Source organism: Chromobacterium sp. ATCC 53434, from assembly GCF_002848345.1.
Taxonomy (GTDB): domain Bacteria; phylum Pseudomonadota; class Gammaproteobacteria; order Burkholderiales; family Chromobacteriaceae; genus Chromobacterium.
Map to the genome: position 1 here is coordinate 3,325,327 of NZ_CP025429.1, position 115,343 is coordinate 3,440,669.

The 115,343-nt window shown below is 64.6% G+C and carries 77 protein-coding genes, 2 tRNA genes, 4 rRNA genes and 3 pseudogenes (2 of these 86 only partly in view); 37 read left to right on the forward strand and 49 right to left on the reverse strand.

All coding sequences use genetic code 11. The annotated features are described in order from the left end of the window. From CXB49_RS14775 to putA, 11 genes are all read right to left on the reverse strand, one after another. Window positions 1-647: the 5' portion of a type I polyketide synthase gene (locus CXB49_RS14775; protein ID WP_101709117.1), read on the reverse strand. It extends 5,710 nt beyond the left edge of the window; 647 of the gene's 6,357 nt are visible here — the first part of the coding sequence; the start codon lies at window positions 645-647; its stop codon lies beyond the left edge, outside the window. Window positions 648-649: 2 nt separating this feature from the next. Beyond that, window positions 650-994, reverse strand: a complete 345-nt coding sequence (locus CXB49_RS14780; protein ID WP_158300879.1) for an acyl carrier protein — start codon at window positions 992-994, stop codon at window positions 650-652. A 47-nt stretch (window positions 995-1,041) separates the two neighbouring features. Then, window positions 1,042-1,593: an FcoT family thioesterase gene (locus tag CXB49_RS14785; RefSeq protein ID WP_199406698.1), complete on the reverse strand. Its 552-nt coding sequence runs from the start codon at window positions 1,591-1,593 to the stop codon at window positions 1,042-1,044. Then, window positions 1,586-2,494: a TauD/TfdA family dioxygenase gene (locus CXB49_RS14790; protein WP_101709119.1), complete on the reverse strand. Its 909-nt coding sequence runs from the start codon at window positions 2,492-2,494 to the stop codon at window positions 1,586-1,588. Before CXB49_RS14790 ends, CXB49_RS14785 begins: the two co-directional genes overlap by 8 nt. A gap of 413 nt (window positions 2,495-2,907) precedes the next feature. Continuing rightward, entirely contained in the window at window positions 2,908-3,690 is a 783-nt protein-coding gene (locus tag CXB49_RS14795; RefSeq protein ID WP_101709120.1) for an enoyl-CoA hydratase/isomerase family protein, read from the reverse strand. A 49-nt stretch (window positions 3,691-3,739) separates the two neighbouring features. After that, complete coding sequence (locus CXB49_RS14800; protein ID WP_158300880.1) at window positions 3,740-4,399, reverse strand: M949_RS01915 family surface polysaccharide biosynthesis protein; 660 nt, start codon at window positions 4,397-4,399, stop codon at window positions 3,740-3,742. A gap of 114 nt (window positions 4,400-4,513) precedes the next feature. Further along, entirely contained in the window at window positions 4,514-4,867 is a 354-nt protein-coding gene (locus tag CXB49_RS14805) for a DUF4180 domain-containing protein (protein WP_158300881.1), read from the reverse strand. 149 nt (window positions 4,868-5,016) lie between these two features. After that, the gene (locus CXB49_RS14810) at window positions 5,017-5,451 is read right to left on the reverse strand and encodes a hypothetical protein (protein WP_101709123.1); all 435 of its coding nucleotides are present in this window, start codon (window positions 5,449-5,451) and stop codon (window positions 5,017-5,019) included. Between the two features lie 149 nt (window positions 5,452-5,600). Beyond that, window positions 5,601-5,954: a DUF1289 domain-containing protein gene (locus tag CXB49_RS14815; RefSeq protein ID WP_233492816.1), complete on the reverse strand. Its 354-nt coding sequence runs from the start codon at window positions 5,952-5,954 to the stop codon at window positions 5,601-5,603. Between the two features lie 111 nt (window positions 5,955-6,065). Next, window positions 6,066-7,289: a branched-chain amino acid ABC transporter substrate-binding protein gene (locus CXB49_RS14820; protein WP_101709125.1), complete on the reverse strand. Its 1,224-nt coding sequence runs from the start codon at window positions 7,287-7,289 to the stop codon at window positions 6,066-6,068. A 395-nt stretch (window positions 7,290-7,684) separates the two neighbouring features. Then, window positions 7,685-11,278 (reverse strand): trifunctional transcriptional regulator/proline dehydrogenase/L-glutamate gamma-semialdehyde dehydrogenase, encoded by a 3,594-nt coding sequence (putA, locus tag CXB49_RS14825; RefSeq protein WP_101709126.1) that lies wholly within the window; start codon window positions 11,276-11,278, stop codon window positions 7,685-7,687. Between the two features lie 79 nt (window positions 11,279-11,357). On the opposite strand from putA, the gene CXB49_RS23610 reads away from it, so the two are divergent. Next, window positions 11,358-11,582, forward strand: a complete 225-nt coding sequence (locus tag CXB49_RS23610) for a hypothetical protein (RefSeq protein WP_158300882.1) — start codon at window positions 11,358-11,360, stop codon at window positions 11,580-11,582. A gap of 124 nt (window positions 11,583-11,706) precedes the next feature. Here the strand turns inward: CXB49_RS23610 and rrf (CXB49_RS14830) are convergent. The 11 genes from rrf (CXB49_RS14830) to CXB49_RS14880 all read right to left on the reverse strand — a co-directional run bounded on the left by rrf (CXB49_RS14830) (window position 11,707) and on the right by CXB49_RS14880 (window position 23,137). Then, window positions 11,707-11,821: ribosomal RNA gene (rrf, locus tag CXB49_RS14830) — 5S ribosomal RNA — on the reverse strand. 89 nt (window positions 11,822-11,910) lie between these two features. Next, window positions 11,911-12,025, reverse strand: a 5S ribosomal RNA gene (gene rrf / locus CXB49_RS14835). A gap of 154 nt (window positions 12,026-12,179) precedes the next feature. Next, window positions 12,180-15,071 (reverse strand): 23S ribosomal RNA (locus tag CXB49_RS14840). 256 nt (window positions 15,072-15,327) lie between these two features. Next, window positions 15,328-15,403 (reverse strand) — tRNA-Ala (locus CXB49_RS14845). 86 nt (window positions 15,404-15,489) lie between these two features. Then, window positions 15,490-15,566, reverse strand: a tRNA-Ile gene (locus CXB49_RS14850). 182 nt (window positions 15,567-15,748) lie between these two features. After that, window positions 15,749-17,284 (reverse strand): 16S ribosomal RNA (locus tag CXB49_RS14855). The 16S, 23S and 5S rRNA genes sit together here with 2 tRNA genes alongside, the layout of an rRNA operon. Before the next feature lie 449 nt (window positions 17,285-17,733). Further along, entirely contained in the window at window positions 17,734-20,046 is a 2,313-nt protein-coding gene (locus CXB49_RS14860) for a Tex family protein (RefSeq protein ID WP_101709127.1), read from the reverse strand. 59 nt (window positions 20,047-20,105) lie between these two features. After that, the gene (locus CXB49_RS14865) at window positions 20,106-20,462 is read right to left on the reverse strand and encodes an STAS/SEC14 domain-containing protein (protein WP_101709128.1); all 357 of its coding nucleotides are present in this window, start codon (window positions 20,460-20,462) and stop codon (window positions 20,106-20,108) included. Between the two features lie 44 nt (window positions 20,463-20,506). Beyond that, window positions 20,507-21,319: a DMT family transporter gene (locus CXB49_RS14870; RefSeq protein WP_233493092.1), complete on the reverse strand. Its 813-nt coding sequence runs from the start codon at window positions 21,317-21,319 to the stop codon at window positions 20,507-20,509. Between the two features lie 96 nt (window positions 21,320-21,415). Beyond that, window positions 21,416-21,943, reverse strand: a complete 528-nt coding sequence (locus CXB49_RS14875; protein WP_101709130.1) for a hypothetical protein — start codon at window positions 21,941-21,943, stop codon at window positions 21,416-21,418. 84 nt (window positions 21,944-22,027) lie between these two features. Then, entirely contained in the window at window positions 22,028-23,137 is a 1,110-nt protein-coding gene (locus CXB49_RS14880; protein ID WP_101709131.1) for an aromatic ring-hydroxylating dioxygenase subunit alpha, read from the reverse strand. Window positions 23,138-23,761: 624 nt separating this feature from the next. Here CXB49_RS14880 and CXB49_RS14885 point away from each other — a divergent pair. From CXB49_RS14885 to CXB49_RS14895, 3 genes are all read left to right on the forward strand, one after another. Beyond that, window positions 23,762-24,955 (forward strand): acetate kinase, encoded by a 1,194-nt coding sequence (locus CXB49_RS14885; RefSeq protein ID WP_101709132.1) that lies wholly within the window; start codon window positions 23,762-23,764, stop codon window positions 24,953-24,955. A gap of 12 nt (window positions 24,956-24,967) precedes the next feature. Then, window positions 24,968-27,049 carry a phosphate acetyltransferase gene (pta, locus tag CXB49_RS14890; RefSeq protein ID WP_101709133.1) on the forward strand — a complete coding sequence of 694 codons (2,082 nt, stop codon included), beginning with the start codon at window positions 24,968-24,970 and terminating at the stop codon, window positions 27,047-27,049. A gap of 117 nt (window positions 27,050-27,166) precedes the next feature. Beyond that, on the forward strand, window positions 27,167-28,195 hold the full coding sequence (locus CXB49_RS14895; protein ID WP_101709134.1) for an IS110 family transposase: 1,029 nt from the start codon (window positions 27,167-27,169) through the stop codon (window positions 28,193-28,195). Window positions 28,196-28,469: 274 nt separating this feature from the next. Here the strand turns inward: CXB49_RS14895 and CXB49_RS14900 are convergent, their stop codons facing one another. Further along, window positions 28,470-29,267, reverse strand: a complete 798-nt coding sequence (locus CXB49_RS14900; RefSeq protein ID WP_101709135.1) for a hypothetical protein — start codon at window positions 29,265-29,267, stop codon at window positions 28,470-28,472. A gap of 294 nt (window positions 29,268-29,561) precedes the next feature. On the opposite strand from CXB49_RS14900, the gene CXB49_RS14905 reads away from it, so the two are divergent. After that, window positions 29,562-31,067 (forward strand): methyl-accepting chemotaxis protein, encoded by a 1,506-nt coding sequence (locus CXB49_RS14905; RefSeq protein WP_233492817.1) that lies wholly within the window; start codon window positions 29,562-29,564, stop codon window positions 31,065-31,067. 79 nt (window positions 31,068-31,146) lie between these two features. Here the strand turns inward: CXB49_RS14905 and CXB49_RS14910 are convergent. The 3 genes and pseudogenes from CXB49_RS14910 to CXB49_RS14920 all read right to left on the reverse strand — a co-directional run. Then, a pseudogene (locus CXB49_RS14910) lies at window positions 31,147-31,491 on the reverse strand (RidA family protein); the annotation flags it as partial. Between the two features lie 383 nt (window positions 31,492-31,874). Next, on the reverse strand, window positions 31,875-32,339 hold the full coding sequence (locus tag CXB49_RS14915; RefSeq protein ID WP_101709137.1) for a carboxymuconolactone decarboxylase family protein: 465 nt from the start codon (window positions 32,337-32,339) through the stop codon (window positions 31,875-31,877). Window positions 32,340-32,376: 37 nt separating this feature from the next. After that, window positions 32,377-33,225: an isocitrate lyase/phosphoenolpyruvate mutase family protein gene (locus CXB49_RS14920; protein WP_199406700.1), complete on the reverse strand. Its 849-nt coding sequence runs from the start codon at window positions 33,223-33,225 to the stop codon at window positions 32,377-32,379. Between the two features lie 86 nt (window positions 33,226-33,311). On the opposite strand from CXB49_RS14920, the gene CXB49_RS14925 reads away from it, so the two are divergent. From CXB49_RS14925 to CXB49_RS14960, 8 genes are all read left to right on the forward strand, one after another. Next, window positions 33,312-34,742 (forward strand): PLP-dependent aminotransferase family protein, encoded by a 1,431-nt coding sequence (locus CXB49_RS14925; protein ID WP_101709139.1) that lies wholly within the window; start codon window positions 33,312-33,314, stop codon window positions 34,740-34,742. Between the two features lie 111 nt (window positions 34,743-34,853). Then, window positions 34,854-35,495 carry a DUF1826 domain-containing protein gene (locus CXB49_RS14930; protein ID WP_101709140.1) on the forward strand — a complete coding sequence of 214 codons (642 nt, stop codon included), beginning with the start codon at window positions 34,854-34,856 and terminating at the stop codon, window positions 35,493-35,495. Between the two features lie 245 nt (window positions 35,496-35,740). Beyond that, the gene (gene zigA, locus CXB49_RS14935; RefSeq protein ID WP_101709141.1) at window positions 35,741-36,940 is read left to right on the forward strand and encodes a zinc metallochaperone GTPase ZigA; all 1,200 of its coding nucleotides are present in this window, start codon (window positions 35,741-35,743) and stop codon (window positions 36,938-36,940) included. 64 nt (window positions 36,941-37,004) lie between these two features. Continuing rightward, a complete protein-coding gene (gene hrpA / locus CXB49_RS14940) occupies window positions 37,005-40,946 on the forward strand; it encodes an ATP-dependent RNA helicase HrpA (protein ID WP_101709142.1) in 3,942 nt (1,313 codons plus the stop codon). A 113-nt stretch (window positions 40,947-41,059) separates the two neighbouring features. Further along, the gene (locus CXB49_RS14945; protein ID WP_158300883.1) at window positions 41,060-42,154 is read left to right on the forward strand and encodes an HD-GYP domain-containing protein; all 1,095 of its coding nucleotides are present in this window, start codon (window positions 41,060-41,062) and stop codon (window positions 42,152-42,154) included. A 112-nt stretch (window positions 42,155-42,266) separates the two neighbouring features. Continuing rightward, on the forward strand, window positions 42,267-43,718 hold the full coding sequence (locus tag CXB49_RS14950; protein ID WP_101709144.1) for an alkaline phosphatase: 1,452 nt from the start codon (window positions 42,267-42,269) through the stop codon (window positions 43,716-43,718). Between the two features lie 26 nt (window positions 43,719-43,744). Next, window positions 43,745-45,091, forward strand: coding sequence for an alkaline phosphatase (locus CXB49_RS14955; protein WP_233492818.1), 1,347 nt, complete (start codon window positions 43,745-43,747; stop codon window positions 45,089-45,091). A 52-nt stretch (window positions 45,092-45,143) separates the two neighbouring features. Beyond that, entirely contained in the window at window positions 45,144-45,785 is a 642-nt protein-coding gene (locus CXB49_RS14960) for a hypothetical protein (protein WP_101709146.1), read from the forward strand. Here the strand turns inward: CXB49_RS14960 and CXB49_RS14965 are convergent. Then, on the reverse strand, window positions 45,764-46,558 hold the full coding sequence (locus CXB49_RS14965; protein ID WP_101709147.1) for a helix-turn-helix transcriptional regulator: 795 nt from the start codon (window positions 46,556-46,558) through the stop codon (window positions 45,764-45,766). The two genes, CXB49_RS14960 and CXB49_RS14965, sit on opposite strands and share 22 nt — an antisense overlap. Before the next feature lie 95 nt (window positions 46,559-46,653). On the opposite strand from CXB49_RS14965, the gene CXB49_RS14970 reads away from it, so the two are divergent. Continuing rightward, window positions 46,654-47,799 (forward strand): multidrug effflux MFS transporter, encoded by a 1,146-nt coding sequence (locus CXB49_RS14970; protein WP_101709148.1) that lies wholly within the window; start codon window positions 46,654-46,656, stop codon window positions 47,797-47,799. Window positions 47,800-47,974: 175 nt separating this feature from the next. After that, window positions 47,975-48,235, forward strand: a complete 261-nt coding sequence (locus tag CXB49_RS14975; RefSeq protein WP_101709149.1) for a hypothetical protein — start codon at window positions 47,975-47,977, stop codon at window positions 48,233-48,235. A gap of 52 nt (window positions 48,236-48,287) precedes the next feature. On the opposite strand, the gene CXB49_RS14980 is transcribed toward CXB49_RS14975, so the two are convergent. Beyond that, window positions 48,288-49,052, reverse strand: a complete 765-nt coding sequence (locus tag CXB49_RS14980; RefSeq protein ID WP_101709150.1) for a YdcF family protein — start codon at window positions 49,050-49,052, stop codon at window positions 48,288-48,290. 45 nt (window positions 49,053-49,097) lie between these two features. After that, window positions 49,098-50,462: a hypothetical protein gene (locus tag CXB49_RS14985; RefSeq protein ID WP_101709151.1), complete on the reverse strand. Its 1,365-nt coding sequence runs from the start codon at window positions 50,460-50,462 to the stop codon at window positions 49,098-49,100. Window positions 50,463-50,627: 165 nt separating this feature from the next. Between CXB49_RS14985 and CXB49_RS14990 the strand changes: the two genes are divergently transcribed. Further along, window positions 50,628-51,365: an ABC transporter substrate-binding protein gene (locus CXB49_RS14990; RefSeq protein WP_101709152.1), complete on the forward strand. Its 738-nt coding sequence runs from the start codon at window positions 50,628-50,630 to the stop codon at window positions 51,363-51,365. Window positions 51,366-51,446: 81 nt separating this feature from the next. Here the strand turns inward: CXB49_RS14990 and CXB49_RS14995 are convergent, their stop codons facing one another. The 9 genes from CXB49_RS14995 to CXB49_RS15035 all read right to left on the reverse strand — a co-directional run bounded on the left by CXB49_RS14995 (window position 51,447) and on the right by CXB49_RS15035 (window position 62,110). Next, the gene (locus CXB49_RS14995; protein WP_101709153.1) at window positions 51,447-52,157 is read right to left on the reverse strand and encodes an ABC transporter ATP-binding protein; all 711 of its coding nucleotides are present in this window, start codon (window positions 52,155-52,157) and stop codon (window positions 51,447-51,449) included. After that, window positions 52,154-52,924 (reverse strand): ABC transporter ATP-binding protein, encoded by a 771-nt coding sequence (locus CXB49_RS15000; protein ID WP_101709154.1) that lies wholly within the window; start codon window positions 52,922-52,924, stop codon window positions 52,154-52,156. The genes CXB49_RS14995 and CXB49_RS15000 overlap by 4 nt, the downstream gene beginning before the upstream one ends. Before the next feature lie 2 nt (window positions 52,925-52,926). Further along, window positions 52,927-54,015, reverse strand: a complete 1,089-nt coding sequence (locus tag CXB49_RS15005) for an ABC transporter ATP-binding protein (RefSeq protein WP_101709155.1) — start codon at window positions 54,013-54,015, stop codon at window positions 52,927-52,929. 15 nt (window positions 54,016-54,030) lie between these two features. Then, a complete protein-coding gene (locus CXB49_RS15010; RefSeq protein WP_101709156.1) occupies window positions 54,031-54,960 on the reverse strand; it encodes a branched-chain amino acid ABC transporter permease in 930 nt (309 codons plus the stop codon). Window positions 54,961-55,622: 662 nt separating this feature from the next. After that, on the reverse strand, window positions 55,623-56,969 hold the full coding sequence (astB, locus tag CXB49_RS15015) for an N-succinylarginine dihydrolase (RefSeq protein ID WP_101709157.1): 1,347 nt from the start codon (window positions 56,967-56,969) through the stop codon (window positions 55,623-55,625). 256 nt (window positions 56,970-57,225) lie between these two features. Beyond that, complete coding sequence (astD, locus tag CXB49_RS15020) at window positions 57,226-58,686, reverse strand: succinylglutamate-semialdehyde dehydrogenase (RefSeq protein ID WP_101709158.1); 1,461 nt, start codon at window positions 58,684-58,686, stop codon at window positions 57,226-57,228. Further along, a complete protein-coding gene (gene astA, locus CXB49_RS15025; protein WP_101709159.1) occupies window positions 58,686-59,720 on the reverse strand; it encodes an arginine N-succinyltransferase in 1,035 nt (344 codons plus the stop codon). The genes astD and astA overlap by 1 nt, the downstream gene beginning before the upstream one ends. Before the next feature lie 11 nt (window positions 59,721-59,731). Next, window positions 59,732-60,751: an arginine/ornithine succinyltransferase subunit alpha gene (gene aruF / locus CXB49_RS15030; RefSeq protein WP_101709160.1), complete on the reverse strand. Its 1,020-nt coding sequence runs from the start codon at window positions 60,749-60,751 to the stop codon at window positions 59,732-59,734. Window positions 60,752-60,895: 144 nt separating this feature from the next. Then, window positions 60,896-62,110, reverse strand: a complete 1,215-nt coding sequence (locus tag CXB49_RS15035) for an aspartate aminotransferase family protein (protein ID WP_101709161.1) — start codon at window positions 62,108-62,110, stop codon at window positions 60,896-60,898. A 414-nt stretch (window positions 62,111-62,524) separates the two neighbouring features. Here CXB49_RS15035 and CXB49_RS15040 point away from each other — a divergent pair, with 414 nt between their 5' ends. From CXB49_RS15040 to CXB49_RS15065, 6 genes are read left to right on the forward strand one after another with little or no spacing between them, the layout of a single operon-like run. After that, window positions 62,525-64,018 (forward strand): carbohydrate porin, encoded by a 1,494-nt coding sequence (locus CXB49_RS15040; RefSeq protein ID WP_101709162.1) that lies wholly within the window; start codon window positions 62,525-62,527, stop codon window positions 64,016-64,018. Window positions 64,019-64,052: 34 nt separating this feature from the next. Next, window positions 64,053-65,174, forward strand: coding sequence for a hypothetical protein (locus CXB49_RS15045; RefSeq protein WP_101709163.1), 1,122 nt, complete (start codon window positions 64,053-64,055; stop codon window positions 65,172-65,174). Beyond that, the gene (gene efeB, locus CXB49_RS15050) at window positions 65,171-66,460 is read left to right on the forward strand and encodes an iron uptake transporter deferrochelatase/peroxidase subunit (protein ID WP_101709164.1); all 1,290 of its coding nucleotides are present in this window, start codon (window positions 65,171-65,173) and stop codon (window positions 66,458-66,460) included. The genes CXB49_RS15045 and efeB overlap by 4 nt, the downstream gene beginning before the upstream one ends. Window positions 66,461-66,485: 25 nt before the next feature. Further along, window positions 66,486-67,490, forward strand: coding sequence for an iron ABC transporter substrate-binding protein (locus tag CXB49_RS15055; RefSeq protein ID WP_101709165.1), 1,005 nt, complete (start codon window positions 66,486-66,488; stop codon window positions 67,488-67,490). Next, on the forward strand, window positions 67,491-69,110 hold the full coding sequence (locus CXB49_RS15060) for an iron ABC transporter permease (protein WP_101709166.1): 1,620 nt from the start codon (window positions 67,491-67,493) through the stop codon (window positions 69,108-69,110). It begins immediately after the preceding gene. Next, the gene (locus CXB49_RS15065; protein WP_101709167.1) at window positions 69,098-70,207 is read left to right on the forward strand and encodes an ABC transporter ATP-binding protein; all 1,110 of its coding nucleotides are present in this window, start codon (window positions 69,098-69,100) and stop codon (window positions 70,205-70,207) included. The genes CXB49_RS15060 and CXB49_RS15065 overlap by 13 nt, the downstream gene beginning before the upstream one ends. A 310-nt stretch (window positions 70,208-70,517) precedes the next feature. Here the strand turns inward: CXB49_RS15065 and CXB49_RS23615 are convergent, their stop codons facing one another. The 4 genes from CXB49_RS23615 to CXB49_RS15080 form a co-directional block, all read right to left on the reverse strand. Beyond that, the gene (locus tag CXB49_RS23615; protein ID WP_158300884.1) at window positions 70,518-72,095 is read right to left on the reverse strand and encodes a hypothetical protein; all 1,578 of its coding nucleotides are present in this window, start codon (window positions 72,093-72,095) and stop codon (window positions 70,518-70,520) included. 493 nt (window positions 72,096-72,588) lie between these two features. Further along, a complete protein-coding gene (locus CXB49_RS15070) occupies window positions 72,589-73,335 on the reverse strand; it encodes an ABC transporter substrate-binding protein (RefSeq protein WP_158300885.1) in 747 nt (248 codons plus the stop codon). A 162-nt stretch (window positions 73,336-73,497) separates the two neighbouring features. After that, window positions 73,498-73,923 (reverse strand): lipocalin-like domain-containing protein, encoded by a 426-nt coding sequence (locus CXB49_RS15075; RefSeq protein ID WP_101709169.1) that lies wholly within the window; start codon window positions 73,921-73,923, stop codon window positions 73,498-73,500. Between the two features lie 261 nt (window positions 73,924-74,184). Continuing rightward, on the reverse strand, window positions 74,185-76,821 hold the full coding sequence (locus tag CXB49_RS15080) for a family 20 glycosylhydrolase (protein WP_101709170.1): 2,637 nt from the start codon (window positions 76,819-76,821) through the stop codon (window positions 74,185-74,187). 358 nt (window positions 76,822-77,179) lie between these two features. Between CXB49_RS15080 and CXB49_RS15085 the strand changes: the two genes are divergently transcribed. The 7 genes from CXB49_RS15085 (at window position 77,180) to CXB49_RS15115 (ending at window position 97,721) form a co-directional block, all read left to right on the forward strand. Continuing rightward, window positions 77,180-78,352 carry an isochorismate synthase MenF gene (locus CXB49_RS15085; RefSeq protein WP_101709171.1) on the forward strand — a complete coding sequence of 391 codons (1,173 nt, stop codon included), beginning with the start codon at window positions 77,180-77,182 and terminating at the stop codon, window positions 78,350-78,352. Further along, window positions 78,349-79,956: a (2,3-dihydroxybenzoyl)adenylate synthase gene (locus CXB49_RS15090; RefSeq protein ID WP_101709172.1), complete on the forward strand. Its 1,608-nt coding sequence runs from the start codon at window positions 78,349-78,351 to the stop codon at window positions 79,954-79,956. The genes CXB49_RS15085 and CXB49_RS15090 overlap by 4 nt, the downstream gene beginning before the upstream one ends. Before the next feature lie 5 nt (window positions 79,957-79,961). Further along, window positions 79,962-80,837 (forward strand): isochorismatase family protein, encoded by an 876-nt coding sequence (locus CXB49_RS15095; protein WP_101709173.1) that lies wholly within the window; start codon window positions 79,962-79,964, stop codon window positions 80,835-80,837. Between the two features lie 2 nt (window positions 80,838-80,839). After that, a complete protein-coding gene (gene dhbA / locus CXB49_RS15100; RefSeq protein WP_101709174.1) occupies window positions 80,840-81,607 on the forward strand; it encodes a 2,3-dihydro-2,3-dihydroxybenzoate dehydrogenase in 768 nt (255 codons plus the stop codon). A 65-nt stretch (window positions 81,608-81,672) separates the two neighbouring features. Further along, window positions 81,673-82,779 (forward strand): 3-deoxy-7-phosphoheptulonate synthase, encoded by a 1,107-nt coding sequence (locus tag CXB49_RS15105; RefSeq protein ID WP_101710728.1) that lies wholly within the window; start codon window positions 81,673-81,675, stop codon window positions 82,777-82,779. Between the two features lie 855 nt (window positions 82,780-83,634). Next, a complete protein-coding gene (locus CXB49_RS24355) occupies window positions 83,635-95,976 on the forward strand; it encodes a YDG domain-containing protein (protein WP_101709175.1) in 12,342 nt (4,113 codons plus the stop codon). Between the two features lie 2 nt (window positions 95,977-95,978). Continuing rightward, the gene (locus CXB49_RS15115; RefSeq protein ID WP_101709176.1) at window positions 95,979-97,721 is read left to right on the forward strand and encodes a ShlB/FhaC/HecB family hemolysin secretion/activation protein; all 1,743 of its coding nucleotides are present in this window, start codon (window positions 95,979-95,981) and stop codon (window positions 97,719-97,721) included. Between the two features lie 114 nt (window positions 97,722-97,835). Here the strand turns inward: CXB49_RS15115 and pnp are convergent, their stop codons facing one another. The 7 genes from pnp to rimP form a co-directional block, all read right to left on the reverse strand. Further along, entirely contained in the window at window positions 97,836-99,980 is a 2,145-nt protein-coding gene (gene pnp / locus CXB49_RS15120) for a polyribonucleotide nucleotidyltransferase (protein WP_199406701.1), read from the reverse strand. Between the two features lie 195 nt (window positions 99,981-100,175). Continuing rightward, entirely contained in the window at window positions 100,176-100,445 is a 270-nt protein-coding gene (gene rpsO, locus CXB49_RS15125) for a 30S ribosomal protein S15 (protein WP_101709178.1), read from the reverse strand. Between the two features lie 92 nt (window positions 100,446-100,537). Then, window positions 100,538-101,461: a tRNA pseudouridine(55) synthase TruB gene (truB, locus tag CXB49_RS15130; protein ID WP_101709179.1), complete on the reverse strand. Its 924-nt coding sequence runs from the start codon at window positions 101,459-101,461 to the stop codon at window positions 100,538-100,540. Next, the gene (gene rbfA / locus CXB49_RS15135; protein ID WP_101709180.1) at window positions 101,458-101,877 is read right to left on the reverse strand and encodes a 30S ribosome-binding factor RbfA; all 420 of its coding nucleotides are present in this window, start codon (window positions 101,875-101,877) and stop codon (window positions 101,458-101,460) included. Before rbfA ends, truB begins: the two co-directional genes overlap by 4 nt. Window positions 101,878-102,047: 170 nt before the next feature. Next, the gene (gene infB, locus CXB49_RS15140) at window positions 102,048-104,942 is read right to left on the reverse strand and encodes a translation initiation factor IF-2 (protein WP_101709181.1); all 2,895 of its coding nucleotides are present in this window, start codon (window positions 104,940-104,942) and stop codon (window positions 102,048-102,050) included. A gap of 39 nt (window positions 104,943-104,981) precedes the next feature. Then, complete coding sequence (nusA, locus tag CXB49_RS15145) at window positions 104,982-106,460, reverse strand: transcription termination factor NusA (RefSeq protein ID WP_101709182.1); 1,479 nt, start codon at window positions 106,458-106,460, stop codon at window positions 104,982-104,984. A gap of 51 nt (window positions 106,461-106,511) precedes the next feature. Further along, window positions 106,512-106,937 carry a ribosome maturation factor RimP gene (gene rimP, locus CXB49_RS15150; protein WP_101709183.1) on the reverse strand — a complete coding sequence of 142 codons (426 nt, stop codon included), beginning with the start codon at window positions 106,935-106,937 and terminating at the stop codon, window positions 106,512-106,514. Window positions 106,938-107,244: 307 nt separating this feature from the next. Between rimP and CXB49_RS15155 the strand changes: the two are divergent. From CXB49_RS15155 to ccoG, 8 genes and pseudogenes are all read left to right on the forward strand, one after another. Further along, window positions 107,245-108,926 (forward strand): annotated as a pseudogene (locus tag CXB49_RS15155) (long-chain-fatty-acid--CoA ligase). Window positions 108,927-109,074: 148 nt separating this feature from the next. Next, entirely contained in the window at window positions 109,075-110,178 is a 1,104-nt protein-coding gene (locus tag CXB49_RS15160; RefSeq protein WP_255409613.1) for a PilT/PilU family type 4a pilus ATPase, read from the forward strand. 9 nt (window positions 110,179-110,187) lie between these two features. Then, window positions 110,188-110,538 (forward strand): arsenate reductase, encoded by a 351-nt coding sequence (locus CXB49_RS15165; protein ID WP_101709185.1) that lies wholly within the window; start codon window positions 110,188-110,190, stop codon window positions 110,536-110,538. Then, window positions 110,535-111,668 (forward strand): succinyl-diaminopimelate desuccinylase, encoded by a 1,134-nt coding sequence (dapE, locus tag CXB49_RS15170; RefSeq protein WP_101709186.1) that lies wholly within the window; start codon window positions 110,535-110,537, stop codon window positions 111,666-111,668. Before CXB49_RS15165 ends, dapE begins: the two co-directional genes overlap by 4 nt. Window positions 111,669-111,803: 135 nt before the next feature. Beyond that, the gene (locus CXB49_RS15175) at window positions 111,804-112,433 is read left to right on the forward strand and encodes a MarC family protein (protein ID WP_101709187.1); all 630 of its coding nucleotides are present in this window, start codon (window positions 111,804-111,806) and stop codon (window positions 112,431-112,433) included. A 244-nt stretch (window positions 112,434-112,677) separates the two neighbouring features. Further along, window positions 112,678-113,289: pseudogene (locus CXB49_RS24470) on the forward strand (PAS domain-containing protein); the annotation flags it as partial. 49 nt (window positions 113,290-113,338) lie between these two features. Then, window positions 113,339-113,953 (forward strand): methyl-accepting chemotaxis protein, encoded by a 615-nt coding sequence (locus CXB49_RS24140; protein WP_233492820.1) that lies wholly within the window; start codon window positions 113,339-113,341, stop codon window positions 113,951-113,953. A gap of 136 nt (window positions 113,954-114,089) precedes the next feature. Continuing rightward, window positions 114,090-115,343: the 5' portion of a cytochrome c oxidase accessory protein CcoG gene (gene ccoG / locus CXB49_RS15185; RefSeq protein ID WP_101709188.1), read on the forward strand. It continues 87 nt past the right edge of the window; only the first 1,254 of its 1,341 coding nucleotides appear in the window; it begins with the start codon at window positions 114,090-114,092; its stop codon lies beyond the right edge, outside the window.

The window sequence follows — 115,343 nt, forward strand, 5'->3', positions numbered from 1 at the left end:
AGCGCGATCGAGGTTTCCCGGTTGCGCAGCGCCGTCGCCGCCAGATGTATCGCCACCAGCGACGACGAGCAGGCGGTGTCCACCGTCAGGCAGGGTCCGCGCCAGCCCAGGAAATAGGAGACGCGCCCGGAAATGGCGCTGTTGGCGGTGCCGGTGCCGAGCTGGCTGACCAGCTGGGCCTCCGACAGGCCCATCATCTCGCGGGCGTAATCGAGGCTGCTGGTGCCCAGGTAGACCGAACCGTCGCCGCCGCGCAGCTCGGCCGGATTCAGGCCGGCATTCTCCAGCGCGTGCCAGCACAGCTCCAGCATGATCCGCTGCTGCGGATCCATATAGCGCGCCTCTTTCGGCGAGATGGAGAAAAAGGCCGGGTCGAACTTGTCGATATCGTCGAGATAGCCGCCCTCGTTGGTGCAGATCAGATTGTCCGGATGCTGCGGGGACTGGAAATAAGGTCCATTGTCCCAGCGCGACGCCGGAATCGGCACGATATTGTCCCGCCCGTCCAGCAACAGGCGGTGAAAGCCTTCCAGGTCGTCAATGCCCTCCGACAGGCGCAGGCCGACGCCGACGATGGCGATGGGCTCGTATTTTTCGGCCAGCAGCTGTCTGGCCACCGCCGCCAGCTGAGAATCCGGGTGATCCATGTTTAGACTCCAAATTCCTTTTTCAGGATTTCACGCACCAGCGCGTCGCCCATGAGCGGGCCGTCCGGCGGCCGGACGGCGGCGGGCCTGGCGCTTTCGGATTGCAGGCGCTCCAGCAGGAAGGCCGCGAGCGCGGCCAGCGTCGGATAATCGAACAAGACGCTGGATTGCAGCCGGATCTGGAAGCGGCTCTCCAGCCGGCCGCGGATTTCCAGCGCGCCGACCGAGGTCAGTCCCTGTTCGAACAGGCTCTGCTTCGACTGCAGCGCGCCCTTGTGCAGCACGGCCCTGGCGATCGCGTGCAACTCCTGTTCCAGCTGGACGCGGGTAATGGACTGCGGAATCAAGGCTAGACCTCCTTGGCGCGGTCCCGCGGCGACGCGGGTCCGCCCTATCAGGGGTTGAGAATGGCCAGGTCGACCTCGCCGGCGGCATCGCCGCCGGCATCATCGAAAAACCGGCAGCTGGTCTTCAGGAACAGGAAAGGCTGGGCGGTGCGATGCAGCCGCGCCGACCGGATCACGAACTCGCCGTGGAAACGGGACGCGTCCAGCGGCTTGCTGAAGCGGCTGTGGAAACGGGTGATCAGGATGTCGGGCAGCTGGCGCGAGAAGAATCCCTCGACGCCCCAGTCGGCGAAGTACGACGCCAGTCCATATTTCGACGCGTGGGCGATCGCGTCGTACATGATCTGGTTGTAACAGATGTTGAATTCCACCGAATTGAAATGCCCGGTGCTCTCGATGTAGCAAGACTCGGGAACGGAGAGGATGCCGTTCGACACCACTTCCTCCTTGCCCTCGCTGTTGTCGACGCCGATGTCGGCGGTCTCCAGATAGCGGGCGTTGTCGAAATAGACCGACAACACCCGCGCCCGCAGCGCCGGGTCGTTGAAAACGGCGGGCGGCGCCGGCTGTCGCGTCAGCAGCTGTTCGGATTCAAGCAAGGCTCAGTCCCTCCTGCTCGCGCGCCGGTTCCGGCTCGCCGCTGAACGGATGACCGTCGTAAGCGGTCAGGCGGAAGGTCTTGGTCGGCTCGATCTTGTCGCTGTGCTTGGCGTGGTGGACGAAGCGGCGGTTGTCCCAGACGATGATGTCGCCTTCGCTGATGTTCAACAGCTGGATGTTCGGATGGCTGAAGCTGTCGTCGGTCTGCCCGGTCTCGACCATCAGCTCGCGCAGCGTCGCCGCACCGTCAGCGTCGTCGCCGGCCAGCGTCAGCGACTCGGTGAAACCCCGGCTGGCGTACAAGATGGATTCGCCGGTGATTGGATGGCGGATGACCGCCGGATGCGCGACCGCCGGGGTCTTGCTGTCGACCTCGGCCAGGATCTCGCCTATCGGACGGTAGACGTCGCTGGGGCGGATCTTGAAATAGCGGCGGACCGAATGGGTGGCCGTCGCGCCTTCCAGCCTGACCTTCAGCTCGGCCGGCAGCCGCCGGTAGACCTGAGCCATGTCGATGAAGTAGGTGCCGCGATTCAGCGACGACACCACCTGCGGGTAGGTGATGGTGAAGGCGAACGGCTGCCGCATGAAGGCGTAGTCGGAATGCCAGAACTTGCCGGTCCTCGGCACGCCGACCCGCTTGCCGTCCGCCTCGCAATTCGACGAGACGAAGATTTCCGCGTGTTCCGGGTGGCGGTACATCTCCTCGTAGTAGGGGCAGATCTCGCCGATGCGGCGGCCGAAGCGGACGAACTCGGCGGCGGAGGCCGTCTGCGCCTTCAGTACGACGATCCCGTGCTGATAGACGGCCTGCTTCAATTGCCGAATCTCCTCATCGTCCAACTCGGTCACTCGGCGGTCGAGAATCGCCGCGGTGTCGCTGATCACAAGGTTCTTCATTCCATGCTCCCTGGAGTCGCTACAAATCCCACGCCGCGCCGGTCGGCGCGATTCCGTTGAAATACGAGGCAATCGTTCGATCCAGGATTGATCCTCATCGAACGATTAGAGTAATCGCTCGATATTCTATTGGTATTTGTATGACATTAGTCAATTCATTAAGCATGAAAATTGCCGTCTGTTGCATTTATGCTGATTTTCTCAGCGCTGAATATTGGCATCGTGGCAATGCGGGGGGCGGTATCGGATGGGAAGCGCGTCGCGGCAGAACGCGGGCGGGCGGCAGGAAAATTGAAAACGGGGGACCGCGGCCGCGCGGACACCGGCCGGTTAGCAATCAGGGCGGGGCGGGAACAGGCCGGCGTACGGGACGACGCCGGCGCGGTGGCGATGCGCGGCTTGACGCCCGCCCCTCACCGCCCCTTGAACTTGGGTGCCTGCTTGTCCAGAAACGCGCGGGTGCCGACGCGGAAGTCCTCACTCTGCGCCGCCAGGCCGAAATAATCGGCGCCCAGCGCCGCCGACTCGTCCTCGGACAGCGACAGGCCGCGGTGCAGCGCCTCCCAGCTGAGCCGCACCGCCACCGGCGACTGCGCCAGGATTTCGTCCAGCAACGCCTGCGCCTCGGCCAACAGCCGGTCCGCCGCCGTCACGCGGTTGACCAGGCCCAGGCGGCAGGCCTCGTCGGCGTCGATCAGCCTGCCGGTCAGCAGCAGCTCCGCCGCCCGCCCCTTGCCTATCAGGCGCGGCAGACGCGTGGTACCGCCAAAGCCGGCGACCGCGCCTATCTTGACCTCGGGATGGCCGAAACGGGCATGCGAGGCCGCCAGCCGCAATGTGCAGGCCTCGGCGATCTCCAGTCCGCCGCCCAACGCGTCGCCGTTCAGCGCCGCCAGCACCGGTTTGCCCAGCGTCTCGATGCGGCGGGTCACCGCCACCGCCAGCCGCGCCAGTTCGCGTACCTCGTCCGGCGACGCCTGGCTGAGCCAGCGTATGTCGGCCCCGGCGGAAAACACCCGCCCGCCTCCGCTGACGATGACGCCGCGCACCGTCTCGTCCACCGCCGCCCTCTCCAGCGCCGCCAGCAACTGGCGCAGCAGCGGCCGGTTCATCGCGTTCAGGCAGTCAGGCCGGTTCAACTCCAGCCAGGCGACGCCCCCCTCTATCCGGCAACGCACCACATCCGTCTCGAACATGCCGCCTCCCGTCATCGAACCTACTTGCCATCGTTTCCGCCGACCGCCGTCACTCTGCCGGATCGCGGCGCGGCACGAAACGATAACTGTTGTCGAAAGTGAAATCGCCGGCCCGGTACATCGCCTCCATCTTGTCGACCAGATGGCGGCGCACCGCGCCGGGCAGGCTGAAGAAGGCGGCGTTGGCGACGGTGGAGCGGCTGCCGTCCATCTCGCCGCTCTCCGCGCGTATCGCCACCTTGCGTCCGTGGTAGAACATCACCAGCTTGATGCGCTCGCAACAAAGCCCCTCGTTCTCCCGCGGCGAGAAACGGTACACCAGCAGCGGCTCGATCAGGCCATCGCCGTCGAGGTCGGCCAGCTCCTGCAGCCGCGGCGAAAACCAGCCGCCGGCGTCTCCGCTGGCGGCGAAATCGCGCACCGTCCATTGCGGCGCCAGCGCGCCGTCCGGCGCACGCTTCAGCAGATGCGCCTGCAGCATGCTGGACAAGCGCTCGCCGCCCTGCTGCCTGTCGCTCTTCGCCGCCAGATACAGCACATAGCTGCCGGAACGGTCCTGGTAACAGAAATGGCGGACCACCGGCAAGCGCACGCCGGCCGCAGCCAGCGTCTGCGCCTGCAACAACCCGGCGTCGTCCGCGCAGCCGCTGCCGCCGGCCCGGCACAGGGCCGGCGCGGCCAGAACCAGCGCCAATAGGAGGCGCCCCATCGTTCGGCCCCGGCCATCCGCCATCGCATGGCGCCGGCGCGGCGACGCCTGAAGGCGCGTCGTCATCTTCATCCCCTCAACAGTTTTCGGCCGCCAGCCTAGCACAGATGGCGGCTATTCTCCGGCCAGCCAGCTGAGCGCCTCGCCGCGCGCCAGAAACAAGCGGCAGTAACGCCCCCGCCTGGCCTCGACCAGGAATTCGCCGAAACGCTCGCCGTAATCCCGATCCGCGGCGATCACCACCGCGGTTCGCAGGCGGTAGTCCTGCAGTTTCTGCAACATTTCCCCGGCCAGACGCGTGCGCAACTGGAAAAAAGCCGCCGGCAGGACGGCCGCATCGAGCAATAGGTGGCCGCAGGCCTCCCCGGCGCAGGCGGCCACCAGATCGACGGCCTGCGCCGCCTCGCCCAGCGGCGCCAGCCATTCCAGCACGCGGGCGTCTCCTGCATCGAACACGCGGTAATCCATTCCGCCTCCGGGCATCGGTTCAGGCGGCGGCCGCAGCCGATACGCCAATTGCATTTAAAACGCAAAAACGCCGGCCGGCAAGCGCAAGACGCCTGCCGCGCCGGCGCGCGAGTCTCTCCGTTCCGCCGCGACGGCGGTTCGGCCCGGAATCAGCGCAGCCGCTGTATCGTCATCTGATTGTTGACGATCTGGCTGGGCTGGCCACAGGCGGTCGGATTCCAGTTCGTTCGGATCACCGCCCAGCCGGCGGGGACCGGGCCGGTACAAGCCAGCAACGTCGAGCCCACCGCCAGATCGGTATAGCGCTCGATGCTCCAGACATTGAAAGTGATCTGGGTCGGATTGCCGCAAGAGGTCGGATTCCAATAAGAGTTGATCGCAATCCAACCATAGGGCAGTTGGCCCGCGCATACGAGCTGGGTGGCGGCCAGCCGGCCGATGACCAGCGGCGCCTGCATCGCCTGCTGTCTCAAGGCCTCCTGCTTGACCTGCGCGGCGGCGGGCTCGGCGGCCGACGCGGCCGACGCGGCGGCGGACAGGCCGCAAGCGATGGCGATGGCGGCGAAGCAATGGCTGAGTTTCATGTTTTCTCCTGGAAATGGCGATATATGAATGCCTGAGAGCCTGGTGCGGCCGCCGTCTCGGTCTGCCTCGGCGATATTTTTCCCGAAGTATATTTTCAAATCAAAAATATAACAATGTCATTTTTTTGGTGCGCCGCCGCCCCGCCCGCTCATAGCCGGGCCGCCATCCGCCGTTGCAGACAACTCGGACACAGGCAATCGCTGTCGGCCCCGGCCGGCGACAGCGCGGCCGGCAGATCGGCGCACCAACAGCCGCCATCGTCGCCGCCGGCGCCGCAGGTGAAGCCCTTGCCGCATTGCGGACAGGTCTTGGCCTGCACCGGCATCGGCAACGCCAGCAGGCGACGCCACACCTGTTCCTTCTCTTCCTTGCCATAGCCGGACCAGCCGGCGATCTCGTCCAGCGTCCGGCGGCAGCCGACGCAGACCTGGCCGCTCTCGTCCAGCCGGCAGACGCCGATGCAGGGCGACGGCGGCGGCGTTTCCATGCTTGCCCGCTTCACGACTCGTCTCCGCTTCCATTGATCGCCACGATATTAATCCTCCTCTCCGATCTTGTCCGCCAAACAAAAACGGCGCGGAAATCCGCGCCGTCCTCTTGCTGCGAAACCGGCTTACTTGGCTGCCGAGGCGTCCTTGGCCGCGCCGCCGCCTACGGTCTCCATCACCTTCCACTGGCCGTTCTCGACCTTGTAAACGGTGATGCCGCCATCCTTCAGGTCGCCCTTGTCGTCATAGGTCCAGTTGCTGGAGGTCACGCCCTTGTGGCTGATCTTGGCCAGCACCGGCAGATAGGACTTCGGATCGACCGAGTTCGCGTCCTTCATCGCCTGGATCAGCGCGCGGGTCGCGTCGTAGCCGTACGGCGAGTAAGTGGCGACGTCGGCCTTGAAGCGGGCCTTGTAGCGGGTCTCGTAGTCCTTGCCGCCCGGCATCTGCTCCAGCGGCAGGCCGGCCAGCGAGGCGATGGTGCCGTCGGCTTCCTTGCCCGCCAGTTGCAGGAAGGTCGGGGTCTTGGTCATTTCGCCGGAGATCAGCGGAGCCTTCAGGCCCAGGCGCTTCATCTGCTTGACCATCGGAGCGGACTGCGCGTCGGCGCCGCCGTAGAACACCACGTCCGGATTCGCGCCCTTGATCGAGGTCAGGATGGCGGTGAAGTCGGTGGCCTTGTCATTGGTGAACTCGCGCTTCACCACCTCGCCGCCGGCGGCGCGGGCAGACTTCTCGAACTCGTCGGCCAGGCCCTGGCCGTAGGCGGTGCGGTCGTCGACGATGACGATCTTCTTCGCATGCAGCTTCTCCACCGCGAACTTGCCCATCACGCCGCCCTGCTGCGTGTCGGAAGTCATCGAGCGGAAGGTGTTCTTGAAACCCTGGGAAGTGAACACCGGCGACGTCGCCATCGCGATCATCGGAATGCCGGCGTCGGAGTAGATCTTGGACGCCGGGATCGAGGTGCCGGAGTTGAAGTGGCCGACGATGCCGGCGACCTTGTCGTCGACAAACTTCTGCGCCAGCTGGGTCGCGGTCTTCGGATCGGCCTGGTCGTCCTGGGCGTCGAGCTCGAACGTCACCGCCTTGCCGGCGATGGTCGGCTTCTCGGCGTTGGCGTCTTCGATCGCCAGCGTCACGCCGTTCTTGTATTCCTCGCCGTAGTGCGACTGCGGACCGGTCAGCGGAGCGGCGAAGCCGATCTTGATCACGTCGCCGCCTGCGCTGGCCTGGGCCGGAGCGGAGGCCGCGCCGGCCTGGGAGGCGTCTTCCTTCTTGCCGCAGGCGGACAGGGCGACGGCGGCGGCGACCGCCAGGGTCAGGGTGGACAGCTTGTTTACTTGCATCTCTCGTTCCTCTTCTTGTGGCTTCAACTTCTTGCGTCAATATAACCGGCGGGCCGGGTCCATCTTGCTCTTAGAACCTGTTCACGATCTTTTCCGGCAGCGGCCATTCTCTGCCGGATGCAGGGCGCGGAAAACGGCCCGCCGCAGTGTCATTCACTGCAAGGGGCGTTTGACAAAGCCATGCGCCGGCAGAAAATGGCCCCGAAGGGCAGCCCAGCCAGGCGGCCATCTGCCGCGTTGTCGGGCTGGGCCTTGGAATGACCAAGGCCTGCCCCCTCCGCCTTGCATCTGGCCGTCTGGCTGAGCTGCGCTGCTCGAAAAAAGATCGTGAACAGGTTCTTAAAGTAAAAACTCTGGCCGCATTATTCCAACGCGGCCAGAGCCTGGCAAGTTGATTATTCGCTCATGCTCATCAAGCTGGCATTACCGCCAGCCGCGGTGGTGTTGACGCTGAAAGCGCGCTCCACCACCAGCCGATGGATATTGTAGCCGTGCTCGCCGCGGACGATCAGCTGCGCCAGCGCGCCATCGCGGGCGGCCAGCTTGCGGCGGGCCTCGTCGGCGCCGGCGCCGGCCAGCAACACCGCGTCGACCTCGGCGGCCAGCACGTCGGCGGCCAGTTCGGCATAACCGTTCAGCGCCGGCGCCAGCTTGCGGCCGGCCTCGTTGTCGGCCACCACCGCGCGGTTGCCGGCGGCGAAGGCCGCCGCCAACTGCTCGGCCAGCGCCTGGACGTCGTCGGCGACGCAGCCGATGCGGCCGCGGCCGGCGAAGGCCAGCGTGTTGTTCTCGCCGGTCGGTCCCGGCAAGGCCACGCTATGCGCCAGCGGGCTTTCCTTGCGCGCGGCGGCGATGACGCCGTCCAGCGCCAGGCCCTGCGCCTTGCCGGCGGCGGCCAGCGCGTCCAGCGCCGACCAGTCCGCCGCCTCCGGGCTGGCGGCCAGCTTGGGCTGCCAGGCGGCGCGGCTCAGACGGTACAGATAGTACGGGCCGCCGGCCTTCGGGCCGGTGCCGGACTTGCCTTCGCCGCCGAACGGCTGCACGCCGACCACGGCGCCGACGATGTTGCGGTTGACGTAGACGTTGCCGGCCTTGATCCGGCCGCAGATGTCGGCGATGGTTTCGTCGATGCGGCTGTGGATGCCGTGGGTCAGGCCGTAGCCGGTCGCGTTGATCTCGGCGACCACCTTGCCGAGGTCGGACGCGGCGAAGCGCAGCACATGCAGCACCGGGCCGAACACCTCGCGCTTCAGCTCGGACAGATTGTCGATCTCGAACAGCGTCGGCGCGACATACGTGCCCTGCTCGCACTCCGCCGGCAAGCGGGTCTGGTGCACGGCGCGGGCCGAACGCTTCATCCTGTCGATATGGGCCAGCAGGCCGGCCTGCGCCTCGGCGTCGATCACCGGACCGACGTCGGTCGTCAGCCTGGCCGGATTGCCGACGGTCAGCTCGTCCATCGCGCCCTTGATCATCGCGATCACCTTGTCGGCGATATCGTGCTGCAGATACAGCACGCGCAGCGCCGAGCAGCGCTGGCCGGCGGAATCGAAGGCCGAGCTCAGCACATCGGTCACCACCTGCTCCGGCAGCGCCGAGCTGTCGACTATCATCGCGTTCATGCCGCCGGTCTCCGCCACCAGCACCGGGTCGTCGTGACGGCCCGCCAGCGTGCGGTTGATGATCTGCGCCACTTCGGTGGAGCCGGTGAAGATCACGCCCTGTATCCGCGCGTCGCCGGTCAGCGCCGCGCCGACCACCTCGCCGCGGCCCGGCAGGAACTGCAGCGCCGCGCGCGGCACGCCGGCCTCGTGCAGCAGCCGCACCGCGTAGGCGGCGATCAGGCTGGTCTGCTCGGCGGGCTTGGCCAGCACGGTGTTGCCGGCGGCCAGCGACGCGACCACTTCGCCGATGAAGATGGCCAGCGGGAAGTTCCACGGACTGATGCAGACCACCGGACCCAGCGGCTGATGGCTGGCGTTGTCGAACTCGGACACGATCTGCGCCGCGTAGTAGCGGCAGAAGTCCACCGCCTCGCGCACCTCGGCGATGGCGTTGTTCAGCGTCTTGCCGGCTTCCCGCACCGCCAGGCCCATCAGCGCCGGCATGTTCTCTTCCATCAGGTCGGCCATGCGGTTCAGGCAGGCGGCGCGCTCGGCCACCGGCGTCGCCGCCCAGACGGCGGCGATGCCCTGCGACTGCTGCAGCGCGCGCTCGACGTCGGCGGCGGTGGCTTCTATCACCTTGCCGACCACATCGCCGTGATCGGCCGGATTGCGCACTTCCTGCAGCTCGCCGTCGCTGACGTCGCCGTCGCCCAGCATCGGGAAAGCCGCCCAGCGCTGCTGCTCGGAAGCCTTAAGGCCGATCTCCAGCGTCGCCAGCACGTGCTCGCTGGACAGGTCCAGGCCCTTGGAATTGCGGCGGCCCTTGCCGTACAGGTCGACCGGCAATTCAATCTTGCCGTGCGGCCGGCCGGCGAAGCCGGCGGCTTCGGCCACCGGATCGGTCACCAGATCGTCTATCGACACGCTCTCGTCGACGATGCGGTTGACGAAGGACGAGTTGGCGCCGTTCTCCAGCAGGCGGCGCACCAGATAGGCCAGCAGCGTCTCGTGCGAGCCTACCGGCGCGTAGATGCGGCAGGCCTTGCCCAGCTTGTCCTTGCCGACCACCTGGTCGTACAGCGTCTCGCCCATGCCGTGCAGGCACTGGAATTCGTAGTCCAGCCCGGTGGCCAGATTGTAGATCGCCGACAGGCTGTAGGCGTTATGGGTGGCGAATTGCGGATAGATCGCGTCCTGCGCCGCCAACAGCTTCTTCGCGCAGGCGAGGTAGGACACGTCGGTGTAGACCTTGCGGGTATAGACCGGATAGCCCGGCAAGCCGTCGACCTGGGCGCGCTTGATCTCGGCGTCCCAGTAGGCGCCCTTGACCAGACGCACCATGAAGCGGTGGCCGGTGCGGCGCGCCAGATCGATCAGAAAGTCGATGACGAAGGGGCAGCGCTTCTGATAAGCCTGCACCACGATGCCTATGCCCTCGAAACCGTTCAGATCCGGGTCCTTGGCCAGCGCCTCGACCAGATCCATCGAGATCTCCAGGCGGTCGGCCTCCTCGGCGTCGATGTTCAGGCCGATATTGTATTGCTTGGCCAGCAGGAACAGCGCCTTCAAGCGCGGCAGCAGCTCAGTCATCATCCGCTCGTGCTTCAGGCGGGCGTAACGCGGATGGATAGCCGACAGCTTCACCGAGATGCCCGGACCGTCGTAGATGCCGCGGCCGTTCGATTCCTTGCCTATCGCGTGGATGGCGGTGACATAGTCCTTCAGATAGCGCTGCGCGTCGGCCTCGGTCATCGCCGCCTCGCCCAGCATGTCGTAGCTGAAACGGTAGCCGCGCGCCTCGCGCTCGCGGCCGTTGGCCAATGCCTCGTCTATGGTTTCGCCGGTGACGAACTGCTTGCCCAGCATCCGCATCGCCATGTCCACGCCCTTGCGGATCAGCGGCTCGCCGCCCTTGGCGATCAGCCGCGTCATCGCGGCGGACAGGCCGGAGGCGCTGTGCGAAGCGACCAGCTTGCCGGTCACCAGCAGGCCCCAGGCGGCGGCATTGACGAACAGCGACGAGCTGTTGCCCAGGTGGGCTTTCCAGTCGCCGCGGGAAATCTTGTCGCGGATCAGCTTGTCCGCCGTTTCGCGGTCGGGGATGCGCAGCAGCGCCTCCGCCAGACACATCAGGGCGATCCCTTCGCTGCTGTCCAGCGAGAACTCGTGCATCAGCGCGTCGACGCCGCTCGCACGGGTGCGCTCGCGGCGCACCTCGGTCACCAGCCGGCGCGCCAACTGCTGCACCGAGGCGACCTGCTCGGGACTCATCGCCGCCTGCGCAAGCAAAGCTTGCACGCACTCGCGTTCGTCACGCCGATAAGCGGCGGTGATCGCGTCGCGCAGAGCGGACTGCCGATGAGCAAAGGATTCGAATTGCATGGGTTTCTCCGATATTGTTTGCAGCCCCGGCCTCGCGTCCGGGTGAGCGGCCTATTGTATACAAGAGCCGAAAGAACTGTTGGACAATATAAAATATTCTTTAGCACTTAAACGCTATCAAACTCAGGCGGGACAAGCCATTCGCACGCATTTCCACCATGGCGAAAACCACCCACCGGTCATCTGCGGGCGCAAGCTGGCCAAGGCTGCCAAAGACTTGCCGCCATCATCGGCGACGCCAGCGGCGCCGGCGGCGCACTTCGATAGCAAACGCATACTGTCTGAAACAGATAAATCAGCATAGTACGACGCCGCGGGCGCGGCAAATCGCCGTCATCCAGGCTTCATCAAAACGACACACTGAAGGAATGGGAAAAAGCGGAAACGAAAAAGCCCCAGCCTACAGGCTGGGGCTCTTCATATTGGGGATCTGGCGATGTCCTACTTTCACATGGCGAATGCCACACTATCATCGGCGCTAAGATGTTTCACGGTCCTGTTCGGAATGGGAAGGCGTGGGACCATCTCGCTATGGTCGCCAGAAAAAACGTGAACGCGGTCGCGTAATTCTGGATTCGCTTCTCGGGAAGCGAAACACCGAGCCAAACGGGCTCGGTGCTTTCTTATTGGGCGTCTGGCGGTGTCCTACTTTCACATGGCGAATGCCACACTATCATCGGCGCTAAGGCGTTTCACGATCCTGTTCGGGATGGGAAGGCGTGGGACCACCTCGCTATGGCCACCAGACATAAACTGGTACAAACTCAAGAAGCCCGGGCCGGTTTCAAACCAACCCTCGAATATTCGGTATTTAATTGTGTCGCACAACACTCCATCATCGTCACTTAGCTTATCGCTGAGCGAATCACAGATTCGCACGCAGTTAAGTCACTCAAATGATAGGATCAAGCCTCACGAGCAATTAGTATCGGTTAGCTTCACGCCTCACAGCGCTTCCACACCCGACCTATCAACGTCCTGGTCTCGAACGACTCTTCAGGGAGGTCAAGCCTCCAGGGAAGTCTCATCTTCAGGCAAGTTTCCCGCTTAGATGCTTTCAGCGGTTATCTCTTCCGAACTTAGCTACCCGGCGATGCCACTGGCGTGACAACCGGTACACCAGAGGTTCGTCCACTCCGGTCCTCTCGTACTAGGAGCAGCCCCCGTCAAACTTCCAACGCCCACTGCAGATAGGGACCAAACTGTCTCACGACGTTTTGAACCCAGCTCACGTACCACTTTAAATGGCGAACAGCCATACCCTTGGGACCGGCTACAGCCCCAGGATGTGATGAGCCGACATCGAGGTGCCAAACACCGCCGTCGATGTGAACTCTTGGGCGGTATCAGCCTGTTATCCCCGGAGTACCTTTTATCCGTTGAGCGATGGCCCTTCCATACAGAACCACCGGATCACTATGTCCTGCTTTCGCACCTGCTCGACTTGTCGGTCTCGCAGTTAAGCTACCTTTTGCCATTGCACTATCAGCACGATTTCCGACCGTACCTAGGTAACCTTCGAACTCCTCCGTTACACTTTGGGAGGAGACCGCCCCAGTCAAACTGCCTACCATGCACTGTCCCCAATCCGGATCACGGACCAAGGTTAGAACCTCAAACACACCAGGGTGGTATTTCAAGGTCGGCTCCACCAGAACTAGCGTCCTGGCTTCAAAGCCTCCCACCTATCCTACACAAGTCTGTTCAAAGTCCAATGCAAAGCTACAGTAAAGGTTCACGGGGTCTTTCCGTCTAGCAGCGGGGAGATTGCATCTTCACAAACACTTCAACTTCGCTGAGTCTCAGGAGGAGACAGTGTGGCCATCGTTACGCCATTCGTGCGGGTCGGAACTTACCCGACAAGGAATTTCGCTACCTTAGGACCGTTATAGTTACGGCCGCCGTTTACCGGGGCTTCGATCAAGAGCTTGCACCCCATCACTTAACCTTCCGGCACCGGGCAGGCGTCACACCGTATACGTCCACTTTCGTGTTGGCACAGTGCTGTGTTTTTGTTAAACAGTCGCAGCCACCGATTCTCTGCGACCTGTCAGAGCTTCGTGAGTAAATCACTACACCCCAACAGGCATACCTTCTCCCGAAGTTACGGTATCAATTTGCCGAGTTCCTTCTCCTGAGTTCTCTCAAGCGCCTTAGAATTCTCATCCTGCCCACCTGTGTCGGTTTGCGGTACGGTTCTTATGTAGCTGAAGCTTAGTGGCTTTTCCTGGAAGCGTGGTATCAGTCACTTCAGGTCCGTAGACCCTCGTTATCACGTCTCGGCCTTAAGGGGCGGCGGATTTGCCTACCACCCCAGCCTACCGGCTTGAACAGACTATTCCAACAGTCTGCTGACCTAACCTTCTCCGTCCCCACATCGCACTACATAAAAGTACGGGAATTTTAACCCGTTTCCCATCGACTACGCTTTTCAGCCTCGCCTTAGGGGCCGACTCACCCTACGCCGATGAACGTTGCGTAGGAAACCTTGGGCTTTCGGCGAGCGGGCTTTTCACCCGCTTTATCGCTACTCATGTCAGCATTCGCACTTCTGATATCTCCAGCATCCCTTACGAGACACCTTCACAGACCTACAGAACGCTCCCCTACCACGCACAGTAAACTGTGCATCCGCAGCTTCGGTTATCAGTTTGAGCCCCGTTACATCTTCCGCGCAGGACGACTCGACCAGTGAGCTATTACGCTTTCTTTAAATGATGGCTGCTTCTAAGCCAACATCCTGGCTGTCTGGGCCTTCCCACTTCGTTTACCACTTAACTGATCATTTGGGACCTTAGCTGGCGGTCTGGGTTGTTTCCCTCTTGACGATGGACGTTAGCACCCACCGTCTGTCTCCCATGATTGCACTTTCCGGTATTCAGAGTTTGCCATGGTTTGGTAAATCGCAATGACCCCCTAGCCATAACAGTGCTTTACCCCCGGAAGTGATACATGAGGCACTACCTAAATAGTTTTCGGGGAGAACCAGCTATCTCCGAGTTTGTTTAGCCTTTCACCCCTATCCACAGCTCATCCCCTAGTTTTGCAACACTAGTGGGTTCGGACCTCCAGTGCGTGTTACCGCACCTTCATCCTGGCCATGGATAGATCACTCGGTTTCGGGTCTACGCCCAGCAACTAAATCGCCCTATTCGGACTCGGTTTCCCTACGCCTCCCCTATTCGGTTAAGCTTGCTACTGAACGTAAGTCGCTGACCCATTATACAAAAGGTACGCAGTCACGGAACAAGTCCGCTCCCACTGTTTGTATGCATCCGGTTTCAGGTTCTATTTCACTCCCCTCCCGGGGTTCTTTTCGCCTTTCCCTCACGGTACTGGTTCACTATCGGTCGATCACGAGTATTTAGCCTTGGAGGATGGTCCCCCCATCTTCAGACAGGATTTCGCGTGTCCCGCCCTACTTCTCGTACGCCTAGTCCCTGGAATGTGTTTTCGTGTACGGGGCTATCACCCACTACGGCGGTCCTTTCCATGAACCTTCCACTAACACAATCCATAACACGTACAGGCTGTTCCGCGTTCGCTCGCCACTACTTACGGAATCTCGGTTGATTTCTATTCCTCGAGTTACTTAGATGTTTCAGTTCACTCGGTTCGCTTCCACTGACCTATGTATTCAGTCAGGGATACCGCCTAAGCGGTGGGTTTCCCCATTCGGATATCGCGGGATCAAAGCTCTATTGCCAGCTCCCCCGCGCTTTTCGCAGGCTTACACGTCCTTCATCGCCTGTGATCGCCAAGGCATCCACCAGATGCACTTAGTCGCTTGACCCTATCATTTCAGTAACCTAAATCACTAAAACAACAGAGAGTGTTTGTGCGACGACTGCACCGCCCCTTTTGATATGGCGACGCAGCCTTAGATACAATCAAATACCCAAGATGACGATTCATTCAACAGAAGAGTTAACTCCTATTGTTTGTTTCGCCGTCTTATATATTCGGCTTCTTCAGTTTGTTAAAGATCGGGCGTTTCTACAACGCAAACAGAATCAAACTTTTCAATTTGATTTTGTTTGCGGCGTGAGTGGTGGAGGATGACGGGATCGAACCGACGACCCCCTGCTTGCAAAGCAGGTGCTCTCCCAACTGAGCTAATCCCCCTCTTTTTGGGTGATGCTGCGTTGCTCAGTCGCTCATGTGCATGAGCACACTTCGCTTCTTCGCGCCTTGCCTGACCCAAAAAATACTGGTGGGTCTGGTAGGACTCGAACCTACGACCCCTGCGTTATCAACACAGTGCTCTAACCAGCTGAGCTACAAACCCAGTAGTCGTTTGATACCACATCCTTTTCGATCAAAATCAAGCAGATCAAGGCGAAAGCTGACGACGTGTACATCGAGTACACGAGGAGGCTTTCAACGCAGAGCTGCGCAGATTTTCATCGAAAATGCCCTTAACTTGAATAACCGATAGGTTGTAAGTACTTGGCAATCGCCAGTCTCTAGAAAGGAGGTGATCCAGCCGCAGGTTCCCCTACGGCTACCTTGTTACGACTTCACCCCAGTCATGAATCCCACCGTGGTAAGCGGCCTCCTTACGGTTAGCCTACCCACTTCTGGTGAAACTCACTCCCATGGTGTGACGGGCGGTGTGTACAAGACCCGGGAACGTATTCACCGCAGCATGCTGATCTGCGATTACTAGCGATTCCGACTTCACGCACTCGAGTTGCAGAGTGCGATCCGGACTACGATCGGTTTTCTGAGATTAGCTCCACCTCGCGGCTTGGCAACCCTCTGTACCGACCATTGTATGACGTGTGAAGCCCTGCTCATAAGGGCCATGAGGACTTGACGTCATCCCCACCTTCCTCCGGTTTGTCACCGGCAGTCTCATTAGAGTGCCCAACTTAATGATGGCAACTAATGACAAGGGTTGCGCTCGTTGCGGGACTTAACCCAACATCTCACGACACGAGCTGACGACAGCCATGCAGCACCTGTGTTACGGCTCCCTTTCGGGCACCAAGCCATCTCTGGCAAGTTCCGTACATGTCAAGAGCAGGTAAGGTTTTTCGCGTTGCATCGAATTAATCCACATCATCCACCGCTTGTGCGGGTCCCCGTCAATTCCTTTGAGTTTTAACCTTGCGGCCGTACTCCCCAGGCGGTCAATTTCACGCGTTAGCTACGCTACCAAGGATTCAAACCCCCAACAGCTAATTGACATCGTTTAGGGCGTGGACTACCAGGGTATCTAATCCTGTTTGCTCCCCACGCTTTCGTGCATGAGCGTCAGTGTCATCCCAGGGGGCTGCCTTCGCCATCGGTATTCCTCCACATCTCTACGCATTTCACTGCTACACGTGGAATTCTACCCCCCTCTGACGCACTCTAGTCGTGCAGTCTCCAATGCCGTTCCCAGGTTGAGCCCGGGGCTTTCACATCAGACTTACACAACCGCCTGCGCACGCTTTACGCCCAGTAATTCCGATTAACGCTTGCACCCTACGTATTACCGCGGCTGCTGGCACGTAGTTAGCCGGTGCTTATTCTTCAGGTACTGTCATCCCCGCCAGGTATTAACCAGCGGGATTTCCTCCCTGACAAAAGTCCTTTACAACCCGAAGGCCTTCTTCAGACACGCGGCATGGCTGGATCAGGCTTGCGCCCATTGTCCAAAATTCCCCACTGCTGCCTCCCGTAGGAGTCTGGGCCGTGTCTCAGTCCCAGTGTGGCGGATCATCCTCTCAGACCCGCTACTGATCGTCGCCTTGGTGAGCTCTTACCTCCCCAACTAGCTAATCAGACATCGGCTGCTCGTATAACGTGAGGCCTTACGGTCCCCCACTTTCCCCCTCAGGGCGTATGCGGTATTAATCCGGCTTTCGCCGAGCTATCCCCCATTACACGGTACATTCCGATGCATTACTCACCCGTTCGCCACTCGTCAGCGGTGCAAGCACCCTGTTACCGTTCGACTTGCATGTGTAAAGCATGCCGCCAGCGTTCAATCTGAGCCAGGATCAAACTCTTCAGTTCAATCTCATAGCAATTTTCTGGCACGCAAGTTCAAAGAAATAAACAAGTATCTCTTGTCTCTTGCAGTGCAAGTGTCGGCTTTCGCCAAGCACTTACACCTATCGGTTATTCGTTCTGTTAAAGAGCAGTGCCGATCGCTGCGTCGTCTTCACCGGAACCGTTTCGTTTCCGCTGTTTCGTTCGCTGCGTCAGCTGAGGAGGTGAACTATACGCCCCGCCCCTAGGTCCGTCAACACTTTCTGCAAGAAAAAACCGGGAAATTCGCCCTCCCCGCGCCGACCACGCGCCAAGCCCATGATCCGCCTGAAGATATGAGGAAAGGGTATCCGCAAACGGCCGCGAAAAAGCCGATATCCGTCCGCCCCGCCCGGTCGAAACCGCCAAAAACAGACAGGCCGGCGTCGCCGCCGGCCTGTCCTGGCACATCCATCACATCTATATAGTCAAACTCAGCCCTTGCGCAGCTTGGCGAAGGCTGCCGCCATCGCGGTATCGCCCTGCGGGGCGGCAGACTGGCCGCGCGGCTGGCGCGGACGATTGTCGGAACGGCTGTCGCCGCGGCCGCCGCGGCTGTTGCCGGAGCCGACCTCGTCGTCCAAACGCATCGTCAGCGCGACGCGCTTGCGCGCCACGTCCACCTCCAGCACCTTGACCTTGACCACATCGCCGGCCTTGACCACCTTGCGTGGATCGTCGATGAACTTGTTGGACAACGCCGAGATGTGGACCAGGCCATCCTGGTGCACGCCGATGTCGACGAAGGCGCCGAAGTTGGCGACGTTGGTGACCACGCCCTCCAGCACCATGCCGGGCTGCAGGTCCTTCAGGTTCTCGACGCCGTCCTGGAAGGTGGCGGTCTTGAATTCCGGGCGCGGATCGCGTCCCGGCTTGTCCAGCTCCCGCAGGATGTCCATCACCGTCGGCAGGCCGAAGCGCTCGTCGGTGTAGTCGGTGGCGCGCACCGATTTCAGGAAGGACGAGTCGCCGATCAGCGATTTGACGTCTCGGCCGGCCCTGGCGACGATCTTCTCGACCACCGGATACGCCTCCGGGTGTACCGACGACGCGTCCAGCGGGTTGTCGCCGCCGGAGATGCGCAGAAAACCGGCCGCCTGCTCGAAGGTCTTGTCGCCGAGACGCGGCACTTTCAGCAATGCCTTGCGGTTCTTGAACGCGCCGTTCTGGTCTCGGTAGGACACGATATTGGACGCCAGCGTCGCGTTGAGGCCGGAGATGCGGGTCAGCAACGGCACCGAGGCGGTGTTGACGTCGACGCCGACCGCGTTGACACAATCCTCGACCACGCCGTCCAGCGCGCGCGCCAGCTGGCTTTGGTTGACGTCGTGCTGATACTGGCCGACGCCGATGGACTTCGGCTCTATCTTCACCAGCTCGGCCAGCGGATCCTGCAAGCGCCGGGCGATGGACACCGCGCCGCGCAGACTGACGTCCATGTCCGGGAATTCCCTGGCGGCCAGCTCGGACGCCGAGTACACCGAGGCGCCGGCTTCCGACACGACGATCTTGGTCATCGAGAGTTGCGGGAAGGCCTTGATCAGGTCCTGCGCCAGCTTGTCGGTCTCGCGGCTGGCAGTGCCGTTGCCGATGGCGATCAGGTCCACCTTGTGGCGCACGCACAGCGCGCCGAGGATGGCGATGGACTTGTCCCACTCGCGGCGCGGCTCGTGCGGATAGATGGCGGTGGTGTCCAACACCTTGCCGGTATCGTCGACGACGGCCACCTTGCAGCCGGTGCGCAGGCCCGGGTCCAGGCCCAGCGTCGCGCGCCGGCCGGCCGGCGCGGCCAGCAGCAGGTCGTGCAGATTGGCGGCGAACACCTTGATCGCCTCGCCGTCGGCGGCGTCCTTCAGCAGCGACACCAGCTCCAGCTCCAGCGACAGGAAGATCTTGGCGCGCCAGCACAGGCGCACGCCGTCCAGCAGCCACTTGTCGGCGGCGCGGCCGGCGTCCCTGACGCCGAAGCGGGCGGCGATCAGCATTTCATAGGCCGAGCGTTCGGTGATCGGCGTCTCGTCCGGCTGATATTTCAGCGCGACGGTCAGCACGCCCTCGTTGCGGCCGCGCAAGAGCGCCAGCGCGCGGTGCGACGGCATCGCCTTGATGTGCTCGCGGTGGTCGAAGTAATCGGAGAACTTGGCGCCCTCGCTCTCCTTGCCGGCGACGACGGCGGCGGCCAGCTCGCCTTCGGTCCACAGCTTCTCGCGCAGCTGGCCCAGCAATTCGGCATCCTCGGCGAAGCGCTCGATCAGGATGGCGCGCGCGCCGTCCAGCGCCGCCTTGGCGTCAGCGACGCCGGCGTCCGCGTTGATATAGCTTTCGGCCAGCGCGTTCGGCTCTTGCGACGGATCGGCCAACAGGCTGTCGGCCAGCGGCTCCAGGCCGGCCTCGCGGGCGATCTGCGCCTTGGTGCGGCGCTTGGGCTTGTAGGGGAGATACAGGTCTTCCAGCGTGGTCTTGTTGTCGCTGGCGTAGATGGCCGCTTCCAGTTCGGGGCTGAGCTTGCCCTGTTCGGCGATGCTCTTCAGTATGCTGTCGCGGCGCTCGTCCATCTCGCGCAGATAGACCAACCGCTCGGCCAGCATGCGCAGCTGGGTGTCGTCCAGACCGCCGGTGACTTCCTTGCGGTAGCGGGCGATGAAGGGAACGGTGGCGCCGCCGTCGATCAGCTCGATGGTGGCCGCCACCTGCGATTCGCGGACGGCAAGCTCAGCCGCCAGGCGGCTGGAAAGGCTCTTCAGCATCGGTTTTTATTCTTTCGAGTCGAACAAAAAACGCTACTGTACCGCCATCCGTCGCAAAATCAAGCGACGATCGGGCGCGCCAGCCAGGCCTGAGCCTCCTCGACCAGATCGAAATACTGGACGTGGGTATGGGACAACAGGCCGGCGATATGGGTGGCCAGGCGTATCCACACATCGCCGACGACGATGGCGACGCGACCCAGCTTCTCCTCGTGCGCGCGCATGAAGCGCACCTCTTCCATCGCCATGTCCAGCGTGAAGTCCTTCAGCTCGGTCAGGTCCAGCAGCATGTCCGGCTTGTCGCGCTCGTCCAGCCGCTTGAGCAAGGCCTGCTCCAGCAACTGGAAATCGGCCAGCGTGAATTCGTTGAACAAGGCCACATCCAGGCCGTAATCCTGCTCACGGATCGAAATCATCAGCTTCTCCCTATCTTTGGAATTATTACGGCAGTGACTTTATTCTAGCGTCGCCCGGCCAACATGCCGCTGACCACGATCAAGCCCATCGCCAGCAAGGAATCGGCGGTCAGCGCATCGCCCCAGACCAGCGCGCCGAGCAGGCAGGAAAACACCACCGACAGATAGGTCAGATTGGCGGTGGCCAGCTTGCTGCCAACCTTGTAAGCGCGGGTCATCGCCAACTGCGCCAGCGTGGCGGTACCGCCGACGCCCAGCAATAGCCAAACATTGCCCAGGGTCACCGGATGCCAGCGCTCGAAGCCCATCAGCAGCAGGCCGCCGACGGTGGAGATCAGCGCGAAATAGAACACCACCCGCCATTCGGCCTCGCCCTGCCGCCCCAGTTCCCGCACATGCAGATAGGACCAGCCGGCCAGAAAACCGGACACCAGTCCCAGCAGGCCGGCGAACCAGACGTCGCCGGACAGGGTCGGCCTCAGCAACAGCACCACGCCGACGAAGCCCAGCCCCAGGCCGCCCATCGCCCGCGCCGGCAGCCGCTCGCGCAGCAGCACGACGGACAACAGCGCCAGGAACATCGGCGAGGTGTAGGTCAGCGTGGACGCCGTCGCCAACGGCAGGTGAGCGATGGCGTAGAACGACATAAGCAGCGAGCTGTAGCCGATCAGGCCGCGCTGCAGGTGGTAGCGCAGCAAGGGCGTGGCGAAACGCTCACGTCGCCACAGCGCCGCGCCGCCCAGCGCCAGCACGCCGATCAGCGTGCGCCAGAACACCAGCTCCGTCGACGAGAAATACTGCGAGCCCAGCTTGACGAACAGGCCCATCAGGGCGAAAAACGCCGCCGCCACCACCATCCAGCCGGATCCCAGCCGGAATCCCGCCCTACCGCCTTGTACCGCCACTTTCACTGCCTTCCCTGCTGCGCGGCCCTCGGGCCGCTTGAATTAAGCCTACTTCTTCGCCACCGCCACGCTCAGGCAGATGGCCTCCATCTGCCGGCGATAGGTCTTGAATTCCGACGCGTTGGCGGTGCAGCGCGCCTCCAGCAGCCGGTTCTTGTCCAGCAACTGGATCACATGGAGATTATGGCGCACGATCCACAAACGGTTGGATACGAAACGACCGTCGCGGTATTCGGTGACCAGCCGGCCGGCGCGGCGGTTCAGCCGCACGAAATTGGCCGCTTCCCGGTCGCCGTCCTCCTCGCGGAATGTCGTCGCCAGATTGCTCAAGGTCTCGCCGCGCCGCGGCTTGCGAATGCGGATCTGGACCTCGATCGCGGCGCGCTCGCGCTGATCCGGCTTAGGCGGGATCACCCGCAGCGTCCGTGTTCCGCCGACGACCATCGGCCTGACTTTCCAGCCAGACGGCAAGGTGAAACGCAGTTGGCTGGCCGGATCGGCATAGTTCGCCGCCAGCGCCAACGGGCTGGCCAGCAACAGGACGGCCAGAACCGTGATGCGGAAAATTGCGGACATCGTTCCCGCCGATGGTATCGATAAATGGAATAAAAAAAGGCGCGGCATCCCGCGCCCCCGCATTATGGCATTCAACTGGCCGACTCAGCCAGCCAATGCCGAACCCATCATGCGCCGGTAGTACTCGTGGAAGTGCTGCATGCCCTCCTCGGTCGGCGACTGGTACGGCCCCACCTCGCTGACGCCGGCCAGCCACAAGGCCTTGCGGCCCTCGTGCATGCGCTGGCAGATTTCATCGTCTTCCTTGGCGGTCTCGAAGTAGGCGGCCTGCTCGGCCTCGACGAACTCCGGCTCGAACCACACCACGTCCTGCGGATAGTAGAACTCGGTCAGCACCGTGCATTTCTCGGGTCCGCGCGGAATCACCACGCTGACCACCAGCACGTGCGGATACCACTCCACCATGATGTTCGGGTAGTAGGTCAGCCAGATGGCGCCGAACTCAGGCTGTTGCTCCTCGTAACGGCGGCGCACTTCCTCGTGCCACTTGCCGTACACCTTGGAGCCGGCGCGCGCCAGGCGGTTCTTCACGCCGACCGTCTGCACGTGGTAGCTCTCGCCCCACTCCCACTTGAGGTCGCCGCAGTCGACGAAATTGCCGAGGCCGGGATGGAAGGGATCGACGTGGTAGTCTTCCGAATACACTTCGATGAAGGTTTTCCAGTTGAAGTCGTAGTCGGCGCTGTGCGTCGAATGGAAGGCATAGCCGTCGAAAGTCATGTGCTTGGCGACGCCGAGCTGGGCCAGGTCGCGCGCGATGTCGCGGCGGGCGTCGAACAACAGGCCGTTCCAGCGCGTCAGCTCGGTCTGGCCGAGATTCAGGCAAGGCGTTTCCGGGAAATGCGGCGCGCCGACCAGGGTGCCGGCGGCGTCGTAGGTCCAGCCGTGCAGATTGCAGACGATATGGTTGCCGTTGCCGCGGCCCTTGTAGATCACCGCCTGGCGGTGGCGGCAGACATTGGAGATCAGCTTGACCTCCCCGTCGACATTCTTCAGCATCTTGCCGTGGCCCAGCCACTCCAGCGTGTGATAGTCGCCGGCATCGGGCACCATCAATTCATGGCCGTAGTACTGCGGCACGTCGGCAAAAAGCAGCCGCTGCTCGAGGGCGTGGCAGGCTGGATCGAAATAGGTATAGACGGGTAGCTGGGCTGCAGATGCTTGAAGCAGTTGAGCAGAAGCCAGATCAGACATTATTCCCACACCTCCGTGGAAGAAGATATAAGACCAGCCGAATCTCGCTTGGAACGAGTTTGCGGGACTATCAAAAACAATCAATCAAAACAAGGCCGAACCTTGCATTACGAGGGCGGAATTATGCCCTCCCCCTCCCCCCGGGGCAAGCGTTAATTCTAGGTGACAATCAGCCTCATCCCCCCGACTGTGGCAACTTATGCCCAAACACCCCCATCACGGCAAACAATCTCAATGCCGCTTAATTAAAATCAAAGACTTGCCACATTGAGTGCAGCGCAACATTAGAATTCATTAATCCTTGATGGTATACTGCGCCTGAAATCGTTTTCTCACCGACAGTCCGCATTTACCGCGTCGCTGCGCCCCTGCGCCGACGCCCGGACGCCGCCTCGCTTAAGCCCTTGATCCGGCTAGACCAGCGCCGCGGCAAACCGGCGGGCTGTCCGATGCGACGACAGGCTGGTCAAACCGGCCGCCATGCGCTACCACACGGTAAGAAGGCCCCCGCCGCGCCACCCCCTATCACCGGGTGTCGCCCGGGCAGCAAATTGGCCTCAAGCGCATCGCAGTGAATTTTTTCATCGATTTAGTCCTTTTTTTTCAAATTACATGTTCAAAGCTATGAATTCCAGCATCCTCGTCATCAATTGCGGCAGCTCTTCCCTGAAATTCGCGCTGATCGACAGCGCCAGCCATGAAGCGATCATGACCGGCCTGGCAGAGAAGCTGGGCCTGGCCGACGCCTGCATCACCTTCAAGCACGACGGCGGCAAAGAGACCGCCCTGCTGTCGGCCCCGGACCACGCCGCCGCCATGCACGCCATCATCGAGAAACTGCAGCAGGTTTCGCTGCTGGACAGCGTCAAGGCCATCGGCCACCGCGTGGTCCACGGCGGCGAGCACTTCAAGCAATCGGCGTTGCTCGACGATGTCGCGATCGACGAGATCGAGCGCTGCATCAAGCTGGCGCCGCTGCACAATCCGGCCCACATCCTCGGCATCCGCACCGCGATCAAGGAATTCCCGAGCCTGCCGCAAGTGGCCGTGTTCGATACCTCCTTCCACCAGACCATGCCGGAAAAGGCCTATCTGTACGCGGTGCCGATGAAGCTGTACCGCGAGAACAGCCTGCGTCGCTACGGCATGCACGGCACCAGCTACCGCTTCGTCGCCGAGGAAGCCGCCAAGATGCTGGGCAAGCCGGCCGATGAAACCAGCCTGGTGATCGCCCACCTGGGCAACGGCGCGTCCATCGCCGCCATCCGCAACGGCCAATGCGCCGACACCTCGATGGGCCTGACCCCGCTGGAGGGCCTGGTGATGGGCACCCGCTCCGGCGACATCGACCCCAGCGTGTTCGGCTACCTGGCCACCGAGCGCGGCATGGACATTCAGTCCATCACCAATATGCTGAACAAGGAATCCGGCCTCTTGGGCCTGTCCGAGCTGTCCAACGACTGCCGCGAGCTGGAAGAAGCCGCGTCCAACGGCCACGAAGGCGCCAAGCGCGCGCTGGAAGTGTTCGCCTACCGTCTGGCCAAGTACGTCGCGTCGATGAGCGTCGGCGCCGGCCGCCTGGACGCCGTGGTGTTCACCGGCGGCATCGGCGAGAACTCGTCCTTCCTGCGCGCCGAAGTGATCAATCAGCTGGGCTTCCTGGGCCTGACGCTAGACGCGGCCGCCAACGAGGACTGCATCCGCGGCAAGGCCGGCCGCATCACCGCCGCCGGCTCGGTGCCGGCGCTGGTGATCAACACCAACGAAGAACTGATGATCGCCATGGACACCGCCAAGCTTGCCGGCCTGGCCGGCTGAGGAGAGGACGCCATGCAAACGTTTTTCCTCGCCCCGACCGGTTTCAACTCCGGCCTGACCTCGGTTTCGCTCGGCGCCATCCGTTCGCTCGAGCAGGCAGGACTGCGCGTCGGCTTCGTCAAGCCGATCGCCCAGGGCACCCAGGACGGCGAAAGCGAACGCTCGACCCACTTCGCCCACGCCATCTGCCGGCTGAACGCGCCGCAGCCCATCAGCATGGAGCGCGTCGAGCGCCTGCTGTCGCAAGGCCAGGTGGACCAGCTGATGGAAGAAGTGGTCAGCCTGTTCCAGCAGGTCGCCCAGAATGTCGACGCCGTCATCGTCGAAGGCCTGGTGCCGGACCAGAAGCAGGTGTTCTCCACCTTCCTGAACACCAAGATCGCCCGTAATCTGCAGGCACAGACGGTGCTGGTCGGCTCCGCCGCCGGCCACGGCGCCACCGAGATCGCCGAACAGCTGGAAATGAACATCCAGGCCTTCGGCGCCCAGGGCGTCGCCGGCTACATCCTCAACCACGTCGCGCCCGACGTCGATCGCCAGCAACTGGCCGCCGACATCCAGAACAGCGGCAGCCTGAAAAAGGCCGGCCTGCCATTGTTGGGCGTGATTCCGCACCAGCCCGAGCTGCTGGCGCCGCGGACGCTGGACGTGGCCCGCCACCTGGACGCCCGCGTGCTGCACGCAGGCCGCCAGGCCAGCCGCCGCGTGCGCACCATGGTGGTGACCGCCCGTACCGCGCCCAACATCGTCAATCTGCTGAAGCCGGGCGCGCTGATCATCGCGCCGGGCGAGCGCGAGGACGTGGTGATGGCCACCTCGATGGCGGCGATGAACGGCGTGCCGCTGGCCGGCCTGCTGCTGACCTGCGACTCCGAGCCGGATCCGCGCATCCAGCAGCTGTGCCACCAGGCCTTCACCGGCGGCCTGCCGGTGCTGGCCACCGCGATGAACACGATGGAAACCGCCAGCGCGCTGAACGCGATGAGCCCGCAGGTTCCGTCCGACGATCTGGAGCGGATGGAAAAGGTGATCGAGCACGTCGCCGAATATCTGGACGTCTCCACGCTGAAGGAAAGCGTCGGCGAGCCGCGCGAGATCCGCCTGCCGCCGCCGGCCTTCCGCTTCCAGCTGATGGAAAAGGCCCGCAAGGCCAACAAGCGCATCGTGCTGCCGGAAGGCAACGAGCCGCGCACCATACAAGCCGCCGCCATCTGCCAGGAAAAAGGCATCGCCCGTTGCGTGCTCTTGGGCAACCGCTCCGAAATCCTGCAAGTGGCCGAAGCCCAGGGCGTGACGCTGCCGGAATCGGTCGAGATTCTCGATCCGAACGAAATCCGCGGCCGCTACGTCGATCCGATGGTGGACCTGCGCAAGGGCAAGGGCCTGAACGCGCCGATGGCGCTGGCCCAGCTGGAAGACACCGTGGTGCTGGGCACCATGATGCTGGCGCTGAACGAGGTGGACGGCCTGGTGTCCGGCGCCGTGCACACCACCGCCAACACCATCCGTCCGGCGCTGCAGCTGATCAAGACCGCGCCGGGTTCCAGCATCGTGTCGTCGGTGTTCTTCATGCTGATGCCGGAACAGGTATATGTCTACGGCGACTGCGCGGTGAACCCGGACCCGAGCGCCGAACAGCTGGCCGACATCGCGATCCAGTCCGCCGATTCGGCCGTCGCCTTCGGCATCACCCCTCGCGTGGCGATGATCTCCTACTCCACCGGCTCGTCCGGCAGCGGCAGCGACGTGGAGAAGGTGCGCGAAGCCACCCGCATCGCCCAGGAAAAGCGTCCGGACCTGCTGATAGACGGCCCGATGCAGTACGACGCCGCCTCGGTGGAGTCGGTCGGCCGCCAGAAGGCGCCGGACAGCCAGGTGGCGGGCCGCGCCACCGTGTTCGTGTTCCCGGACCTGAACACCGGCAACACCACCTACAAGGCGGTGCAGCGTTCCGCCAACGTGGTGTCGGTGGGACCGATGCTGCAAGGCCTGCGCAAGCCGGTGAACGATCTGTCGCGCGGCGCGCTGGTCGACGACATCGTCTACACCATCGCGCTGACCGCGCTGCAGGCGGAACAGCAAAACCAGGCTTGAAGCCAAGCCAGCTGAACAAACGGCCCGCAAGGGCCGTAATGTGATGGTCAGCCTGATTCAACAGCCCTGCAGGCGTAAGCTGGCAGGGCTGTTTTTCTTTCGATACAGGAGACCATCATGGCAACCGTCACCCTCATCGGCATCGATATCGGCAAACACCATTTCCACCTCGTCGCGCACGACACCAAGGGCCATGTGTTGCTCAAGCGCCAATTCGGCCGTCACGCGCTGATCGACTTTCTCGCTCGTCACTCCGCCTGCCGCATCGTGATGGAAGCTTGCTGTGGCGCCCATTGGCTGGCGCGCAAACTGGCCGGCTTCGGCCATACCGTGCAATTGATTGCTCCGCAGTACGTCCGTCTCTTCGTTCAGGGCAATAAGAACGATTTCCTCGATGCCCAAGCCATCTGTGAAGCCGCTTCCCGCCCCACCATGCGCTATGTCGCCGCCAAGTCGCCGGAACAGCAGGCGCTGGCGGCGCTGCACCGGCTGCGCGAGGCGCGAATCGGTGAACGCGTGCAGACGGGCAACCAGATCCATGCCTTACTGCTGGAGTTCGGCATCGCGCTGCCTCAGGGGGCGCAGGGTCTGCAACAGGCGCGTCTGCTGCTGCGGGAGCGCGAGGTTGCGCTACCGCCGATTGCCTGGCGGGTACTGGAGGCCCAGCTGTCGCACCATGATCAGTTGCAGCAACAAATCGATGATTGGGACCGCCAGATCACGGTACTGGCGAAACAGGACGACGTGGCGCGGCGGCTGATGACGGTACCGGGCATCGGCCCGATCACGGCCAGCCAGCTGGCTGCCGATGCCGGCCAGGCCAAGGGCTATCATTGCGCCCGCGACTTCGCGGCTTCGTTGGGCTTGGTGCCGCGGCAGCATTCGACTGGCGGCAAATCGACGTTGCTGGGCATCAGCAAACGAGGCGATAAAGCGTTGCGCCGCTTATTGGTGCAATGCGCGCATGTGATCATGATGAGTGCCAGACGCTGGCACAGTGCGATGGCGGAGTGGACGGCGAAGCTGATGTTGCGCCGGCATGGCAATGTGGTGGCGTGTGCGGTGGCGAACAAACTGGCACGGGTGGTGTGGGCGATCCTGGCGCACGGTGGCGAGTACCGCCCCTATCCGGAGACGGGGAAGTAAAAACCGCCGGGATGTGACCCGGCGGTAGGAGCAAGCCTGCTTTTGCGACGACAGACGCTGATGACGACAAACGGCCTAAGGCCCGACGACGAACCTGGAATGAAAAACAGTCTGTGAGACTGTGGGCGTTTTAAGGTCCGTCGGGTGCGACTCACATCATGGACCGGGCGAGTATGCCCACCAAGAGTCCGGATAGATTAGAGCAAGCCTACCTTGTCAGTATCGCTCAGTATTCTGGGGTTGCAAAACTCGGGCTGACCATAGATTTTCATTGCTAGATATTCATCGTCTGCGTGCTGGTCGCGCCTCCCCCCGCCGGCACGTCGATATCGTACGGCGTCCCGCCGAAGTCGACGTAGTGGCGGCTATTGAACGTCCAGTTGGCGCCGGTCCAGTACAGGAAATTGGTGACCACCCGCGCGCCCGGCACCGCCTGCCCCGGCACCGGCATGCCCCACGGATAGTTGTGCGGATTGTAATCGGCCACCAGGGCCGGGACCGGCCAGCCTCCCGGCGGGGCGCCGGCGCCGGTCCCCCCGTCGGCGTAGGCGGCGAAACGGACCGTGTAGCCGGCGGCGGCCCAGGTGGCCAGGCTGCGGTGGTCGTGGTCGTGGACCACGCGCAGATGGCCCGCCGCCAGCGCCGGCGCCCCGACCGGCACCGCGCTCAGCACCATCAGCGAGCAGCCGTTCATGCCGGTGGTGAACAGCGTGCGCGCGTCGGCGGGGCCGGGCGCGACGGGAATGTCGCAGAAAGGCAGCGCCGCCAGCGCGGTGCCGCCGGCGCTGGCATGGCAGTACTGCGCGTCTATCGTCGTTACCACGCCGCCGGGCGGCGGCAGCGTCACCGTCGGCGGCCCGCCGACGGGCTGCATCCTCAGCTTGGGCAAGGCGCCGGGCAAGGGCAGGCCGCCGGTGCCGGTATCGGTCGTCAGCGTGAAGCGGGTGCGCAGATTGTTGACGGCCGGCAACGCGCCGCCGGGCATGCTCTGGGCGATCTGCGCCAGCGTGATCGGATTGGGAACGATGAAGGTGGCCGGGCCGGCCAGAAAATTCGGGACGTTGTCTTGCATGGATGTCTCCTGAATGGGATGCGGGCGTCGCCGAGGGTCCTCCTCTCCATCGTTCCGACGCGCGCAAAACCGGTCCGAGAAGGTCAGGCCGGCAGCCAAGGCGGCCGCGGAGCGCCCTCCCCGCTCAAACGGCACGGAAACCGGGCCGTGAAAACGGCAGCGGCGCGACACTCGACCCGAACGACATATTGCCTACGATCAAACATTTGTTTTAAAGTCCCATCCGGCTCGCCCGCTCAATAAAACCTTACAAATCAGGGCGCTTCAATTCGGAACATCCTTGGAGGGGAATCCATGTCGATACAGGCCATCACAGAATGGTTCATCCCGGACGCCGTCAGGCAGATTCCGGAGCAGGCGATACGCGCCCGCACCGTCGTCGGCGTCGGCCTGCTCGCCGGCCTGATGGCGCCGCTGTTCGCCGTCGAATACCTGATGCTGGGCCACTACCCGATGGCCGAGGGCATCGCGCTGGGCGGCCTCGGCCTGCTGTGCGGGCCGCTGCTGCTCAGGCTCAGCGGCGCGGTGCGCTTCACCGCGGAATTCACCACCAGTTGCATGTACGCGATGGTGTGCTGGATGGTGTTCGTCAACGGCGGCATCCTGTCGACCAGCCTGATGTGGTTCGCCGCCATCCCGTTCACCGCCGTCTTCATCGCCACCCGCCGCTCCGGCATGTTCTGGCTGGCGATGTCGCTGGCCGCCGTCGGCGTCATCATGTGGCTGTCCGGCATCGACGCCCTGCCCAAGAGCCCGCTGCCCCACGAGGAGCTGCCCAAGCTGCAGGCCAAGTCGCTGGCCGGCCTGTCGCTGGTGGTGCTGGTGCTGGCGCTGGCCTTCGACAAGGCCAAGAGCAAGAGCTTCGAGAAACTGGAGACCGCCCGCGCCGAGGCCGAGCGCGCCGGCGAGGCGCTGGCGCGGATGATGGAACAGATCGGCCACTCGATACGCGACGCCTCCGGCGCCAGCCGCCAGATCGCCGACAGCACCGGCAGCATCGCGCGCACGATGGCCGAGCAGCGCGAGCGCTCCGAGGACATGGTCGTCGTCGCCCAGCAGATGGCCGTCGTCACCAGCCAGAACGCCGAGCAATCGACCAGCGCCACGCAGCTGGCGCAGAATTCCGGTGAGGCCGCTCGCGAGGGCGGCAAGGCGATGAAGCAGGCGGTGGACCAGCTGGGCCGCGCCGGCGAGGTGATAGGCCACGCCTCGGATAGGCTGGAGGAGCTGGGCCAGCGCAGCGCCGAGGTCAGCGGCATCGTGCAGCTGATCCGCGACATCGCCGACCAGACCAATCTCTTGGCCTTGAACGCCGCGATCGAGGCGGCCCGCGCCGGCGAAACCGGCCGCGGCTTCGCCGTGGTGGCGGACGAAGTCAGAAAACTGGCCGAACGCACGCAGAACGCCACCAAGGACATCGAGAGCAAGATCCGCGTCATCGTCGACGGCACCAACCAGGCGCTGGTGGCGATGCGCGACGGCAATCAGCAGATGCAGGCCGGCCGTGGGCACGCCAAGGAAGCCCAGCTCAAGCTGTCCGGCATCATAGACGGCGCCGGCGAACTGGCCGGCCTGCTGCAGCAGGTGTCCCAGGCCGAGGCCAGCCAGAACCAGGGCTTCTCCCAGTTCGCCGGCGACATCGTCGCCGTCGGCGAATCCAGCCGCAGCCTGTCCGGCGAGACCCACAACATCGCCGAGGCGGTGCGCCGGCTGGACGAGCAGATGGACAAGCTGCACCAGGCGGTCGGCCGGCAGGAAGCCGCGCCCTCCGGCGCCGGCCGCGAACCCGCCTGGCGCTGAGCGCCGGCGTGGGCCCGTCCTGCTCGTTCTTGTGAAAACGGCACGGCCGGCCGCGAAAGCGGACCGGCCTTCTCGCCGCTCAGGCCGGCAGCGCCGCCAGCGCCTCCACCTCGAACAGCATGCCGTCCAGCGCCAGTCTCGGCACCGGTATCAGCGTGCAGGTCGGCTTCATCGCCGCGCCCCACACCCGGTCCAGCGCCTCGCCCAACACCCGCAGCCTCGTCTCGTCGTGATCGACGATCAATACCGTCAACTTGACGACATCCGCCGGTTCTGCGCCGGCGGCGGCCAGCGCGACGCACAGATTGGCCAGCGCCTGCCGCGCCTGGCCGGAGAAGTCCGGCGGCAAGCGGCCGTCCTCGGTCTCTCCGCCCTGTCCGGCGACGAAGACCAGCCGGCTGCCGGGCGCGACCACGCCCAGATGGGAATAGCCGTTAGAGCCTGTTTACGATCTTTTTGCGGCAGCGGCCGTTTTCTGTCGGATGCAGGGCGCGAAAAACGACCCGCCGCAGTGTCGTTCACTGCAAGGGACGTTTGACAAAGCCATGCGCCGGCAGAAAACGGCCCCGAAGGGCAGTCCAGCCAGCAGGCCATCTGCGGCGTTGTCAGGCTAGGCCTTGGAGTGCCAAGGCCTGCACCCTCCGCCTTGCATCTGGCCTGCTGGCTGGGCTGCGCTGCTCACAAGAAGACCGTAAACAGGCTCTTAGGCGCCGGATCGTACAGTCCGGCCGGGTTGCTCAGCGTCAGGGCCGAACGGCCCGCGTTGTCTGCGTTCTGCATCAAAGCTCCCATGGAATGGATCAGGGCTTACAGCGCGTACTGGCCCGGCTGATACCCGCCGGCCGGCGTGTTGCAGCCGATGGAAACGCGGTTCCAGCCGTTGATCGCGACGATGGCCCAGCTTAGATCGACGATCTCCTTGTCGTCGAAGTAGCGCGCCAGCTCGGCGCGCAGCGCCTCGTCCGGATGCCGCGCGGCCACCAGCGTCAACGCCTCGGCCCAGGCCAGCGCGGCGCGCTCGCGCTCGGTGTAGCACGGCGCCTCGCGCCAGGCCGACAGCAGATACAGCCGCTGCTCGGACTCGCCGGCGGCGCGCGCGTCCTTGCTGTGCATGTCTATGCAGAACGCGCAGCCGTTCAGCTGCGACACGCGGGTCTTCACCAGCTCCAGCAAGGCGTGGTCGATGCCGCAGCCGCGGATGTGGCGCTCCAGCGCCGCCTGGGCCTGGTAGCCTTGCGGCGCGATTTTCGTATAGTCGATGAAACGGGACATCGGTGGTGCTCCTGAAATGGTTTGGGGAAATTTCGCGTCAGCCGCGCGGCGCGAACAGCGCCTGGGCGTCGGCATACGACAAAGGGGTTCTCAAGGCCGACAAGTCGCCGTCGTCCCGCAGCGCCGCCGCCGTCCGGCTCAGCGCCTGCATCGCCACCAGCGCCGGACCGATGGCGGTGCTGACGCGCGCGACGCCGAGCGCGGACAATTCGGCCAGACCGGGTAGGCCGGCCATCGCGGCGACATTGACCGGCGCCGCCACCGCGTCGCAAAGCCGCGCCAGCAGCGCCGGATCGGACAGCCCTATCGGGAAGACGCCGTCGGCGCCGCCGTCCAGATACAGCCGGGCCCGCGCCAGCGTCTCGTCGAAACGGGCCTCGGCCGGGCCTTCGCCGTGCAGGAACAGATCGGTGCGGGCATTGATGAAGATGGGCGCGTCCAGCGCGTCGGCGGCGGCGCGGGCGGCCTGCAGGCGCTCGCGCATCTCGTCGGCGCCGCGCAAGCAAAAGCGGCCCGCGGCGTCGCGGCGGCCGTCTTCCAGATTGATGCCGGCCGCGCCGGCCCGGATCACCGCGGCGACGGTGTCCGCCACAGCCTCCGGACTGTCGCCGAAGCCGTCCTCCAGATCGACGCTCAGCGGCGCCTGCAGCACCCTGGCGATGCGGGCGACGGCGGCCACCAGCTCCTCGCGCGGCAGCTCGCCGCCATCGCGGTAGCCCAGCGACCACGCGACGGCGGCACTGCTGGTGGCCAACGCTTCAAAGCCAGCCTGCTCGAACACGCGGGCGCTCAACGCGTCCCAGGCATTGGGCAGCAGCAGCAGCCGCCCGGTCTGATGCAGGCGGCGGAAGGTTCGGGCGCGGGATGCGGCGTCTTGATGACTCATGGCCATTCCTTGTCGTGGGCTTCCCGGCAAGATAGCGGTGGAATGGTATAATGATGAGTGCCAAAAATCGTCAAAACCAATAGGCCATGATTCCCGCCGCCCTCCAGTTCCCCTTGCTGCGCGGACACGCGCCGCCACTGCATCGCCAGCTCTATCTGCGCATCCGCGAGGCCATTCTGGCCGGCCAGCTGCCGCCCGGCGTCCGCCTGCCGGCCACGCGGGTGCTGGCGGCCGACCTTGGCATTTCACGGGGCACCGTCGACCAGGCTTACGGCCAATTGCTGGCCGAGGGCTTTCTGCTCAGCCGCGCCGCCGCCGGCACCGTGGTCCATCCCGAGCTGGCGTCCCGCCTGGTCAGCCCGCGGGCCGGCCACGCCTCGGCCGCCGGTATCCGGCCAACCAGCGCGGCCCCGTCCGAACCGGCCCCGCCGCGGCCATTCCAGCTCGGCCTGCCGGCGCTGGACGCCTTCCCGCGCAAGCTGTGGGCGCGGCTAGCCGGCCACCGCGCCAGGGCGCTGTCGCTGTCGGGGCTGGGCTACCCCGATCCGGCCGGCCATCGGCCGCTGCGCGAAGCCATCGTCCGCCACCTGGCGCTGTTTCGCGGCATCCATTGCGCCGCCGACCAGGTCTTCATCACCAGCGGATTCCAGGGCGCGCTGGCACTGGCGATCCGGACGATGCTGCGCCCCGGCGACCCGGTCTGGATGGAAGACCCGGGCTATTTTCGCGCCAGCGGCGCGCTGAGGCTGGCCGGCGCCCGGCTCACGCCGGCGCCGGTGGACCACAACGGACTGCGTGTCGACGAGGCGATGCGCCGCGCCCCCGACGCGCGCATGGCCTACTGCACGCCGTCGCACCACGCGCCGCTGGGCGTCGCGCTGTCGCTGCCGCGCCGGCTGGAGCTGCTGGACTGGGCCGAGCGGAACCAGGCCTGGATAGTCGAAGACGACTACGACGGCGAATTCCGCTATGACGGCCCGCCGCTGCCGGCGCTGAGGAGCCTGGACCGCGCCGGCCGCGTGCTCTACGTCGGCAGTTTCAGCAAGACCCTGTTTCCCGGCCTGCGGCTCGGCTATCTGGTGGCGCCGCCCAGCGAGTCCTCGCGCCTGGCCCAGGCCTGCGATCTGCTCTGTCCCGCGCCGTCGATACTGGACCAGGCGACGGCGGCGGACTTTCTCAGCCAGGGCCACTTCGCCCGCCACATCAAGCGCATGCGCGCGCTGTACGCCGGGCGCCGCGCCGCGCTGGCCGCCGCGCTGCAGGCCGAATGCGGCGAGCGGCTGCGGCTGGACGGCCAGCTCGTCGGCCTGCAATTGACCGCCTGGCTGCCCGACGGCGACGACGACCGTGCCGCGGCGGCGCGGCTGAACGCCCGCGGGCTGGCGGGCCAGCCGCTGTCTTCGTTCTGCCTGGAAGGCGGCCACCGTCCGGCGCTGTTGCTGGGTTTCGCCAATGTGCCGGCCGAACAAGCGCCGATCTTGGCGCGGCGGCTCAGGGAGGCGCTGGACGCCCGCTAACCATGCCCCGCCGCCTACTCTGAATCTTTGGCGCGATAAATGTTATGTTATAACTTGCTCAATATTTTATGTAATGATATAACATCTCAAAATTGCCATGATCCAACCGAAATGACCGCCGCCGCCAACCGATACGCAAGCGCCCGCCTTTCCGACAATCTGGCCGATCTCGCCGCCATCTTCGACGCCGGCGTCGAGCTCTGCCTGTACCGCCGCCCGCCGATCGCCGACATCGCCGGCTATCTGCGCCGCGCCGGACGCGACGGCCTGCCCGGCCTGGGCTGGCGGCGCGTGCTGACGCCCGGCGAGGCCATCGACGCGCCGCTGGCCGACCTGCCCGGCCGCGAGGCGCTCTACGCCGACATCGCCTGGCTGTGCGATCTGTACGCCACGCTGACCGGCTGCGACCGCGTCGGCGCGCGGCTGGAAGTGCTGAACGGCGCGATGTGCCCGCGCTTCCACGTCGACCGGATCGGCCTGCGCCTCTTGTGCTGCTACCAGGGTCCCGGCACCGAATGGCTGCCCGACGCCGCCGCCGACCGCGTCCGGCTGAGCGCCGGCGCGCGGGGCCTGTCCGACGCGCAGTCGGGCCTGATACGCGACGCCGCCGCCATCGGCCGGGCGCCGCCGTTCTCGGTTCTGCTGCTGAAGGGCGCCGAATGGCCCGGCGCCGACAGCGGCGTGATTCATCGCTCGCCGGTCCCCAGGGCAGGCGAGCCCCGTGTGCTGCTGGCGCTGGACGCCGTGCGCTAAGAACCTGTTCACGATCTTTTTGCGACAGCGGCCATTTCCTGCCGGATGCAGGGCGCGAAAAACAGCCCGCCGCAGTGTCGTTCACTGCAAGGGGCGTTTGACAAAGCCATGCGCCAGCAGAAAACGGCCCCAAAGGGCAGCCCAGCCAGACGGCCATCTGCCGCGTTGTCGGGCTGGGCTGCGCTGCTTGAAAAAAGATCGTGAACAGGTTCTAAGCCCCTCCCCCGCAAACAAGGAGTCAAAACATGAACAAGCTGCCGGTAACGGTGCTGTCCGGCTTTCTCGGCGCCGGCAAGACCACGCTGCTGAACCACATCCTGGCCAACCGCGAAGGCCGGCGGGTCGCGGTGATCGTCAACGACATGTCCGAGGTCAATATCGACGCCCGGCTGGTGCGCGAAGGCGGCGCCCGGCTGTCGCGCGCCGAGGAGAAGCTGGTGGAGATGAGCAACGGCTGCATCTGCTGCACGCTGCGCGAGGACCTGTTGCTGGAGATACGCCGGCTGGCGGCCGAGGGCCGTTTCGACTATCTGCTGATCGAATCGACCGGCGTGTCCGAGCCGCTGCCGGTGGCGGAGACCTTCACCTTCCGGGACGACGAAGGCCGCAGCCTGGCCGATCTGGCGCGGCTGGACACCATGGTGACGGTGGTGGACGCGCGCAACTTCCTGCGCGACTACCGCTCTCGCGACAGCCTGATCGACCGCCAGGCCGGCCTCGGCGACGAGGACGAGCGCACCGTGGTGGACCTGCTGATCGAGCAGGTGGAATTCTGCGACGTCATCGTGCTGAACAAGACCGACCTCGTCGACGCCGACGAACTGGCCGAGCTGCGGGGCATGCTGCGCTCGCTGAACCCGCGCGCCGACATCGTCGACAGCCGCTTCGGCCGCGTGCCGCTGGACAAGGTGCTCGACACCGGCCGCTTCGATTTCGACGCCGCCGCAGAGGCGCCGGGCTGGCTGGCGGAACTGCGCGGCGAGCATGTGCCGGAAACCGAGGCCTACGGCATAGACAGCTTCGTCTATCGCGCGCGGCGGCCCTTCCATCCGCAAAGGCTGTGGCGCTGGATGCGGCGGGAATGGCCGGGCGTGGTGCGCTCCAAGGGCTATTTCTGGCTGGCCAGCCGGCCGCAGTTCGCCGCCCAGTGGTCGCAGGCCGGCGTGGTGGCGCGCCATTCCTGCGCCGGCCTGTGGTGGGCGGCGCTGGACCGCGCCGAGTGGCCGGACGATGCCGACGGCCTGGCCTTGATACGCTCGCGCTGGGAAGAACCGTTCGGCGACCGCCAGCAGGAACTGGTGCTGATAGGCATGGGCATGGATCGCCAGGCCTTGAGCGCCGGCTTCGACGCCTGTCTGCTCGACGACGCCGAAATGGCGGCCGGCGTCGCCGGCTGGGAAGCGCTGGACGATCCGTTCCCGCGCTGGGACGCCGGCGAAGCCTGATGCCCGGCGAGGCCGCCCGCTCTGCTATAATCGGCGCTTTGCGCAATCCTCCGTTCTTTAGCCGATGACACCAGCCGCCCGCCTCGCCGACCTGAAATCCGCCCTGTCCTCCTGCCTGATCCGCGACCGCCACGTCCTGCGCCGCAAGCTCGCCGACGTCGCCGAGCGGCTGAAGAAAAACCAGCCGGCCGACAAGCTGCTGGCCGACGTCGCCGGCCAGGTGGAGCGCTCGCGCGGCCGCGCCGACGCGCGCCGCGCGCATCTGCCCAAGCCGCAGTTCGACGACGCGCTGCCGGTCAACCAGAAGCTGGCCGACATCAAGACGGCGATAGACCGGAACCAGGTGGTGATCATCTGCGGCGAGACCGGCTCCGGCAAAACCACCCAGTTGCCCAAGATCTGCCTGGAGCTGGGCCGCGGCGTGTTCGGCCTGATCGGCCACACCCAGCCGCGCCGGCTGGCCGCGCGCTCGGTGGCGACGCGGATCGCGCAGGAGCTGGGTTCGCAGCTAGGCGAACACGTCGGCTTCAAGGTGCGCTTCACCGACAAGCTGTCGGAAAAATCGGTGATCAAGCTGATGACCGACGGCATCATGCTGGCGGAAACCCAGACCGACCGCTACCTGGAAGCGTACGACACCATCATCATCGACGAGGCGCACGAACGCAGCCTGAACATCGACTTCCTGCTCGGCTATCTGAAACAGCTGCTGCCGCGCCGGCCGGACCTGAAGATCATCATCACCTCGGCCACCATCGACGCCGACCGCTTCGCCCGCCATTTCGACGGCGCGCCGGTGATCGAAGTGTCCGGCCGCACCTACCCGGTCGAAGTGCGCTACCGGCCGCTGAAGCAGCGCGACGAGGACGAGCGCGAGATGGAGATGGAGGACGCCATCGTCGACGCGGCGGATGAACTGTCCCGCCAGGGCGCCGGCGACATGCTGGTCTTCCTGCCCGGCGAGCGCGAAATCCGCGAGACGGCGGAGAAGCTGCGCAAGTCCGGCATCCGCGGCTACGAGATCCTGCCGCTGTTCGCCCGGCTGTCCAACGAGGACCAGCAGAAGATATTCAAGCCGTCAGGCGGCCGCCGCATCGTGCTGGCCACCAATGTGGCCGAGACCTCGCTGACGGTGCCCGGCATCAAATACGTGATCGACACCGGACTCGCGCGCATCAACCGCTACAGCCCGCGCGCCAAGGTGGAGCAGTTGCAGGTGGAAAAGGTCTCGCAGGCCGCCGCCCGCCAGCGCGCCGGCCGTTGCGGCCGCGTCGAGGCCGGCATCTGCGTGCGGCTGTACGCCGAGGACGACTTCAACGCCCGCCCGGCCTTCACCGACCCGGAAATCGTCCGCTCCAACCTGGCGGCGGTCATTCTGCGCATGGCCGCGCTGCGCCTGGGCAAGGTAGACGAGTTTCCCTTCCTGGAAGCGCCGTCCAGCCGCCTGGTCGCCGACGGCTACCAGGTGCTGACCGAGCTGGGCGCGGTGAGTGAAACAGGCGAGCTGACGCCGGTGGGCAAGGAGTTGGCGCGGATACCGGTGGATCCGAAAGTCGGCCGCCTGCTGTTGGCCGGCCGCGACTACCACTGCGCGCGCGAAGTGTTGATCATCGCCGCCGCGCTGTCGATACAGGATCCGCGCGAGCGGCCGTTCGAGGCCCGCGACGCCGCCGAGAAGGCCCAGGCCCGCTTCAACGACGAGAAGTCCGACTTCCTGTCCTTCCTGCACCTGTGGGACTTCTTCGCCGACGCGCTGAAGAACAAGAAGACCAATCGCCAGCTGATCAACGCCTGCCACGACCACTTCCTGTCGTATATGCGGATGCGCGAATGGCGCGAGCTGCACGCGCAACTGGCCGAGATCGCCGGCGAACTGGGCCTGATCACCCGCGACGAGGCCCATGCCGACGCCGAGCAGCCGGACGCGCAGATGTCGGCCAAGAAGCGCCAGCAAGTGGACGCCGTCGCCTACGAGAATCTGCACAAGGCGCTGGTGACCGGCCTGATCGGCAATATCGGCATGAAGAACCAGGAAGGCGACGACTACCAGGGCGCGCGCGGCGTCGCCTTCCACGTCTTCCCCGGCTCCGGTCTGAAAAAGGCCAAGCCCAAGTGGCTGGTGGCGGCCGAGCTGGTGGAAACCACCCGCCTCTACGCCCGCTGCGTCGCCAAGATAGAGCCGGAATGGGTGGAGAAGCTGGCGCCGCACCTGGTCAAATACCACTACTTCGAGCCGCACTGGGAAAAGAGCCGCGGCGAAGTCGTGGCCAGCGAGCGCGTGACGCTGTACGGCCTGACGCTGATCCCGCGCCGCGCGGTCAGCTACGGCCGCATCGCGCCGGAGGAGGCCCGCGAGCTGTTCATCCGCGGCGCGCTGGTCAATATGGAATATGTCAGCAACGCGCCGTTCTTCCAGCGCAACCAGCAGCTGATCCGCGAAGTAGAGCAGCTGGAGCACAAGGCGCGCCGCCAGGACGTGCTGGTCGACGAGGAGGCGCTGTACGCCTTCTACAGCGAGCGCGTGCCGGCCGAGGTGGTGGACGCCGCCAGCTTCGAAGCCTGGCGCAAGGAGGCCGAGAAGGCCGAGCCCAAGCTCTTGCACCTGACCCGCGACGAACTGATGCGCCACGCCGCCCAGCACGTGACCGAAAACCAGTTTCCGGAATGGCTGGAGCTGGAGGACGGCAAGCTCAGGCTGCGCTACCGCTTCGAACCCAAGCATCCGTTGGACGGCGTCACCATAGACGTGCCGCTGGCCATCCTGAACCGCCTGACGCCGGCATCGTTCGAGTGGCTGGTGCCCGGCATGCTGCGCGACAAACTGCAGCAGCTGATCAAGGGCCTGCCCAAGCAGATCCGCCGCTGCTGCGTGCCGGTGCCGGACTTCATCACCCGCTTCCTGCTGACCGGCCCGGACCTGCAGCAGGCCATCGCGCCGCAGCTGGCCCGCTTCATCCTGCGCGAGACCGGTGGCCAGAAGGTGGACATCGACGCGTTCAACACGCAGGAATTGCCGGAGCACATGCTGTTCAACTTCCGCGTGATCGACGACGGCAAGCAGGAAATCGGCATGGGCCGCGACCTGGCCGCGCTGCAGAAGCAGTTCGGCCAGGCGGCGCAGCTGACCTTCCGCGACACCAGCGCCGAATTCGAGCGCGACGACGTCAAGGCCTGGGACTTCGGCGAATTGCCGGAGAGCATACAGTTCGCCCGCGGCCGCCAGCAGCTGACCGGCTATCCGGCGCTGACGCTGGAGGAGGACCGCGTCGCCATCCGCCTGTTCGACACCCGGGACGTGGCGGAAAAGCATCATCGCCAGGGCGTGGTGAAGCTGCTGCAGTTGCAGTTGAAAGAGCAGATGAAGCAGCTGGGCAAGGGCCTGCCCGGCATGACCCAGATCGCGCTGCAGCTGCGCGCGGTGGCCAATGCCGACGACCTGCTGGCCGACGCCATCGCCGCCATCTGCGACCGCGCCTTCATCGGCGAAGACGCGCTGCCGCGCAACGAGAAGGCCTTCAACGATCAGAAGACCCGCGCCCGCACCCGTCTGCCGGCGGTGATCCAGGCGGTGTCGCAATATCTGCAGCACATCGCCGGCGAATATGTGCCGCTGACGCAAAAAGTTCAGAAGCATAAACTCGGCCATGAGCTAAAACAACAAATGGAAGCCTTGATTTACAAGGGCTTTCTGGCCGCCACGCCATGGAGCCAGCTGCCTCACCTGACGCGATACATGAAGGCGATGAGCCTGCGGATGGACAAGCAGCCGACCAACCCGCAGCGCGACGGCCAGCGCGGTGCCGAAATCCGCGAGTTGTGGCAGCAGTGGCAGCAGCGGGTGGCGGAACAGCAGGAGCAGGGAGAGGCGGCGCCGGCGGTGCTGGATTTCCGCTGGATGCTGGAGGAACTGAGGGTCAGCCTGTTTGCCCAGGAGTTGAAAACCCCTTATCCGGTCTCGGTCAAGCGGTTGCAGAAGGTCTGGAGCGAGCTGCCGCGCCAGGCGTGAAAACTACCAGCTTGCGATGACATTAGATTATCATCCCGTGAACATTGACATCGCAAGCGGCCATCACCATGCCTGTGGACTCACCCAAAAAAACAAGCAAAGTCTATTCCTCGATGCTGTCCATCGGCAAAGAGCTGCAGATGGACGTCTTCTCGGAGAGCGGCTGCCTGCTGCTGAAGCGCGGCCATTACGTGCTGACGCCGGAGTTGAAGCAGAAGCTGATCAAGATGGGCTTCGCCGAATCCAAGCCCGAGGCCAAGACGGCTGAAAAGCCCAATATCAACGACCACAAGAAGCATTCGCTGTTCGAGGACATCTCCTTCCTCCAACTGCGCGTGCGCAATGTGCTGTACCACGCGCTGACCGCCCAGGGCTTCGAGGCCAAGGTGATGGAGATCGCCCAGGCGCTGATCCAGCTGGCGGAAAAACAGCGGGACGCGCTGATCGCCTCCATCTTCCTGGTGCCATTCACCGAATACAGCGTCGCCCACTCGCTGCACACGGCGGCGCTGCTGTCGATACTGACCCGCCACATCACGCTGCCGCCCAAACACCGCGAGACGCTGATCTGCGCGGCGCTGACGATGAACATCGCCCAGGTCGAGCTGCAGAACGAGCTGTTCGCCCAGGCCGACCGCCCGGACGACGGCCAGCGCCAGGCGATATTCGACCACCCGATCATGAGCTCGGCCATCCTGCGCGAAGCCGGCATCGAGGACCAGCTGTGGCACACGCTGGTGCAGACCCACCACGAGTCCTGGCAGGGCAACGGCTACCCGTTCGCGCTGCCCAGGGAGCAGATCCTGCCGCCGGCCCACATGCTGCACCTGGCCGACATCACCTGCGCCAAGCTCTTGCCACGCCGCTATCGCTCCGCGCTGTTGCCGGCCACCGCGCTCGGCCACATCTTCCAGCGCAAGGACACCGAGTTCGACCAGGCCTTCACGACGATGCTGATCAAGGAGCTGGGCATCTATCCGCCCGGCAGCTTCGTGCGGCTGGCCAGCGAGGAGATCTGCGTGGTGATCTCGGCCGGCGCCAAGCCCAGCGAACCGCTGGTGGCGGCGATACGCCGCGCCGACGGCCCGCCGTACGGCACGCCGCTGCTGCGCGACACCGGCAAGCCCGGCCTCAAGGTCACCGCCCCCTGCCACGCCAGCGAGGCCAAGGTCAGGGTGTCCTTCCTCGCCCATCTGTGGAAATCCTAGGCTCCCCTCGGAATCACCCCATCGTCATCCAATCTTAATATTCCGGTATCTTAGCAGAAACAAGCTGAAAATATCATTTGTGCGCATTTTTCAAATAAAAAAGGTTATTCCAATGCGCACCTTCAGTCTCAGCCTGACCCTGCTGGCGACGCTGTCGCTAGCGGCCTGCGGCAGCGGCGGCGGCAACGCCGCCGGCCGGCCCCAGGACAATGCCGAAAACCGCCCCGCCGCCGCCAAGAACGTCATCTTCTTCCTTGGCGACGGCATGGGCATCGCCACCACCACCGCCGCCCGCATCTACGCCGCCGGCGAGGACGGCGAACTGACGATGGACACGCTGCCGGAGTCCGGCTTCGTCAAGACCTTCTCCAACGACGCCCAGGTCACCGACAGCGCGCCGTCGATGTCGGCCTATATGACCGGCGTCAAGATGAACAACGAAGTGATCTCGATGTCCACCGACACCGTGGCCAAATCGCCGACCGCCGACCTGACGTCCAGCTGCGGCGCCGGCAACGGCAAGCCGGTATCCACGCTGTTGGAGCTGGCCAAGGCCGGCAACCGCGCCACCGGCGTCGTCACCACCACCCGCGTCACCCACGCCACCCCGGCCGCCACCTATTCCCACGTCTGCCACCGCGACGCCGAATCCGACATCGCCGCCCAGCTGGTGCCCGGCGGCGCGCAGTACAACGCGGCGCTGAAGGACGGCGTCGACGTGGTCTTCGGCGGCGGCCGCCAGTTCTTCCTGCCCAAAACGGCGGGCGGCAAGCGCGCCGACGGCCGTGACCTGGTGGCGGAACTGAAGGCCAAAGGCTACGGCTACGCCGCCGACAAGACCGCCTTCAGCGCCATCGATCCGGCCAAGACCCGGCGCGCCGTCGGCCTGTTCACCTCCAGCCACATGAGCTACGACCTGGACCGCGACGCCGGCAAGGAACCCAGCCTGGCCGAGATGACGACCAAGGCCATCGCCATGCTGGCCAACCGGCCCGACAAGCAGGGCATGTTCCTGATGGTGGAAGGCGGCCGCATCGACCACGCCTTGCACGAAACCACCGCCAAGAAAGCGCTGCAGGACACCGTGGCCTTCGACCAGGCGATCAAGGCCGCCATAGACGCGATGCAGCAGAAGGACCCGGGCCTGAAGAACACGCTGATCGTCGTCACCGCCGACCACGACCACACGCTGGTGCTGAACGGCTACGCCAAGCGCACCGGCAAGACCGCGCCGGGCAACCCGGGCGTGCTGGGCCTGGCCAAGGACTACGTCAGCGGCAAGAACCTGACCGACGCCGACGGCATGCCCTACTCCATCATCGGCTTCGGCAACGGCGAAAACCGCGTCGCCGGCGACCGCAACGCGGCGGCCGCGCTGACCGACGACGCCGTCTCGGCCAACGACTATCACCAGGAGGCGGCGATACGGATGCCGGCCGGCGGCGAGACCCACGGCGGCACCGACGTCTACATCGCCGCGATCGGCCAGGGCGCCGACAGCGTCCACGGCTTCCTGGAAAACATAGAAGTGTTCGGCCTGGTCAAGAAGGCCGCCGGCCTGTGATGGAGAACAATAAGATGAAAACCGCGATGAAAACCCTGATGGCCGCCGCCGTGCTGGCCGCCCTGCCCGCCGTTTCCGCCCACGCCGCCGGCGAGGCCAAGAACGTGATCTTTTTTCTCGGCGACGGCATGGGACCGGCCACCGTCACCGCTGCCCGTATCTACCAGTACGGCGAGGGCGGCAAGCTCGCTATGGAGAAGCTTGATCGCACTGCCAGGATCAAGACCTTCTCCAACGACGCGCAGACCACCGACAGCGCGCCGTCGATGTCGGCTTATATGACCGGCGTGAAGATGAACAACGAGGTGATCTCGATGTCGTCCGACACCCGCGCCATCGAGCCCAACAGCGACGGCACCGGCAACTGCGGCGCCGGCAACGGTGCGCCGGCCGCCACGCTGCTGGAGCTGGCCAAGGCCAGGGGCAAGGCGATAGGCGCGGTCACCACCACCCGCGTCACCCACGCGACGCCGGCCGCCACCTACGCCCACGTCTGCCATCGCGACGCCGAATCCGACATCATCGCCCAGGCGGTGCCCGGCGGCGCCGGCTACAACGCCAAGCTGGGCGGCGGCCTCGACGTGCTGATGGGCGGCGGCGGCAAATTCCTGCTGCCCAAGGCCAGCGGCGGCAAGCGCGCCGACGGCCGCAACCTGTTGCAGGAATTCGCCGCCAAGGGCTATCCGGTGCTGCAGAGCGGCGCCGATCTGGCCGCCTTCGACGCCAAATCGGCCAGCCGCGTCGTCGGCATCTTCGGCAAGGACCACCTGGAATACGAACTGGACCGCGTCAAGAACAAGGTGGACCAGCCCAGCCTGGCGCAGATGACCGCGGCGGCGATAGATGTGCTGTCCAAGAACGGCAACGGCTACGTGCTGATGGTGGAAGGCGGCCGCATCGACCACGCGCTGCACGGCACCAACGCCAAGCGCGCGCTGGTGGACGCCGTCGCCTTCGACGACGCGATCAAAACCGCGCTGGCCAAGGTGGACCTGAACAACACCCTGGTGGTCGTCACCGCCGACCATGACCACACGATGACCATCAACGGCTATTCCAAGCGCGGCAATCCGGTCCACGACATCTCGCGCGGCTACACCGACGGCCAGCCGTCCAAGGACGCCGACGGCGCCGTCTACACCACGCTGGTATTCGGCAACGGCCCCAACCGCAAGCCGACCCGCGTGTCGGTCGATTCGGCCACCGCCACCGCCGACGACTACCAGCAGGAGACCGGCATCCGCCTGTCCAGCGAGACCCACGGCGGCGGCGACGTGATGCTGATGTCCGGCGGCGCCGGCAGCAAGGGCTTCAAGGGCGTGATGGACAACACCAAGGTATTCGGCCTGGTGAAGTCGGCGCTAGGTCTGTAATCCTCCTCGACGCGCGGCCGCCCGGCCGCGCGTTCCGCTTTGGAAGAAATCGATGAAAGTCTTGTTTTTCGCCGCGCTGGCCCTGACCGCCCAGCAGGCTCTCGCCGCCCCGCCCGACCTGCAGGCCGTCGTCCGCTACGAAACCGTCAGTCTGGGCGCCGACGGCGTCGAGAAAACCGTCCGCTACAGCGAACGCTGGGTGCGCCAGGACGGGCACGCCTGGCGCGAACGGCAGAACGCCGGCGCGCCGCACCGCCACGATGACGACGGCCACCAGCATCTGGACTTCGCCGCCGCGCCGCGCCATGTCTGGCGCGACGCCAAGGGCAAGCTGCAAGTGGAGTTCATCCACGCCGCCAAGCAGGAAAGAATCGTCGTCGAGCCGCGCGAATGGCGCGACGCCGGCTTCGACGGCTCCTGGGCGCGGGCCAGCCAGCTGGTGGACCTGGCAGAGATGCGCGGCTTCGCCAAGAAAACCGGCGGCGCCGGCGTCGCCGTCTACGACAAGGCCGGCAAGACGCTGCGCTGGAGCGAGCGCTGGCAGATGCCGCTGCAGGTGTCGCTGCGCTCGGCCGACGGCCGCCAGCGCGAAACCATCACCGTGGAGCCGCGCCCGCTGCCGGCCGGCTTCGTCCCGCCCTGGCGGCGCAGCGCCGGCTGGCCGGCGCGCGACTACCTGGACACGCTGGACTGAACGCCGTCCCCGGCCTGGGCGTAGCGCGCCGGCGTCTCGCCGGTATGCTGGCGGAAAAAGGCGATGAAGGCGCTGTCGCTGGCGAACTCCAGCCGCTGCGCCGTCTCGCCGGCGCTTGTCCCGTCGGCCAGCAGCTCCATCGCCCGCAGCAGGCGCCACTGCTGGCGCCAGGCCTGGTAGCTCATGCCGGTGTCGCGGATGAAGATCCGGCTGATGGTGCGCTCGCTCGCCCCCACTTTTTCCACCAGCTGATTCAGCCGCGGCGGCAATTCGCCGCCGCGCACCCCGTCCAGCCATGAGGACAGGCGGACATCCACCGGAAACGGCAAGCGCCAGTTCTCCCCCCGCGCCGCCAGCAACTCCTCGCCGAACACCGCCAGCAGGCCGGCCTGCTTTTCGACGGGCCAATCCCACGGCCAGAACGCCATCCGCTCTATCACCTCGCGCAGCAGCGGATTGACCTCCACCACCTGCAAGGGCGGCGCGGTAAACGGCAGATCGGCAACAAAATACAGCGAACGGTAGGCGACCACGCCGCGCATCAGCGCGCGATGGACGGTGCCGGCCGGAATCCAGGCGGCGCGGCTCGGCGGCAGCAGGCACAGCGTGTCCGCCAGCTCGATGGTGACGCAGCCGGCGGCGGCGAACAGCAGCTGGTGGCGGCGATGGCTGTGGCGGCCGGAATCGTGCAGGCCCATGTCGGCGGCGATGCCTATCACCGGCGCGGCGAAGCCGTCGGCGTCGAAGACCTGCCCTTCCTGAATCAAAGCCATCTGTCCGATTTTAAATAGATAAAGTCCTTATCATTGTAATCAGACAAAACCGCTTTCTCTAGACTGGGCATCGTCAAGAAAGAAAGGAAAAAACAATGAAAACGACGACCCGTCCGGCGCTGTGGCTGCTGACGGTGCTGATCCTGTTCCCGCAACTGGTGGAAACCATCTACAGCCCGGCGCTGACCGACATCGCCGCCGCCTTCGGCGTCAGCCAGGCGCGCGCCTCGCAGACGCTGTCGATCTACTTCGTGGCCTTCGCCGCCGGCGTCGCGCTGTGGGGCTGGCTCAGCGACGTTCTCGGCCGCCGTCCGGCGATGCTGCTGGGTCTGGCCTGCTATGGCGCCGGCTCCGCGCTGGCGCTGGTCGCCGCCGATTTCGACACGCTGTTGCTGGCCCGGACGATTTCCGCGCTGGGCGCGGCGGCCGGCTCGGTGGTGGTGCAGACCATGTTGCGCGACAGCTACGACTCTGTCCGGCTGGCGCGCGTATTTTCGCTGATAGGCGCGGCGCTGGCGCTGAGCCCGGTGCTGGGCCTGCTCAGCGGCGGCTGGCTGGCCGGCCATTTCGGCCACCGCGGCGTGTTCACAGCGCTGCTGCTGCTCGCCTTCGCGCTATTGGCGCTGACGGCGCTGCGGCTGCCGGAAACCCGCCCGCTCGGCACGGTCCGTCCCGATATGGCGCGGCTCGCCGGCCGGATGCTGCGCGACGCCGAACTGTGGCGCAACGCGATGCTGGTGGCGCTGTTCAACGCGATGCTGTTCAGCTACTACAGCCTGGCGCCCTTCCTGTTCGAGCGGCTGGGCTGGAGTCCCGCCCAGTTCGGCTGGTCCGGCGCCGCGCTGGCCGCCGCCTCGCTGTCGGGCAGCCTACTGAACCGCAAGCTGCTGGGAAGCGGATATCAGCCGGCTCGGCTGCTGCGGGCCGCCTGCCGACTGGCGCTGGCCTCCGGACTGGCAGCCTGGCTGCTTGGCGATTCGGCGTGGATACTGCTGCCGGTCGCCGGCGTGGTAGTCGCCTTCGGCGTCGCCATTCCGAATGTGCTGAGTCAGGCGCTGCGCCATTACCGCGAGCAGGCAGGCGCGGCCGGCGCGCTGTTCGGCCTCAGCTACTATCTGCTGCTGGGCATGATGCTGGCGCTGGCCGGCCTGGCGCAAAACCTCGGCCTGGTGCTGAGCGTCTGCGCCGCCGCCACGCTGTTGTGCCTATCGTCTGGAACGGCTGGAACACGCCGAGACTAAAACGCAAACGGGGCCTGGACGCTGACGCGTCCAGGCCCCTTCGCCGCATTCCCGCCTCCCGTCCATCGCGCCTATCGCCATTCCATCCCCTGCATCGCGCATTCCGTCGCAATCCGATATCGCGTCGCCAGGCGGCCACCTACAGTCACGGTACACACCAACCCAGGAGAATCGCATGAACCGGCAAAATCACTCGGAAGCCTTGGCCGACCTCGGCGCCGCCCGCCACAAGATAGCCATCTACTGGCGGCTGTACGTGGCCTGGCTGACGGAAATCGGCTGGGGACGGCTGGCGCTGCTGTCGCTGCTCGCCGTCATCCTGGGCAGCATGCTGATGCTGCCGGGCCTGGCGACATGGCTGATACTGGTTTCCATCGTGGTAAAGCTCTTTGCCGGCTCGCGCCGCCCGGCTCCGGCGCTGCCGGACAGATCATAAACATGTCCGGACACGCCGCCGTCCATCGGCCGGGAAAGCCCCGAAGCGACACTCAGGCGCCCGGCCACAGGCGGTAATACAGCATGCCCAGCGACTCCCTCAGCAGCGTGTGGCATTCGGCCATCGCGCTGCCGCTGGGAATGTAGCGGGCGGCCGCAGGGCCGTCGTAGCGTATGAAGGCGGTCGGCGCCGGCAACACCTGCAGGCCCTGATGCCGGAAAAACGGCACCGCGCGCGCCAGATGCCAGCCCTGGCTGACCAAGGCGATCCGCGTCGCGCCGTCGGCCTTCAGCATCGCCGCCGACAGCCTGGCGTTTTCCAGCGTGGTGTTGGAGCGGCTCTCCAGCCAGCGCGCATGGAGGCCGTAGTCTTGGCGAAGCACCCGCGCCATCACCTCGGCCTCCGGCTCGCCTCCCATCGGCGCGCCGCCGGTTACCAGCAGCGGCTTGCCGCTGTGCCGGGCCAGGTAGGCGCCGTAGCGCAGCCGGACCAGCGTGTCGGCGCCGGGCGCGTTGCCGTCGAACTCAGGCGCCTCTCGCTTGCCCCCGCCCAACACCACGATGGCGTCGACCGTGGCCAGATCGGCCGGCCGCAGCGCCGGATAGCGTTCGACGCCCTGCGCCAGCCACATCGCCGTCTGCGGAATCGACAGCAGATAGGTCAGCGCCACGCCGAAGGCCAGCAGCAGCCGGCCGGCATGCTGCCAGCGCCGGACCAGCATCGCGCCGGCGACGATGGGCAGCAGATTCAGAATCGGCGGCAACAGCAAGGCGCCCAGCAAGCGGTGCGCCAGCACCATCAGACTCGCTCCGTCCATCTCTGACCTCCATAGGCGGGAAATGCCGACAGGATACCAGCCTTGTCACGCCGACGGCGGTCCGTCTCCGGACCTCAGCCCGAACGCCATCGCCAGCAACGGCGCCAGCAACGCCGCCGCCAACCATTTCCACATCCGCTCCAGCACCTGCCGCGCGCCGCCCAGGGCGCCGTCGAAGGCCTGCTGATTGATCGCGCGGGTATGGTCCAGCGATTCGATGAAGTTGTCGAAGGCCCAGTCGGCGCGTCGCGGCTGGCCGCCCAGGCTCAAGGCCAGCGCCTGGCTATGGCGGCCGGCGTCCTCCAGTCCGCGGGCGCGGGCCGCGATGCGCAGATACTCGCCCCAGGCGCGCAGCGCCGCCGCGGCGCTGGACGCCTCGCCGTCGAAGTCTATGCTGGCCATCTCCTCCCCGAGCAGGCCCTTGTCCCTGAAACGGTCGGGCTTGGCGTCGAAGGCCCGCGCGTCGGCCGGCGGCTCGCCATGGAACAATCGGGCGGCGCTGGCGGCGAACAGCGCCTGCTGCGCCACCTTGTCCCGGCCGGGCGGCAGCAGCAGATAGATGCTCTGTTGGGCATTGGCCAGATAGGCCCAGGCCTTGGACTGCGCCAGCAGATAGACGGAATCGAAGGCGTCCTCCTTCGCCACCTTCATCTGGTGGCCGATCTCGGCGCCACAGGACAGAAAGCCGCCGGCGGCCGTCAGCATCGCCAGCAGGCCGGCCAGCAAGACCGGACTGAGCCTGCGGCGGAAGCGGCGGGCGAGGAAGAACTGGGTCTCCAGCAACAGCAGGGCCAGCAGCCCCGTCGTCGCGACGAACAGATAGGTCCAGCCGCGCGCCAGCCGACGCTCGTCGGCGTATGCCTGGTTCAGATGCTTCTCATTGGTCTGATCCAGTTGCCGCGCCTGCGGCAGAATGCGCTCGCGCATCAGCGCGTCCGCCTGCAGCAGCGCCGCCGGATCGCCGCGTTGCGCCAGCGTCCTGCCGATCAGACGCTGGTATTCCGCCAGATGCCCCATCGTGGCCAGTATCGGCAGCCTCTCCTCCTCGCCGTAGGTGATGTTCTGCGCGGCCGACACCAGATGGTCGTTGGCCTGGGCGATGGACTGGCGGAAGGCCAGCGCGCTGGGTCCGGAGTCGCTCTCGCCGGCCAGCAGCACATTGACGATCTGGGTATGGGCGTCGGCCAGCGCGGTACGGATGTCCTGCGCGGCAATGATGGACGGCGCTGCGTCGCGCCCGACCGTCTGCATCACATCGCGGACGGACAGCCAGGCCCCCAGGCCGGCCACGGCGGCCAGCAAGACCAGCGCGAGCGCCGCCCGCCGCCGCAGCCTCAATTGAAATGGCACCAGATGGCGCGTCGCCAGCAACACCGATTCGGCGATGGAAACAACTTGCCGGGTGGGCACTCGGTTCTCCTTAAAACGGGTAAGAGCCTGTTCGCGGCCGGATCATGACATTTAACGCACCCGGCCGCTTCCGGTGCACCGCTCGCATGCGAACCGGCCATCGGTTTGCCGTTATACTCAACGGAGCAGGGGCCGCCATGCCTGGCGGCGACTACGGAGAAAGCCATGGCCCTCTGGCAGCAAGCATGCACACTCGTACTGTCCGCTTTCTTCTGCGCCGCCGCCTGCGCCGGCGAGTCCCTGATGCTGGGCGCCTCCGAATATCCGCCATACATGTCGCCGCGGATGGACAACGGCGGCGTCGCCGTGGCCATCGTCCGCGAGGCCTTCCGCCGCGCCGGCTATCCGGTCAAAACCGTCTACCTGCCGTGGGCGCGCGCGGTCAACGAGGCCCACGACGGCCACCTGGACGGCATCGTCGGCCTGTGGACGACGCCGGAGCGCAAGCGCGGCTTCCTGTTCTCACAGGCCTTCCTCGACAACCACATCGGCTTCTTCAAGCGCCGCGGCGACGCGATACGCTACCGGACGCTGGCTGACCTGAAGTCCTACACCGTCGGCACCGTGCGCGGCTACGCCAATTCGGAAGCCTTCGAGCGCGCCGGCTTGAAGACCGACGAAACGCTGAGCGACGCCAGCAATCTGGCCAAGCTGGCGGCGCATCACATCGATCTGGCGCTGATAGACCGCGGCGTCGCCAACTATCTGCTGGGCGGCAGCCAGGCCGCGCTGGCGGGCAAGCTGGAATGGCTGCCGCCGGCCGTCGTCGTCTACCCGATGCACCTGGGCATCTCCAGGCGGCAGCCCCAGGCGGAAAAGCGCATAGCCGACTTCAACCGCGCGCTGGAGACGATGCGGCAGGACGGCACGCTGGACAAGATGCTGAAGCAGGCGAAGATTTGAGAATGAGAACGTGAAAAAGCCGCCCACAGGCGGCCGATGCGGCGCCCCGCCGGCTCGCCGGCGGGGGATGGACCAAGCGTCTTACTCGCCCAGATAGGCGTTGCGGACCCGCTCGTCGTTGAGCAGCTCCTTGGCGTCGCCGCTCATCGTGATGCGGCCACTCTCCATCACGTAGCCGCGCTGCGACACTTCCAGCGCCAGCTTGGCGTTCTGCTCGACCAGCAGCATGGTCACGCCCTGCTTGGACACCATCTGGATGATCTCGAAGATCTTCTCGACGATGATGGGCGCGAGGCCCATCGACGGCTCGTCCAGCAACAGCAGCTTCGGTTTGGACAGCATCGCGCGGCCCATCGCCACCATCTGCTGCTCACCGCCGGACAAGGTGCCGGCCAGCTGCAGGCGGCGCTCCTTCAGCCGCGGGAACAGTTCGTAGACATGCTCGATCTCGCTCTGGATCGCCGCCTTGTCGTTGCGGTAGTAGGCGCCCATCTGCAGGTTCTCTTCCACCGTCAGCTTGGCGAACACGCCGCGGCCCTCGGGCACCATCGCCAGGCCGTGGCGGACGAAATCGTACGACGGAATCGACGCGACGTCCTTGCCGTCGTAGACGATGCTGCCGCCGGTCTTCTTCACCATGCCGACCAGCGTCTTCAGCGTCGTGGTCTTGCCGGCGCCGTTGGCGCCGATCAGCGTCACCAGCTCGCCCTGGTCGATGTGAAAATCTATCCCCTTGACCGCCTTGATGCCGCCATAGGCCACTTGCAGGTCTTTGACTTCCAGAATGCTCATGCGTGGGCCGCTCCCAGGTAGGCTTCAATCACTTTCGGGTTACGGCGCACCTCGTCCGGCACGCCTTCGGCGATCTTCTTGCCGTAGTCCAACACGGCGATGCGGTCGCACAGACCCATCATCAGCTTGACGTCGTGCTCGATCAACAGCACGGTGACGCCGCCGGCGCGTATCTTGCTCATCAGCGCCTTCAACTCTTCGGTCTCGCGCGGGTTCATGCCGGCAGCCGGCTCGTCCAGCGCCAGCAGCTTGGGCTCGGTGGCCAGCGCGCGGGCGATCTCCAGGCGGCGCTGGTGGCCGTAGGACAGATTGCGGGCCCGTTCGTGGGCGACGTCGGCGATGCCGACATATTCCAGCAACTCCCAGGCCTTGGCCTCGATCGCGCTCTCCTCGGCCATCGTGCCCCTGTCGCGCAGCACCGCGCCCAACGCCCCGGCCTTGGAACGGATGTGACGCCCCACCATCACGTTCTCCAGCGCCGTCATTTCGGCGAACAGGCGGATGTTCTGGAAGGTGCGGGCGATGCCGGCCGCCACCACCACGTGCGGCTTCTGCTGGAACAGATTGTGGCCGTCGAACTCGAAACGCCCCTCGTCCGGCACGTAGAGGCCGGTCAACACATTGAACAAGGTGGTCTTGCCGGCGCCGTTCGGCCCGATCAGGCCGTAGATCTCGCCCTTGTTGATGGTGAGCCCTACGTCGTTCAACGCGTGCAGGCCGCCGAAGCGCTTGTGGATGCCTTCTATTTTCAGCAAAACTTCAGCCATGATTAACCTTTCTGCGCTGCCGCTTCTTTAGCGTGCTGGAACTCGGCCTTGCGGCGCTTGGACGGCCACATCCCTTCCGGGCGGACCAGCATCATCACCACCATGGCCAAGCCGAACAGCAACATGCGGGCGTTCTCCGGATCGATGATCATCCGGCCGAAGGTTTTCATCTGCAAGGGACCGATCACGTCGCGCAGGATTTCCGGCGCGATGGTCAGCACCACGGCGCCGAGTATCACGCCCGGAATGTGGCCCATGCCGCCCAGCACGATCATCGCCAGGATCATGATGGACTCCAGCAGGCTGAATGATTCCGGCGACACGAAGCCCTGGAAGGAGGCGAACAGGCCGCCGGCCACGCCGCCGGACAAGGCGCCCAGGCCGAAGGCCAGGAGCTTGATGTTGCGGATGTTGATGCCCATCGCCGCGGCGGCGATGTCGTCCTCGCGCAGGGCCACCCAGGCGCGGCCGATGCGGGAGTGCTGCAGGCGCCAGGCCATGATCACCACCAGCACGGTCAGCGCCAGGAACAGGTAGTAGTACAGATAGACGCTGTGGAAGCTCAGGCCGAACAGCTCGATGGTCTGGCCCAGCGACGCGCCGCCGATGTGGATCGGGTCGATCAGGTTGATGCCCTGCGGACCGTTGGTGATGTTGACCGGCGAGTTCAGGTTGTTCATGAAGATGCGCACGATCTCGCCGAAGCCCAAGGTCACGATGGCCAGGTAGTCCCCCTTCAGCTTCAGCACCGGCGTGCCCAGCAGCACCCCACCCAGCGACGCGCAGGCGGCGCCCAGCGGAATGGTCAGGAAGAACAGCCAGTGGATGTCGAAGTGCGGGGAGCTGAGCAAGGCGTAGGTATAGGCGCCGATCGCGTAGAAGGCGATGAAGCCCAGGTCCAGCAGGCCGGCGAAACCGACGACGATGTTCAGGCCCAGCGCCAGCATCACGTACAGCAGCGCGAAGTCGACGATGCGCACCCAGGAATTGCCCAGCGCGCCGCCGACGACGAAGGGCAGCACCAAGAGCGCGATGGCGCTGAGGGCGAACAGACCCATCTTCTTGTTGGTATCCAGAGTATTCAGATTCATGTCTTTCTCTCCGGATCAGGCGCGATCGGCCATTTTTTCGCCGAGCAGGCCGGACGGGCGGAAGATCAACACCACGATCAGCACGATGAAGGCGATGATGTCCTGGTAGTTGGAGCCGAGGAAGCCTCCGGTCAGCGTGCCGATATAACCGGCGCCCAGGCTCTCGATGATGCCGAGCAGCAGGCCGCCGGCGACCGCGCCGCCCAGATTGCCGATGCCGCCGAGCACCGCGGCGGTGAACGCCTTCAGGCCTATCATGAAGCCCATGTAGTAGTGGGCCTGCTCGTAGTTGGTGGCCACCATCACGCCGGCGATGGCGCCGAGGCCGGAGCCGATGACGAAGGTCGCGGAGATGATGGTGTTGACGTTGACGCCCATCAGGCCGGCCACCGCCGGGTTCTGGCTGGTGGCGCGCATCGCGCGGCCAAGCTTGGTCTTCTCCACCATCAGCAGCAGGCCGGCCATGATGGCCAGGCACAGCACGATGATCAGGATCTGCAGCTTGGTGATGCTGGCGCCGAAGACGGTCACGACGTCGTGATCGATGATGGACGGGAACGGGATGTAGTTGCGGCCCCAGATCAGGATGGCCACCTGCTGCAGCACGATGGACATGCCGATCGCGGTGATCAGCGGCGCCAGCCGCTGCTTGCCGCGCAGCGGGCGGTAGGCGATGCGCTCGATGGTGAAGCCCAGCAGCATGCAGGCCGGAATCGCCACCAGCATGCCGATCAGCACCAGCGCCGGCCCCGGCAGATTGACGCCGGCGCCCATCAGCGCATTGACGACGGTGATGGTGACCATGGCGCCGAACATCACCACTTCGCCATGGGCGAAGTTGATCAGCCCCATGATCCCGTACACCATGGTGTAGCCCAGCGCGATCAGCGCGTAGATGCTACCCAGAACGAGACCGTTCAGGATTTGTTGCAGAAAAATGTCCACGTTTGGAGATCTCCTCTGATTGTCGACCGGCAGCTTGGCGAGGTGTTACCTCTTGTTGACTGCTGCCTGTTTTATCTACCTGCGGCGAGCCTTTTCCTTGGCTTCTGTCCGACAGGCGAACCGATTATCACCATGTATCCAATCGACTGTCAATTACGCATACCGCCAAAAAAACCGAGCACCGTAAAGCATTTATTTTCAAATCATCTAATTGATTTTTAAGACTTTTTAGGACAAATCTCCAGATCGAATTTTTATAGAGACCAGTATTGGCAAAAGTCTTTCCCTTTCCTTACCGCTTTCACATTTTGGTCATACTCTCCATCACTTTTATTCACATGCGAACATTCAACCGATAGTCTCGGCATGCATTGTGAACAATCGACGATGAGTATCGTTCATTTGCATACAATCTACAGTACCAATTGCTATCCATTAATTCGCTGACTTCGAATATTAAAAAATTCTGCAGCACGCCCGAACCGACGCTGGCGACTTCCACCACACAACGCTGCCGATATGCAACAACCATGCCAATTTTCAACATAGCCCCCGTCTGGAATGACGGTACGCCAAGTTTGTTAACAGCGATGGGCCGGAACAATGAAAAAGCCCGTCCCGGCGCGGGCCGGAACGGGCTTGAATGAAACGGCGGACCGGGCTCAGGCCAGCTGGAACGGATAGACCTTGCCCAGGCCCAGGATGCGGGTCAATTCGTCCAGCGCGCCGCGGCATTCGTTCAATAGCTGCGGATCGGCCAGATCGGCCGGCGCCAGCCGGTCGCGGTAATGGCGTTCCACCCAGTCGTTCAGCGTCGCGAACAGCGCGTCGCTCATCAATACCCCGGGATTCACCGCCGCCAGCTCGGCCTCGTTCAGCGCGACGCGCAAGCGCAGGCAGGCTGGACCGCCGCCGTTCTGCATGCTCTGCTTCAGATCGAAGGCCCTGACCTCGTCGATCGGGCCGCCGCCGGCGACGAGCTTCTGCAGATAGCTCCACACCCGCTCGCTGTTGCGGCACTCTTCCGGCACCACGATCAGCATCTTGCCGTCCGCCTTGGAGAGCAGCTGGCTGTTGAACAGATAGCTCTTCACCGCCTCCTCCACCGTCACCTCGGCGCGCGGCACCTCGATGGCGGCGAAGCGGCCGCCGCGCGCCGCCAGCTTGCGGGCGAGCTCGTCCAGCACCTCGGCCTGGTTCAGGAAGGCCTGTTGGTGGTGGAACAGCACTTCGCCGTTGCCGACCGAGATCACGTCGTTGTGGAAGACGCCGGCGTCTATGGTGTCCGGGTCCTGCTGCGCGTAGACGACGCCGGGCTCGGCCAGGCCGTGCAGCCTGGCCACCGCCCGGCTGGCCTCCAGCGTCTGCCGCGCCGGAAACTTGGCCGGCTTCGGATAGCGGCTGTCGAAGGCCGCCGCGCCGAACACGAAGAACTCGACGCCCGGCTGACCGTAGCCGGCGCAGAAACGGGTGTGATTGGCCGCGCCCTCGTCGCCGAAGTGCATCTGCGCCGGCAGCGCCTCGTGCACGGCGAAGCGCGCCTCGTCGGCGAACATCGCCCGCAGCACGCGGCCGGTTGTCGGATGCTCGATCGAGCGGTGGAATTTGTTGTTCAGATTGGCCGGCGTGAAATGCACGCGGCCGTCGGCGGTGTCGGCCGACGGACTGACCGTGGCCGCGTTGGCAGTCCACATGCTGGACGCGGACGTCGCCGCCGCCAGCATCGCTGGCGCCTCCTTGGCCGCCGCCGCGATCACCTCGGCGTCGCTGCCGGCGAAGCCCAGCCGGCGCAAGGACGCCACGTCGGGCCGCTCCTGCGGCGCCAGCACGCCCTGCTTGAAGCCCAGGTCGTGCAGCGCCTTCATCTTCTGCAGGCCCTGCTTGGCCGCCAGCTTCGGGTTGGACGCCGCGCTGACATTGTTGGTGGACGCGACATTGCCGAAGGACAAGCCGCTGTAGTTGTGCGTCGGGCCGACCAGGCCGTCGAAATTCACTTCATAGGCATTCATGTGAGAAACCTCTGTTGCCTCTATCCGTCTTGATGGCGGGGCGATCCGCCGAACCGTCCCGTCTTGCCGCCTTGCTCATGCCTTGTCGCCAGACCTTGTCGGCTGGCGCCCCCTCTCCCCAAGCCCTCTCCCGCCAGGGGAGAGGGGCTTGCGCGATACCTCCAGTCCAATTTCGACAGAGGCCGGTCGACTGCCGTCGCACCGATTTTCTCCCCTCTCCCCTTGCGGGAGAGGGGCCGGGGGAGAGGGGGCTCTCTTAAAACACCATGCCCGGCGACAGCTGCGCCGGCAGCGTCAGGCTGTCGCACTCCAGGGACGCCACTGGATAGGCGCAGTAGTCGGCCGCGTAGTAGGCGCTGGGCCGGTGGTTGCCGGACGCGCCTATGCCGCCGAACGGCTGGCTGCTTGCAGCGCCGGTCAACGGTTTGTTCCAGTTGACCACGCCGGCGCGCGATTCCAGCCAGTAGCGGTCGTACAGCTCGCGGCTGTCGGACAGCACCCCGCCGGCCAGGCCGAAGCGGGTGTCGTTGGCGACGGCGATGGCCTCGTCGACGTCGGCGTAGCGGATCACCTGCAACAGCGGACCGAAGAACTCCTCGTCCGGACGGGCGACGGCCGTGGTGTCGATGATGCCCGGCGTCAGCATCGCCGCGCCCTCCTCCAGCCTGCGCATCGCCAGCAGCGTCTTGCCGCCGGCGGCCAGCAGCGCGTCCTGCGCCTTCAGCAGCGTGTCGGCGGCGGCGTTGGAGATCACCGCGCCCAGGAAGGGCGCCGGCTCGGCGTCGAACTTGCCGACGCGCAGCCTGCCGGCCACCTCGACCAGGCGGGCGACGAAGGCGTCGCCCCACTCGCCTTGCGGCGCCAGCAGGCGGCGCGCGCAGGTGCAGCGCTGGCCGGCCGAGACGAAGGCGGACTGGATCACGTGGTGCACGGCGCCGTCGACATCGGCCACCTCGCCTACGATCAACGGATTGTTGCCGCCCATTTCCAGCGCCAGGATCTTGTCCGGGCGGCCTGAGAACTGTTTGTGCAGCAGCGCGCCGGTGGCGGAGCTGCCGGTGAAGAACAGGCCGTCGATGCCGTCATGGCCGGCCAGCGCGACACCTGTATCCTTCGCGCCCTGCAGCAGGCCGATGACGCCGGCCGGCAGGCCTGCCTCGGCCCACAGTTTCACCGTTTCCTCGGCGGTCCACGGCGTCAGCTCCGACGGCTTGAAGATCACCGCGTTGCCGGCCAGCAGCGCCGGCACGATGTGGCCGTTCGGCAGGTGGCCGGGGAAGTTGTACGGGCCGAACACCGCGACCACGCCGTGCGGCTTGTGGCGCAGCACCGCCTGGGCGTCGCCCATCGCCGCGGCGCGCTCGCCGGTGCGGTCGGCCAGCGCCTTCAGCGAGATCTCGATCTTGCCGACCATGGTGGTGACTTCGGTCGTCGCCTCCCACAGCGGCTTGCCGGTTTCCTGCGCGATGACGCGGGCCAGCCCGGCCTTGCGCTCGGTCAGCAACTCGCCGAAACGGCGCACGACGGCTGCGCGCGCGTCCAGCCCCATCCGGGCCCAGGCCGGGAAGGCGGCGCGGGCGGCGCGCGCGGCGGCGTCCACCTGGCTGGCGCTCGCGGCGCGGCCCTGCCACAACGGCGCGTTGTCGGCCGGATTGGTCTTGGCCAGCGCCTCGCCGTCGCCGGCCAGCCACTTGCCATCGATGAACAGACTGCTCATTACACTGCCTCCTTCGGCGACAGGGTCACGCAACGCACGCTGTCTCCGTCCTGTACATTGAGCGCCCGCGCCAGATCCGGCGTCAGGCTGAACTCGCCCTGCGGCCGCACCGACTCCGCCAGCACCGCGCGGAAGCCGTGCAGCGAGTCGTTGCAGACCAGATAGCACTCCCGCTCGCCGGCCGGCAGCGGGTCGACGACGCGCGCCGGCAGCCGCTGGCTTTCCTTCACCGCGCGGATGTCGCTGGTATAGGCCTGTATCGTCGGGCCGGCGTCGAAGATGTCGACATAACCCTCGTAGCGGAAGCCCTCGGACTCCAGCAGGGCCACCGCCGGGCGGGTGCCCTCGTGGGTCTGGCCTATCACCGCCTGCGCGTCCGGCGGCAGGAAGTCGACATAGACCGGGTGCTTGGGCATCAGCTCGGCGACGAAGGCCTTCTGGCCGACGCCGGTCAGATAGTCGGCCTTGGCGAAATCGATGGAGAAGAAGTGGCGGCCCAGCGCCTCCCAGAACGGCGAGCGGCCGGCCTCGTCGGACACGCCGCGCATTTCGGCCACCACCATCTTGCCGAACAGCTGCGGGAACTGCGCCAGGAACAGGAAGCGGCTCTTGGACAGCAGGCCGCCGTTGCGGTTGACGCGGTAGTCCGGATGGACGAACAGGCTGCACAGCTCGGAATAGCCGGTGTGGTCGTTGGACAGGAACAGCGTCTCGTGACGGGAATAAACGCCCAGCTCTTCCGACGCATGGACGATGGTGCCGACGCGGTAGTTGTACCAGGGCTCCTTCAGGCCGACGGCGGCCTCGATCGCGCAGATGCCGGCCACCTTGCCGGTTTCGCCGTCTTCCAGCACGAAGACGTAGCCGTGGTCGGCGCGATCAAGCTCGCCGGCGAAGGACAGCACCGAGCGGCCGATCTTGCGCGACAGCCTCTCCTCGTTCACCGGCAGCGAAGTCATGCCGATGCCGGCGCTCTTCGCCAAATGCATCAGGCCGTCGAGGTCCTTGTGTTCAACGGGACGGATAAACATCATCGCCTCTCTCCTCACGCTTGCTGCAGGCCGGCGACGCGCACCGCGTCGCCGCTGGTCACGCCCAAGGCCTTGGCCGCGTCCGGGTTGATGAAGGCCACGCCGTCCACCACCGCGACGCGGGCAATGGTGGCGGCGAAGCCGGCCAGACGCTGATTGCCGAGCAACTGCGGCGCGGCCTGGGCCGGCAGGCTGGCCTGCACTTCCACCGGGTAGACGCCGCTGTGCTCCACCGTCTTCAGTCGGTCCAGCTCGGCGGTCAGCACCGCGCCGCCGTCGAAGATGTCCAGATAGTTGTCGGCCTCGAAGCCCTCGTGGCACAGCAGCCGGCACACGCGCTCGAAGTGCGGATGGATCTGGCCTATCGCCTGCTGCGCCTCGTCCGGCAGCAGCGGGACGTAGATCGGATAGCTGGGCATCAATTCGGCGATGAAGGTCTTGCTGTGGCTGACGAAGGCCTGCTCCACCTGCAGGAAATCCATATTGAAGAAGCGGCGGCCGATCGCGTTCCAGAACGGCGACTGGCCGGCGTCGTCGTGTATGCCCTGCATCTCGGCGATGATGCGGCGGCCGAAGCGCTCGCGTTCGCCGGCGATGAACAGCAGCCGGGCCCGCGACATCAATTCGGCGGCGATCGGCTCCAGGCCGCCGTCGACAAAGAAGCCGCACAGCTGCACGGTGCCGGTCAGATCGTGGCAGATGTTCAGCACATGGATGCGGTTGTTGACCTTCAGCGCGCGGGAGGCGTGCACCGCAGTCTCGCTGCGGTAGCTGTAGAACGGCTGGTCGAAACCGGCCGACGCGCAGATAGACGCGGTGCCGACCACGGCGCCGCCATGCTCCAGCACGAACATATAGTATTCGCTGCCGGCGTCGCCGGTGGCTTCATGCTCGAAGGCGTCGACCGATTGCCGGATGCGCTCGAACAGTTTCTCGCGGTTGCTCGGCAGGCTGGTGACGCCGATGCCGCTGGCCTTGGCCAGCCGCTCTATCGCGGGCAGGTCCGAGGTGCGGACGGGACGCACGGTAAACATGGGAACTCCTCCCTGGTTGTGCTGCGCCGGCGCCGAATCGGGCGCAGCCGCAGCCGCGACCCGGCCGGAGGCGGGGTCGTGGCGATGGAATCGGGATTGCTCGAAACCAGCCGCGCGCCCGCTAGATAGGCGCGCGGCTCGGCCTTACTGGCCGGACAACAGGTCGGCGATGGCGGCGTCGAGGCGCTGCAGGCCCTCGTCGATGTCGGCGTCGCTGATCACCAGCGACGGCGCCAGGCGCAGCACGCTGAGGCCGGCCACCAAAATCATCAACTGCCGCTTCTCGGCGGCCTTCAGGAATTCGCGGGCGCGGCCGTTGTATTCGTCGGTCAGCACGCAACCGATCAGCAGGCCCTTGCCGCGCACCAGCTTGAACACCTTGTGCTTGGCGTTGATCGCCTCCAGGCCGGCCACCAGACGCTGATGACGGGCCTCGACGCCGGCGAGCACCTCGGGCGAGCTGATGATGGACACCACCTTGTGCGCGACCGCGCAGGCCAGCGGGTTGCCGCCGTAGGTGGAGCCGTGGCTGCCGATGCCGAAGCTCTTGGCCACTTTTTCGGTGGTCAGCATCGCGCCGATCGGGAAGCCGCCGCCTATGCCCTTGGCCGACGACAGGATGTCCGGCATCACGCCGTACTGCTGATAGGCGTACAGCGCGCCGGTGCGGCCCATGCCGCTCTGCACCTCGTCGAAGACCAACAGCGCGTTGTGCTTGTCGCACAGCTCGCGCGCGGCCTTCAGGAATGCCGGATCCGCCGGCAGCACGCCGCTCTCGCCCTGGATGGGCTCGATGACCACCGCACAGGTCTTGTCGGAGATCGCCGCCTTCAGCGACTCGATGTCGTTGAACTCGAAGTGGGCGATGCCGCCGGGCACCGGGCCGAAGCCTTCGGTGTACTTGGGCTGGCCGCCGACGCTGACGGTGAACAGCGTGCGGCCGTGGAAGGAATTGACGCAGGACAGGATCTGGTTCTTGTCCGGGCCGAAGTTGTCGTACGCGTATTTGCGCGCCAGCTTGAACGCGGCCTCGTTGGCCTCGCCGCCGGAGTTGCAGAAGAACACGCGATCGGCGAAGGTCTTCTCCACCAGCAGGCTGGCCAGCTTCAGCGCCGGCTCGTTGGTGAACACATTGGACACATGCCACAGCTTGTTCGCCTGCTCGGTCAGCGCGGCCACCAGTTCCGGATGGCAATGACCCAGCGCGTTGACGGCGATGCCGCCGGCCAGGTCGACGAATTCGCGACCGTCCTGGTCCCAGACGCGGGAACCTTCGCCTCGTACCGGGATGAAACCGGCCGGGCCGTAATTGGGCACCATGACCTGGTCGAAATCAGCGCGGCTTACCGAATTGCTCATTGATGGTTTTCCTTCCTTGTTCTGTCTTGCGCCAGCGCTTTTTCCGCGCGGCTGTTTTTACATGCTCGATCGATTCTAAAGGAAGCTGACGAGAAGTCACTATCCTGTTTGCGACACCGGCGTACAAAAAGCATCCGACAAATCATGGTTTAGTGTCAGACAATCAGCATTGTCCATTTTTTCACCCCCTCCTCCCCGCCGTTTCCCTCCCACGCTCCGCCGTCGTCTGTCAAACAAAAAAATACCGATACGCAGTCAACCATTGAGAATGATTTTCGTTTTTCTATGCTGAAACAGTCCACTGCCGTACAGCGGCGGCGGTCATGGCTTCGCGGCCGGCGCTGTCGGTCGAATAACGAGAACGATACGCATTAATCAGGATGCAATGGAACCCCTCTTGGGAGATGTGACACTGTGAAACGATACGCACCACCCCATCCGCGCCGGCTGCTGGCCTGCGCCGTCGCCGCCGGCCTGCTGCTGACCGGTCTCGCTCGCGCCGCCGACAGCGTCGACGCCGACGTCAATCCCGCCGATCTGCCCGAGGCCGACCAGACCATCAAGGCCAAGCCGGACAACCAGTGGACCGGCTGGTGGAACCGCTCCACGCTGCTGGGCGACATCGGCGGCCTGCGCTCCGCCCTGGGCCGTCACGGCGTCACGCTGGGCCTGACCGAGAGCAGCGAATACCTGCGCAACGTCAGCGGCGGCATCCAATACGGCGGCGCCTATCAGGGCCTGTCCACGCTGACGCTGGGGCTGGATACCCAGCGCGCCGGCTGGTGGGACGGCGGCAGCTTCAACGTCAGCGTGCTGGACATCCACGGCAAGCCGTTCAGCGCCGACCACGTCGGCAGCATACAGAGCGCCAGCGGCATCGAGGCCGACCGCACCACCCGGCTGTGGGAAGCCTGGTTCCAGCAGCAGCTGAACGGCGAACGGCTGGACCTGAAGATAGGCCAGCAGAGCCTGGACCAGGAATTCATGGCGTCGCAGTACGGCGGCGCCTTCATCGGCACCATGTTCGGCTGGCCGGCGGTGCCGTCGGCCGACCTGCCGGCCGGCGGACCGGCCTACCCGCTGTCCGGCCTGGGCGTGCGGCTGCGCGGCAAGATAGGCGACAGCATCACGCTGCTCGGCGGCGTCTTCGCCGGCGACCCGACCCGCGACGCGACGCAAAACCCCGACTCGCAACAGTTGAACAAGCACGGCACCACCTTCAGCACCCACGGCGGCACGCTGTTCATCGGCGAGCTGCAGTACGGCCGCAACCTGCCGTCGAACGGCGCGCTGGAAAGCCCGCGCCCGCTGAACGGCATCGGCGGCCTGCCCGGCACCTACAAGCTGGGCTTCTGGTATCTGAACCACAAGACCGCCGACACCCGTTGGGACGCCAACGGCCAGCCGATGGCGATCACCGGCGCCGATCCGATGCTGCACAACGGCAACTACAGCGTCTACGCCGTGGCCGACCAGACCGTGTGGCGCCCGGCCGAGGACAGCAGCCGGACGCTGAACGTGTTCACCCGCCTGATGGGCGCGCCCGGCGACCGCAATCTGGTCAGTTTCTCCGCCAACGCCGGCGTGACGCTGACCGCGCCATTCGCCGGCCGCGACAACGACACCGTCGGCCTGGCCTTCGGCTACGTCAAGGTGGGCAACCACGCCGCCGGCAACGACATCGACACCGGCGTCGCCAACGGCAACCCGCTCTACCCGGTGCGCGGCAACGAAACCCAGGTCGAGGCCACCTATATTTATCAATTGACGCCATGGTGGCAGTGGCAGGCCGATGTGCAGTACGTGCGCAATGTCGGCGCCGGCGCGGTATCGCCGAACGACCCGAGCCAGACCCAGCGCATCCCCAACAACTGGGTGGTGGGCCTGAAGACCAATATCACCTTCTGAGCGCGGGCCTCTGCCCCCACTGGAGAATGCAGCAATGAAACTGGAATTTCCGCAGCGCAAGCTGCTCGCCGCCGCCGCCACCCTGCTGGCGCTGGCGGGCGGCGCCCACGCCGGCGACGCCTTCCTGGCCGGCGTCAAGCGCCATACCGTCCTGACCAACACCGTGCCGGACAACGGCGACCAGAACCCGTACGCCATCGTCGTCTCACCGATCACCTCCGGCAAGATCAAGGCCGGCGACGTGCTGGTGGACAACTTCAACAACGCCGCCAACCTGCAAGGCATGGGCAGCACCATCGTCAACTACCACCCGGACAGCAAGAACCTGACGCTGTTCGCGGAAATACCGCGCACGCTGGCGCAGTGTCCGGGCGGCGTCGGCCTGTCCACCGCGATGACGGTGCTGAAGAGCGGCTGGGTCATCGTCGGCAGCACGCCCAGCAACGACGGCACCACCGACACCAAGGGCGCCGGCTGCCTGATGGTGCTGGACACCGAGGGCAAGCTGGTCGACGTCTGGTCCGGCCCGGACATCAACGACCCCTGGGGCAATATGGCGGTGATAGACAACGGCGACAAGGCCACGCTGTTCGTCAGCAACGCCGGCTTCGGCGTCGGCAGCGCCAAGGGCACGCCGCCGGTGATCAACCAGGCCACCGTGCTGAGGCTGGACCTGGAAATCCCGGCCGGCAAGCCGCCGAAGATCGCGGGCCGCACCGTCGTCGCCAGCGGCTTCGGCGAACAGGCCGACAAGGGCGTGTTCCTGGTCGGCCCCACCGGCCTGGTCTACGGCAAAGACGACAAGCTCTACGTGTCCGACGCGCTGGGCAACCGCATCAGCGAGATCTGGGACGCCACCACCCGCACCACCAGCGCCGGCGTCGGCCGCACGCTGACCCACGACGGCCTGCTGCTGCGCCCGCTGGCGCTGACGACGACGCCGCAAGGCCATCTGCTGGCCACCAACGGCTCCAACGGCAAGGTGGTGGAGATAGACCCGGCCAACGGCGAGCAGCTGGGCGCGCGCTGGATAGACGCCAACAAGGCGCAGACCCCGCCCGGCAACGGCGACCTGTTCGGCATCGCCGTGACGCCTGAGGGCGACGGCTTCTACTACGTCACCGACGACAACAATAATCTGGTGCTGGCGAAATGAGCGACGGCCAAGCTCCGAAGCAGCCGTCCCGGCGGGGCTTCCTCGCCGGCGGCGGCGCGCTGGCGCTGGCCGGCTGGCTGGGCGGCGCGCCGGGCCTGGCCCGGGCGGCCGCCGGCCGCGCCAAGACCGCGCCGGCCAAGGACCAGGAGGCATTCTACGGCCCGCACCAGGGCGGCATCGTCACGCCGCAGCAGCAGAACAGCTATTTCGCCGCCTTCGACCTGGCCGACACCGCCAAGCGCGAGGACGTGATCGCGCTGTTGAAAGCCTGGACCGACGCCGCCGGCCGCCTCGCCCGCGGCCTGCCGGCGCGCGCGCTGAGCGGCCAGGCCGACAAGGCGCCGCTGGACTCCGGCGAAGCGGTCGGCCTCGCCACCGCGCGGCTGACGATCACCTTCGGCTTCGGCCCCGGCCTGTTCTCCAAGAACGGCGTCGACCGCTACGGCCTGGCCGCGCGTCGGCCGGAAGCGCTGGTGGACCTGCCCAAGTTCAACGGCGATCAGCTGGTGCCGGAGAAGAGCGGCGGCGACCTGTCCATCCAGGCCTGCGCCGACGATCCGCAAGTGGCCTTCCACGCGGTGCGGCAGCTGGCCGCGCTGGCCGACGGCGTCGCCGCCGTGCGCTGGGTGCAGACCGGCTTCGCCAGCGGCGCCCCCGGCGGCGGCACCCCGCGCAATCTGATGGGCTTCAAGGACGGCACCAACAACCCGTCGACCAAGGACCCGTCGCTGATGAACCAGTTCATCTGGGTCGGCGACGAAGGCGGCTGGATGAAGGGCGGCAGCTATTTGGTGGCGCGCCGCATCCGCATCGCCCTGGAGCACTGGGACAAGACCGAGCTGGGCTTCCAGCAGGAAGTGGTGGGCCGCTACAAGGAAAGCGGCGCGCCGCTGGGCCAGAAGCACGAATTCGAGCCGCTGAAGCTGGACGCCGTGGACAAGGACGGCAATCCGGTGATTCCGGACACCGCCCACTCGCGCGTGGCCTCGCCGCAGGAAAACGACGGCGCGCGCATCCTGCGCCGGGCCTACTCGTACAACGACGGCGCCAACTTCACCGCCGAGCGCTGGCCGCCGTGGCGCCAGGGCATCGAATACGATGCCGGCCTGTTCTTCCTCGCCTACCAGCGCGACCCGCGCACCGGCTTCATCCGCATCAACAAGAAGCTGGCGGCGATGGACATGATGAACCAGTACATCACCCATGTGGCCAGCGCCGTCTTCGCCTGCCCGCCCGGCGCGCGTCCCGGCGGCTATATCGGCGAGACGCTGTTCGCCGGCCTGTGACCCCCGCTTGCAAAGGAAAGACAATATGAAAACGAAGAAACTGATTGCCGCGCTGCTCGCCGGCGGCCTGCTGGCGGCCAGCCAGCTCTCGCTCGCTGCCAGCCTGGTGCTGTACAACGCCCAGCACCCGCAAACCATCAAGCTGTTGACCGACGACTTCGAGAAAATGAGCGGCATCGGCGTCAAGATCCGCTCCGGCGAAGGCCCGGAACTGTCCGCCCAGCTGCTGGCCGAGGGCAAGGCCTCGCCGGCCGACGTCTATTTCGCCTCCAACTCGCCGGAGCTGATGCTGCTGGAAGGCAAGCAGATGCTGGCCAAGCTGCCGGCCGCCACCTTGTCGCCCATCCCGGCGCGCTACAGCTCGCCGCAGGGCGAATGGGTGGGCGTGATGGCGCGCGAGAACGTGCTGGTCTTCAACAACAAGCTGGCCGCCGGCGCCCAGATGCCGGCCTCGCTGCTGGATCTGGCCCGCCCGCAATGGAAGGGCAAGCTGGCCATCGCCCCGTCCGACGGCGACTTCCTGCCGCTGGTCAGCGCGGTGCGCGCGCTGAAGGGCGAGCCGGCGACGCTGGCCTGGCTGAAGGGCCTGCGCGACAACGCCCAGACTTTCGACGACAACGAGGGCGTGGTGGCGGCGGTAAACCGCGGCGGCGTGGCCGTCGGCGTCATCAACAACTACTACTGGACCCGCCTGCAGGTGGAACTGGGCAGCAAGGGCATGCACAGCCAGCTCTACCACTTCGGCAACGCCGACGTCGGCGCGCTGATCAACGTGTCCGGCGCCGGCATCCTGAAAACCGCGCATAACGCCGACGCGGCGCACAAATTCCTGGCCTACCTGGTCAGCCCGCGCGCCCAGCAGCTGATCGCCAAGAGCAATATCACCTTCGAATACCCGCTGCTGCCCAGCGTGGCTCCGGCCCCGCAGCTGAAGCCGTTCAACCAGCTGAACCCGCCGCCGCTGGACATGCAGAAGCTGGGCGACGACAGCCAGTCGGCCAAGCTGCTGCGCCAGGCGGGGCTGCTGTAAATGAACGCAGCGGTCTTGCGCCTGGCCGCCGGCGCCCGCCGGCGGCCGCTGAGCCTCACCGCCTGCGCCGCGCTGGTGGCGGCGCTGGTGCTGCTGCCGCTGGGCTTCACGCTGTGGCAGGCGATCAGCTACGGCGGCGGCGACGCCGCCGAGTTGCTGTTCCGCCCCATCGTCGCCCGGCTGGCCGGCAACACCGCGCTGATCGTCTTGGCCAGCACCGCCAGCTGCGCCGTCGCCGGCACCGCCTCGGCCTGGCTGGTCGAACGCACCCGGCTGCCGGGCCACAAACTGTGGGCGCTGCTGTGCGTCGCGCCGCTGGCCATCCCGCCGTTCATCACCAGCTTCGCCTGGGTGTCAATCAGCCCCGATCTGCAGGGTTTCTGGGGCGCCTGGCTGGTGCTGACCACCGCCTACACGCCGCTGGTCTACCTGCCGGTGTCGGCGGTGCTGCGCAATATGGACCCGGCGCTGGAGGAAACCGCCCGCGCGCTGGGCCTGTCGCCGTGGTCCTGTTTCCTGCGGGTGACGCTGCCGCAACTGAAGCCGGCGTTGCTGGGCGGCATGCTGCTGGTGGCGCTGTCGACGCTGTCCGAGTTCGGCGCCTTCATGCTGCTGCACTTCCACACCTTCACCACCGAGATCTACGCCGAATACCGCGCCAGCTTCGACAGCGCCGGCGCCTCGCTATTGGCCAGCGTGCTGATGGCGGCCGGCGTGCTGATCCTGCTGGCCGAGCTGCGCGTGCGCGGCCAGAGCCGCTACCAGCGGCTGGACCGCGGCGCGCGCCGCGCCGCCGGCCGGCTGGCGCTGGGCTGGAAGCGCTGGCCGGCGCTGGCCTGGCTGTTGCTGCAAGCGTCGGCCACGCTGCTGGCGCCGATCGCCACCATCCTGTACTGGACGCTGCAGCCGGGCGCCGACGCGGTGACGCCGGCCGAAGTGTCGCCGCAGCTGCTGCTGTCCGCCACCGCCTCCTCGCTGGGTCTGGGCCTGTCCGCCGCCGCGCTGACCACGCTGCTGGCGCTGCCGCTGGGCTATCTGCTGGCGCGCCATCCGGGCCGGCTGGCCCATCTGCTGGAACGGGTGGTATATCTGGCCCAGGGCGTGCCCGGCATCGTCATCGCGCTGGCGCTGGTCAATCTGGCCATCCAATGGCTGAAGCCGCTGTACCAGAGCGCGGCGATGCTGGCGCTGGCCTACGCCATCATGTTCCTGCCGCTGGCCCTGGTCAGCGTCAGGAGCGCGCTGTTGCAGGCGGAAAGCCGGCTGGAGGAGCTGGCGCGCTCGCTGGGCCTCAACTGGTGGCAATCGCTGTGGCGGGTGGTGCTGCCGCTGGCCGCGCCCGGCCTGGGCGCCGCCGCCAGCCTGGTCTTCGTCTCGGTGATCACCGAGCTGACCGCCACGCTGCTGCTGGCGCCGATAGGCACCGAGACGCTGGCCACCCAGGTGTGGGCCGACACCGCCGCGCTGGCCTTCGCCGCCGCCGCGCCGTATGCCGCCATCCTGATCGCGCTGTCGCTGTCCGCCACCTGGCTGTTGATGTCCTGCCTGGGACGCGGCGCGGTGCTGGACGGCCAGGCGCAACCATGGAATCAACAGGAAGATCCGCCATGTCGGAACTGAAAATAGAAAATCTGGGCAAGCGCTTCGGCGCGCACCGGGTACTGGACGACATCAGCCTCACGGTAGAGCAAGGCTCGCTGCTGGCGCTGCTGGGCCCGTCCGGCAGCGGCAAGACCACGCTGCTGCGGCTGTTGTGCGGCTTCGAGCGCTGCGACGAAGGCAGCATCGCGATAGGCGGCCAGCTGGTCGGCAGCCCGCAGGTCCATCTGCCGCCGGAAAAACGCCAGATCGGCTACGTGCCGCAGGAAGGCGCGCTGTTTCCCCACCTGTCGGTGGCCGACAACATCGTCTTCGGCCTGCCGCGCGCCGAGCGTCGCGAACGGCGGCGGGTGGCCGAGCTGCTGGACATGGTGGGCCTGCCGGCCGACTTCGCCGGCCGCGCGCCGCAGCAGCTGTCCGGCGGCCAGCAGCAACGGGTGGCCCTGGCGCGCGCGCTGGCGCCGAAGCCGGCGCTGGTTCTGCTGGACGAGCCGTTTTCGGCGCTGGACGCCGCCTTGCGCGCCGAAACCCGCCAGGCAGTGGCCGACGCGCTGACCGCCAGCGGCACCACCGCGCTGATGGTGACGCACGACCAGGCCGAGGCGCTGACCATGGGCCGCCGGGTGGCGGTGCTGTGGCAAGGCCGGCTGCTGCAGGTGGCCGCGCCGCTGGCGCTGTACCAGCGCCCGGCCAGCCCGGAACTGGCGGACTTCGTCGGCGACGCGGTGCTGCTGCCCGGCCGCGCCCACGGCGGCGAGGCGCAATGCGCGCTGGGCTGGCTGCCGCTGCTGGACGGCATGCCGCAGGGAGACGTGACCGTGCTGCTGCGGCCGGAACAGATCCGCCTGCTGCCGGCCGGCGACGCCGGCGTGCAGGCCAGGGTGCTGGACGTCAGCTTCTACGGCCACGACGCCAGCGTGCGGCTGGCGCTGGACGACGGCGGCCTGCTGGCGGCCCGCGTGCCGGGCCACCGCTGCCCGCGGCCAGGCGAGGCGGTGGCCTTGCAGGTGGAAGGTTCGGTCGCCTGTTTCGCCGCGGCCGGCGCTTCGAGCGGCGGCAGCGGCATCGCCGCCACCCGGCTGCAACACAGCCCGGCCTTGTTCCGCCAGGGAGAGTGAGCCTTATCTTCAACAGAGAACAAAGCCAACGCTCGTAAAAAAAAACCTTCCCGAAATGAGAAGGCTTTTTCATTTTCGATATGATCGAACAACATAAATTGGAATCAGTGGCTGGATACACCGCCTCAGTAAGCTGAAGTAGAGACCTGTTAAATGGCATCCACCAGTCAAATTGAGTAAAAAATCAGGACTGCAAAGTAGCCTGAATAGAATGAAGCCCAACGTTTATCAAGAACACTCATCATAATCATCATTGTAAATATCAAAATAAGCGCAGAACGGCACAAGCTCAATCCAATCATACTCTTTTCTAATTCAGAGTAAATTCAGGAACCATCTTCTGCTCATCGAATCGTAAAATAGAGCCATTATCAGATATGCAGAAAAACAAATGCATATCTTCGTCACTGACTATTTTCTTACAAACCCCTGGGCTAGATTTGGATATCAATGTTGATTTTTTATCACTGGATTCATATTGACTCAACTCATAGCTAGTGCTAAGCAAACCCATATCAATACCGACGGTAATCGCATGAGAAGGTGACGTAAAAATAATATCCTGTACAGTCACTCCAGGTGACTGAGTCGGTACCCACGATTTTCCGTTGTCAGTGGAAATACTGAGCTTTGAGAAAATTCCTTGCATTTTGTAAGCCGTAAAAACATTGGACCCTTTATCGTAATTCAATGAAGTTATTTCATGCCCAGGCCCAGCCAAGCTCCAACTTCCCTGTCTAACATCAAACACATGCAAATCATTCAAACCATTAACAAAATACTTACCATTTACATATTTCACCGCCGGTCTGAAAATTGCTAATTCGCTATCAATCGGTATTTTCTTTATTTGAATCAAACCAGAAAAGCCCTCATCCGCTTGGTAAATTGACATATCCTTCAAAGCAGAAAATTCCGAATAACTGCTCGAAATTACCTTCCCGGCAAGAATTAACCAGCCTTCTGACGTATGAGTCAAGCCTAGTATTTGAATCTTTTCGGGCAAAACAGCAACATTTTTCCACTGCTTGTTATTTTTCTTAAATATTTTTCCTTGATTAGTTGCCGCAACAACTGTCTGATTCTCAATGGCAATGGCTGTGATGCTATCAAGCGTACCCGTATCCAAGGAAGACCATGAACCATTCATATCTCTTACCCGAATCTGCCCTAATTCCGCCCCAAAATATTGCTCTCCATGCAATCCATTTACCCCTGAGTGAGTGATGGGAGGGAATGTACGTTTCGCTGCAGCCAGAAATTCCTCTGAATCTCCCATATCAATCAACTGTTTATTAAAACCCGACATACCTATTTTTCGACCATGTTCAAGCATCAGGTCAATAACCACACCTTGGTTTGAAATTTCATGCGGAATCAACACAGGAGAAGCTACGCTGCTTGGCTTCCAAACCTCAACTCTATGATCTAACAAATATAAAGCTTGCTTTTCTTCTACTGCCTTCACCTGAAGATCAAGTTCCGGGTGATGAATAGATAGCAACACTCTTTTATCTTGACCAACACCAACCCATATCAACCCTCCAATATCAGTAAAAGAGCCAGCCCTCACTTTAATTGGAGGGTAGGAGTGTTTTCTTAATGAATCGCCAAACATCTCCACTAGCTCATAATTACCCGCAGGCAACCACAATCCAAATCCGCCACACAGCTGATCACTTTGCTGCAATGTATATAAACTTCCATCCTCTTGTGACCGAAGCTGCACTTCGCTCACATCTGACAATGAGCTTTGAACTTTTGGAGAAAACACAAATCCATGTGTAAATTTCAATGCTTCTGGATTTTGTGGCACCAAAGGAGTCATCGCACACCCTGCCAACAGAGAAACCATAATTAGAGAAATAATTTTGGCAATAGCATTCATAAAATCACTCTGTAGCGATACGAAAAACGTTAGTAGTTAAAATATTACAAGGATAGCAAGGTGAGTTAAACAGAACGAAATCCAACACTCACTTGAAATGGTTGCCATGAACACTATTGTGAAGTGCACAGTGTACGTTGCCCCTCAAGTTAAGCCCAATCTACGACCCACCAACACCAAAGCATATAATAAACGGTTTTGGTATTTATTGAAAATATGACTGACAAAAATTCTGGAGTAATTGAAAAACAAGCGCGACGCTCAGAATGCTACACCTCAAAACTAGTAGTTTAAGTTCTTGCAATTAGCCAGGCATATTATTTTATCTCATAACAGCCCGTCTTAATGATCAATCTATCTCATGACTAGCGAGGGACTATGGATTAATGGGATACCCTCCCGGTTGAGTCGGCTTCAGAACACTAGGCTGCTCATAGCCAAATCACCCGAGAAGGAATCCATTTCATTAAGCTACGGCCCTACCTTGCTTAACTCACTGCGCCGCCTTGTCAGTCAGCCTGTATTTTCTCTTGAGCTCCAGGATCAAAGGCTGGTTTTTGGTAAGAAATTCATTGAACTGCTTGATCACATCACCTTGCCGGATGCTGGAGAGAGAAAAATCATTACTTTCAAACGGAAGCTTTTTGTCAAACACTAGCGCGCCTGGCTTGTGAATAATCTCATCAAGATAGTAATTGATGACTATCGGGCTGGCATAGACGGCGTCGTAGTGCCCGGTCATCCCCAAGGAGATCAATTTGCCGAACGAATCCTCCTGATAGACTCGAATGGTTCCATTATTGACCTTTTGCCGCATGGCCTTATCAAAAGGCCAAGGCGTGAATCCTCGCATGGTCACGATAGATTTAACAGAAATTTCCGATAACTGGTCAAACTTTTCTGGCTTTACCAGCAAGCCTTCAATGACATTTACCACTGGATCGCTGTAGAAGATGGGCTTGCCTTTCTTCATGTCGGCTTGCCAATGCGGATTGTCAGGATATTTAAAATCAATCGAGTTTTCGTTCAGAAATGTATGGAACAGTCTTGAAACCGGAAGCGATACATAAGTAAAAGAATGGCCTGACTGCTTTGCGAATGCATCCAGTAAATCTCTGCCATACCCGGAAAAATTCCCGTTGACACAACGATGCAACGGGTAATAGTCGACCTCTTCAACGCCTATGGTGAATGAGCTTGCCATGGCGGAGCCAGCAAGCCCCATGTAAATGAATGCCATTGAAATCCATGCCACTCTCATTTGGCATCACACCATTTAATGCGCATACAATAAAACATGAACAAACCCCGCTACTGAAGGGTTGATTATTGCTTATTACTGTAGAGCAAACAGGCAAACTCTGGCTTAGAAAATAATTGCCCACTCACTCAGCTCAGGAAACTACTCCCGCACAAACCCAAGAACACCCCTTCCCATTGCCTTTCCTTCCGCCAAGGGATTCGGCATCCAGTTGGTGAAAACTTCAAGCGCGTCGCCGTCCAGCCGGTAGAATCGTTGCTGTTCGGTGCCGTTCCAGGCTTCGTTCCAGCATGCGTCCACCATGACGATGAAGCTGTCCCCGTCTAGCCGATACCGCCCGGTATAGGCCATCACGGTACGGAACAGCGCCGCCTGCTGCTCGTCGGAGCTACCCGGTTCCCGCGCCTTGGCGGTCACCAGCACCATCATCCGCCCGTCGGCGCCGAAAATGAGATGGCCATTGGGGTCCGCGCCCCATGGCTGGGTGCGCGCCTTGGACGCCTGCAGTTCCATTTCAAAAGAAACCAGCCGCCAGCTGCCGTGCAGCCGGGTATCGCGCTCGGGCATATTCATCCTGTCGTCGTTCGTCTGAAAATGTGCTCGCCTGTCGAATACAGAGCAAGCCGCCTGCCAACCAGTCCGCGGGAGACGCACGCGCCGCCGATGGCGGGCGAAATCATGCTAGCACGAAGGCATAATCCGCCGCATGGGCCGGGGCGGCTTGCAAGGAAAACGGCGGGCCAACAGGCCCGCCGTCTCTTTCCAGCCAAACCAAGCATTCACTGAATGCATCCGGCTTTCAAACCACGGGCAAGCGCCCGCGCCCGCTCACTGCCCGGACAAAGTCTCCGCCCGGCCGGCGCGGCGGCCGTCCTGGGTGACGCCGCGCCAGTAGCGCGCCTGCACCTGCTGGCCGGCGCGATAGTCCTGCCAGCCGTGGCCGTCGAACGAGTATTGCAAGCGCGCGCCCGGCCATTCGGTGGTCGCAGACGCGCCGCCGGCGCCCGGCAGCACCGCCGGCATCGACACGCGGTAGCCTATGCCGGCGCGCTCCAGCTTGGCCGCCTCGCGCCAGCCCAGCACTGCGGCGAACTGCTGCCAATCGGCGTTCATCGCCGCCTTGTCCACCAGGTGGGTGACGCCCAGCTGGTAAGTCTCGCCGACCTTGTACGGCCGTTCCCACCCGGCCTTGTGCCAGGCGCGCTCGGCCAGCGCCAGCAGGCGCGGGTAGACCATGGTTTCAAACTCGGCGTCGGTGCGCATCACCTCGGTCCAGGCCTGGCCCTGTATGCCGGCATAGCGCGCCGGCGCGGCCGAGCTGGTCACGGCGAACGGCTGGCCCTGACGGTCCGGCATCACTTCTGCGTTCTGCGGCAGATTGTCCGGCGCGAAGCTGAACACCTTGTAGCTGTCGGTGTCGCGCGAGGCCCAGTAATAGCCATGCTCGTGCGGGTTCAGTTCGTACGGGAAGTCGAAGTACAGGTAATCCGGCAGCGCCAGCACCGTCTGGAAACCCTTGGCGACGTAGCCGTTGACGGCCTGCGCCGCGCCCCAGTACAGCGTGTCCCATTCTGTGACCATGGTGTTGCGGGTGGCGAAGTCGGACGCGCCGCTGGAACCGGCGACGCCGTCCTGCCACGCCGCCATCGTCGGGATGCCCTGGGTGGAAACGATGCGGCTGGCCTCGCGGGCGAAGCGCAGCGGCAGGTCGTCGACGCTCCTCAGCTGACCCTTGGCGATCTGCGCCAGGCAGGCCTGCGAGCGGCCCCAGGGCTTGTCCTGCTGCGCCATATTGACCTTGCCCTTGGACGGGTCGGTGCCGCTGGCGTCCTGGAAGCCGGAGCCCAGCAGGATGTTCTTGGCCTCATCGCCGCCGAAATGCCAGGTCTGCAGCGGCTGGCCGGCCTCGCGGTGCATCTGCGCCACTTCGGACACCAGCTTGGCGACGAAGCGCGCGCTGCCCGGCACGCAGGGGTTGAAATAGGTGCGGCGGTCGTAGAATTGCACCGACAGCGTGTTGGACTGGTCCTGCGGGTCCAGCAGCCGGTATTCGGACGCCGCCTGCGGCTGGCCGGCGGCAGCCAGCTTGCGGTAGCGCGCCTCCATGGACACCACGGCGGCGCGGGCGTGCGCCGGCATGTCGAATTCCGGAATCACCTCGATGAAGCGGGCCTGGGCGTAGCGGACCAAGTCGATGTAGTCGGCGCGGGACAGGTAGCCGCCGCCGGACTGATTGGCCGGGCCGGAGCCCAGTTGCGGCACCAGGCAGCGGGTTTCCGTCAGATCATGGCAGCGCCGCGCGCCGACATCGGTCAGCTCCGGCAGGCCGGGAATCTGCAGACGCCAGCCCTCGTCGTCGGACAGATGCAGGTGCAGCTTGTTCAGCTTGTAGGCGGCCATCTGGTCTATCAGGCGGCGCACCGTCGCCGGCTGCTTGAAGTTGCGCGCCAGATCGGCCATGAAACCGCGGTGGGCGTAGCGCGGCGCGTCCTCCACCGTCATCCAGCGCAGCTGGCCGCCGCCCTGCGGCAGCAGGCCCAGCAGCGTCTGCACGCCATAGAACACGCCGGCGGCGTCGAAGCCCTCAACCTTGATGCCATGCTGGCCTATCTGCAGCCGGTAGCCGCCGGAAACGGCGATGTCGGCAGGCAGACGGGAACCGACCACGCCGCCGCTGACGCCGACGCCCTCGTCGCGCAGGCCCAGTTGCGCCGCGCGCCGCGCCAGCGCGTCCTGCTGTGCCGGGCTGACGCCGGACAGATTCAGATTGAAGCCGCGGACCAGCAGCTCGCCGCCGCCCAGATGCTGGCGCAGCGCGGCCGGGATGACGCGGTTGGCCACCTGCGCCGCCGCCAGTTGCGGGCCGCGCTGGCTAAAGGTCCGGTAACGCTGTTCCGGCGTCGCCAGCGGCCGCAGCTCGCCGGCCGGGTTCTTCCAGTTGTCGCCGGTCAGCGGCAGCAGATAGCTGGCCTCGTCGCTGCTGTCGTGCTGCAGCAGAGCCGGCGGCTGGCCGTCCACCGTCACATAGGGCCGCGGCAATACGTCGCTTTCCTGCAGAATCCAGTATTCGTCCAGCAACGGCAGTTCCAGCTTCTGGCCGGGCGCCAGGCCCTGGAAGGCGGCGGTAGGCGTCACTTGATACAGGTCGCCGGTGATGTGGCGAAGGGCGAACTGCGGCGTGTCCAGCTTCAGGATGCGGCGTATGCTGTGCAGGTACAGATTCCAGCCCGCGCCGGCCGGCACCGCCTGCCCGCCCCTGTTCTCCAGGATCAGCCGCCCCTTCAGGCAGGACGCCCAGTCGGCCCCCAGCTCGGCGCACGGCGCGCCGGCGGCCGCGCCCTTGTTGGTGTCCACCGCAATTTTCAGCGACAGGCTCTGTCCCAGCGCCGTCGCGTCCGAGGCGGCCCACGCCCACGTCGACAAGGCGGTCAGCACCGCCGCCCCCAGCAATCGCTTCATGCTCATCGTCCACTCCCTTGTTGTTCACTGCATCGTGACGCCGGTCCGGCATCGCGCTTCCCGGCGCTTGGCGCCGTCATGCCGACGGCATTGGTATTTAATTGGTATGTCCAGCGCAGGGCAAGCGGTACTGCCAATTAGGACTGCTGCAATGCAAATCATTGCTTTTCGGACTTGCCGACAACCGGCAATCAGGCTAGTGCCCGCCACCCATTGTGACTGAAACGCTAAGTCCTTAATTCACAAGACCCATTAGCATTCCATTCACATTAATGACTTGTTCATTCACTTTATGCTTGACACATGACATCGATTGAATATAACTTTAAACGATAATCATTATCATTACCGTTTGGAGCCTGCCATGCGCACGCAATCCGCGACGACCGCCGACGATGGCGAATCCTACTATTTCATGTCCGCCCATCGCAGCGTGAAAGCCACCGGCATCCACTCCCGCCTGCGCCTGCCGGCCTGCGACGGCGGCGATGCCGGCGGCGCCTTCGCGCGCGCCGCGGCCGACGCGTTCGCCCGCGCCCGAGCCGACGGCATCCGCGAACCGGTGCTGATGGGGGCCATCCCCTTCGACATGGACAAGCCGTCGGAGCTGTTCATCCCCCGGCAACACGCCTTCTTCGACCGCGAGGAGCGGCTGAACGCCGCCCGCCTCCCCGCCGGCGGCGCCCATGCGCTCAGCGCGCGCAGCATTCCTGACGAGCAGGGCTTCAAGCACGCGGTCAGCCAGGCCATCGCGCGCTTCGCCGACGGCGACATCCGCAAGGCGGTGCTGTCTCGGGTGCTGGAAGTGGACTTCGACCAGCCGGTGTCGGCGGAACAAGTGTTCGACGCCGCCTGCGCGCAGAATCCCAGCGGCTACCAGTTCCAGCTGCCGCTGGACGGCGGCGCCCATCTGATAGGCGTCAGCCCCGAGTTGCTGCTGCAGAAGGACGGCGGCCGCATCCGCACCTTCCCGCTGGCCGGTTCGGCCAAGCGCCAGGCCGACGCGGCCGCCGACGCCGACGCCGGCCAAGGCCTGCTGGCGTCGGCCAAGGACCATTACGAGCACAGCCTGGTGATAGACGAGATCCGCAGCGTGCTGACGCCGCACTGCGCCGAGCTGATGATTCCCACCCAGCCGTCGCTGCTGGGCACCCGCGCGATGTGGCATCTGGGCACGCCGATAGACGGCGCGCTGGCCGACCCGGCCATGTCGGTGCTGCAACTGGCCTGCCAGTTGCACCCGACGCCGGCGATATGCGGCTTCCCTACCCAGGCCTCGCGACAGCTGATCCGCCAGATCGAACCGTTCGAGCGCGGCGTGTTCAGCGGCATGGTCGGCTGGTGCGACGAGGCCGGCAACGGCGAATGGGCGGTGACGATACGCTGCGCCACCGTCGAGCGGCAGCGGGTGCGGCTGTTCGCCGGCGCCGGCATCGTCGCCGCGTCGACGCCGGAATCGGAATGGGCGGAAACCCAGGCCAAGCTCGGCACGATGCTGGCCGCCTTCGGCCTCGCCGGCACGGAGGCGCTGGCATGAGCATAGCCTTTACCCGATGGCCCGACGATCTGGCCGCCCGCTACCGCGCCGCCGGCTGGTGGAACGACCAGCCGATGACCGAGATGCTGCAACGCCAGCGCCGGGAGCGCCCCGACGCGCCGGCGGTGCTGTGCGGCGAGCGCGAGATCAGCTACGCCGAACTGGACCGCCGCGCGGGCAATCTGGCCGCCTGGCTGCTGTCGCGCGGCCTGGCCCGCCACGACACCGCGCTGGTGCAGCTGCCCAATACCGCCGAGTTCTACATCACGCTGTTCGCGCTGTTCAAGATAGGCGTCGCGCCGGTCAACGCGCTGTTCAGCCACCAGAAGCTGGAACTGTCGGCCTACGCCCGCCAGATCCAGCCCAAGCTGCTGATCGCCGACCGCCGCCATCCGCTGTTCGGCGACGACGCGATGGCCGACCAGCTGGCCGCGATCTCGCCGGCGCTGAGCGTGCGCCTGTTCGCCAACGACGGGCTGGAAGCGGTGCTGGAGCAAGACCATGCCGGCCTGCCGGACGGCGCCGGCCCCAGCGCCGCCGACGAAGTCGCCTTCTTCCAGCTGTCCGGCGGCAGCACCGGCACGCCCAAGCTGATCCCGCGCACCCACAACGATTATTTCTACAGCGTGCGCCGCAGCGCCGAGATCTGCGAACTCGGCCCGCACACCCGCTTCCTGTGCGCGCTGCCGGCGCCGCACAACTTCCCGCTGAGCTCGCCCGGCGCGCTCGGCGTCTTCCACGCCGGCGGCGCCGTGGTGCTGGCGCCGAATCCGGAGGCGCTGGCCTGCTTCGCGCTGGTCGAGCGCCACCAGGTGGATATCGCCGCGCTGGTGCCGCCGGCGGTCGCGCTGTGGCTGCAGGCCGCTCCCGGCCGCGAGTCGCAGCTGAAGAGCCTGAAGCTGCTGCAGGTCGGTGGCGCCAGCTTCGCCGAGGCCACAGCGCGCCAGGTGCCGGCGGTGCTGGGCTGCGCGCTGCAACAGGTGTTCGGCATGGCCGAGGGCCTGGTCAACTACACCCGGCTCGACGACGGCGACGACATCGTCTTCGGCTGCCAGGGCCGGCCGATGAGCGATGGCGACGAGGTCAAGATCGTCGACGAGGCCGGCTATCCGGTGCCCGCGGGCACGCCCGGCATGCTGGCCACGCGCGGTCCCTATACCTTCCGCGGCTACTACCTGGCCCCGGAGCACAACGCCCGCGTGTTCGACAACGAAGGCTTCTATTACTCCGGCGACGTCGTCGTGGCCGACGAGCGTGGCTATCTGCGCGTGGTCGGCCGGGTCAAGGACCAGATCAACCGCGGCGGCGAGAAGATCGCCGCCGAGGAGATCGAGCACCTGCTGCTGCTGCACCCGCAGGTGGCCCAGGCCGCGCTGGTGGCGATGCCCGACGCGATGCTGGGCGAAAAGAGCTGCGCCTACGTCGTTTCGCGTGAAGACGGACTGAAGTCGGTGGCGCTGCGCCGCTTCCTGCGCGAGCAGGGCGTGGCCGACTACAAGCTGCCCGACCGCTTCGAACTGGTGGACACCCTTCCGCTGACCCATGTCGGCAAAATAGACAAACAAGCGCTGCGCGGCCTGCTGGCCGCCGCGGCCGGAGCCTGAACACAATGAGCATTCCCAAGCTGAACGCCTACCCGCTGCCGCAGGCGGCCGACTTCCCCGCCAACAAGACCGCCTGGCGCGTCGAACCGGCGCGCGCCGCGCTGCTGATTCACGACATGCAGCGCTACTTCCTGGCCTTCTACGGCGAGGACAGCCCGCTGATGCAACAGCTGACCGCCCGCGTCGCCGCGCTGCGCGACTGGGCCGACCGCCACGGCGTGCCGGTGATCTACACCGCCCAGCCCACCGAGCAGAAAGCGGAAGACCGCGCGCTGCTGAACGATATGTGGGGCCCCGGCCTGACCACCGCCGACCCGGCCCTGCAGGCGGTGACGCCGGCGCTGGCCCCGCGCGAGCGGGACACGGTGCTGGTCAAATGGCGCTACAGCGCCTTCCAGCGCAGCGATCTGCAGGAGCGGATGAAGGCCTGGGGTCGCGACCAGCTGGTGATCTGCGGCGTCTACGCCCACATCGGCTGCATGATGACCGCCTGCGACGCCTTCATGCGCGACATCCAGGCCTTCATGGTCGGCGACGCCGTCGCCGACTTCAGCGAGGACGAGCACAAGATGGCGCTGCGCTACGTGGCCACCCGCTGCGGCGCCGTCATCGCCGCGGCCGATCTGACCGACGGCGGCGCCGAGGCGATCACCCGCGACTGGCTGAAGGCGCAGCTGCTGGCGGTGCTGGAGGACGGCGACGACAGCCTGGCCGGCGACGACAATCTGCTGGACTACGGTCTCGATTCGATACGCGTGATGGAGCTGGTGGGCCGCTGGCGCGAACAGGGCCTGGACATCGGCTTCGAAGACCTGGCCCGCACGCCGACGCTGGACGGCTGGTGGGCGGCGATAGCGTCCCGGCTGCCGCAGGAGGCCTGAGCATGCGCGGACTGGATTTCACCGGCCAATGCGCGTGGGTCACCGGCGCCGCCCAGGGCATAGGCCGCGAAGTGGCGGCCCGCCTGCTCGAAGCCGGCGCGCGCGTGATCGCGCTGGATCTGCAGTTCGACGGCCCGGCGGCCGATGGCGGCGGCGCGCTGCGCCAACTGCCGCTGGACATCCGCGACGCCGACGCCGTGGCGGCGCTGTGCCGCCGCTTGGCCGACGAGAACGCCCTGCCGGACGTGCTGGTCAACGCCGCCGGCGTGCTGCGCTTGGGCCAGCTGGACGCCCTGTCCATCGACGACTGGCAGCAGTGCCTGGCCGTCAACGTCAGCGGCCCCTTCTATCTGCTGCGCGCGCTGATGCCGCATTTCAAGGCGCGCCGCGCCGGCGCCATCGTCAATGTCGCGTCCAACGCCGCCCACGTGCCGCGGCTGGACATGGCCGGCTACGGCGTGTCCAAGGCGGCGATGGTCAGCCTCAGCCACAACGTCGCGCTGGAGCTGGCGCCGTACGGCGTGCGCTGCAATGCGGTGTCGCCCGGCTCCACCGACACGCCGATGCTGCGCGGCATGTGGCAGGACGACAACGGCGCCGCCCGAACCATCGCCGGCAAGCCCGAGGCCTACCGGCTCGGCATTCCGCTCGGCAAGCTGGCCACGCCGGCCGACATCGCCGGCGCGGTGCTGTTCCTGGCCTCGGACCTGGCCGGCCACATCACCATGCAGGACGTGGTGGTGGACGGCGGCGCCACGCTGGCAGCCTGAACCCGCGGCCCCGCCGCCAACAACGGATGCATCCGCCCCCCGAGGCGCATACCGTGGAGAACATCATGACTACGCTTGCCAAGCCGCCGCACGGCCTACTGGCGCCCGAGCCCCCCCACCCGACGCCGCCGTCCAGCCAGGCCGACTACCACGCGATGGCCAGTCCGATCGAACTGCTGCGCAGCCTGCCGGCCAGCCCGCGCGCCCACGCCTCGGTCCACGCCGGCCGCGCCGCGGTGAAGCGGGTGCTCAGCGGCGAAGACCCGCGCTGGCTGGTGGTGGTGGGGCCCTGCTCCATCCACGACCCGCGCGCCGGCCTGGACTACGCTGCCCGCCTGGCCGAACTGGCCGCCGATGTCGACGACACGCTGCTGATCGTGATGCGCGCCTATTTCGAGAAGCCGCGCACCAGCGTCGGCTGGAAAGGCCTGATCAACGACCCTTACATGGACGACAGCTGCTGCCTGGACGAAGGCATGCACATCGCCCGCCGCTTCCTGCTGGCCGCCGCCGAGCTGGGCCTGCCGCTGGCCGGCGAGGCGCTGGATCCGCTGTCCCCGCTGTATCTGGCCGATCTGTACAGCTGGATGGCGATAGGCGCGCGCACGACGGAATCTCAAATCCACCGCGAGCTGGCCTCGGCGCTGGACTGCGCCGTCGGCTTCAAGAACGGCACCGACGGCACGCTGGACGCGGCGCTGAACGCCATCGTCTCCGCCAGCGCGCCGCACGCCTATCTGGGCATGGGCCGCGACGGCCGCGTGGCCGTGGTGAACAGCCGCGGCAACCCGCACTGCCACCTGGTGCTGCGCGGCGGCGGCGGCCGGCCCAACTACGACTCGGTCAGCATCACGCTGGCCGAGCAGGCGCTGAAGAAACGCGACATCCCGCCGGCCATCATGGTGGACTGCGCCCACGGCAATTCGTGGAAGAACCACCAGTGGCAGCCCAGGGTGCTGACCGACGTCGTCGGACAGATCGTCGGCGGCAACCACGGCATCCGCGCCGTGATGCTGGAAAGCTTCATCGAGCCGGGCAACCAGCCGATCCCGGCCGACCTGTCGCAGTTGCGCTACGGCTGCTCGGTGACCGATCCCTGCGTCGACTGGGACACCACCTCGCTGATACTGCGCAACGCGCGCAACAGGCTGCGGCCGCTGCTGGGCAACTGAACCGCCCCCGCAAGCCATGCCGCCCGGCATGGCTTGCCCCCCCCTCCCCGGCCGTCTCCAGGCCGCCAGTCTCCCCCATTCAACTGCGTCAACCGGCGCTGCGGCCTGCCGACGCGGCAAGCCATCGCCCGCGCCCCGCGACAACCCGCGCCAAAGCTGAATTAAAAATTCTTGCTTTATTCTGTTTCAACAAATACATTAAAACCAACGCAGGGAGACACCGCCGCGCCGGCGTCACGGCCCTGCTCCGTCAGCGAGGCGGCTTGATCATGCCCGCGCGGTGAATGACTTGATGGGAGAGATATCAAAACCGGTTTTGCGCCGAGGGCGTTGAAATCCCTTTCGATGCAAAAACGAAAACCGCCAAACGCAATCGGCGGACCACCATTCGCCTGGCTTTAATCTGAACGCGCGGCCTATGCCAATAGATTTAAAAGGCGCTCTGTTTTTCCCCTTGACGGAAATCGCAAGCCAAATCCTTTTGAACGCGTAAAACGGCCTCAGACGAATTGCGTCAGGAGGTTTGATCATATTTGATTTCGGATGGGGAATTTTTGAAAATACATCGGTTTGCAAAAAGAACGACCTCTGCTTATAAATGCTAAAGGCCTGCGCCAATAGGCCAAAAAGCGCAATAGGTCAATATACCGGCTCAAACTACGACATCCAGCTTGACTCGAAAACTGTCCAATAGCTTGATCAAATAGAGGATTTGAAATACTGAAATAGGGATATAAGCGACTATCTCTCTGCGGCTTCAATTGAAAAACAGCTTACATAACTTCTATCGGCTTAAAGCCGGAACATTTGGGGATTCTATGGAAAATCTGCATCACAAGTCTGTTGGAGTTGGCAATGAATCGTATCTACAATGTCATCTGGCATCACCTGACACAGCAATGGACAGTTGTGTCCGAGCACACCTGCGCCAAGAAACGCCGGTCCTCTTCCGGGAAGAAAATCACCCCGATCATGCTGAGCCTGCTGGGTTGCCTGGCCAATGAAGCCACGGCTGCGCCAGCTGGCGGCCAAGTCACAAGCGGTAGCGGCAATATCCGGCAAGCCGGCACCACCACCACCGTTGTCCAGAACAGTCAAAACCTGGCATTAAACTGGAATAGCTTCAATGTCTCGTCAAACGAGACCGTCAATTTCATCCAGCCGAATCGCACCGCGCTCGCGGTAAACTACATTCGGGACAATTCGCCCAGCCAGATAATGGGCCATTTGAACGCCAATGGTCAGTTATGGCTGATCAATCCGAATGGGATGATCTTTGGCCGCAATGCCCAGGTCAATGTCGGCAGCCTGATCGCCTCGACGCTGTCCGCCGACAACAACGCGAACAACGGCACGATAAAATTCACCGGCTCCGGAACCGGGAGCATCGTCAACCAGGGACAAATCAATGCCGCGCAAGGCGGCTATGTCGCCTTCCTCGGCAATGCCGTCAGCAATCAGGGGACGATAAACGCCAGCGCCGGCGCCGTCGCGCTGGCCGGCGGCAGCGAAATCAGCGTGGATTTCGCCGACCATCAGCTGGTCAGCGTCCAGGTAAATGAAAGCACCTTGAACAATCTGGCGGAAAACCGGCAGTTGATCCAGGCCGACGGCGGCCAGGTCATCATGACCGCGGGGGCCCACGACAGCATCTTGAGCAGCGCCGTCAACAATAGCGGCATCATCGAAGCGCGCACGCTGGAAAACCACAACGGCACGATCACCTTATTAGCCGGCATGACCGCGGGCACGACCAGCGTGGCGGGCACGCTGGACGCATCGGCCCCCAACGGAGGCGACGGCGGCCATATCGACACCTCCGCGGCCCATGTCGATGTCGCGCCCGGCGCGAACATCACGACCAAAGCGCCGAACGGTTCGACCGGCTCCTGGACGATAGACCCGCAGAACTACACGATCGCCGCCAGCGGCGGCGACATCACCGGCTCGCAAGTCAGCAGCCTGCTGGCCAGCAACAACATCATCATCTCGTCCACCCAGGGCGCCACCGCCGGCAGCGGCGACCTGAATGTCAACGACGCGATCAGCTGGAGCAACGCCAACTCGCTGACCCTGAACGCGGTGCGCAATGTCAGCTTCAACAGCGGCGGCACGGTGACGAATACCGGCGGCGGCACCTTGTCGGCCAGGGCCGACGCCAATGCCAGCGGCACCGGCACGGTGATCATGAATGGCGGCAGCATCAATGTCAGCGGCACCGGCGGCGCGGTCAATTTCTATTACAACCCGGCGGTGTTCGGCACCGCGTCCAGCTTCAGCAATGTCACCGTGGGCAGCGGCGACAAGTTCACGGCCTATATGCTGATCAACAGCGCGAGCAAGCTGCAGTCGATGTCGGTCAACACCGCCGGCAATTACGCATTGGGCACCAATATCGACGCGTCTTCGATCAGCAACTTCACGCCCGTCGCGTTTACCGGCAATTTCGATGGCCTGAATTACGCGATCAGCAATCTTACCGTGAACGCCAGCGCCAATAACGCAGGCTTGTTCAGCACGGCGAGCAGCGCGGCGACCATACAGAACGTGACGCTGAGCAATGCCTCGATCACCGGCCACGCGGCTGTCGGCGCCTTGGTCGGCAACAACGCCGGCACGATCAAGAACATCACGGTCAGCGGCACCGTCAGCGGAAGCAGCGACGAAATCGGCGGGGTGGTCGGCTATAACACCGGCACCCTGGATCGCATCAACTCGTCAGCCACGGTCAACGGCACCGGCGTCAGCGGCGCCAGCGACTATGTCGGCGGACTGATCGGCTATAGCACCGGCGGCGCCATCAGCAATGCGTCGGTGACCGGGGCGGTCAATACCGCGGCGCATAATTACTATGTCGGCGGCTTCATCGGCTACAGCAACAGCACGATCAGCAACTCATCGGCCACCGGAAACGTCAATTCGATATTCGGCGGCTACACCGGCGGATTCATCGGCTATGCCGGCGGCGGAACGGTATCGACTTCCTATGCGACCGGCTCGGTAAGCGCCGGCGATTATGGTTACGACGATAACGCGGGCTTTATCGGCGTCAACTATGCGCCGATCACCAATTGTTATTCGACCGGCACCGTCAACCTTGCGCAATCGTGGTACAGCGGCAGCTTCGTCGGACAAAACCGCGCCAATATCAGCAATTCCTACTCCACCGGCAACATCACCGTCAGCAGCGGACCGGCGGCCGGCGGCGACGGGTCCGCCACCTATACCGACAGCGTCGGCGGCTTCGTCGGCTACAACGTCTCCGGCAACCTGAGCAATGTCTACGCGACCGGCAGCGTCACCTCCACCGGGCAGGGCGCGAACGGCACCTACTACGGCAGCTATTATGTCGGCGGCCTGGTCGGCTATGTCGGGTCGGGCAATATCACCCATTCCTACGCGACGGGCAATGTCACGGCCACCGCGCTGATCCGGGGAGCGGGCGGGCTGGTCGGCGAAGGCGTCGCCGGCACCTATACCAATGACTACGCCAGCGGCAATGTGACGGCGACGCAAGCCGGCTACAGCTCGCCCCCCAGCTATGTCGGCGGCTTGCTCGGCTATCCCGGCGCGACGCTGGTCAATACCTATTCGGTGGGCAATGTCAGCGTTTCCGCCGGCACCACCAACTCCGGCGGCCTGACCGGCGCGGCGACCACCATCACCGGCAGCTCGTTCTGGGATACCACGACCAGCGGCAAAGCCACCGACCCTTCCACCCACGCGGTCGGAATGAATACGGCCAATATGCAGACACAGGCCAACTTCACCTCGGCGACGGCGGCCAATGGCAACAGCAACCCGGCCTGGGATTTTTCCACTGTCTGGAAAATGGGCTCCGGCTCTTATCTGTACCCGGTATTCCAGACACCAGACGGACCGACCAGCACGCCCGGCGCCACCACGCCCGTCGTCGCCGCGGTCTACTATCCGCTGACCTTGTCCAACTTCTCCGCCAGCAACAAGGTGTATGACGGCACCACGGCCGCCAGCTCGATCACCGCCAGCCTGGCCGGCATCCTGCCTGGACAAAGTGTCAGCCTGTCCCCGCTGAGCGGTACCTTCGTCAACAAGAATGTCGGCAACGGCAAGACGATCACCCTCAGCTCGACCCCGACGCTGGCCGGCGCCAATGCCGGCAACTATCAACTGGCGCCGTATGTCGTCAACGCGTTCAGCGCCAATATCACGCCGCTGGCCATCACCGTCGCCGCCAGCGGGCAGAACAAGACCTACGACGGCACCGTGGCCGACACCGTGACGCTCTCCAGCAGCGGCGTGCTGGCCGGCGACACCGTCAACTTCTCCGACACCAGCGCCAGCTTCGCCAACAAGAACGTCGGCAACGGCAAGGCCGTCTCGGTCTCCGGCATCTCGGCCAGCGGAACCGACGCCGGCAACTACACGCTGAACAACAGCACGGCGACCACCAGCGCCAACATCACCCCGCTGGCCATCACCGTCGCCGCCGCCGGGCAGAACCGGACCTACGACGGCACCGTAAACGACGCCGTCACGCTATCCAGCAGCGGCGTGCTGGCCGGCGACACCGTCAACTTTTCCGACACCAGCGCCAGCTTCGCCAACAAGAACGTCGGCAACGGCAAGACCGTCTCGGTCTCCGGCATCTCGGCCAGCGGCGCCGACGCCGGCAACTACACCGTCAGCAACAGCACGGCGACCACCAGCGCCAACATCACGCCGCTGGCCATCACCGTCGCCGCCGCCGGGCAGAGCAAAACCTACGACGGCACCGTATCCGACACCGTCACGCTCTCCAGCAGCGGCGTGCTGGCCGGCGACACCGTCAACTTCGCCGACACCAGCGCCAGCTTCGCCAACAAGAACGTCGGCAACGCCAAGGCCGTCACCGTCTCCGGCATCTCGGCCAGCGGCGGCGACGCCGGCAATTACACGCTGAGCAACAGCACGGCGACCACCAGCGCCAGCATCACGCCGCTGGCCATCACCGTCGGCGCCGCCGGGCAGAACAAGACCTACGACGGCACCGTAAACGACACCGTCACGCTCTCCAGCAGCGGCGTGCTGGCCGGCGACGCCGTCAACTTCTCCAGCGCCAGCGCCAGCTTCGCCGACAAGAATGTCGGCACCGGCAAGACCGTCTCGGTCTCCGGCATCTCGGCGGGCGGCGCCGACGGCGGCAACTACACCATCAACAACAGCACGGCGACGACCAGCGCCAACATCACGCCGCTGGCCATCACCGTCGCCGCCACCGGACAGAACAAGGTCTACGACGGCACCGTCAGCGATACCGTCACGCTCGCCAGCGGCGGCGTGCTGGCCGGCGACGCCGTCAGCTTCTCCGACACCGGCGCCAGCTTCGCCAACAAGAATGTCGGCACCGGCAAGACCGTCACCGTCTCCGGCATCTCGGCCAGCGGCGCCGACGCCGGCAACTACACGCTGAACAACGGCACGGCGACCACCAGCGCCAACATCACCCCGCTGGCCATCACCGTCGCCGCCACCGGACAGAACAAGGTCTACGACGCCACCACGGGCGACACCGTGACGCTGGCCAGCGCCGGCGTGCTGGCCGGCGACACCGTCAACTTCACCAGCGCCAGCGCCAGCTTCGCCAACAAGAACGTCGGCACCGGCAAGACCGTCTCGGTCTCCGGCATCTCGGCCAGCGGCGCCGACGCCGGCAACTACACGCTGAACAACAGCGCGGCGACCACCAGCGCCAACATCACCCCGCTGGCGCTCAGCGTCAACGGCGCCGGCGCCAGCGACAAGCTGTACGACGGCGGCAATGCCGCCTCGCTGTTCGGCAGCATCGCCACGCTCGCCGGGGATGCCGTCACCCTGAGCGGCAACGGCACCTTCGCCAGCGCCCACGTGGCGCGCGACGGCAGCGGCAACGTCATCGCCCAGAACGTCGCCGCCAACTATTCCATCAGCGGCGCCGACGCCGGCAATTACACGCTGTCGCAGCCAACCGGACTCAGCGCGTCCATCCGGCCGGTCTCCGTCACCGCCAGCGTCAGCGCCGCCAACAAGACCTACGACGGCACCACCAGCGCCACGCTGAGCAGCCAGGGCGTCACCGGCGCCATCAATGGCGAAACCCTGGTCCTCAATGCCGCCGCCGCCAACTTCGACACCCAGGACGCCGGCACCGGCAAGACCGTCACCGCCAGCGGCCTGACGCTGGGCAACGGCACCGGCCTGGCCAGCGACTATGCGCTGCAAAGCACTACCGCCGCCACCACCGCCAACATCAACCAGGCCCATCTGAGCGTCAGCGGCCTGATCGCCGCCGGCAAGACCTATGACGGCACCACCAACGTCACCATTACCAACTGGGGCAATCTGAACGGCCTGGTCGCCGGCGAGACCCTGACGCTGGATCACGGCACCGCCTCGTTCAGCAGCGCCGGCAGCAGCGCGGGCACCGTCACCGTCACCGCTTCCGGCTACAGCCTGGCCAATGGCAGCGGCAAGGCCAGCAACTACGTGCTCGACACGCCGACCGCCACCACCCAGGCGGCGATCAACAAAGCCCTGCTGACGGTCACCGCCAACAACGACGCCAAGATCGTCACCCAGGCCGACAATGCCGGCAGCTACAACGGCGTCAGCTATTCCGGCTTCGTCAATGGCGAAACCGCCTCCGTGCTGGGCGGCGCGCTGTCGATCTCGCGCAGCGGCATGGGCGCCGGCAACGGCGCCAGCGACCCGGCCGGCAGCTACGCCAACAGCCTGGTCGCCAGCGGCCTTTCCTCGTCCAACTACGCCATCAGCTACCAGACCGGCAACTACACCATCGTGCCGGCCAATGTGCTGCTGGTGAAAGCGGCCAATGCCAGCCAGGCCTATGGTTCGGCCTTCAGCCTCGCCGCGCCGACCGCGCAGTATCTCGACGGCACCAGCAACCTGATCAAGATGCTGACCGTCACCGCCAACGGCGGCAACAGCTTTACCGCCAACGACGGCGCCGGCGGCACCGCGACCTTCACGCTGAGTCCCAGCGCCGGCGTGTACAGCGGCAGCAACAACCTGGCCCTCGGCAACTACAACCTCACCAGCGGCAACGCGGCCATCACCGGCGGCAACTTCAGCAGCCTGGTCTACACCGGCGTCGAGACCGTCACGCCGAAAGCGCTGACGCCGTCCGCCAGCGGCGTCAGCAAGACCTACGACAGCACCACCGCGATGAGCGGCTTGAGCCTGACGGCCGGCACAGGCGTCATCGCCGGCGATGCGGTCAATGTCAGCGGCAACGGCGCCTTCGCCAGCGCCAACGCCGGCAGTGAGGCCTACACAATCAATGATGTGATTCTGAGCGGCAGCGACGCGGCGGACTACTATGTCACCGGCGGCACCCTTAGCGGCGCCGGCACCATCAATGCGCGCCACATCACGCTGAACGCGCAGAGCGACACCAAGACCTACGATGGCACCACCGGCTCCACGCAGAGCGTCGCCATCGGCGGCTCGGGCCTGGTCGGTTCCGACAACATCAGCGGCCTGGCCGAGCAGTTCGCCAGCAAGAATGTGCTGGGCGCCAACGGCAGCACGCTGTCGGTCAAGACCGGCTATGTGATCAACGACGGCAATGGCGGCGGCAACTACATCGTCGACGCGACGAACACCGCCAGCGGCACCATCAACCAGGCGGCGCTGACCTTGAGCGCGCAAAGCGACACCAAGACCTACAACGGCACCACCGCCTCGGCCGGCACCGTTCAAGTCAGCAGCGGCGGCCTGGTCGGCGGCGACAGCTTCAGCGCGCTGAGCCAGAGCTTCGACAGCAAGAACGCCGGCAGCCGCACGTTGAGCGTCAACTACGCGATCAACGACGGCAATGGCGGCGGCAACTATCAGGTCACCACGCTGACCGCCGGCGGGACGATCGCGCAAAAGGCGCTGACCGACTCCGGCATGAGCATCAACAGCAAGGTCTACGACGGCACCACCGCCGCCACCATCAACTCATCCGGCGTGCTCAACGGCGTGATCGCCGGCGACAGCGTCAGCGTCGATACCAGCCACAGCTCGGCCGTTTTCTCCACCAAGAACGTCGGCAGCAATCTGGCGGTCGCCGTCAGCTCGGTAGGTCTGGGCGGAACCGACGCAGGCAACTACACGCTGACCCAGCCGTCCGATCTGACCGGCAACATCACCGCCAAGGGGCTGACCGTCACCGGCTCCTCCGCGGCCGGCAAGACCTACGACGGCACCACCGCCACCACGGTCAGCGGCGGCGCCCTGGTCGGCCTGGTTTCCGGCGACAGCGTGACGCTCAGCCAGGCCGGCAGCTTTGTCGATCCCAACGCCGGCACCAACAAGGCCGTCACCGCCAACGACAGCCTCAGCGGACTCGACGCCGCCAACTACACGCTGACCCAGCCATTGGGCATCACCGCCAACATCACGCCCAAGACCATCTCCGCCTCGTTCACTATCCAGAACAAGGTCTACGACGGTTCGACCACCGCCACCGTGTCGGCTTACGGCTTCAGCGGCCTGGTCGGCTCCGACTCCCTGACCCTGTCCGGCGCCAGCGCCGCCTTCTCCGACAAGAACGTCGCCTGGAGCGCGGGGCCGGGCAGCACCGTCGTCAGCAAGACCGTCTCCATCAGCGGCTACACCCTAGGCAATGGCAGCGGCCTCGCCAGCAATTACCAGCTGGCCTCGCCGAGCGCCACCTCCTCCGCCAGCATCACGCCGCTGGCCATCACCGTCGCCGCCACCGGACAGAACAAGGTCTACGACGGCACCGTCAGCGATACCGTCACGCTCGCCAGCGGCGGCGTGCTGGCCGGCGACGCCGTCAGCTTCTCCGACACCGGCGCCAGCTTCGCCAACAAGAATGTCGGCACCGGCAAGACCGTCACCGTCTCCGGCATCTCGGCCAGCGGCGCCGACGCCGGCAACTACACGCTGAACAACGGCACGGCGACCACCAGCGCCAACATCACCCCGCTGGCCATCACCGTCGCCGCCACCGGACAGAACAAGGTCTACGACGCCACCACGGGCGACACCGTGACGCTGGCCAGCGCCGGCGTGCTGGCCGGCGACACCGTCAACTTCACCAGCGCCAGCGCCAGCTTCGCCAACAAGAACGTCGGCACCGGCAAGACCGTCTCGGTCTCCGGCATCTCGGCCAGCGGCGCCGACGCCGGCAACTACACGCTGAACAACAGCGCGGCGACCACCAGCGCCAACATCACCCAGCTGGCGCTCAGCGTCAGCGGCGCCGGCGCCTACAACAAGCTGTACGACGGCGGCAATGCCGCCACCTTGTACGGCAGCATCGCCATCCTGGGCAACGACGCCGTCACCTTGAGCAACAACGGCACCTTCGCCAGCGCCCACGTGGCGCGCGACGGCAGCGGCAACGTCATCGCCCAGAACGTCACCGCCAACTACGCCATCAGCGGCGCCGACGCCGGCAATTACACCCTGTCGCAACCGACCGGGCTCAGCGCGTCCATCCTGCCGGTCTCCGTCACCGCCAGCGTCGGCGCCGCCAACAAGACCTATGACGGCTCCACCAGCGCCACGCTGAGCAGCCAGGGCGTCACCGGCGCCATCAATGGCGAAACCCTGGTCCTCAATGCCGCCGCCGCCAACTTCAACACCCAGGACGCCGGCACCGGCAAGACCGTCACCGCCAGCGGCCTGACGCTGGGCAACGGCACCGGCCTGGCCAGCGACTACGCGCTGCAAAGCACTACCGCCACTACCACCGCCGACATCAACCAGGCCCATCTGAGCGTCAGCGGCCTGACCGCCGCCGACAAGACCTATGACGGCACCACCAGCGTCGACATCACCAACTGGGGCAGCCTGAACGGCCTGGTCGCCGGCGAGAGCCTGACCTTGAACCATGGCAACGCCTCGTTCAGCAGCGCCGGCAGCAGCGCGGGCACCATCACCGTCACCGCTTCCGGCTACAGCCTGGCCAACGGCAGCGGCAAGGCCAGCAACTATGTGCTCGACACGCCGACCGCCACCACCCAGGCGACGATCAATCAGGCGCTGTTGACGGTCACCGCCAATAACGACGCCAAGATCGTCACCCAGGCCGACAATGCCGGCAGCTATAACGGCGTCAGCTATTCCGGCTTCGTCAACGGCGAAACCGCCTCCGCGCTGAGCGGCACGCTGTCGATCTCGCGCAGCGGCATGGGCGCCGGCAACGGCGCCAGCGACCCGGCCGGCAGCTACGCCAACAGCCTGGTCGCCAGCGGCCTTTCCTCGTCCAACTACGCCATCAGCTACCAGACCGGCAACTACACCATCGTGCCGGCCAATGTGCTGCTGGTGAAAGCGGCCAATGCCAGCCAGGCCTATGGTTCGGCCTTCAGCCTCGCCGCGCCGACCGCGCAGTATCTCGACGGCACCAGCAACCTGATCAAGATGCTGACCGTCACCGCCAACGGCGGCAACAGCTTTACCGCCAACGACGGCGCCGGCGGCACCGCGACCTTCACGCTGAGCCCCAGCGCCGGCGTGTACAGCGGCAGCAACAACCTGGCCCTCGGCAATTACAATCTCACCAGCGGCAACGCGGTCATCTCCGGCGGCAACTTCAGCAGCCTGGCCTACACCGGCGTCGAGACCGTCACGCCGAAAGCGCTGACGCCGTCCGCCAGCAGCGGCGCCATCAAGACCTACGACGGCACCACCGCGATGAATGGCTTGAGCCTGGCGGGCGGCGCGGGCGTCATTGCCGGCGATGCGGTCAATGTCAGCGGCAACGGCGCCTTCGCCAGCGCCAACGCCAACGCCAACGCCGGCAGTGAGGCCTACACGATCAATGATGTGATTCTGAGCGGCAGCGACGCGGCGGACTACTATGTCACCGGCGCCGGCACCGTCACCGGCACCGGCACCATCAATGCGCGCCACATCACGCTGAACGCGCAGAGCGACGCCAAGACCTACGACGGCACCACCGGTTCCACGCAGAGCGTCGCCATCGGCGGCTCGGGCCTGGTCGGCTCCGACAACATCAGCGGCCTGGCCGAGCAGTTCGCCAGCAAGAATGTGCTGGGCGCCAACGGCAGCACGCTGTCGGTCAAGACCGGCTATGTGATCAACGACGGCAATAGCGGCGGCAACTACATCGTCGACGCGACCAACACCGCCAGCGGCACCATCAACCAGGCGGCGCTGACCTTGAGCGCGCAAAGCGACACCAAGACCTACAACGGCACCACCGCCTCGGCCGGCACCGTTCAAGTCAGCAGCGGCGGCCTGGTCGGCGGCGACAGCTTCAGCGCGCTGAGCCAGAGCTTCGACAGCAAGAACGCCGGCAGCCGCACGCTGAGCGTCAACTACGCGATCAACGACGGCAATGGCGGCGGCAACTATCAGGTCACCACGCTGACCGCCGGCGGGACGATCGCGCAAAAGGCGCTGACGGCCTCCGGCCTGGGCATCAACAACAAGGTCTACGACGGCACCACCGCCGCGACCATCAACGCGTCGACCGGCGTGCTCAACGGCCTGATCGCCGGCGACAGCGTCGGTGTCGATACCAGCCACAGCTCGGCGACCTTCTCCACCAAGAATGTCGGCACCAATCTGGCGGTGACCGTCAACTCGGTGGGACTGAGCGGCGCCGATGCCGGCAATTACACCCTCAGCAGCGGCAGCGGCACCGCCAGCGCCAGCATCACGCCACTGGCCATCACCGTCGCCGCCAGCGGACAGAACAAGACCTACGACGGCGGCACCGGCGACACCGTCACGCTCGCCAGCAGCGGCGTGCTGGCCGGCGATACCGTCCACTTCTCCGACACTGGCGCCAGCTTCGCCGACAAGAACGTCGGCAATGCCAAAACCGTCACTGTCGCCGGTATCTCGGCCAGCGGAACCGACGCCGGCAACTACACCGTCAACAGCACGGCGACCACCAGCGCCAACATCACCCCGCTGGCCATCACCGTCAGCGCCGTCGGACAGAACAAGACCTATGACGGCACCACAGGCGACGCCGTGACGCTCTCCAGCGGCGATGTGCTGGCCGGCGATGTCGTCCACTTCACCGATACCGGCGCCAGCTTCGCCAACAAGAACGTCGGCAATGCCAAGACCGTCTCCGTGACCGGCATCACGGCCAACGGCGGCGATGCAGGCAACTACACCATCAACCGCACGGCGACCACCAGCGCCAGCATCACGCCGCTGGCCATCACCGTCGCCGCCGCCGGACAGAACAAGGTCTACGACGGCACCCTAGTCGACACCGTGACGCTCTCCAGCGGCGGCGTGCTGGCCGGCGATAGCGTCAGCTTCTCCGATGCCGGCGCCAGCTTCGCCAACAAGAATGTCGGCAACGGCAAGATCGTCTCGGTGGCCGGCATCTCGGCCAGCGGCGCCGACGCCGGCAATTACATCGTCAGCAACGGCACCGCCGTCACCAGCGCCAGCATCACGCCGCGCGCCATCACCGTCGTCGCCGCCGGACAGAACAAGGTATACGACGGCACCACAGGCGACACCGTGACGCTCTCCAGCGGCGGCGTGCTGGCCGGCGATACCGTCAACTTCTCCGACGCCGGCGCCAACTTCGCCGACAAGAATGTCGGCAACGGCAAAACCGTCACCGTGGCCGGCATCTTCGCCAGCGGCGCCGATGCCGGCAATTACGCCATCAATGGCAGCACGACGACGACAGCCTCGATCACGCCGATCACCTTGTATTACTTCGCTCTGCCACAGGGCATCAAGCAGGGCGAGACGCCCTACAACCTCATCGGTGAAATCAGGGGGAATTTCGTCAATGGAGAAAACTTGGGCAATGCGACATACGGCACACTGACCTGGCTGAGCAACGGCAACGCCAATAGCGCTATCGGCCAGTATGCAATCTTTGGCGGGGGCTTGAGCGCGCAAAACTACATCTTCGTGCAAGATCCATCCAATGCAACGGCACTGACTATTTATCCCAATCAAGTGCCATTCATTACCCAAACCCAGAACGATACGGTAGCGCAGGCTCTTGCCCTGACTTTCAACGCGCAATCGTCGGCGACACCCTACGGTTTGGCTACCAGCCCCTTTTCAACCGGCAATGTCGCCGCGAACAGAAAATATAACGGCGACAACAATACCGGCTTGACGGACTTCACAAGTGATCTGAATCTGAATGTCATCGATGGCGGCGTCAAGTTGTCAATAGACCGCATGACGACCGATGGGGACAACTGATCATGAAATGGAAATTTTCATCTCATCGCCCCGAGAGAACAAAATCGGATGGCTTGCGCCTTGGGGCACGGAAAAAATACCTGACCCTGTGCTTGATCCATTACGCGTTCTTGACGAGCTGGGCAGCGCAGGCAAACGCCGCAGGCCCTGCCGTCAACTTCGACAGCGGACAACTGTTGCAGCAGTTGAAACGCCCCGCGCCAACCGCGCCCAACAAGGATACGCCGCTGACGACAGAGCAGCCCGTCGATACGACCAAGCATGGCGGACCGACTTTGCTGGTACAAGATATCGTCATGGAAGGCAATACGGTTTTCGACAGTAAAACGCTGCTTGAGCTGGTGGCCGACGCCAGGGGAAAGGAATTAAACCTCGACCAGTTGAAAGAGCTGGCCGCGCGGATCACCCATTACTATCAACAACACGGTTATCCAATTGCGCTGGCTTATATCCCGGCGCAAGCTCCGGTCAACGGGCTGGTCAGAATCAAAATCGTCGAGACCCGCTTTGGCAAGATCACGATAAACAACCAGAGCCCGGTCAAGGACCAGGCGCTGTCGGCAAACCTGACGCCATTGCAAAGCGGCGACCTGGTTCGCGAAGACCAGCTGCAGCGCAGCCTGTTGTTGTTGAGCGACACGCCTGGCATTACCGTCCAGAGCACCTTGCGGCCGGGAGAGAATCCCGGGACATCGGATCTGCAAGTCAACACACAAGCCGGCGCCAAATACAATGGCAGCATATTGCTAGACAATACCGGCAATACCTATACCGGCCGCACCCGGCTAGGCGGCACCTTGCAGATCAACAACCCGCTGAACCAGGGCGATCAATTGGGGTTGAATGGTTTAACCAGCTCCGGCCTGAATTATGGACGGATAGACTATCAGTTTCCGCTGGCAGGCCAGGCTACCCTGATCGGAGGATCGGCCTCTTATCTGGACTATCACTTGAAAAAGGATTTTTCCAATCTAGGCGCGAACGGAACCGCCAGCGAGGGCGATTTATGGCTATCGCACGTCTTCGAGCGCAGCGTAAGCGGCTCCTTGATCGGCCGTCTGACTGCCACGCAAAAGAAACTAAACGACAATATCGTCTCTAATCAGTCCATCAAGAGTCGAGGATCGAACAGCATGACGATGGAGCTTTCGGGGGACAGGCTCGACAGCTCCGGCGTCAGCAATATGCGTCTCAGCCTGGTCAGCGGCGACCTGCGCTTCGATAACGATGCCGCCGGCTTGTTGGACATGGAAAGCACCCGGACAGCCGGCCATTTCTTCAAGGGCACGCTGAGCCTGGCTCGCCTGCAGCGGCTGAGCAGCAACAGCTCGCTTTATTTGTCGGCGACCGGACAGTTGGCCAACAAGAATCTTGATTCGTCCGAACAGTTTGTCTTGGGCGGATTCAACAATATACGCGCGTATGAGTCCGGCGCGGCCTCCGGCGCGCAAGGCTATGCGCTGACCGCCGAGTTGCGTCACACCTTCTCGCTGTCGGCTCCCGGCGTATGGCAGGGCATCGCCTTCATCGATTCCGGCCGGGTTGAGCTGTACCGGCACGCCTTCACCGCCGGCGACAATTTCGCCACCTTGTCCGGCGCCGGCGTCGGCCTGAACTGGAGCGGCGGGCAGGGTTGGAACCTGTCTGCGATCTTCGCCAAGAAAATCGGCAGTCCCCCGCCGATATCGATTGTCAGCAATCCGAAAAAAGAACTGATCTGGCTGCAGCTGAACAAGAGTTTTTGAATCCCCCACCGCGGAACAAGCAGGCCGGAGCGGAACGCGAAGCCGAAGCACCCAAAACAAAACCCCCGCCGAAGCGGGGGTTCGCCATCCATCGTCGCCCGAGGGCGAAAAGGATTACTGAGCCTTCAGGCCGAACGATTCAGCGGTATCCTTGGCGGTCTTGGCTTCCTCTTCCAGCAGGGCCTTGATCGACAGGCGGATGCGGCCGCGGTCGTCCATTTCGATGGCCTTGACCTTGACGACCTGGCCTTCCTTCAGATAGTCGGACACATTCTTGATGCGCTCGTTGGCGATCTGCGAGATGTGCACCAGGCCATCCTTGCCCGGCAGGATGGAAACGATGGCGCCGACGTTGTTGTCGAGGATCTTGACCACGGTGCCTTCGTAGACCTTGCCCACTTCGACTTCGACGGTGATCTCTTCGATGCGCTTCTTGGCCGCTTCCGCGCCCTCGTTGCTGACCGAAGCGATGGTGATGGTGCCGTCTTCCTCGATGTTGATCTCGCAGCCGGTGTCCTTGGTGATCGAGCGGATGGTTTCGCCGCCCTTGCCGATCACTTCGCGGATTTTCTCCGGGTTGATCTTCATCACGTACAGGCGCGGAGCGTGGGCGGACAGTTCTTGCGGACCGTCAACGGCTTCCTTCATCAGGCCCAGGATGTGCATGCGGCCTTCCTTGGCCTGGTCCAGCGCGACCTGCATGATTTCCTTGGTGATGCCCTGAATCTTGATGTCCATCTGCAGCGCGGTCACGCCGGTGGCCGAACCGGCCACCTTGAAGTCCATGTCGCCCAGGTGATCTTCGTCGCCGAGGATGTCGGTCAGCACCGCGAAGCGGTTGCCTTCCAGGATCAGGCCCATGGCGATGCCGGCCACGTGCGCCTTCAGCGGCACGCCGGCGGACAGCAGCGACAGGCAGCCGCCGCACACGGAAGCCATCGACGAGGAGCCGTTGGATTCGGTGATCTCGGACACGACGCGCATCGAGTAGCCGAATTCGTCTTCCGGCGGCAGCACCGCGACCAGCGCGCGCTTGGCCAGGCGGCCGTGGCCGATTTCGCGGCGCTTCGGCGGGCCCATGCGGCCGGCTTCGCCGGTCGAGTACGGCGGGAAGTTGTAATGCAGCATGAAGCGCTCGGTGTATTCGCCGGCCAGCGCGTCGATGATCTGCTCATCCTGCTTGGTGCCCAACGTGGTCACGACCAGCGCCTGGGTTTCGCCGCGGGTGAACAGCGCCGAACCGTGGGTGCGCGGCAGCACGTTGCTGCGGATGCTGATAGGACGAACGGTGCGGGTATCGCGGCCGTCGATGCGGGCGTCGCCAGCCAGGATCTGGCCGCGCACGATCTCCGCTTCCAGGTCCTTGAAGATGCCCTTGATCTCGTTGGCCTTCAGCGTGTCGGTTTCCTCGTTGATCAGGCCGGCCTTGACGGCGTCCCAAGCTTCATTGATCGCCACGGTGCGGGCTTGCTTCTGACGCAGACGGAAGGCTTCGGCCAGCTTCTCGCCGGCGATGCCGCGGATCTGGGCGACCAGCGCCTCGTCCTTGCTCGGAGCGGCCCAGTCGAACATCACCGGGTTCACTTCGTCGGCCAGTTCGTTGATGGCCTTGATCGCGGCCTGCATCTGGTCGTGACCGAAGACCACGGCGCCCAGCATCACGGCTTCCGACAGTTCCTTGGCTTCGGACTCGACCATCAGCACCGCGCGCTGGGTGCCGGCCACCACCAGATCCATTTCGGACGTGGCCAGCTGGCTGCGGGTCGGGTTCAGGATGTATTCGCCATTGGCGTAACCGACGCGGGCGGCGCCGATCGGGCCGGCGAACGGCAGGCCGGAGATCGCCAGCGCGGCGGAGGCGCCGATCATCGCCGGGATGTCGGAATCCACTTCCGGATTCAGCGACACGACGGTGGCGACGATTTGCACGTCATGGTAGAAGCCGGCCGGGAACAGCGGGCGGATCGGACGGTCGATCAGGCGGCTGGTCAGCACTTCCTTCTCGGACTGCTTGCCTTCGCGCTTGAAGAAGCCGCCCGGGATCTTGCCGGCGGCGTAGGTACGCTCCAGGTAGTCGACGGTCAGCGGGAAGAAATCCTGGCCCGGCTTGACGTTCTTGCCGCCAACCACGCTAACCATGACGACGGTGTCGTCGACGGTGACGACTACGGAACCGGACGCCTGGCGGGCGACTTCACCGGTTTCCAGGGTGACGGTTTGATTGCCGTACTGGAAGGTTTTGGTGATCTTATTGAACACGAGGGTTTCCCTATCTTGGTTCGATGATTGAAATTCGCGAGCCGGAAAAAACAACGGGAACCCCTAAAAATTCTGACCTGCGGCGTAGATCGGAATTTGTAGAGGCTCCCCCCGTTGTCACAACAATAAAACTCGCGGTACTGCCGGCGTGAAAAAGTCGCAGCGAACTGCGACTTTTTCAGAACCGTATACCGATTACTTGCGCAGGCCCAGACGGGTGATCAGCGCGCGGTAGCTATCAGCGTCGGTACGCTTCAGGTAGTCCAGCAGACGGCGACGACGGCTAACCAGCTTCAGCAGACCACGACGGCTGTGGTGGTCCTTGGTGTTGGCCTTGAAGTGCGGGGTCAGGTCGTTGATGCGTGCGGTCAGCAGGGCAACCTGCACTTCGGACGAACCGGTGTCGCCTTCAGCGCGTTGGTAGCCTTTAACGATTTCTGCTTTTTGAGCGGCGGTCATTGCCATTTGGATTACTCCGTTTCAATAGGGGTTTGAAAACCCGACAAGTGCGGCGAGCCGGAAAACCCAACCCATTCCACACTTCGGTAAGCGGCGAATCAGGGCGTTTCCGCCTGTTCCGCCAGGAGCCGGATGGGATGCAGGCGGCCATCGCCGCGCGCCTCTCCCAGCCCCACGAATCTCCGGGTGGACTGTTGATACACCCGGAAACGCTGTATTTTCTCACACTTTTGTTCAAAACGCACGGGCTGGCCATGCATAAACTTGCCGATCTCGTCGTCGCTCAGCTCCAGCGGCGGGAAATGCGCCACCAGCACGTCGGCCGACAGCAGCTTCGCCTCTCGGCCCGGCATGTCCAGCGTTTCCAGCTCGGCCAGCTGATGCGCCTCGTCCAGTCCGAAACCGCCGGTGGCGGTGCGGCGCAGGCCGGTCAAGTGGGCGCCGCAGCCGAGCGCTTCGCCGATATCGCAAGCCAGGGTCCGGATATAGGTGCCCTTGCTGCACAACACGTCCATCACCGCGACATCGCCGTCGAAACTGATCAGCTCCAGCTTGCGGATGGCGACCTGGCGCGCCTCGCGCGGCACTTCTATGCCGGCGCGGGCGTATTCGTACAACGGTTTGCCCTGATGCTTCAGCGCCGAATACATCGGCGGCACCTGGCTGATCTCGCCGGTGAAGCGCGCCATCTCGGCCAGCAGCGCCTCGCGGTCGAAGGCGACCGGCCGCTCGGACACCACCTCGCCCTCGATGTCGCCGGTCGTCGTCACCGCGCCGAACTTCACCGTCGCGCGATAGCCCTTGTCGGCGTCCAGCAGATACGAGGAGAACTTGGTCGCCTCGCCCAGGCATACCGGCAGCAGGCCGGTGGCCAGCGGATCGAGCACGCCTGTGTGGCCGGCCTTGGCGGCGTTCAGCAGCCAGCGCGCCTTCTGCAGTGCGTTGTTGCTGGAGATATCGTAGGGCTTGTCGATCAGCAGCACGCCGTCGATGCGGCGCCGGTTGCTGCGCGGCTTGCTCATTCGGCCGCGCCCTTGTCCGCGCTCTCGCCGTCGGCCGACGCCTCGCCGAATTTCTCGGCGTCGTCGCGCGCCACCTGGCTGATCAGGCTGGTCAGGTGCATGCCGCGCTCGACCGAGTCGTCGTAGACGAAATGCAGCTGCGGGATGCTGAAGATCTTGATCGCGCGGCCCAGCTCGTTGCGCAGATAGCCGGCGGAGCTTTCCAGCGCCTCCTGGGTGGCCTCGCGGGTGGTATCGACCATCACCGTGTAATAGATCTTGGCGTGCGAGTAGTCGCGGGTCACTTCGACCGCGGTGATGGTGATCCAGCCGGCGCGCGGGTCCTTCAGGCCCTTGCGGGTCAGTTCGGCCAGCTCGCGCTGGATCTGCTCGGCGATGCGGTCCGAGCGGGAAAAACCTTTTTTGGCTTTGGCCATGTCACTTCCAGTTCTGTTCTAGCGGCCCTTATAGCCTCGTAAACAGGCTCTTCAGCCGCAAGCCGCGAAGCCCGCTCCCGCAACGGGAGGCATTTCGCGGCGCGTATGCGAAAAAGGGCGAGCGCCCGCCGGCCATCCGGCCGACGTTGCACCCGCCCCTGGCGTCCCGATTACAGGGAACGCGCGACTTCCACGATCTCGAACGCTTCCAGCTGGTCGCCTTCCTGGATGTCGTTGAAGTTCTTCAGCATCAGGCCGCATTCGTAGCCCTGCTTGACTTCCTTCACGTCGTCCTTGAAGCGCTTCAGCGATTCCAGTTCGCCGGTATGCACCACCACGTGGTTGCGGATCAGACGGACCGAAGCGGAGCGCTTGATCATGCCGTCGGTCACCATACAACCGGCGATGTTGCCAACCTTGGAAACCGTGATCACCTGACGGATCTCGACGGTGCCCAGTACCTGCTCCTTCTTCTCCGGAGCCAGCATGCCGGACAGCGCGGCCTTCACCTCGTCCACCGCATCGTAGATGATGCTGTAGTAACGGATGTCGACGCCTTCGTTCTCGGCCAGCTTGCGCGCGGCGGCGTCGGAGCGGGTGTTGAAGCCGATCACGATGGCCTTGGACGCGATCGCCAGGTTGATGTCCGATTCCGAGATGCCGCCCACGCCGGAGTGCAGGATGCTGACGCGCACTTCGTCGGTGGACAACTTCTGCAGGCTGCCGGCCAGCGCTTCGTACGAACCTTGCACGTCGGCCTTGATGATCAGCGACAGCGTCTGCACTTCGCCTTCGGTCATCTGGGCGAACATGTTTTCCAGCTTGGAAGCCTGCTGCTTGGCCAGACGCACGTCGCGGAACTTGCCGGCGCGGAACAGGGCGATTTCACGCGCCTTCTTCTCGTCGGCCAGAACCATGGTGTCTTCGCCGGCCTGCGGCACGTCGGACAGACCCAGGATTTCCACCGGGATGGCCGGACCGGCTGCATCGATGGCCTTGCCGTTTTCGTCCATCATCGCGCGGACGCGGCCGAATGCCGTGCCAGCCAGCACCACGTCGCCCTTCTTCAGCGTGCCGGACTGAACCAGCAGCGTGGCGACCGGACCGCGGCCCTTGTCGAGGCGGGCCTCGACGATGATGCCCTTGGCCAGCGAATCGACCGGAGCCTTCAGCTCCAGCACTTCAGCCTGCAGCAGGATGGCTTCCAGCAGCCCGTCGATATTGGTGCCCATCTTGGCGGACACTTCGACGAACTGGGTATCGCCGCCCCAGTCTTCCGGCACCACTTCGTGCGCCACCAGTTCCTGGCGGATGCGCTCGATGTTGGCGCCGACCTTGTCGATCTTGTTGACCGCAACCACGATAGGCACCTTGGCGGCCTTGGCGTGGTGGATCGCCTCGATCGTCTGCGGCATCACGCCGTCGTCGGCCGCCACCACCAGCACGACGATGTCGGTGGCCTTGGCGCCACGGGCACGCATCGCGGTAAACGCTTCGTGACCCGGGGTATCGAGGAAGGTGATCATGCCGCGCGGGGTTTCCACGTGGTAGGCGCCGATGTGCTGCGTGATGCCGCCGGCTTCGCCCGCGGCGACCTTGGCGCGGCGGATGTAGTCCAGCAGCGAGGTCTTGCCGTGGTCGACGTGACCCATCACGGTCACCACCGGGGAACGCGACTGCTCGACGACTTCGACGGTCGCGCCGTCGGTCACGTCCAGATAGGCTTCCGGATCATCCGCTTGGGCAGCCTTCGGCTTGTGGCCCATCTCTTCCACGACGATCATCGCGGTTTCCTGGTCCAGCACCTGGTTGATGGTGACCATCATGCCCATCTTCATCAGGGCCTTGATCACTTCAACCGCCTTCACCGCCATCTTGTGGGCCAGTTCGGCCACGGTGATGGTTTCCGGCACCAGAACCTCATGGATGATAGGCTCGGTCGGGGTCTGGAAAGCGTGCTGGTTGTTGCCCTGCTTGTGCCGGCCCTTGCCGCCGCGGGACTTCCAGTCATTGCCGGCGTCGCCGCCCTTGGTCTTCAGACCGCGGCCGCCCTTCTTGTTGTCGTCCCAGCGATCGCCGCCCTTCTTGCCGCCGCCGCCCTTCTTCGCATCGGGACGACCGGCAACGGTAGCCGGAATCGCCGGAGCGCCAGGCACGCCAGGCGCTGCCGGGCGCGGGCCGCGGTTGTCGCCTGCCGGGCGCGGGCCACGGTTGTCGCCAGCCGGACGCGGACCACGGTTGTCGCCAGCCGGGCGCGGGCCGCGGTTGTCGCCAGCCGGACGCGGGCCACGGTTGTCGCCTGCCGGACGCGGGCCACGGTTGTCGCCAGCCGGGCGCGGGCCGCGGTTGTCGCCTGCCGGACGCGGGCCACGCTCTTCGCGCGCCGGTTCCGGAGCGCGCGGCGCCTCGACCACCGGGGCCGGCTGCGATGCGGCCAGCTTGGCGGCCTGACGGCGCTCTTCGCGTTCGATTTTTTCGCGCATCAGCGCTTCTTGACGGGCGCGGAACGCCGCCTGACGCTTTTCTTCCGCTTCGCGGGCGGCGATTTCTTCCGGCGTCAGGATGGAAGCGACGGTCGGACGGACCGCCGGCTTCGGTTCCGGCTTGGCCTCGACCTTCGGCTCCGGCTTCGGCTCGGGCTTGACCTCTACCTTGGGCTCGGGCTTCGGCTCCGGCTTGATCTCGACCTTCGGCTCCGGTTTCGGCTCCGGCTTGGCTTCCACCACCGGCGCGGCGACGGGCGCCGGCTCGGCCGGTTTGGCGGCCTCGACGCGCGGGGCGTCCTCAGGGCGCGCCACGACACGCTTCTTGCGCGTCTCCACCGTCACGGTGCCGCCGTCAGCCTTCTTCACCTCGGACGTGGACTTGCGGGTCAGCGTGATACCGCTGTCCTCGCGAGCGCCGTGCGAGCGTTTCAGGTAGTCCAGGAGCTGGGACTTGTCTTGCGCCGATAGGGTGTCATCCGACGAGCGCTTGCTCACACCGGCGGCGCGCAGCTGTTCCAGCAGGCGCTCGGGGGTGAGATTCATCTCGCTGGCAAATTGTTTTACATTCGTCAAAACCATGCGTCTTCCCAAATTCCGTAAATACTTCCCGAGAAAGCCTTACTGGTTAAACCAGTGTTCGCGCGCCTTCATGATGATGGCGCGTGCAGCTTCCGCTTCCATGCCGGTCATGTCCACCAGATCGTCAACGGCCAGGTCGGCCAGATCGTCGCGGGTGGCCACGCCGCCTGCGGCCAGCTTGCGAACCAGCTCGGCATCCAGGCCTTCCACGTCCTTCAAGTCGTCGGATACGTTCTCGACCTGTTCTTCGGACGCGATAGCCTGCGTCAGGAGCGCATCACGGGCGCGGCTACGCAGCTCGCCCACCAGCTCCTCGTTGAAGCCTTCGATTTCCAGCATTTCTTCCAGCGGCACATAGGCCACTTCTTCCAGCGCGGCGAAGCCCTCGCTCACCAGCTTGGCGGCGGTGTCTTCGTCGATGCTCAACGCGCTGGCAAACAGCTGACGCAGCGCGGCGTCCTCGGCTTCATGCTTCTCTTCCGCCTCGGACACAGTCATGATGTTCAAGTACCAGCCGGTCAACTCGGCGGCAAGCTTGACGTTCTGGCCGCTGCGGCCGATGGCCAGCGCCAGTTGCTCTTCCTCGACGATCACATCCATGCTGTGATTGTCTTCGTCGACCATGATGCGGCTGACTTCGGCCGGCGACAGCGCGTTGATCACGAACTGGGCCGGTTCCGGCGCCCACAACACGATGTCGACGCGCTCGCCGGCCAGCTCCTGGGTCACCGCCTGCACGCGCGAACCGCGCATGCCGATGCAGGTGCCCTGTGGGTCGATGCGGGCGTCGTTGGCCTTGACGGCGATCTTGGCGCGCATGCCCGGGTCGCGCACGGCGGCGCGGATTTCCAGCATGCCCTCGTCGATCTCCGGCACTTCCAGCTCGAACAGCTTGACCAGGAATTCCGGCGCGGTGCGCGACAGGATCAGTTGCGGGCCGCGGCCCTGGCGGTCGATGCGCAGCAGATAGGCCTTGACGCGGTCGCCCACGCGCAGGTTTTCCTTCGGAATCATCTGGTCGCGCGGCAGCACTGCTTCCAGCTTGCCGCATTCGACGATGGCATTGCCGCGCTCGATGCGCTTGATGGTGCCCATCACCAGATGCTCGCGGCGCTGCAGGAATTCGTTCAGCAACTGTTCGCGCTCGGCGTCGCGGATGCGCTGCAGGATCACCTGCTTCGCGGTCTGCGCGCCGATGCGGCCGAACTCGACCGCTTCCATCTGTTCTTCGATGAAAGCGCCCAGCTCGATGCGAGGATCGCGTTCGCGAGCGTCGATCAGGCCGATTTCCTTGCTTTCGGACTCCAGCAGCTCGTCCTCCACCACCATCCAGCGGCGGAAGGTCTGGTACTGACCGGTGTAGCGGTCGATTTCGACGCGCACATCCATCTCGTCATCGGTAAACTTTTTCTTGGTGGCCGAGGCAAGCGCCATCTCAAGGGCGGAAAAAACCACGTCCTTGCTGACATTCTTCTCGCTCGCCAGGGCATCCACCAGCAACAAAATCTCGCGACTCATGCATTCCTCTCCGAATTTTGTCCTTTTGCGTGGGCTATCGCCGTCCAGACATCAAAACTCAGGCTCGATACGGGCCTTGTCGATGTTGGCGAACGGAATCACCACGATGCGGCCATCTACATCCAGCTTCACGGAGCCATCCTCGACCCCGGCAAGACGACCGATAAACTTCTTCTGCTGCTCGATCGGCATCCGCGTCTTGACCTTGGCGAGCTGACCGGCGAAGCGGACAAAATCGGCTTCTTTCTTCAAAGGGCGATCCAAGCCCGGCGAAGAGACCTCCAGCCGTTCGTAGTTCACGTTCTCGACCATGAACAGCCGGGTCAGGTGATTGCTCACCAAGACGCAGTCTTCCACGGTGATGCCACCGGGCTTGTCGATAAACACGCGAAAACCGCCACCTGGGGTCATTTCAAAGTCGACCAACTCGTAGCCGAGACCCTGCAGGGTGTTTTCCAGCAGCAAACGAACATCCATTGCTTTTTCCACAAATAAAAAATGGGCGAAACGCCCATCCCTAACCGCTGCGATTGTAACCTATTCCCGCAAAAAAGAAAACCTGCCGCCCCACCCGTCCCGAGGACCCCACGCGCCTATGCCAGACAATTTTGCGAGAGCATTTCAGTTACGGTACATTACCGCGAATCAAACCTCGAGTTTGAGCGCAGCGGCCACGGGCCGCCAAGACAACGACTAAAAAAACAGCGAACCGCTAAACCGATTCGCCACCGGCTCCGCCGGGGCGATGCTCGCTAAAACCCGCACGACGGAGAAACCCGGATTTATGGATAAGGTGTGGCTTAAAAACTACCAGGCTGGGGTGCCTCACGAGATCGACATCAATCAGTTCCAGTCGGTCACGGAAGTGTTCGACCGCAGCATAGCGAAGTTCGGCGACCGCCCCGCCCTCGCCAATATGGGCAAGCAACTCAGCTACGCGCAGCTGGACGCGCTCAGCGGACAATTCGCCTCCTTCCTGCAGCACAAGCTGGGCCTGAAGAAAGGCGACCGCGTCGCCGTGATGATGCCCAATCTGCTGCAATACCCGATCACCATCTTCGGCACGCTGCGCGCCGGCGGCGTGGTGGTCAACGTCAATCCGCTGTACACGCCGCGCGAGCTGGAACACCAGCTGAAGGACGCCGGCGCCGAAACCATCGTCATCCTGGAGAATTTCGCCGGCGTGCTGGAACAAGTGCTGCCGCGCACCCGGATCAAGAACGTGGTGGTCGCCTCCATCGGCGATCTGCTGGGCTTCGCCAAGGGCGCGCTGGTCAACTTCGTCGTGCGCAAGGTGAAGAAGATGGTGCCGCCGTGGCACCTGCCCGGCCACGTCCGCTTCAACGACGCGCTGTCCGCCGGCGCCGCCAGGCCCTACGACAAGATCGCGCTGGGCCACGAGGACATCGCCTTCCTGCAATACACCGGCGGCACCACCGGCGTCGCCAAGGGCGCTGAACTGCTGCATCGCAACATCGTCGCCAACATGTTGCAGGCCAGCGCCTGGGTCGGCACGCTGGTGCGCGAGGGGCAGGAAGTCATCGTCACCGCGCTGCCGCTGTACCACATCTTCTCGCTGACCGCGAACCTGATGGTCTTCATCGAGATGGGCGCGCTGAACGTGCTGATCACCAATCCGCGCGACATCCCCGGCTTCGTCAAGGAGCTGCGCAAGTATCCGATCACCTGCATCACCGGCGTCAACACGCTGTTCAACGCCCTGGTCAACAATCCGGAATTCGCCACGCTGGACTTCTCCACCTGGCGGCTGACGCTGGGCGGCGGCATGGCGGTGCAGAAGGCGGTGGCCGACAAATGGCAGGCCGTCACCGGCGTGCCGCTGGTCGAAGCCTACGGCCTGACCGAAACCAGCCCGGCCGCGTGCATCAATCCGATGAATCTGCCGGAGTACAACGGCACCATAGGCCTGCCGGTGTCGTCCACCGAGATCGAAATCCGCGACGCGGAAGGCAAGCCGGTGGCGCAGGGCGAACAGGGCGAGTTGTGCATACGCGGCCCGCAGGTGATGCGCGGCTACTGGAACCGTCCGGACGAGACCGCCAAGGTGCTGGGCGCCGACGGCTTCCTCGCCACCGGCGACATGGCGATGGTGACGCCGGAAGGCTTCGTCAAGCTGGTGGACCGCAAGAAGGACATGATCCTGGTGTCCGGCTTCAACGTCTATCCGAACGAGATCGAGGACGTGGTCGCCGGCCACCCCGATGTGCTCGAGGTGGCCTGCATCGGCGTGCCGGACGAGAAGTCCGGCGAAGTGGTCAAGGTCTTCGTCGTCAAGAAGAACCCGGCGCTGACCGACAAGGACGTCATCCGCTACTGCCGCGAAAACCTGAGACCGGCTACAAGGTGCCGAAGCTGGTCGAGTTCCGCAGCGAGCTGCCGAAGACCAATGTCGGCAAGATCCTGCGCCGCGCGCTGCGCGACGAGGAAGCCGCCAAGCACGGCTGAGCGACGCCATCTCCGGCCCAAGCCGCCGCCCCCCGCCGGGCGGCGGTTTTTTTATCGGCCGCGCGAGCGGAGCCCGACGGCTACACTGAATGCAGACTTTCCCGCCCCGAAGGATGGATCGATGCTGATGCTGCCGTTTTTCAAGCTGATGGCCGAAAAAAAGGCCAGCGACCTGTTCATGACCAGCTTCTCGCCGCCGATGCTGAAGCTGGACGGTGAACTGACGCCGGTCAACGACAAGCCGCTCACCGCCGACATGGTGAAACAACTGGCCTACAGCCTGATGAGCGAGGAGGAGGCGGCGGTCTTCGAAAGCGAACGCGAGATGAACCTGGGCCATCCGGTGCCCGGCCTCGGCAGCTTTCGCGTCAATATCTTCTGGCAGCGCGGCTCGGTCGGCATGGTGGTGCGCTACATCGTGCCCAGCATCCCGTCGCTGGACGAATTGCAGCTGCCGCCGCTGCTCGGCGATCTAGCCAGGCAAAAACGCGGCCTGATCCTCGTCGTCGGCTCCACCGGCTCCGGCAAGAGCTCGACGGTGGCGGCGATGCTGCAGACCCGCAACCAGAGCATGAAGGGCCACATCCTGACGGTGGAGGACCCGATCGAGTTCCTGTACCGGCACGACAAGTCCATCGTCAACCAGCGCGAGGTCGGTTTCGACACCCTGTCCTACGCCCGCGCGCTGAAGAACGCGATGCGCGAGGCGCCGGACGTGCTGATGATAGGCGAGATCCGCGACGCCGAGACGCTGACCCAGGCGCTGGCCTACGCCCAGTCCGGCCATCTGTGCATCTCCACGCTGCACGGCAACAACAGCTATCACATGCTGAACCGGGTCATCAATTTCTTTCCGCCGGAGAGCCGAAACTCGCTGCTGATGGACCTGTCGGCCGCGCTGCGCGCGGTGGTGTCGCAGCGGCTGGTGCCGACATCGGACGGCGGCCGGGTGCCGGCGGTGGAGCTGATGCTGAACACGCCGCACATTTCGGAGTTGATTCGAACCGGAGAGATAGACAAAATCAAGGAGGCCATCGAGAGCAGCATGAGCGATGGCGCGCAGACCTTCGAACAGGCGCTGTTCCAGTTGCACAAAGCCGGACGGATCAGCCTGGACGAGGCGCTGCGGCACGCCGACTCGCCGACTAATCTGTACTGGCTGGTCAACCAGGCCGGCGACAGCACGGCGGCGAAACCCAAACCTGGCCCCGACAGCGCGGCCAGCTTCGACAGCATCAAACTGGACTTGTAAACCCACCCGATGATTACCTTGTACGGCATCCCCAACTGCAGCACCGTGAAAAAGGCCCGCCAATGGTTGGCCGACAACGGCATCGACTACGTTTTCCACGACTTCAAGAAACAGGGCATAGACGCCGCGCGGCTGCAGGCCTGGACCGCGCAGGTGCCGCTGGCCAAGCTGGTCAACCGCCAGGGCACCACCTGGCGCGCGCTGCCGGACGACAGCAAGGCCGCCGCCGACACCCAGGACGGCGCGATCGCGCTGATGCGCGAGCAGACCTCGGTAATCAAGCGCCCGGTGCTGGAATGGGACGGCAAGGTCGGCGTCGGCTTCTCCGAGGCGGACTGGGCGGAGCGCTTCGGCCTATGAGCGCGACGCTGGATCTGGCCCGCGAGCTGATACGCCGCGACTCCGTCACGCCGCGCGACGAAGGTTGCCAGGCGCTGATGATAGACCGCCTGGAGGCGATAGGCTTCAAGGTGGAGAAGATGCGCCACGGCGACGTCGACAACTTCTGGGCGCGCAGGGGCGACGCCGGTCCGGTGTTCTGCTTCGCCGGGCACACCGACGTGGTGCCGACCGGTCCCTTGGAGAAATGGGACAGCCCGCCGTTCGAGCCCACCGTCCGCGGCGGCCTGCTGTACGGCCGCGGCGCCGCCGATATGAAGGCCTCGCTGGCCGCCTTCGTCACCGCCTGCGAGCGCTTCGTCGCCGAACATCCGGACCACGCCGGTTCGCTGGCGCTGTTGATCACCTCGGACGAGGAAGGCGTGGCGGTGGACGGCACCGTCAAGGTCGTCGACGCGCTGGAGGCGCGCGGCGAGACGGTGGACTACTGCATCGTCGGCGAGCCGACATCGGAGACGCGCCTTGGCGACACCATCAAGAACGGCCGCCGCGGCTCGCTGTCCGGCCGGCTGATCGTCCACGGCATCCAGGGCCACATCGCCTACCCGCAACTGGCGCAGAACCCGATCCACCTGATGGCGCCGGCGCTGGCGGAGCTGGCCGCCACCCGCTGGGACGACGGCAACGACTTCTTCCCGCCGACCAGCTGGCAGGTGTCCAACATCCAGGCCGGCACCGGCGCGACCAATGTCATCCCCGGCCACTGCGACCTGTGGTTCAATTTCCGTTTTTCGCCGGAAAGCAGCGCCGACAGCCTGAAGGAGAGGGTCTGCCGGATACTGGACAAGCACGGCCTGGGCTACGAGCTGCACTGGCAGCTGTCCGGCCTGCCGTTCATCACGCCGCCGGGCGCGCTGACCGAGGCCTTGGCCCAGGCTATCGCCGAAGTCGCCGACGCCAGGGCCGAGCTGTCAACGACCGGCGGCACCTCCGACGGCCGCTTCATCAAGCGCATCGCGCGCGAGCTGGTGGAGTTCGGCCCGGTCAACGCCACCATACACAAGCTGAACGAGTGCGTGGAAGTGGCCGACATCGAACCGCTGGCCGACATCTACCGCCTGACGCTGGAGCGATTGCTGGCCAGGGCGTGAGCGAGCGCGCTCCGCTATGCTGAAACCGGCGGCGACGCCGGTTTTTTTATATTGCGATGCCCTTGGCGCAACCATGGTTGTTTGCGTCTCCCCGCCGAATGTTGCGGACCGAACGAACAGGTAAGCTTCCTCGTCATGGAAATCGAAATCGCAAAAATCTTCATCGCGCTGCTGGTGCTGGTCAACCCGCTGGGCGCCATCCCCATCTTCATCAGCCTGACGCCCAGCGCCAGCCAGGAGGAAAGGCAGAAAATCGCCCAGACCACCGCCATCGCGGTGGCGGTGGTGATGTGCCTGTTCGCCATCGTCGGCCAGACCCTGCTGCGCTTTCTCGGCATCAGCATAGGCTCGTTCCAGGTCGGCGGCGGCATCTTGTTGATGCTGATCGCCATCGCGCTGATGAACGCCAAGCCCGGACCGACCAAGACCACCAAGCAGGAGCGCGAGGAAGCCGGCGGCAAGACCAATATCGCCGTGGTGCCGATGGCCATCCCGCTGATGACCGGCCCCGGCACCATCTCCACTGTCATCATCTACGCCACCACCGCCCACTCCTGGCTGCAGGTGGTCTATCTGCTGGTCAGCAGCCTGCTGGTGGCCATCACCTGCTACGGCGCGCTGACGCTGGCCACGCCGCTGACCCGGCTGCTAGGACAGACCGGCATCAACATCGTCAACCGGGTGATGGGCATGCTGCTGGCGGCGGTCTCGGTGGAAATCATCGTCGACGGCCTCTACCGGCTGTTTCCGCAACTGACGCGCTGAACGACGCGGCCCGGGCCGCTGCGTCGTTTTTCCAACAGGCCATCCATGCATTTCCCGGCGGAAAACCTGGCTTTCGCCGATACTCACCTTGACTAATATCACTCATCTTTCATACACCGAATAAGCGGAAGCACATCTGCCTTCCGGACCATCCCTATCCCGCGAGGATGCCAAGATGTTCGACCATAAACTGAAATCCAATTTACAGAACGCTCTGGTCCAACTGGAGAACCAGCAAAACGTGATGGACGCGCTGAGCAAGTCGACGGCCATCATAGAATTCAGCCCGGACGGCACCATCATCTCGGCCAATTCCAATTTCGAGCAGACCATGGGCTACACCTCCGACGAAATCATCGGCAAGCACCACAGGATGTTCTGTCAGCCGCATTTCGCCGCCAGCCAGGAATACCAGGCCTTCTGGCAGGTGCTGCGCACCGGGGGCTTCATCAAGGACCAGTTCAAGCGCCTCGCCAAGGACGGCCGCACCGTCTGGCTGGAGGCCAGCTACAACCCGATCTACGACAAGCACGGCCAGGTGGTCAAGGTGCTCAAATTCGCGATGGACGTCACCCGCGAGGTCGATATCGCCCATGAGGCGAGAAACATCATGAAGGCGGTCGATCGCTCGATGGCCGTCATCGAATTCACCCCGGACGGCGTCATCCAGACCGCCAACGCCAACTTCCTCGGCGCCACCGGCTATACCGCCGAGGAAATCATCGGCAAGCACCACCGGATCTTCTGCCCAGCCGACTTCGTGCGCAGCCCCGCCTACGAGCACCTGTGGAAGCAACTGAAACAGGGCGTCTTCGTCAACGGCCGCTTCGAGCGCGTGCACAAGTCGGGCCGGCCGGTCTGGCTGGAGGCCAGCTACAAATCCGGTCTTCGACGACGAGGGCGTGGTGTTCAAGGTCATCAAGTTCGCCGCCGACATCACCGACCAGGAGACCGCCCGGCAACAGGATCTGCGCCTGGTGCAGGAGGCCCACCGGCTGTCGGCGGCGTCGGACAGCGCCTCCAACGACGGCCAGCAGGTGATCCGCGACACCATACAGGCGATGAGCGTGATCGCCGACAGCGCCGGACAATCGGCGCGGCTGATAGAAGACCTGGAGCAGAAGACCAGCCGCATCACCACCATCGTCAACACCATCCACGAGATCGCCGACCAGACCAATCTGTTGGCGCTGAACGCGGCGATCGAGGCGGCGCGGGCCGGCGAGCAGGGCCGCGGCTTCGCCGTGGTGGCCGACGAAGTGCGCAAGCTGGCCGAACGCACCAGTTCCTCCACCAAGGAGGTGACGGAGATGATAGACGACATCAAGAACGGCACCGGCAACGCCACCGAGAGCATCCACGAGATGTTGGTCAAGGCCCAGAAAGGCGAGGAACACGCCAGCGAGGCCAGCCACTCGATCGAACAGATACGCAGCAGCACCTCGCAGCTGGCCGACGTCGTCAACCACTTCTCCGCGGTCCAGTCCATGGCCATGGACAAAACGCATCCGGGGAACTGAGGCGGGCCGCCGGGCGCCGGGCGCCCGGCTGTAGGTATACAGTCAAATCTGTATACATATTTTCATCTTGGTCTGTGCATTGTTTGTACTGATGGTCGGCAGTAAAAATAGCCATCCTCATAACGTGGTGGCAGCCATGTCCAAGCCCGACAGCAAACCGATCAAAATCTACCCCCGCCTCACCAGCGGCCGCTTCAACAATCTGCGGGTCGCGATGGTCGTCGTCACCCAACTGGTGTTCTTCGGGGTGCCGTGGCTGCAATGGAACGGCCGCCAGGCCGTTCACTTCAATCTGGCCGAGCACCACTTCCTGATTTTCGGCATCAGCCTGTGGCCGCAGGACTTCATCTACCTGGCGGCGCTGCTGGTGGTGTGCGCGCTGGGTCTGTTCCTGTGGACCACGCTGGCCGGCCGGCTATGGTGCGGCTACAGCTGCCCGCAAACTGTGTACACCCAGATCATGATCTGGATAGAACGACTGACGCTGGGCGACCACATCGCCCGCCGCCGGCTGGACGCGGCGCCGGCCAGCGTCGGCAAGTACGCCAAGAAAGGCCTGAACCAGCTGCTGATGCTGAGTTTCTCGCTGTGGACCGGCCTGACCTTCGTCGGCTATTTCACGCCGATGCGCGAGCTGGCAGTGCTGGACATGGGGCCGTGGGATCTGTTCTGGACGCTGTTCTACGCCGGCTTCACCTGGCTCCTGGCCGGCGTGCTGCGCGAGAAGGTCTGCCTGCACATGTGCCCGTACGCCCGCTTCCAGGGCGCGATGTTCGACGACCACACCCTGGTCATTTCCTACGACGAGAAACGCGGCGAGCCGCGCGGCAAGGCGCAGGCGCGCAGCGAAGAGCCGGTCAAGGGCTGCATAGACTGCGGCATCTGCGTGCAGGTCTGCCCGACCGGCATCGACATCCGCCACGGCCTGCAATACGAGTGCATAGGCTGCGCCGCCTGTATCGACGCCTGCGACCAGGTGATGGACAAGCTGAAGTCGCCGCGCGGGCTGATACGCTACACCAGCGCCCAGGCGCTGCAGGGCAAGCCGGCCCCGGCGCGTTCGCTGCACCGGCCCCGCGTGGCGGTCTACTCCTGCCTGCTGGCCGGCATCATCATGCTGTCCACCACCGCCCTGGTGCTGAAAAAGCCGTTCAAGGTGGACGTGCTGCGCGACCGCGCCAGCCTGGTCGAACAGACCGACGATGGCATGCTGCAGAACCGCTACAACCTGCGGCTGATCAACACCACCGAACAGCCGCAGCGCTACCGGCTGGACGTGGACGGCCTGCCCGGCATCCGGCTGGAGCAGCCGGGCCAGATCGTCGCCGTCAAACCGGCGCAGACCGAAACCGTCGCGGTACGGGTACAGGCCGACCCCGAGCACGCCACG

Bases quoted from the DNA above. Each gene is read 5' to 3' on its own strand.
- CXB49_RS14885 (WP_101709132.1), top strand. From the start codon at position 23,762: ATGAATTCCAGCATCCTCGTCATCAATTGCGGCAGCTCTTCCCTGAAA.
- CXB49_RS14805 (WP_158300881.1), bottom strand. From the start codon at position 4,867: ATGGATTACCGCGTGTTCGATGCAGGAGACGCCCGCGTGCTGGAATGG.
- truB (WP_101709179.1), bottom strand. From the start codon at position 101,461: ATGAGCAAGCCGCGCAGCAACCGGCGCCGCATCGACGGCGTGCTGCTG.
- CXB49_RS14920 (WP_199406700.1), bottom strand. From the start codon at position 33,225: ATGAGTCATCAAGACGCCGCATCCCGCGCCCGAACCTTCCGCCGCCTG.
- CXB49_RS15085 (WP_101709171.1), top strand. From the start codon at position 77,180: ATGCGCACGCAATCCGCGACGACCGCCGACGATGGCGAATCCTACTAT.
- CXB49_RS15060 (WP_101709166.1), top strand. From the start codon at position 67,491: ATGAACGCAGCGGTCTTGCGCCTGGCCGCCGGCGCCCGCCGGCGGCCG.
- CXB49_RS15115 (WP_101709176.1), top strand. From the start codon at position 95,979: ATGAAATGGAAATTTTCATCTCATCGCCCCGAGAGAACAAAATCGGAT.
- CXB49_RS15175 (WP_101709187.1), top strand. From the start codon at position 111,804: ATGGAAATCGAAATCGCAAAAATCTTCATCGCGCTGCTGGTGCTGGTC.
- dapE (WP_101709186.1), top strand. From the start codon at position 110,535: ATGAGCGCGACGCTGGATCTGGCCCGCGAGCTGATACGCCGCGACTCC.
- CXB49_RS14875 (WP_101709130.1), bottom strand. From the start codon at position 21,943: ATGTCCGCAATTTTCCGCATCACGGTTCTGGCCGTCCTGTTGCTGGCC.
- CXB49_RS15065 (WP_101709167.1), top strand. From the start codon at position 69,098: ATGTCGGAACTGAAAATAGAAAATCTGGGCAAGCGCTTCGGCGCGCAC.
- CXB49_RS14980 (WP_101709150.1), bottom strand. From the start codon at position 49,052: ATGGACGGAGCGAGTCTGATGGTGCTGGCGCACCGCTTGCTGGGCGCC.
- CXB49_RS14795 (WP_101709120.1), bottom strand. From the start codon at position 3,690: ATGTTCGAGACGGATGTGGTGCGTTGCCGGATAGAGGGGGGCGTCGCC.
- CXB49_RS14895 (WP_101709134.1), top strand. From the start codon at position 27,167: ATGGCAACCGTCACCCTCATCGGCATCGATATCGGCAAACACCATTTC.
- CXB49_RS15075 (WP_101709169.1), bottom strand. From the start codon at position 73,923: ATGCCCGAGCGCGATACCCGGCTGCACGGCAGCTGGCGGCTGGTTTCT.
- hrpA (WP_101709142.1), top strand. From the start codon at position 37,005: ATGACACCAGCCGCCCGCCTCGCCGACCTGAAATCCGCCCTGTCCTCC.
- CXB49_RS14880 (WP_101709131.1), bottom strand. From the start codon at position 23,137: ATGTCTGATCTGGCTTCTGCTCAACTGCTTCAAGCATCTGCAGCCCAG.
- CXB49_RS14955 (WP_233492818.1), top strand. From the start codon at position 43,745: ATGAAAACCCTGATGGCCGCCGCCGTGCTGGCCGCCCTGCCCGCCGTT.
- CXB49_RS15005 (WP_101709155.1), bottom strand. From the start codon at position 54,015: ATGAATCTGAATACTCTGGATACCAACAAGAAGATGGGTCTGTTCGCC.
- CXB49_RS14820 (WP_101709125.1), bottom strand. From the start codon at position 7,289: ATGCAAGTAAACAAGCTGTCCACCCTGACCCTGGCGGTCGCCGCCGCC.
- nusA (WP_101709182.1), bottom strand. From the start codon at position 106,460: ATGAGTCGCGAGATTTTGTTGCTGGTGGATGCCCTGGCGAGCGAGAAG.
- CXB49_RS14970 (WP_101709148.1), top strand. From the start codon at position 46,654: ATGAAAACGACGACCCGTCCGGCGCTGTGGCTGCTGACGGTGCTGATC.
- dhbA (WP_101709174.1), top strand. From the start codon at position 80,840: ATGCGCGGACTGGATTTCACCGGCCAATGCGCGTGGGTCACCGGCGCC.
- rbfA (WP_101709180.1), bottom strand. From the start codon at position 101,877: ATGGCCAAAGCCAAAAAAGGTTTTTCCCGCTCGGACCGCATCGCCGAG.
- infB (WP_101709181.1), bottom strand. From the start codon at position 104,942: ATGGTTTTGACGAATGTAAAACAATTTGCCAGCGAGATGAATCTCACC.
- CXB49_RS15090 (WP_101709172.1), top strand. From the start codon at position 78,349: ATGAGCATAGCCTTTACCCGATGGCCCGACGATCTGGCCGCCCGCTAC.
- rimP (WP_101709183.1), bottom strand. From the start codon at position 106,937: ATGGATGTTCGTTTGCTGCTGGAAAACACCCTGCAGGGTCTCGGCTAC.
- CXB49_RS14900 (WP_101709135.1), bottom strand. From the start codon at position 29,267: ATGCAAGACAACGTCCCGAATTTTCTGGCCGGCCCGGCCACCTTCATC.
- CXB49_RS14925 (WP_101709139.1), top strand. From the start codon at position 33,312: ATGATTCCCGCCGCCCTCCAGTTCCCCTTGCTGCGCGGACACGCGCCG.
- astB (WP_101709157.1), bottom strand. From the start codon at position 56,969: ATGAATGCCTATGAAGTGAATTTCGACGGCCTGGTCGGCCCGACGCAC.
- CXB49_RS15000 (WP_101709154.1), bottom strand. From the start codon at position 52,924: ATGGCTGAAGTTTTGCTGAAAATAGAAGGCATCCACAAGCGCTTCGGC.
- CXB49_RS14905 (WP_233492817.1), top strand. From the start codon at position 29,562: ATGTCGATACAGGCCATCACAGAATGGTTCATCCCGGACGCCGTCAGG.
- CXB49_RS15070 (WP_158300885.1), bottom strand. From the start codon at position 73,335: ATGGCATTCATTTACATGGGGCTTGCTGGCTCCGCCATGGCAAGCTCA.
- CXB49_RS15165 (WP_101709185.1), top strand. From the start codon at position 110,188: ATGATTACCTTGTACGGCATCCCCAACTGCAGCACCGTGAAAAAGGCC.
- CXB49_RS14995 (WP_101709153.1), bottom strand. From the start codon at position 52,157: ATGAGCATTCTGGAAGTCAAAGACCTGCAAGTGGCCTATGGCGGCATC.
- CXB49_RS23615 (WP_158300884.1), bottom strand. From the start codon at position 72,095: ATGAATGCTATTGCCAAAATTATTTCTCTAATTATGGTTTCTCTGTTG.
- CXB49_RS14945 (WP_158300883.1), top strand. From the start codon at position 41,060: ATGCTGTCCATCGGCAAAGAGCTGCAGATGGACGTCTTCTCGGAGAGC.
- CXB49_RS15055 (WP_101709165.1), top strand. From the start codon at position 66,486: ATGAAAACGAAGAAACTGATTGCCGCGCTGCTCGCCGGCGGCCTGCTG.
- CXB49_RS15035 (WP_101709161.1), bottom strand. From the start codon at position 62,110: ATGAGCAATTCGGTAAGCCGCGCTGATTTCGACCAGGTCATGGTGCCC.
- astA (WP_101709159.1), bottom strand. From the start codon at position 59,720: ATGATGTTTATCCGTCCCGTTGAACACAAGGACCTCGACGGCCTGATG.
- CXB49_RS15105 (WP_101710728.1), top strand. From the start codon at position 81,673: ATGACTACGCTTGCCAAGCCGCCGCACGGCCTACTGGCGCCCGAGCCC.
- CXB49_RS15095 (WP_101709173.1), top strand. From the start codon at position 79,962: ATGAGCATTCCCAAGCTGAACGCCTACCCGCTGCCGCAGGCGGCCGAC.
- putA (WP_101709126.1), bottom strand. From the start codon at position 11,278: ATGCAATTCGAATCCTTTGCTCATCGGCAGTCCGCTCTGCGCGACGCG.
- CXB49_RS14790 (WP_101709119.1), bottom strand. From the start codon at position 2,494: ATGAAGAACCTTGTGATCAGCGACACCGCGGCGATTCTCGACCGCCGA.
- CXB49_RS14965 (WP_101709147.1), bottom strand. From the start codon at position 46,558: ATGGCTTTGATTCAGGAAGGGCAGGTCTTCGACGCCGACGGCTTCGCC.
- CXB49_RS15080 (WP_101709170.1), bottom strand. From the start codon at position 76,821: ATGAGCATGAAGCGATTGCTGGGGGCGGCGGTGCTGACCGCCTTGTCG.
- CXB49_RS15160 (WP_255409613.1), top strand. From the start codon at position 109,075: ATGGCCGAAAAAAAGGCCAGCGACCTGTTCATGACCAGCTTCTCGCCG.
- zigA (WP_101709141.1), top strand. From the start codon at position 35,741: ATGAACAAGCTGCCGGTAACGGTGCTGTCCGGCTTTCTCGGCGCCGGC.
- CXB49_RS15045 (WP_101709163.1), top strand. From the start codon at position 64,053: ATGAAACTGGAATTTCCGCAGCGCAAGCTGCTCGCCGCCGCCGCCACC.
- CXB49_RS14870 (WP_233493092.1), bottom strand. From the start codon at position 21,319: ATGGTGGTGGCGGCGGCGTTTTTCGCCCTGATGGGCCTGTTCGTCAAG.
- CXB49_RS14930 (WP_101709140.1), top strand. From the start codon at position 34,854: ATGACCGCCGCCGCCAACCGATACGCAAGCGCCCGCCTTTCCGACAAT.
- CXB49_RS14990 (WP_101709152.1), top strand. From the start codon at position 50,628: ATGGCCCTCTGGCAGCAAGCATGCACACTCGTACTGTCCGCTTTCTTC.
- CXB49_RS14865 (WP_101709128.1), bottom strand. From the start codon at position 20,462: ATGATTTCGATCCGTGAGCAGGATTACGGCCTGGATGTGGCCTTGTTC.
- CXB49_RS14975 (WP_101709149.1), top strand. From the start codon at position 47,975: ATGAACCGGCAAAATCACTCGGAAGCCTTGGCCGACCTCGGCGCCGCC.
- CXB49_RS14915 (WP_101709137.1), bottom strand. From the start codon at position 32,339: ATGTCCCGTTTCATCGACTATACGAAAATCGCGCCGCAAGGCTACCAG.
- efeB (WP_101709164.1), top strand. From the start codon at position 65,171: ATGAGCGACGGCCAAGCTCCGAAGCAGCCGTCCCGGCGGGGCTTCCTC.
- pta (WP_101709133.1), top strand. From the start codon at position 24,968: ATGCAAACGTTTTTCCTCGCCCCGACCGGTTTCAACTCCGGCCTGACC.
- rpsO (WP_101709178.1), bottom strand. From the start codon at position 100,445: ATGGCAATGACCGCCGCTCAAAAAGCAGAAATCGTTAAAGGCTACCAA.
- aruF (WP_101709160.1), bottom strand. From the start codon at position 60,751: ATGTTTACCGTGCGTCCCGTCCGCACCTCGGACCTGCCCGCGATAGAG.
- CXB49_RS14810 (WP_101709123.1), bottom strand. From the start codon at position 5,451: ATGAAACTCAGCCATTGCTTCGCCGCCATCGCCATCGCTTGCGGCCTG.
- CXB49_RS24355 (WP_101709175.1), top strand. From the start codon at position 83,635: ATGAATCGTATCTACAATGTCATCTGGCATCACCTGACACAGCAATGG.
- CXB49_RS14950 (WP_101709144.1), top strand. From the start codon at position 42,267: ATGCGCACCTTCAGTCTCAGCCTGACCCTGCTGGCGACGCTGTCGCTA.
- CXB49_RS14800 (WP_158300880.1), bottom strand. From the start codon at position 4,399: ATGGGGCGCCTCCTATTGGCGCTGGTTCTGGCCGCGCCGGCCCTGTGC.
- CXB49_RS14960 (WP_101709146.1), top strand. From the start codon at position 45,144: ATGAAAGTCTTGTTTTTCGCCGCGCTGGCCCTGACCGCCCAGCAGGCT.
- astD (WP_101709158.1), bottom strand. From the start codon at position 58,686: ATGAGCAGTCTGTTCATCGATGGCAAGTGGCTGGCCGGCGACGGCGAG.
- CXB49_RS14860 (WP_101709127.1), bottom strand. From the start codon at position 20,046: ATGCTGAAGAGCCTTTCCAGCCGCCTGGCGGCTGAGCTTGCCGTCCGC.